At 72.1% G+C, this 91,893-nt stretch carries 86 protein-coding genes and 1 pseudogene (1 of these 87 only partly in view); 33 read left to right on the top strand and 54 right to left on the bottom strand.

Annotated elements, in window-relative coordinates; all coding sequences use genetic code 11:
• From ABZ321_RS34815 to ABZ321_RS34805, 3 genes are all read right to left on the bottom strand, one after another.
• Positions 1-1,442 (bottom strand): ATP-dependent helicase (locus ABZ321_RS34815; protein WP_354899253.1); only part of this gene is annotated, 1,442 nt, incomplete at its 3' end.
• 51 nt (positions 1,443-1,493) lie between these two features.
• The gene (locus tag ABZ321_RS34810) at positions 1,494-2,060 is read right to left on the bottom strand and encodes a TIGR00730 family Rossman fold protein (protein ID WP_354899250.1); all 567 of its coding nucleotides are present in this window, start codon (positions 2,058-2,060) and stop codon (positions 1,494-1,496) included.
• Entirely contained in the window at positions 2,060-2,854 is a 795-nt protein-coding gene (locus ABZ321_RS34805) for a TIGR00730 family Rossman fold protein (protein ID WP_344503735.1), read from the bottom strand. Before ABZ321_RS34805 ends, ABZ321_RS34810 begins: the two co-directional genes overlap by 1 nt.
• Before the next feature lie 39 nt (positions 2,855-2,893).
• Here ABZ321_RS34805 and ABZ321_RS34800 point away from each other — a divergent pair, with 39 nt between their 5' ends.
• Both ABZ321_RS34800 and ABZ321_RS34795 read left to right on the top strand, forming a co-directional pair.
• Positions 2,894-3,676, top strand: coding sequence for a DUF3152 domain-containing protein (locus ABZ321_RS34800; RefSeq protein WP_354899247.1), 783 nt, complete (start codon positions 2,894-2,896; stop codon positions 3,674-3,676).
• A 111-nt stretch (positions 3,677-3,787) separates the two neighbouring features.
• Complete coding sequence (locus tag ABZ321_RS34795; protein ID WP_344503737.1) at positions 3,788-3,922, top strand: hypothetical protein; 135 nt, start codon at positions 3,788-3,790, stop codon at positions 3,920-3,922.
• Between the two features lie 26 nt (positions 3,923-3,948).
• Here ABZ321_RS34795 and dapE read toward each other — a convergent pair whose 3' ends face one another.
• The gene (dapE, locus tag ABZ321_RS34790; protein WP_354899244.1) at positions 3,949-5,016 is read right to left on the bottom strand and encodes a succinyl-diaminopimelate desuccinylase; all 1,068 of its coding nucleotides are present in this window, start codon (positions 5,014-5,016) and stop codon (positions 3,949-3,951) included.
• 33 nt (positions 5,017-5,049) lie between these two features.
• Between dapE and dapD the strand changes: the two genes are divergently transcribed.
• Positions 5,050-5,988 carry a 2,3,4,5-tetrahydropyridine-2,6-dicarboxylate N-succinyltransferase gene (gene dapD / locus ABZ321_RS34785; protein ID WP_354899241.1) on the top strand — a complete coding sequence of 313 codons (939 nt, stop codon included), beginning with the start codon at positions 5,050-5,052 and terminating at the stop codon, positions 5,986-5,988.
• A gap of 70 nt (positions 5,989-6,058) precedes the next feature.
• Here dapD and dapC read toward each other — a convergent pair whose 3' ends face one another.
• Positions 6,059-7,174 carry a succinyldiaminopimelate transaminase gene (gene dapC, locus ABZ321_RS34780; protein ID WP_354899262.1) on the bottom strand — a complete coding sequence of 372 codons (1,116 nt, stop codon included), beginning with the start codon at positions 7,172-7,174 and terminating at the stop codon, positions 6,059-6,061.
• A 5-nt stretch (positions 7,175-7,179) separates the two neighbouring features.
• Positions 7,180-7,506: a ferredoxin gene (gene fdxA / locus ABZ321_RS34775; RefSeq protein ID WP_344503740.1), complete on the bottom strand. Its 327-nt coding sequence runs from the start codon at positions 7,504-7,506 to the stop codon at positions 7,180-7,182.
• 106 nt (positions 7,507-7,612) lie between these two features.
• Here fdxA and ABZ321_RS34770 point away from each other — a divergent pair, with 106 nt between their 5' ends.
• The gene (locus tag ABZ321_RS34770; RefSeq protein ID WP_344503741.1) at positions 7,613-8,560 is read left to right on the top strand and encodes a GNAT family N-acetyltransferase; all 948 of its coding nucleotides are present in this window, start codon (positions 7,613-7,615) and stop codon (positions 8,558-8,560) included.
• A 208-nt stretch (positions 8,561-8,768) separates the two neighbouring features.
• Here ABZ321_RS34770 and ABZ321_RS34765 read toward each other — a convergent pair whose 3' ends face one another.
• From ABZ321_RS34765 to mshB, 3 genes are read right to left on the bottom strand one after another with little or no spacing between them, the layout of a single operon-like run.
• Positions 8,769-9,233, bottom strand: a complete 465-nt coding sequence (locus ABZ321_RS34765) for a hypothetical protein (RefSeq protein ID WP_344503742.1) — start codon at positions 9,231-9,233, stop codon at positions 8,769-8,771.
• 43 nt (positions 9,234-9,276) lie between these two features.
• On the bottom strand, positions 9,277-10,260 hold the full coding sequence (locus tag ABZ321_RS34760) for a hypothetical protein (protein WP_354899236.1): 984 nt from the start codon (positions 10,258-10,260) through the stop codon (positions 9,277-9,279).
• Positions 10,257-11,156: an N-acetyl-1-D-myo-inositol-2-amino-2-deoxy-alpha-D-glucopyranoside deacetylase gene (gene mshB, locus ABZ321_RS34755; protein WP_344503744.1), complete on the bottom strand. Its 900-nt coding sequence runs from the start codon at positions 11,154-11,156 to the stop codon at positions 10,257-10,259. The genes ABZ321_RS34760 and mshB overlap by 4 nt, the downstream gene beginning before the upstream one ends.
• Positions 11,157-11,249: 93 nt before the next feature.
• Between mshB and ABZ321_RS34750 the strand changes: the two genes are divergently transcribed.
• Positions 11,250-13,346, top strand: coding sequence for a prolyl oligopeptidase family serine peptidase (locus ABZ321_RS34750; protein WP_354899233.1), 2,097 nt, complete (start codon positions 11,250-11,252; stop codon positions 13,344-13,346).
• Here ABZ321_RS34750 and ABZ321_RS34745 read toward each other — a convergent pair.
• Positions 13,324-14,163 (bottom strand): hypothetical protein, encoded by an 840-nt coding sequence (locus ABZ321_RS34745; RefSeq protein ID WP_344503746.1) that lies wholly within the window; start codon positions 14,161-14,163, stop codon positions 13,324-13,326. The two genes, ABZ321_RS34750 and ABZ321_RS34745, sit on opposite strands and share 23 nt — an antisense overlap.
• 34 nt (positions 14,164-14,197) lie before the next feature.
• On the opposite strand from ABZ321_RS34745, the gene ABZ321_RS34740 reads away from it, so the two are divergent.
• The 6 genes from ABZ321_RS34740 to ABZ321_RS34715 all read left to right on the top strand — a co-directional run bounded on the left by ABZ321_RS34740 (position 14,198) and on the right by ABZ321_RS34715 (position 22,726).
• Entirely contained in the window at positions 14,198-14,482 is a 285-nt protein-coding gene (locus tag ABZ321_RS34740; protein ID WP_344503747.1) for a 4a-hydroxytetrahydrobiopterin dehydratase, read from the top strand.
• A 53-nt stretch (positions 14,483-14,535) separates the two neighbouring features.
• Positions 14,536-15,972 (top strand): TldD/PmbA family protein, encoded by a 1,437-nt coding sequence (locus ABZ321_RS34735; protein ID WP_354899229.1) that lies wholly within the window; start codon positions 14,536-14,538, stop codon positions 15,970-15,972.
• An 82-nt stretch (positions 15,973-16,054) separates the two neighbouring features.
• Positions 16,055-17,425 carry a metallopeptidase TldD-related protein gene (locus tag ABZ321_RS34730; protein WP_344503749.1) on the top strand — a complete coding sequence of 457 codons (1,371 nt, stop codon included), beginning with the start codon at positions 16,055-16,057 and terminating at the stop codon, positions 17,423-17,425.
• Positions 17,426-19,008: 1,583 nt separating this feature from the next.
• Positions 19,009-19,833, top strand: coding sequence for a hypothetical protein (locus ABZ321_RS34725; protein WP_344503750.1), 825 nt, complete (start codon positions 19,009-19,011; stop codon positions 19,831-19,833).
• Positions 19,834-19,844: 11 nt separating this feature from the next.
• Positions 19,845-21,710 (top strand): fumarate reductase/succinate dehydrogenase flavoprotein subunit, encoded by a 1,866-nt coding sequence (locus ABZ321_RS34720; RefSeq protein ID WP_344503751.1) that lies wholly within the window; start codon positions 19,845-19,847, stop codon positions 21,708-21,710.
• On the top strand, positions 21,710-22,726 hold the full coding sequence (locus ABZ321_RS34715; protein ID WP_344503752.1) for a succinate dehydrogenase/fumarate reductase iron-sulfur subunit: 1,017 nt from the start codon (positions 21,710-21,712) through the stop codon (positions 22,724-22,726). The genes ABZ321_RS34720 and ABZ321_RS34715 overlap by 1 nt, the downstream gene beginning before the upstream one ends.
• A gap of 27 nt (positions 22,727-22,753) precedes the next feature.
• Here the strand turns inward: ABZ321_RS34715 and ABZ321_RS34710 are convergent, their stop codons facing one another.
• Both ABZ321_RS34710 and ABZ321_RS34705 read right to left on the bottom strand, forming a co-directional pair.
• A complete protein-coding gene (locus tag ABZ321_RS34710; RefSeq protein ID WP_344503754.1) occupies positions 22,754-23,254 on the bottom strand; it encodes a DUF1990 domain-containing protein in 501 nt (166 codons plus the stop codon).
• Entirely contained in the window at positions 23,251-23,649 is a 399-nt protein-coding gene (locus tag ABZ321_RS34705; protein WP_344503755.1) for a (deoxy)nucleoside triphosphate pyrophosphohydrolase, read from the bottom strand. Before ABZ321_RS34705 ends, ABZ321_RS34710 begins: the two co-directional genes overlap by 4 nt.
• 206 nt (positions 23,650-23,855) lie before the next feature.
• On the opposite strand from ABZ321_RS34705, the gene ABZ321_RS34700 reads away from it, so the two are divergent.
• Positions 23,856-24,167, top strand: coding sequence for a 4a-hydroxytetrahydrobiopterin dehydratase (locus ABZ321_RS34700; RefSeq protein WP_344503756.1), 312 nt, complete (start codon positions 23,856-23,858; stop codon positions 24,165-24,167).
• 27 nt (positions 24,168-24,194) lie between these two features.
• On the opposite strand, the gene ABZ321_RS34695 is transcribed toward ABZ321_RS34700, so the two are convergent.
• The 4 genes from ABZ321_RS34695 to ABZ321_RS34680 form a co-directional block, all read right to left on the bottom strand.
• Positions 24,195-24,659: a phage tail protein gene (locus ABZ321_RS34695; RefSeq protein ID WP_354899223.1), complete on the bottom strand. Its 465-nt coding sequence runs from the start codon at positions 24,657-24,659 to the stop codon at positions 24,195-24,197.
• A gap of 9 nt (positions 24,660-24,668) precedes the next feature.
• Positions 24,669-25,754, bottom strand: coding sequence for a redox-regulated ATPase YchF (ychF, locus tag ABZ321_RS34690; protein WP_344503758.1), 1,086 nt, complete (start codon positions 25,752-25,754; stop codon positions 24,669-24,671).
• A 9-nt stretch (positions 25,755-25,763) separates the two neighbouring features.
• Entirely contained in the window at positions 25,764-26,936 is a 1,173-nt protein-coding gene (locus ABZ321_RS34685; protein ID WP_354899219.1) for an endonuclease/exonuclease/phosphatase family protein, read from the bottom strand.
• Between the two features lie 71 nt (positions 26,937-27,007).
• Positions 27,008-27,838: a TIM barrel protein gene (locus tag ABZ321_RS34680; RefSeq protein WP_344503760.1), complete on the bottom strand. Its 831-nt coding sequence runs from the start codon at positions 27,836-27,838 to the stop codon at positions 27,008-27,010.
• Positions 27,839-27,872: 34 nt separating this feature from the next.
• Here ABZ321_RS34680 and ABZ321_RS34675 point away from each other — a divergent pair, with 34 nt between their 5' ends.
• Positions 27,873-28,688, top strand: coding sequence for an AAC(3) family N-acetyltransferase (locus ABZ321_RS34675; protein ID WP_344503761.1), 816 nt, complete (start codon positions 27,873-27,875; stop codon positions 28,686-28,688).
• A 35-nt stretch (positions 28,689-28,723) separates the two neighbouring features.
• On the opposite strand, the gene ABZ321_RS34670 is transcribed toward ABZ321_RS34675, so the two are convergent.
• The gene (locus tag ABZ321_RS34670) at positions 28,724-29,275 is read right to left on the bottom strand and encodes a hypothetical protein (RefSeq protein WP_354899216.1); all 552 of its coding nucleotides are present in this window, start codon (positions 29,273-29,275) and stop codon (positions 28,724-28,726) included.
• A gap of 195 nt (positions 29,276-29,470) precedes the next feature.
• Between ABZ321_RS34670 and ABZ321_RS34665 the strand changes: the two genes are divergently transcribed.
• The 3 genes from ABZ321_RS34665 to ABZ321_RS34655 all read left to right on the top strand — a co-directional run bounded on the left by ABZ321_RS34665 (position 29,471) and on the right by ABZ321_RS34655 (position 33,401).
• Positions 29,471-30,853 carry an AlkA N-terminal domain-containing protein gene (locus tag ABZ321_RS34665; RefSeq protein ID WP_354899214.1) on the top strand — a complete coding sequence of 461 codons (1,383 nt, stop codon included), beginning with the start codon at positions 29,471-29,473 and terminating at the stop codon, positions 30,851-30,853.
• On the top strand, positions 30,853-31,341 hold the full coding sequence (locus ABZ321_RS34660; protein WP_354899212.1) for a methylated-DNA--[protein]-cysteine S-methyltransferase: 489 nt from the start codon (positions 30,853-30,855) through the stop codon (positions 31,339-31,341). The genes ABZ321_RS34665 and ABZ321_RS34660 overlap by 1 nt, the downstream gene beginning before the upstream one ends.
• A gap of 143 nt (positions 31,342-31,484) precedes the next feature.
• On the top strand, positions 31,485-33,401 hold the full coding sequence (locus ABZ321_RS34655) for a tetratricopeptide repeat protein (protein ID WP_354899209.1): 1,917 nt from the start codon (positions 31,485-31,487) through the stop codon (positions 33,399-33,401).
• Between the two features lie 5 nt (positions 33,402-33,406).
• Here ABZ321_RS34655 and ABZ321_RS34650 read toward each other — a convergent pair whose 3' ends face one another.
• Positions 33,407-34,210, bottom strand: coding sequence for a hypothetical protein (locus ABZ321_RS34650; protein WP_354899206.1), 804 nt, complete (start codon positions 34,208-34,210; stop codon positions 33,407-33,409).
• A gap of 39 nt (positions 34,211-34,249) precedes the next feature.
• Here ABZ321_RS34650 and ABZ321_RS34645 point away from each other — a divergent pair.
• Positions 34,250-35,359 (top strand): annotated as a pseudogene (locus tag ABZ321_RS34645) (DNA recombination protein RmuC); the annotation flags it as partial.
• Positions 35,360-37,327: 1,968 nt separating this feature from the next.
• Here ABZ321_RS34645 and ABZ321_RS34640 read toward each other — a convergent pair.
• The 5 genes from ABZ321_RS34640 to ABZ321_RS34620 are packed head-to-tail and all read right to left on the bottom strand — an operon-like array spanning position 37,328 to position 41,328.
• Positions 37,328-37,510: an exodeoxyribonuclease VII small subunit gene (locus ABZ321_RS34640; protein WP_344503767.1), complete on the bottom strand. Its 183-nt coding sequence runs from the start codon at positions 37,508-37,510 to the stop codon at positions 37,328-37,330.
• The gene (locus ABZ321_RS34635; RefSeq protein ID WP_354899203.1) at positions 37,507-38,253 is read right to left on the bottom strand and encodes a GNAT family N-acetyltransferase; all 747 of its coding nucleotides are present in this window, start codon (positions 38,251-38,253) and stop codon (positions 37,507-37,509) included. The genes ABZ321_RS34640 and ABZ321_RS34635 overlap by 4 nt, the downstream gene beginning before the upstream one ends.
• Position 38,254: 1 nt before the next feature.
• Entirely contained in the window at positions 38,255-39,496 is a 1,242-nt protein-coding gene (gene xseA, locus ABZ321_RS34630; protein WP_344503769.1) for an exodeoxyribonuclease VII large subunit, read from the bottom strand.
• 9 nt (positions 39,497-39,505) lie between these two features.
• Positions 39,506-40,147 carry a response regulator transcription factor gene (locus tag ABZ321_RS34625; protein ID WP_344503770.1) on the bottom strand — a complete coding sequence of 214 codons (642 nt, stop codon included), beginning with the start codon at positions 40,145-40,147 and terminating at the stop codon, positions 39,506-39,508.
• Positions 40,135-41,328 (bottom strand): sensor domain-containing protein, encoded by a 1,194-nt coding sequence (locus ABZ321_RS34620; RefSeq protein WP_344503771.1) that lies wholly within the window; start codon positions 41,326-41,328, stop codon positions 40,135-40,137. The genes ABZ321_RS34625 and ABZ321_RS34620 overlap by 13 nt, the downstream gene beginning before the upstream one ends.
• Positions 41,329-41,480: 152 nt before the next feature.
• On the opposite strand from ABZ321_RS34620, the gene ABZ321_RS34615 reads away from it, so the two are divergent.
• The 3 genes from ABZ321_RS34615 to ABZ321_RS34605 are packed head-to-tail and all read left to right on the top strand — an operon-like array spanning position 41,481 to position 45,510.
• Entirely contained in the window at positions 41,481-42,224 is a 744-nt protein-coding gene (locus ABZ321_RS34615) for an ABC transporter ATP-binding protein (protein ID WP_344503772.1), read from the top strand.
• A gap of 11 nt (positions 42,225-42,235) precedes the next feature.
• Entirely contained in the window at positions 42,236-44,521 is a 2,286-nt protein-coding gene (locus ABZ321_RS34610; RefSeq protein WP_354899198.1) for an FtsX-like permease family protein, read from the top strand.
• The gene (locus tag ABZ321_RS34605) at positions 44,518-45,510 is read left to right on the top strand and encodes a 4-hydroxy-3-methylbut-2-enyl diphosphate reductase (protein WP_344503774.1); all 993 of its coding nucleotides are present in this window, start codon (positions 44,518-44,520) and stop codon (positions 45,508-45,510) included. The genes ABZ321_RS34610 and ABZ321_RS34605 overlap by 4 nt, the downstream gene beginning before the upstream one ends.
• 878 nt (positions 45,511-46,388) lie before the next feature.
• Here ABZ321_RS34605 and ABZ321_RS34600 read toward each other — a convergent pair.
• Entirely contained in the window at positions 46,389-46,778 is a 390-nt protein-coding gene (locus ABZ321_RS34600; protein WP_344503775.1) for a hypothetical protein, read from the bottom strand.
• 91 nt (positions 46,779-46,869) lie between these two features.
• Positions 46,870-47,439, bottom strand: a complete 570-nt coding sequence (locus ABZ321_RS34595) for a DUF4245 family protein (protein ID WP_354899194.1) — start codon at positions 47,437-47,439, stop codon at positions 46,870-46,872.
• A 130-nt stretch (positions 47,440-47,569) separates the two neighbouring features.
• Here ABZ321_RS34595 and glpX point away from each other — a divergent pair, with 130 nt between their 5' ends.
• Positions 47,570-48,610: a class II fructose-bisphosphatase gene (glpX, locus tag ABZ321_RS34590; protein WP_344503778.1), complete on the top strand. Its 1,041-nt coding sequence runs from the start codon at positions 47,570-47,572 to the stop codon at positions 48,608-48,610.
• On the opposite strand, the gene ABZ321_RS34585 is transcribed toward glpX, so the two are convergent.
• Complete coding sequence (locus ABZ321_RS34585) at positions 48,593-49,498, bottom strand: NAD-dependent epimerase (protein WP_344503779.1); 906 nt, start codon at positions 49,496-49,498, stop codon at positions 48,593-48,595. The two genes, glpX and ABZ321_RS34585, sit on opposite strands and share 18 nt — an antisense overlap.
• Before the next feature lie 111 nt (positions 49,499-49,609).
• Here ABZ321_RS34585 and ABZ321_RS34580 point away from each other — a divergent pair, with 111 nt between their 5' ends.
• The gene (locus ABZ321_RS34580) at positions 49,610-50,296 is read left to right on the top strand and encodes a TetR/AcrR family transcriptional regulator (RefSeq protein WP_354899190.1); all 687 of its coding nucleotides are present in this window, start codon (positions 49,610-49,612) and stop codon (positions 50,294-50,296) included.
• 23 nt (positions 50,297-50,319) lie between these two features.
• On the opposite strand, the gene ABZ321_RS34575 is transcribed toward ABZ321_RS34580, so the two are convergent.
• The 8 genes from ABZ321_RS34575 to ABZ321_RS34540 form a co-directional block, all read right to left on the bottom strand.
• The gene (locus ABZ321_RS34575; RefSeq protein ID WP_354899187.1) at positions 50,320-51,831 is read right to left on the bottom strand and encodes an ATP-binding protein; all 1,512 of its coding nucleotides are present in this window, start codon (positions 51,829-51,831) and stop codon (positions 50,320-50,322) included.
• The gene (locus ABZ321_RS34570; RefSeq protein ID WP_344503782.1) at positions 51,828-52,256 is read right to left on the bottom strand and encodes a response regulator; all 429 of its coding nucleotides are present in this window, start codon (positions 52,254-52,256) and stop codon (positions 51,828-51,830) included. Before ABZ321_RS34570 ends, ABZ321_RS34575 begins: the two co-directional genes overlap by 4 nt.
• On the bottom strand, positions 52,253-54,793 hold the full coding sequence (locus ABZ321_RS34565) for a PAS domain S-box protein (protein WP_354899184.1): 2,541 nt from the start codon (positions 54,791-54,793) through the stop codon (positions 52,253-52,255). The genes ABZ321_RS34570 and ABZ321_RS34565 overlap by 4 nt, the downstream gene beginning before the upstream one ends.
• A 45-nt stretch (positions 54,794-54,838) precedes the next feature.
• Complete coding sequence (locus tag ABZ321_RS34560; protein WP_354899182.1) at positions 54,839-55,807, bottom strand: NAD(P)/FAD-dependent oxidoreductase; 969 nt, start codon at positions 55,805-55,807, stop codon at positions 54,839-54,841.
• Positions 55,808-55,904: 97 nt separating this feature from the next.
• Positions 55,905-56,555 (bottom strand): rhomboid family intramembrane serine protease, encoded by a 651-nt coding sequence (locus ABZ321_RS34555; RefSeq protein ID WP_344503785.1) that lies wholly within the window; start codon positions 56,553-56,555, stop codon positions 55,905-55,907.
• A 26-nt stretch (positions 56,556-56,581) separates the two neighbouring features.
• On the bottom strand, positions 56,582-57,265 hold the full coding sequence (locus ABZ321_RS34550) for a lytic transglycosylase domain-containing protein (RefSeq protein ID WP_344503786.1): 684 nt from the start codon (positions 57,263-57,265) through the stop codon (positions 56,582-56,584).
• Between the two features lie 3 nt (positions 57,266-57,268).
• Positions 57,269-57,931, bottom strand: a complete 663-nt coding sequence (locus ABZ321_RS34545; protein WP_354899178.1) for a lytic transglycosylase domain-containing protein — start codon at positions 57,929-57,931, stop codon at positions 57,269-57,271.
• A gap of 229 nt (positions 57,932-58,160) precedes the next feature.
• Positions 58,161-59,441 (bottom strand): PhoH family protein, encoded by a 1,281-nt coding sequence (locus ABZ321_RS34540; RefSeq protein ID WP_344504020.1) that lies wholly within the window; start codon positions 59,439-59,441, stop codon positions 58,161-58,163.
• A 419-nt stretch (positions 59,442-59,860) separates the two neighbouring features.
• On the opposite strand from ABZ321_RS34540, the gene otsB reads away from it, so the two are divergent.
• The gene (gene otsB, locus ABZ321_RS34535; protein ID WP_354899176.1) at positions 59,861-60,661 is read left to right on the top strand and encodes a trehalose-phosphatase; all 801 of its coding nucleotides are present in this window, start codon (positions 59,861-59,863) and stop codon (positions 60,659-60,661) included.
• 902 nt (positions 60,662-61,563) lie between these two features.
• Here otsB and ABZ321_RS34530 read toward each other — a convergent pair.
• Both ABZ321_RS34530 and ABZ321_RS34525 read right to left on the bottom strand, forming a co-directional pair.
• Positions 61,564-62,334 (bottom strand): isoprenyl transferase, encoded by a 771-nt coding sequence (locus ABZ321_RS34530; protein ID WP_344503790.1) that lies wholly within the window; start codon positions 62,332-62,334, stop codon positions 61,564-61,566.
• Positions 62,335-62,452: 118 nt separating this feature from the next.
• Positions 62,453-64,279 (bottom strand): phosphoenolpyruvate carboxykinase (GTP), encoded by a 1,827-nt coding sequence (locus tag ABZ321_RS34525; RefSeq protein WP_354899172.1) that lies wholly within the window; start codon positions 64,277-64,279, stop codon positions 62,453-62,455.
• 296 nt (positions 64,280-64,575) lie between these two features.
• On the opposite strand from ABZ321_RS34525, the gene ABZ321_RS34520 reads away from it, so the two are divergent.
• Entirely contained in the window at positions 64,576-65,052 is a 477-nt protein-coding gene (locus ABZ321_RS34520) for a GtrA family protein (protein WP_344504021.1), read from the top strand.
• Positions 65,053-65,185: 133 nt separating this feature from the next.
• Positions 65,186-65,800 carry a GtrA family protein gene (locus ABZ321_RS34515; protein ID WP_354899169.1) on the top strand — a complete coding sequence of 205 codons (615 nt, stop codon included), beginning with the start codon at positions 65,186-65,188 and terminating at the stop codon, positions 65,798-65,800.
• A gap of 19 nt (positions 65,801-65,819) precedes the next feature.
• On the opposite strand, the gene ABZ321_RS34510 is transcribed toward ABZ321_RS34515, so the two are convergent.
• Positions 65,820-66,368, bottom strand: a complete 549-nt coding sequence (locus tag ABZ321_RS34510; protein WP_344503794.1) for a PH domain-containing protein — start codon at positions 66,366-66,368, stop codon at positions 65,820-65,822.
• Positions 66,369-66,434: 66 nt separating this feature from the next.
• Positions 66,435-67,298 (bottom strand): biotin--[acetyl-CoA-carboxylase] ligase, encoded by an 864-nt coding sequence (locus ABZ321_RS34505; protein WP_344503795.1) that lies wholly within the window; start codon positions 67,296-67,298, stop codon positions 66,435-66,437.
• Between ABZ321_RS34505 and ABZ321_RS34500 the strand changes: the two genes are divergently transcribed.
• Positions 67,297-68,877 (top strand): acyl-CoA carboxylase subunit beta, encoded by a 1,581-nt coding sequence (locus tag ABZ321_RS34500; protein WP_344504022.1) that lies wholly within the window; start codon positions 67,297-67,299, stop codon positions 68,875-68,877. The two genes, ABZ321_RS34505 and ABZ321_RS34500, sit on opposite strands and share 2 nt — an antisense overlap.
• A gap of 1 nt (position 68,878) precedes the next feature.
• Here ABZ321_RS34500 and ABZ321_RS34495 read toward each other — a convergent pair whose 3' ends face one another.
• A complete protein-coding gene (locus tag ABZ321_RS34495; protein WP_354899166.1) occupies positions 68,879-70,753 on the bottom strand; it encodes a protein kinase in 1,875 nt (624 codons plus the stop codon).
• Between the two features lie 65 nt (positions 70,754-70,818).
• Positions 70,819-72,978: a hypothetical protein gene (locus ABZ321_RS34490; protein WP_354899163.1), complete on the bottom strand. Its 2,160-nt coding sequence runs from the start codon at positions 72,976-72,978 to the stop codon at positions 70,819-70,821.
• A gap of 93 nt (positions 72,979-73,071) precedes the next feature.
• On the opposite strand from ABZ321_RS34490, the gene ABZ321_RS34485 reads away from it, so the two are divergent.
• Positions 73,072-73,287, top strand: coding sequence for an acyl-CoA carboxylase subunit epsilon (locus ABZ321_RS34485; RefSeq protein WP_354899257.1), 216 nt, complete (start codon positions 73,072-73,074; stop codon positions 73,285-73,287).
• On the opposite strand, the gene mscL is transcribed toward ABZ321_RS34485, so the two are convergent.
• The gene (mscL, locus tag ABZ321_RS34480) at positions 73,196-74,002 is read right to left on the bottom strand and encodes a large conductance mechanosensitive channel protein MscL (RefSeq protein WP_354899160.1); all 807 of its coding nucleotides are present in this window, start codon (positions 74,000-74,002) and stop codon (positions 73,196-73,198) included. The genes ABZ321_RS34485 and mscL overlap by 92 nt on opposite strands.
• 27 nt (positions 74,003-74,029) lie before the next feature.
• Here mscL and ABZ321_RS34475 point away from each other — a divergent pair, with 27 nt between their 5' ends.
• Both ABZ321_RS34475 and ABZ321_RS34470 read left to right on the top strand, forming a co-directional pair.
• Positions 74,030-74,644, top strand: coding sequence for a Maf family protein (locus ABZ321_RS34475; protein ID WP_344503800.1), 615 nt, complete (start codon positions 74,030-74,032; stop codon positions 74,642-74,644).
• Positions 74,641-75,300: an O-methyltransferase gene (locus ABZ321_RS34470; RefSeq protein ID WP_344503801.1), complete on the top strand. Its 660-nt coding sequence runs from the start codon at positions 74,641-74,643 to the stop codon at positions 75,298-75,300. The genes ABZ321_RS34475 and ABZ321_RS34470 overlap by 4 nt, the downstream gene beginning before the upstream one ends.
• Here the strand turns inward: ABZ321_RS34470 and ABZ321_RS34465 are convergent.
• From ABZ321_RS34465 to ABZ321_RS34450, 4 genes are all read right to left on the bottom strand, one after another.
• On the bottom strand, positions 75,278-76,480 hold the full coding sequence (locus tag ABZ321_RS34465; RefSeq protein WP_344503802.1) for an MFS transporter: 1,203 nt from the start codon (positions 76,478-76,480) through the stop codon (positions 75,278-75,280). The two genes, ABZ321_RS34470 and ABZ321_RS34465, sit on opposite strands and share 23 nt — an antisense overlap.
• Before the next feature lie 78 nt (positions 76,481-76,558).
• Positions 76,559-77,314, bottom strand: a complete 756-nt coding sequence (locus tag ABZ321_RS34460; RefSeq protein ID WP_344503803.1) for an ABC transporter permease — start codon at positions 77,312-77,314, stop codon at positions 76,559-76,561.
• A gap of 6 nt (positions 77,315-77,320) precedes the next feature.
• Entirely contained in the window at positions 77,321-78,280 is a 960-nt protein-coding gene (locus ABZ321_RS34455) for an ATP-binding cassette domain-containing protein (RefSeq protein ID WP_344503804.1), read from the bottom strand.
• Positions 78,281-78,362: 82 nt separating this feature from the next.
• On the bottom strand, positions 78,363-78,977 hold the full coding sequence (locus ABZ321_RS34450) for a PadR family transcriptional regulator (protein ID WP_354899154.1): 615 nt from the start codon (positions 78,975-78,977) through the stop codon (positions 78,363-78,365).
• A gap of 124 nt (positions 78,978-79,101) precedes the next feature.
• Here ABZ321_RS34450 and ABZ321_RS34445 point away from each other — a divergent pair, with 124 nt between their 5' ends.
• Entirely contained in the window at positions 79,102-80,853 is a 1,752-nt protein-coding gene (locus ABZ321_RS34445; RefSeq protein WP_354899151.1) for a biotin carboxylase N-terminal domain-containing protein, read from the top strand.
• A 1,253-nt stretch (positions 80,854-82,106) separates the two neighbouring features.
• Here the strand turns inward: ABZ321_RS34445 and ABZ321_RS34440 are convergent.
• From ABZ321_RS34440 to thrS, 5 genes are read right to left on the bottom strand one after another with little or no spacing between them, the layout of a single operon-like run.
• Positions 82,107-82,448, bottom strand: a complete 342-nt coding sequence (locus ABZ321_RS34440; RefSeq protein WP_344503807.1) for a heavy metal-binding domain-containing protein — start codon at positions 82,446-82,448, stop codon at positions 82,107-82,109.
• Between the two features lie 57 nt (positions 82,449-82,505).
• Positions 82,506-83,468: a hypothetical protein gene (locus ABZ321_RS34435; protein WP_354899148.1), complete on the bottom strand. Its 963-nt coding sequence runs from the start codon at positions 83,466-83,468 to the stop codon at positions 82,506-82,508.
• Positions 83,465-83,974 carry a SigE family RNA polymerase sigma factor gene (locus tag ABZ321_RS34430; RefSeq protein WP_344503809.1) on the bottom strand — a complete coding sequence of 170 codons (510 nt, stop codon included), beginning with the start codon at positions 83,972-83,974 and terminating at the stop codon, positions 83,465-83,467. The genes ABZ321_RS34435 and ABZ321_RS34430 overlap by 4 nt, the downstream gene beginning before the upstream one ends.
• Positions 83,975-84,007: 33 nt before the next feature.
• A complete protein-coding gene (locus ABZ321_RS34425; RefSeq protein ID WP_354899145.1) occupies positions 84,008-84,802 on the bottom strand; it encodes a DUF3152 domain-containing protein in 795 nt (264 codons plus the stop codon).
• A gap of 46 nt (positions 84,803-84,848) precedes the next feature.
• Positions 84,849-86,045, bottom strand: a complete 1,197-nt coding sequence (gene thrS / locus ABZ321_RS34420; RefSeq protein ID WP_354899142.1) for a threonine--tRNA ligase — start codon at positions 86,043-86,045, stop codon at positions 84,849-84,851.
• Positions 86,046-86,243: 198 nt separating this feature from the next.
• Between thrS and ABZ321_RS34415 the strand changes: the two genes are divergently transcribed.
• Together ABZ321_RS34415 and ABZ321_RS34410 are read left to right on the top strand one after the other, a co-directional pair.
• The gene (locus ABZ321_RS34415; RefSeq protein WP_354899139.1) at positions 86,244-87,059 is read left to right on the top strand and encodes a DNA-formamidopyrimidine glycosylase family protein; all 816 of its coding nucleotides are present in this window, start codon (positions 86,244-86,246) and stop codon (positions 87,057-87,059) included.
• Positions 87,032-87,574: a 2'-5' RNA ligase family protein gene (locus ABZ321_RS34410; RefSeq protein WP_354899136.1), complete on the top strand. Its 543-nt coding sequence runs from the start codon at positions 87,032-87,034 to the stop codon at positions 87,572-87,574. Before ABZ321_RS34415 ends, ABZ321_RS34410 begins: the two co-directional genes overlap by 28 nt.
• 3 nt (positions 87,575-87,577) lie before the next feature.
• Here ABZ321_RS34410 and ABZ321_RS34405 read toward each other — a convergent pair whose 3' ends face one another.
• Positions 87,578-89,038: an NAD(P)H-quinone dehydrogenase gene (locus ABZ321_RS34405; protein ID WP_354899133.1), complete on the bottom strand. Its 1,461-nt coding sequence runs from the start codon at positions 89,036-89,038 to the stop codon at positions 87,578-87,580.
• A 107-nt stretch (positions 89,039-89,145) separates the two neighbouring features.
• Between ABZ321_RS34405 and ABZ321_RS34400 the strand changes: the two genes are divergently transcribed.
• Entirely contained in the window at positions 89,146-89,601 is a 456-nt protein-coding gene (locus tag ABZ321_RS34400; protein WP_344503816.1) for a gamma-glutamylcyclotransferase family protein, read from the top strand.
• A gap of 6 nt (positions 89,602-89,607) precedes the next feature.
• Here the strand turns inward: ABZ321_RS34400 and ABZ321_RS34395 are convergent, their stop codons facing one another.
• The 3 genes from ABZ321_RS34395 to ABZ321_RS34385 form a co-directional block, all read right to left on the bottom strand.
• On the bottom strand, positions 89,608-90,555 hold the full coding sequence (locus tag ABZ321_RS34395) for a GNAT family N-acetyltransferase (RefSeq protein ID WP_354899130.1): 948 nt from the start codon (positions 90,553-90,555) through the stop codon (positions 89,608-89,610).
• Complete coding sequence (locus tag ABZ321_RS34390; protein ID WP_344503818.1) at positions 90,552-91,301, bottom strand: hypothetical protein; 750 nt, start codon at positions 91,299-91,301, stop codon at positions 90,552-90,554. The genes ABZ321_RS34395 and ABZ321_RS34390 overlap by 4 nt, the downstream gene beginning before the upstream one ends.
• 70 nt (positions 91,302-91,371) lie before the next feature.
• Positions 91,372-91,893, bottom strand: partial view of a TolC family protein gene (locus ABZ321_RS34385; RefSeq protein ID WP_354899127.1) — the 3' portion only. 273 nt of this gene lie beyond the right edge of the window; the window shows 522 of its 795 coding nt (coding positions 274-795); the start codon falls outside the window, past its right edge — the gene reads right to left on this strand; it ends in the stop codon at positions 91,372-91,374.

Below are 91,893 nucleotides of genomic sequence, written 5' to 3'. Positions count from 1 at the left end.
GCGAAGTCGGGGGACGGGTCCTGGTTGAGCACGCTCACGACGCTGTCGCTGCGGAACGGCACGCGCAGGCCGACCACCTCGGCGCCGCCGAGCGGCGAGTGCAGCAGCGCGATCGCGGCGTCCTCGTCGAGCCGGTCGGCGTCCAGGGCGCAGCGCAGGAGCAGCAGCAGCGGCGCGATCGCCGGCTGCAGGTGCAGCGGCAGGTCCTCGGCCTCGGTGACGGTCGGCACGCCCGCCGAGTGCAGGGCCCGCTGCAGCGGCGCGAGCTGCCGGGCGGTGGAGCGCACCACGACCGCCATCCGCGACCACGGCACGCCGCGCAGCAGGTGCGCCTCGCGGAGCCGGTGCGCCAGGAACGCCGCCTCCGTCGTCTCCGAGCCGAACGTCGCGGTCTCCACCGTCCCGCCGGGGCGGGACGCCTCCAGCAGCCGGTGCCGGGACGGGCCGCGCAGCCGCGACGCGACCCGCCGGGTCGGCGCGAGCAGCCCGTCGCCGAGCCGGCGCGAGCCGGGCAGGATCACCTGCGGCGCGGGCCGCCCGCCGGCGGTGCGGAACCGGTCGGGGAAGTCGGCGACGATCCCCGGGTCTGCGCCGCGGAACGCGAACGTCGAGGAGTCGGGGTCGGCGAACGCGACGAGGTGCGCGCCCGAGCCGGCGATCAGGTCGAGCAGCTCGATCTGGGCGGGGTCGGTGTCGGGCAGCTCGTCGAGGTAGACGCACTCGATCCTGCGCCGCTCGGCGGCGAGGAGGTCGGGCTGGTCGGCCAGCAGCCCCGCCGCGGCCCGCACCAGCTCCGCGTAGTCATAGGCGACGGCGCCCCGGCCGGCCGCGTCACGCAGGGCGAGGACCTGCAGATACTCCTCGAAGAACGCGGCCGCGGCGGCCCAGTCGGGGCGCTGGTGCACGACCGCGAGCCGGGCCAGCCCCTGCGGGCCGACGCCACGCTCGACGGCGCGCAGCAGCAGGTCGCGCAGCTCGGTCGCGAACGCGCGGGTGCCGAGCGCGCCGCGCAGCGCCTCGGGCCACGGCGCCCGCGAGTCCTGCAGCAGCTCGCGGATGACGAGGTCCTGCTCGGGGCCGGTGAGCAGCCGCGGCGACGGCTCGCCGCGCTCGACGGCGGCGCGGCGCAGCAGCCCGAACGCATAGCCGTGGAACGTGCGGACCATCGGCTCGGCGGTGGTCCGCAGGCCCGCCGCGCGGCCCAGCCGCGCCTCGATCGTGTCCCGCAGCCGCACCGCGCCGCGCCGGCCGAACGTCAGCACCAGGATCCTGTCGGGCTCGACCCCTTCGGCGACCCTCGCGGCGACGGCCTCGACGAGCGTGGTCGTCTTGCCGGTGCCGGGGCCGCCGACGACGAGCAGCGGCCCGGCCGTGTGCTCCACGACGAGCCGCTGCCACGGGTCGGCCTCGATCGCGACCGCCGCCGGAGCGGGGCGCCGCACCAAACGGAAGGCACGGCGGGGGGCAGCGGTCGCGGTCACGCCGCTATGCAATCACGACCGTCCGACAATTCCTCCGAGGAGGCTCGCCTCCAGCAGGTCGAGTGACTCCGGCACGTCCCGGGAGATCAGCAGCATCGTCATCGCCGACGGGCGGACGAACTCCTGGGCGGTGAGGCCGCGCAGCCACTCGAGCAGGCCGGCGTAGAAGCCGTCGGCGTCGAACAGCAGCACCGGCTTGCGGTGCAGGTCGAGCATGGCGGTCGTCCACACCTCGAACAGCTCGTCGAGGGTGCCGAGCCCGCCGGGCAGGACCACGAACGCGTCCGCCTTCTCGATCATCAGCGTCTTGCGCGACGCCATGCCGTCGGTGACGACGAGCTCGTCGGACTTCGTGTCGGCGACCTCCAGGTCCACGAGGGACTGGGGGATGACACCGTAGGTGCGGCCGCCGCCGTCGCGGGTGCCGTCGGCGACGGCACCCATCATGCCGACGCAGCCACCGCCGGAGACCAGCTCGTGACCGCGCCGGCCGATCTCGACGCCGAGCTGGTGGGCGAGGTCGAGCCAGCGCTGGTCGAGCCGCTGCGACGAGGCGCAGAACACACCGATCGCCGCCATCAGCCGCTCGCCTCCCGCGCGGTCCGGCGGGCGGACGCCACCTCGATCTCCTCGGATCCGGCGTCCACGATGTACTGGACGGCCTCGTCGACGTCGTCGGTCAGGTACAGCAGGCCCAGGTCCTCGGGGCCGATCTTGCCGTCGGCCTGCATGGTGTCGCGGAGCCAGTCGACCAGGCCCTGCCAGTAGCTGGTGCCCATCAGCACCACCGGGAAGCGGGTGACCTTCTTCGTCTGCACGAGCGTCACCGCCTCGAACAGCTCGTCGAGGGTGCCGAAGCCGCCGGGCAGCACGACGAACGCCTGCGCGTACTTGACGAACATGGTCTTGCGGGCGAAGAAGTAGCGGAAGTCGATGCCGAGGTCGACCCACTCGTTGAGGCCCTGCTCGAACGGCAGCTCGATGCCCAGGCCCACCGACAGCCCGCCGGCGTCCGCGGCGCCCTTGTTGGCCGCCTCCATGACGCCGGGGCCGCCGCCGGTGATGACCGCGTAGTTCGCCCGGGCGAGCGCCGCGCCGAGCTCCTCGCCGAGCCGGTATTCGGGGCTGTCGGGCTTGCTGCGGGCCGAACCGAAGACGCTCACGGACGGTGGCAGGTCGGCGAGGGTGTCGAAGCCCTCGACGAACTCGCTGAGGATCCGCAGCGCCCGCCACGCGTCCTTCGTCTTCCACTCGCCGCGCAGGTGCGAGTCGAGCAGCCGCTGGTCGGCGGTGCTCGGCGGAATCGAGTCGCGGCGCAGCGTCACCGGTCCGCGGTGCCGCTCGCGCGGCTGACTGGTCCTACCCTCGGTCATGGTCCCCACCGTACGTGGATGTCATGATGCAATGCAGCCATGGGGCGTCGGCGGGGACTGGTCGTCGCACTGGCGGTCGCGGTCACCGCCGGTGTCGGCGCGGTCTGGTACGGGTTGGGCACGGCGGCTGTGCCGGACGGCACGATCGCGGCCCAGCCGTCTCCCCCGGACTCACCGTCCCCTTCGCCGTCCCGTTCGCCATCGCCATCGCCGGAGCCTTCGCCGACGCCCTCGCCGGTGGTCACCGCGGTCCCGGCGAGCGGCACCGGGAAGTTCGACTACAGCGCCGTCGCGGGCGAGCCGACCGGCGGGGCCGGACGGCTGGTGCGGTACACGGTCGCCACCGAACAGGGTTCAGGGGTCGATCCGGAAGAGTTCGCGGTGGCGGTGCACGCGACGCTGGGAGATCCGAGAAGCTGGATCGCCGGTGGCCGGGTCTCCTTCCAGCGGGTGCCCGACGGGCAGCCGAGCGAGCTGACCGTGCACCTGGCGACCCCCGCCACGACCGACTCGATGTGCGCGAGGCGGGGCGTGCGCACCCGCGGCGAGGTCTCCTGCCGCGGCGGGCGCGACGTGATCATCAACCTGAAGCGGTGGCAGCTCGGCGTCCCCTGGTATCCGGTGCTCGGCGACTACCGGGACATGGTCGTCAACCACGAGGTCGGTCACTTCCTCGGCAACGGCCACGCGGTCTGCCCGCGCAAGGGCGCGCCGGCGCCGGTGATGGCGCGGCAGACGTTCGGTCTCGAGGGATGCGAGCGGAACCCGTGGCCGTACCCGGACGGCAGGACGTTTGTGACGGGACCGCCCGCACCGCGGTGATCAGGTCGTTCGTCGGCCATCGGTGAGAAATCAGGTGCAGAGGGCAACGTTCGCCGGTTTCATCGCGTCATTCCCGATATACCGGACGGCAAGGTGTAGGGGGTGACCGGCATGACTCGTGCGGAGCACGACCGTCGCAGGCGGCAGATGAACCGGCGGATCCGCGAGGTGCTCGCGGTGCGCCGCCTGCTGGCCGCCCTGGGCCCGCAGGTCGAACCCCCGGATCCCTCAACGCACGAGCGCTGAGGCCGGTTACGGCGTCCCGCGCGGCCTTATGCGCCTGCCGTCAGCCAGCGCCGCACCACGTCGGCGCCCTCGATGATCTTGTCGAGCTCGACGTGCTCGTCCTGCTTGTGGGCGAGGTTCGGGTCGCCGGGGCCGTAGTTGAGCGCCGGGACGCCGAGGGTCGCGAACCTGGCCACGTCGGTCCAGCCGAGCTTCGCCCGCGGCGGCTGCCCGATCGCGGCGAGGAACTCCCGGGCCGCCGGCGCGTCCAGGCCCGGCAGCGCACCCGGCGCCGAGTCGACGATCTCCAGCTCGAAGCCGGCGAGCACCTCCCGTACATGAGCGGCGGCCTGCTCCTCGGAGCGGTCGGGCGCGAACCGGAAGTTGACCTCGACCACGCACTCGTCGGGGATCACGTTGCCCGCGACGCCGCCGCCGATCCGGACCGCGTTCAGCCCCTCGCGGAACTCGCAGCCGTCGATGACGACCGTGCGCGGCTCGTACACCTGAAGGCTCCGCAGAATCGGCGCGGCCTTGTGGATCGCGTTGTCGCCGAGCCAGGAACGGGCCGAGTGCGCGCGCCGGCCGGTGGTGCGGGCGAGGACCCGCAGCGTGCCCTGGCAGCCCGCCTCGACGAGGCCGTGCGTCGGCTCCAGCAGCAGCGCGAACGACGCGTCGGTCAGCAACTCCGGCCGCTTGTCGGCGAGGATCTTCAGCCCGTTGCGCGCCGAGTCGACCTCCTCGCACTCGTAGAAGACGTAGGTGACGTCGTGGCGGGGCGCCTGCTCGGTGACCGCGAGGTGCAGCGCGATCGCCGTGCCCGACTTCATGTCCGACGTGCCGCAGCCGTGCATGAGGCCGCCCTCGGTGCGCGACGGCCAGTTGTCGTTGAGCGGGACCGTGTCGAGGTGCCCGGCGAGCACGACGCGCTCCGGCCGGCCCAGCTCGGTGCGCGCGACGATCGTGTGCCCGAAGCGCTCCACCTTCAGCCCCGTGCCGACGAGTGCGTGCTGGACCTGGTCGGCGATCTCCGCCTCGTCGCCGGACACCGACTCGATGTCGACGAGGGCTCGGGTCAGGGCCACCGGGTCTTCGAGCACGTCACGCGTCAGCATGCCCATACCCTAGATGCGGTAGCGTTCGGTCACGTGACGACCGCCTACATCGACTCCCCCGCCTGGGGACTTGGCCTGGCCACCGTGGCCTCCTCGGGTCAGGTCCTGGACGCCTGGTTCCCCACCGGTCACCTCGGCCTCGGCGCGCTTCCGGCCGAGGCGCCGGCGCTCGCCCCGACCGGCGCGGCGCCGCTGCCGTCGCTGTCCGTCGAGGTGGTCCGGGTCGAGATCGGCTCCCTGGGCGACGCACCGGCCTCCACCGCCGACGCCTACCTGCGGCTGCACCTGCTCTCGCACCGGCTCATCCAGCCGCACCAGGCCAACCTCGACGGGCAGTTCGGGCTGCTCGCCAACGTCGCGTGGACCTCCGCCGGCCCGTGCCTGCCCGACCAGGTCGACGAGCTGCGGCTGGCCGAGCGTCTCGCGGGGCGCCGGCTCAACGTCTTCGGCATCGACAAGTTCCCGCGCATGGTCGACTACGTCACGCCGTCCGGTGTCCGCATCGCCGACGCGGACCGGGTGCGCCTGGGCGCCCACCTGGCCCCCGGCACGACCGTCATGCACGAGGGCTTCGTCAACTTCAACGCCGGCACCCTGGGCACCTCGATGGTGGAGGGCCGCATCTCCGCGGGCGTCGTGGTCGGCGACGGCACCGACGTCGGCGGCGGCTCCTCGATCATGGGCACGCTCTCCGGTGGCGGCAAAGAGGTGATCCGGCTGGGCGAGCGCTGCCTGCTGGGCGCCAACGCGGGCATCGGCATCTCGCTCGGCGACGACTGCGTCGTCGAGGCGGGCTGCTACATCACCGCCGGCTCGAAGCTCACCCTGCCCGACGACCGGGTCGTGAAGGCGCGCGAGCTGTCCGGCATGTCCAACCTGCTGTTCATCCGCAACTCGGTCTCGGGCCGTCTCGAGGTCCGCGAGCGGGCGGGCCGCGGCATCGAGCTGAACGCCGCACTGCACGCCAACTGACTTCCCCATGATCCGGTAGAGAAATCGCCGCTCTGGCGACAACATCTCTACCGGATCATGGGATTCGGCCTTACTGCAGGCGCTTCACCGCTTCGGCGACGCGCTCGTCGGTCGCGGACAGGGCGGCCCGGACGTGCCGGCTGCCCTCCGGGCCGTAGAACGCGCCGGGCGCGGTCAGGATGCCGCGCTCCGCCAGCCAGGCCACCGTGTCCCAGGAGTCCTCGTCGCGGGTCAGCCACAGGTACAGGCCGGCCTCGGAGTGCTCGACGGTGAACCCCGCCGCGGTGAACGCCTCGCGCAGGGCCGCACGGCGGCCGGCATAGCGGTCGCGCTGCTCCTGGACGTGCGCCTCATCGCCGAGGGCCGCCACCATCGCCGCCTGGACCGGGGCGGGGACGATCATGCCGGCGTGCTTGCGGACGGCGAGCAGCTCGTCGACCAGGGCGGGGTCGCCGGCGACGAAGCCCGCGCGATACCCGGCCAGGTTGGAGCGCTTCGACAGCGAGTGCACCGCGAGGACGTTGTCGAAGCGACCGTCGCAGACCGACAGGATCGAGACCGGCTCGGCCTCCCACGGCAGCGGCAGGTAGCACTCGTCGCTGGCCACGACGGCGCCGCGCTCGCGGGCCCAGTCGACGACCTTGCGCAGGTGGGCGGCTGGCAGCACGCGACCGGTCGGGTTGGACGGCGAGTTGACCCACACGAGGCGGACCCGCGCCGGGCCGAGCGCCGTCAGCGAGTCGGACCGCACCACGGTCGCGCCGGTGAGCTGCACGCCGGCCTCATACGTCGGGTAGCAGACCGGCGGGATGACCACGGTGTCGCCGGGCCCGAGCCCGAGCAGCGTCGGCAGCCACGCGACCAGCTCCTTCGAGCCGATCGTCGGCAGCACGCCGAAGCCGTCGCCGGCCGGCGCACACCACTGGGTCACCCAGGCGCGGATCGCGGCCCGCAGCTGCGGGGTGCCGGCGGTCAGCGGATAGCCGGGCGAGTCCGACGCCGCCGCCAGGGCAGCACGGATCGCCGCGGGCACCGGATCGACGGGCGTGCCGATCGACAGGTCGATCAGCCCGTCGGGGTGCTCTGCGGCTCTGGCCTTCGCCGGCTCCAAGCGGTCCCACGGGAAGTCCGGAAGCCCGGCGGCGAGCGAGCGCCGGGCGGCGGGACTTCCCGTGTGCGAGACGATGCCGGTCAGTGGTCGTGCTCCTGCGGCGGCAGGCCGGCGACGAACGTCGCGTCCTTCTCGACCTTCCCGACCTTCGACGCGCCACCGGGCGAGCCCAGCTCGTCGAAGAACGAGTAGTTCGCGCCGACGAAGTCCTTCCACTTCTCCGGGACGTCGTCCTCGTAGAAGATCGCCTCGACCGGGCACACCGGCTCGCAGGCACCACAGTCGACGCACTCATCCGGGTGGATGTAGAGCATGCGGTTGCCCTCGTAGATGCAGTCGACAGGGCACTCCTCGATGCACGCCTTGTCGAGCAGGTCCACGCAAGGTTCGGCGATGATGTATGTCACGGGTCGCCCTCTTTCGCACCTGAGGCTGCCAACGTGGTTGGCGAACCCCGCCGCATCCCTACCGCGGCGGTACGAGCCTAGTATCCCGCCGTTCTGGAGGTGCAGCGTGCTCGGTCCACAGCATGTGGGAAGTCGGGTCGTCGTGCGCCGCATCGTGGGACAGCGCGGCGATCGACCCCTCTACTCGGACATTCTGGGCCGACTCGTCGAGATCACCGAGACGCATCTCACAGTGCGTGGGCGGACCGGCGCCGTCCGCGTTCCAATCGCTGAGATCCACAGGGCCAAGCCCGTGCCCGACCGGCGCCGCCTCACGCCCACCGAGTCCCTGGAGGTCGCCGCCGCGGCCGGCTGGCCCGCGGGCGAGCGCGACCAGCTCGGCGACTGGCTCCTGCGCGCCACCGACGGCTGGACCATGCGCGGCAACTCGGCCCTCCCGGTCGGCGACCCCGACCTGCCGCTGCCCGATGCCGTCGACGCGGTTTCGCGCTGGTACGAGCAGCGCGCCCTCCCGCCGGCGATGAGCGTCCCGCTGCCGCTCTTCCAGCGCATCGACGACGAGCTCGACCGCCGGGGCTGGACCCCGATGCCGCTGACGCTGCTCATGACCGCCCGCCTCGCCGACCTGCCGGCCGCCGCCGATCCGCAGGTGACGCTCGACGCCTCGCCGTCGGACGAGTGGCTGACCGCCGTCGCCGGCCGGAAGGGCCCGCTGCCCCCCTCCGCCCGCGGCGTCCTCACCGGCGTGGCGGCCGTCCGGTTCGCCTCGCTGCGCGACCCGGCCGGCGCCCTGCTGGCCACCGGCCGGGGCTGCGTCGCCGACCCCGACGGCCGCTGGCTGGGCCTGTCCCTGATCGGCACCGACGAACACGCCCGGCGCCAGGGCCTCGCCCGGCGCGTCCTCGGCACCCTGACCGCGTGGGCCATGGAAGCCGGCGCCACCGACGCCTACCTGCAGGTGGAGCAGCGCAACACGGGGGCGGTCGCCCTGTACGAGAAGCTCGGCTTCACCACGCACCACGTCTACCAGACACGGGTCCTGCCCACCGGCTGACTGGTCACGGCGTCCCAGATCGAGCCGTCGTCCTTCGATCTTGATCCAGGCAGCGAAGCCGGACGGCGGGCGGGCGAAGCTGCGCGAGTTACCGGGCACGCCGCCGCGCCGTCCCCACGACTGCCTCACAGCCGGCTGGCGACGGGCACCAGAGCCGTCGGCTTGCGGGCCGCCGGCCACATCGCCGGGCAGGGCGAGGGCGGGTCGGCTAGCGACGGACGATGCGGCGAGGCTTGGTGCCGGCGCGGTCGATGTACCGCTTCCACGACTGCGACCGGTAGTCCCAGCCGAGCGTCATCAGCGCGAGCACGCCCAGAACCGCGCCGATGGCGGAGAGGCCGACGAAGTAGAAGAACTGACGGAAGACGAGCCCGACGCCGTCGCCGAACGGGGTGGCACCCGACACGAACGGCCCGACCAGCACCGCGAGCACGCACGCGGACACCACGGCGATGCCCAGGTCGGCCACGAGGCGGAGCATGGGGTGTCGGCGCCCGTACCAGAACGCGACGGGGATCATCACGGCACCGACCGCGAAAAGCGCCCACAGGCCGATCGTGACCTGCTTGTCGTCGTCGTTGCCGGCGGCGAACCGCACGACCAGCCGCGCGACGACGTTGACGAGGAAGAGCCCCCCGGCGATGAGGCCGACCGGCAGCCAACGCTCCTTCATCACAAGCCTCCGCTGATGTTCGCTCCCCGTGCGCCGCCGAGGGTCACGGACGGTGCGGGAACGTGTCTACCTTTCCCACGCTCTGTGGCGCAAGAGGCGTTGCCTTCGAGTTCGCTGAGCCCGCGACCCGCTGCCGTAGCGCCGTGACGTAGATGCCGATCGCGAACGCCAGCGGCCCCGCGAACAGCGTCAGCAGCCCTACCCAGTTGTCGTTGGTGATGAGCAGGTCACCCTCGGTGGTGCGACCCGCCGCCAAGATCCAAACGACGCACCAGGCACCCGCCGGCAGCAGCGCCGCGAACCGCCGGCCCGTCGTCGTGAACGCGAACCACCCGAGCATCGGATTCGTCACCAGCGCCAGCACCAGCGCGAGCGGGATCCGCATGTTGCTCGTCCCGGTGCCGGACAGCCCGAGGTCGGACACCCGCAACGGCGCCAGGAACGCCTCGAACACCGCCAGCGCCACCGCCAGCAGCACCGCGACGACCAGCCCGCCGATCGTGATCACGATGTCGAGCGGCCCGCCGGCCACCTCGGGCTTCGGCGCCTCTTCGCCACCGGGCACGGCGAACCCACTGCCGGGCGCATAGGGCTCCACCCCGCCGCCCGGACCGTCCCCACCGACCTCGGGAGCACTGACATCGCCCGCCGCCGGACCCTTGTGGAGCACGGGTCGACCACCAACCGCCGTTTCGCCCGCGGTGGCGCCGGCCGGGCCGCCCTCGGCGGCACTGGCATCACCCGCTGCCGGACTCCTGCCGAGCACGGGTCCGCCACCGACCGCCGGACCGTCCCCGACCACCGGACCGTCCCCTGCCGGGCCGCTCCCGGCCGCCGCCGCAGCAGCGCTGTCGCTCGCCGGGCCGCTCCCCTTCGCCGGAGCGCTGTCGCCCGCCGGGCCGCTCCCGGCCGCGGCAGCGCTGGCGCCCGCCGCGGTGGCGTCGGCGCCCGCCGGCTTGGACAGGTCTGCCCGCGCGGCGCCGGACTGGCCGGCGCGCGGTGCGGTCACCGCCTTCCGCTTCGTCACGACGCCGCGGTCTCCAGCTGCGGGGCGGGCGCCTCGATGTCCAGGCCCGCGAACAGGTCCTCTTCCCAGCCGTGCGGCCCCACGCCGGGACCCTTCACGCCACGGGCGAGCTGGTAATACTCCACACCCATGAACTCGGCGCCGAAATTGCCAGCGATCGCGAACAGCCACGACGTCGGCGGGATCTGCGTCGCGTGTGCGCGCAGCGCGGCGGTCTTCTCCTCGGCGAACTCGTGCCCGTCGAGGCGGGCCGCGATCTCGTGGTCGGCGGTGCCGAAGGGCAGGTCCTCGGGCTTCTCCACGTCGGCGAACGGGTTGTCCGAAGAGTCGCGGAACTCCCGCATGCCGGCCTCCAGGACGCTGCGCGGGACCGCGGTCCAGTAGACCTTCGTGGGCGCGATGCCCTCGGCGTCGGCCAGCTCGACGGCCCGCATCAGCACCCGGTGCGCCTGGATGTGGTCAGGGTGGCCATAGAAGCCATTGGGGTCATAGGTGACGGCGACCTGCGGGCGGATCTCGCGGATCACCTCCAGCAGCTCGGTCGCGGCCGCGTCGAGGTCGGCGCCCCAGAACGCGCGGGGGTGATCGTTCTGCGGGGTTCCCATCATCCCGGAGTCGCGATAGCGCCCGGCGCCGCCGAGGAACCGGTGGTCGGTGACCCCGAGCCGGCGGCACGCCTCCTCCAGCTCCGCGATGCGATAGCCGCCGAGCTGGTCGGCCGCACCCGCGGCGAGCCCGGCGAGCTCGGGCCGGTGGATCTCGCCCTCCTCACCGAGCGTGCAGGTGATCAGGGTGACGTGCGCGCCGGCGGCCGCATAGTGGGCCATCGTCGCGCCGGTCCCCATCGACTCGTCGTCGGGGTGCGCATGGACGAAAAGGATGCTCCGAGCACTCACAGCGCCAACTCTACGACGTGCGTATGACACTTCCCCCGCGGCGCGGCGCCGGTGGAGCATGACAATCGGGCCGCTTCGGGTAAACATTCCGGGGTGGACTATCCGGAGTTGGCCGCGCGCACCCGACGCTTCTCCTATGGCGCTCCGCGCGCCGTGACGGTGACCTCGGACGGGGCGCGGGTGGTGTTCCTGCGCTCGTCAGGCCCCGAGGACAGCCGCGACGCCCTGTGGGTGTTCGATGTGGCTGACAGGGCGGAGCGGCTCCTCGCCGACCCCGCCGTCCTCCTGAGCGTCGAAGCCGACCTTCCGCCCGCGGAGCGGGCCCTGCGCGAGCGGCTGCGGCTGTCGGCGGGCGGCATCGGCTCGTACGCCATGGACAGCGCCGGCGTGATGGCCGTCTTCCCGCTCGGGGGGCGCCTCTTCCGGGTGGACCTGCTGACCGGGGACCTCACGGAGCTGCGCACGGCCGGGCCCGCCGTCGATCCGCGACCGGATCCGGCAGGGCAGCGGGTGGCGTACGTGACGGGCGGCGCACTCCGTGTGATCGAGCCCGACGGGACCGACGCGGTGCTGGCCGGCGAGGAGGGCGTGACCTGGGGCCTCGCGGAGTTCATCGGCGCGGAGGAGTTCCACCGCTTCCGGGGCTACTGGTGGTCGCCGGACGGCCGCAGCATCCTGACCGCCCGGGTCGACGAGTCGCGGGTGCCGCGCTGGCACCTGCATGACCCGTCGCAGCCGGACCAGCCGCCGACGACGGTGGCGTACCCGCACGCCGGCGCGACCAACGCGAAGGTCACCCTGCACGTGCTGGACCTGGACGGCGGCTGGGTGGACGTGCACTGGGACCGGGAGACGTACCCGTACCTGGTGGAGGCCTCGTGGACCGAGCAGGGCGGCCCGCTGCTCACGGTGCTGCGCCGCCTGCAGCAGCACGGCCTGGTGATCGCGGTCGACCCGCGGACCGGTGAGACGCAGGTGCACGCCGAGCTCGCCGACCCGCGCTGGGTCGAGCCGGTCCCCGGCACCCCGCAGCACCTGGCCGACGGCCGGGTCCTCGTCGGCGGCGAGCTCGCGCACGACGGCTACGACGCGCGCTGCCTGTTCGCCGACGGCAGCCTGCTGACGCCGGCCGACCTGTACGTGCGGCGCGTCGCCGGCCGTCTCGCCGGCGACCTCATCGTCGAGGCCAGCGAGGGCGAGCCGAGCGAGCAGCACGTGTTCTGCGTCCCCGTCTCGCACGCCGGAGCGCAGGCGCAGCGGCTCACCTCCGAGCCGGGCTGGCACGTCGCGCACGCGGCCGCCCGCACGGTGGTGATCGGGTCGCAGACGCTGGAGCACGCCGGCTGGCAGTACACCATCCGCCACGACGACGCAGAGATCGGCACCATCGCGTCGCTCGCCGCGACACCGCCCTTCGCCCCGAGGCCGGTGCTGGAGCGGGTCACCGACCGGAGGCTGCCCACCGCCGTGCTCTACCCGCGCGGGCACGTCGCCGGGCGGAAGCTGCCGGTCCTCGTGGCGATCTACGGCGGGCCGGGCCACCAGGAGGTCGTCGCGGCGCGGGCCCGCTGGCTGGAGAAGCAGTGGTGGGCCGACGCCGGGTTCGCCGTCGTCACGATCGACAACCGGGGCACCCCCGGGGTGTCGCCGACGTTCGAGAAGTCGATCCACCGGCGCTTCTCCGACGTCATCCTCACCGACCAGGCCGACGCCCTGCAGGCGCTCTCGGAGAAGCACCCCGACCTGGACCTGGACCGGGTCGCGATCCGCGGCTGGTCGTTCGGCGGCTGGCTGTCGGCGCTGGCGGTGCTGCGCCGCCCGGACGTCTACCACTGCGCGGTCGTCGGCGCACCGGTCACCGACTGGGCGCTGTACGACACCGCATACACGGAGCGTTACCTGGGGCTGCCCGCGGACGCGCCGGAGGTGTACAGCCACAACTCGCTGATCGAGCTGGCCGCCGAGCCGCCCGTGCGCCCGGAGGACGCCCGGCCGATGCTGCTCGTGCACGGCCTCGTCGACGACAACGTGGTCGCCGCGCACACGCTGCGCCTGTCGGCGGCGCTGCTCGCCGCGGGCCGGCCGCACTCGATGATCCCGCTGACCGGCGCGACGCACATGGCCGCGGGCGGGCTGGCGGAGAAGCTGCTGCGCATCGAGCTGGACTTCATCCGGCGATCCGTATCCTGACGTCGCCGCCGAGGCGGCCCTCCTTCGGTTCCCTGGTCACCGCGCCGCTCTGCAGCAGCGCGGTGACCACCTTGACGGCGTCGGCGGCGCGGTACACCGTCTCCGTGAGGGCGAACCGCTTCAGCTCGGTGACGGACCTGTCGCCCCCGCGCAGGTAGGTCAGGAGCTCGCGCCGCAGCGCGCCCGGGTTCGGGTCGAGGGTGATGTCCATGAGGTGACCCTCGGGGTCATTGGGGTCGCGGTACCGGACGCCGGCGTACTCGTCGAGGGCCCACATCTCGTTCTTGAACGCCTCGAGGCTCTTCGCCGACCGCGTGCCGAAGCCGATCGTCCGCTCCGCCTGCGGTCCGACCAGCGTCACCGCGGTGGTGAGCTCGAAGTCCCGCAACCGGTCCCGCGGCACATCTACGGTGATCACCTCGGCGGGCCTGGCGTCGGCGACGACCGCCGGGTCGATCCCCTCGATCATGGACAGCAGCGGGCCGGACCTCGCGCCGAGCGCCTTCAGCAGCACCGCCACGTCGCCGGACATGACGTGCACCGACAGCTCAGCCGGTGTCCGCAGCTCACGTTGTACGGCGCTGAGCCGCTGCTCCAGTCCCTTCGCCGCCGTGACGTACAGCAGTGTCAGCCGCTTTCTGGACAACCGGTCTCCGAACTCGGCGCACGCCCTCAGGGCCGCCTCCGCGATGTCACCGTCCAGCTCCGTCGCGGAGCCGTGCAGGAACGTCGCCCCGTGCGGCGAGTGCACTGCCCCCGGCACCCAGAGGTCGAGGTAGCGCACGAGCAATTCGCGGGTGACACCGGCGATCGACATGCTCTCTTTCTACGGCAGGCGTAGCGTTTCCGGCATGACCGCGCTTCTCGACAGCGACGAGGTGACCACCGCCCTCGCCCACCTCAACGGCTGGGCCGGCGACACATCCGGCATCGAACGCTCGGTGAAGGCCGGGACGTTCCTCGACGGCATCCGGCTGGTGGCCGAGGTGGCCCACGTGGCCGAGCAGGCCGACCACCACCCCGACATCGACATCCGTTGGCGGACGGTGACCTTCCGCCTGGTCACCCACAGCGAAGGCGGCGTGACCAGTAGGGACATCGCCCTCGCCGGCCAGATCAACGACCTGATCGGATAGGCGCTTTCGTTCCGGGCCCGAAAAATGTCGTAGCGGGTCGGTAGTGTCCAACCATGACCCACTTCGACGTGGCAAGTGCGGCGGTTGAGGCGGCCCTCGCGGCCGGGGCTCGGTATGCCGACGCGCGGGTGATGCACCGGCGGTCCGAGTCGATGAGCGCGCGCAACGGCGCGATCGAGGACCTGAGCCAGTCCGAGGACGCCGGCGTCGGCGTGCGGGCGCTGGTCGGGTCGAGCTGGGGGTTCTTCGCCCTGCCCGACCTGGGGCGCGACGCCGCGCGGCGGGCGGGTGAGCGGGCCACGGCGATCGCGCGGGCGTCGGCGTCGGTGCCCGGGCCGCCCGTGGACCTGGTGGAGATCGAGGCCCGCACCGACTCGTGGGCGAGCGCGTGCGAGGTCGACCCGCTGAGCGTGGCGCTGTCGACGAAGGGCGACCTGCTGACGGGCGCGACGGCGGAGGCGCACAAGGGCGGCGCCGACATCGCCGAGGGGCTGTATCAGATCTGGGACACGCGCAAGTGGTTCGTGTCGTCGCAGGGGCACCGCATCGACCAGCACATCCGCGAAGCGGGGGCGGGCATCTCCGCGACGGTGATCGGCGACGGGGAGACGCAGCGCAGGTCCTATCCGTCGTATCGCGGGCAGTATGGGACGAGGGGCTGGGAGCTGGTCGACGAGCTCGACCTGACGGCGCACGCCGCCCGGATCGCCGACGAGGCGCGGGCGCTGCTGTCCGCGCCGCAGTGCCCGGCCGGCGAGACGACCCTGATCCTGGGCAGCGAGCAGATGGCGTTGCAGATCCACGAGTCGGTGGGGCACGCGATCGAGCTGGACCGGATCCTGGGGTGGGAGGCGGCGTTCGCGGGGACGAGCTGGCTCGACCTGGCGCAGCTCGGCCGGCTGCGCTATGGCTCCGAGCTCATGAACATCACGATCGACCCGACGATCCCGGGTGCGCTCGGCTCGTTCGGCTATGACGACGAGGGGACGCCGGCGCAGCCGCGGCACGCGGTCCGCGACGGGATCTGGGTGGGCACCCTGGCCGGCCGGGAGTCGGCGGCGGTCGCGGGCCTGGACTATGCGGGCAGCGTGCGGGCCGACGGCTGGGCGCGGCTGCCGATGGTGCGCATGACGAATGTCGGGCTGACCCCCGGACCGCACACCCTCGAGGAGATGATCGCCGAGACCGCCGACGGCGTGCTGATGGACCTCAACCGGTCCTGGTCGATCGACGACAAGCGGCTCAACTTCCAGTTCGGCTGCGAGGTCGGCTGGGAGATCAAGGACGGCAAGCTCGGGCGGATGCTGCGCAACCCGACCTACACCGGCATCGGGCCGAAGTTCTGGGGCTCGATGGACATGCTGGGCTCGGAGACGACGGCGTGGGGCACGCCCAACTGTGGCAAGGGCCAGCCGGGCCAGATCGGGCACACGGGCCATCCGGCCTCGGCGGCCCGGTTCCAAAACGTGCGGGTGGGGGTCAGGGGATGAGCGGCCAGCGGAGCGGCCCGGGCCGCGAATCAGCATGGCAGGTTGGCTCAGGCCGACGCCGGAGCGCAGCGGAGGTGGCGGCATGAGCGAGACCGATCTCGCCGAGCGGATCCTGAAGCTGGTCGGCGACGGCATCGACGCCGAGGTGCTGGTGGGCCGGTCGGCGGTGGCGCTGACCAGGTTCGCCAATTCGTACATCCACCAGAACGTCGCCGACGAGACCACGGAGGTGCGGCTCAGGCTGCACGCCGACGGGCGGACCGCGACGGCGACCAGCACGGTCGTCAAGGGCATCGAGGGCATCGAGGACTTCGTCCAGCGCACGGTGGCCGGGATGCGGCTCGCGCCGGCCGACCCGACCTGGCCGGGCCTGGCCCCGCCGGCACCCGTCGCCTTCGGTGGCAACGTCGACGAGGCGACCGCGGCGGCGTCGCCGGACGACCGGGCGGCGAGGGTGCGGGCGTTCGTCGACGAGGCGGCCGGGCTGGAGGCGGCGGGGTATTGCCGCACGTCGTCGACCCGGGTCGTCTACGCCAACTCCGCCGGCCAGCACGTCACGGGCGGCAGGACGGGCGCGGCGATGGACGGCATCGCGCGGACCGCGACGTCGGACGGCCTGGCCCGGCTCGCGTCGGTGCGCCTCGCCGACCTCGACGGCGCGGTCCTGGGGGCCAGGGCGGCGGCGAAGGCCAGGGCCGGCGTCGACCCCGTGGAGCTGCCGCCGGGGCGGTATGAGGTGGTGCTGGAGCCGACGGCCGTCGCCGACGTGCTGCAGTTCCTCGCGATGTATGGCTTCAACGCCAAGATGGTGCAGGACCGCCAGTCGTTCCTGGAGCTGGGCGCGGCCCAGTTCGACCCCGCGGTGACGCTGGTCGAGGACGCGACGGCGGCCGACTCGACGGTGCTGCCGTTCGACGTGGAGGGCACCCCGCGGCAGCGGGTCGTCCTGGTCGACGCGGGCGTGTCGACCGCCCTCGTGCACGACCGGCGCACGGCCGCGAAGGCGGGCGCGACCTCGACGGGCCACGCGATCCCGGGCGGCGCCAGCTTCGGCGCGGTGCCTTCGAGCCTGCGGCTGCTCGCGCACGACGGACCCGCACCGGTCGAGGTCGACGGCCCGGCCGCCGACTCGGGCGTGGCGGGCCTGGTCGCCGGCGTGGAGCGCGGCCTCCTGGTGACCGACAACCACTACACCCGCGTCCTGGACCCGCGCACCCTGGTCGTCACCGGCCTGACGCGCAACGGCGTCTGGCTCATCGAGGACGGCGTGGTGACCACCCCGGTGCGCAACTTCCGCTTCACCCAGTCCTACCCGCAGGCCCTGGCCCCCGGCGCCGTGCTGGGCGTCGGCCCACGCGCCGTCGAGCTGCCGGGCGCCTGGTCGGAGTCGGGCGCGTCCGCCCCGGCGCTGCGCCTCGCTTCGTGGAACTACACCGGCGGCGCCTCTGGCTGACGCCCTCAGACCTCGCGCCCCTCGCACCCCCGACTCCGCAACGCCGCCCGGACGCACCGCCGCCGAACGCACCGCCGCTGGGCGTATGGCTGGGGACGGCATGCCCTCGAAGCGGCGGAGGCCGGAGGGGCGCTGCGTGCCCTCGACGCGCCGCAGCGCCAGGCAGACCGGCGTCGATCGGTCCCGTGCGGAGCCGGGAAGTTCCCCACGCCACCGAGCCGCCACCGAGCCTCAGCGCGGAACCGCCGGCAACCACGTCCGCAGGGCGCATCCGGGGAACGGCGTGTCTCGAAGCGGCGCCGGGCGGGCGCCGCACGCCCTCGACGCGCCGCAGCGCCAGGCAGACCGGCGTCGATCAGACTCGTACGGAATCGGAAAGATCCTCACGCCACCAAGCCTCAGCGCGGAACCGCCGGCAACCACGTCCGCAGAGCTCATCTCGGGAACGGCATGTCTCGAAGCGGCGGGCCAGGCGGGCGGGCGCCGCACGCCCCCGACCCATCGCGACGCCTCTGCAGGCCAGTCTCGATCGAACCCATGCGGAGTCGGGAAGTTCCTCGCGCCGCCGAGCCTCAGCGCGGAACCGCCAGCAATCACGTCCTCAGAGCTCATCCCGGGAGCGGCATGTCTCGAAGCGGCGGGCCAGGCGGGCGGGCGCCGCACGCCCCCGACCCACCGCGACGCCTCTGCAGGCCAGTCTCGATCGAACCCATGCGGAGTCGGGAAGTTCCTCGCGCCACCAAGCCTCAGCGCGGAACTGCCCGCAACCACGTCCGGGATGAACGCCCCGTGTGGCTCCGACGTGGACGCGGCCTGTCCGACTTGCCGGTGGCCAGCGGGCGGGCCGCAGAGTCAGGATGGGCCGCGCGCCGCCGAGCCCAGCGACGAACCGCTGGCAGGCACGTCCACAGTGAACGCCAGTGCAAATCCGGCATGAACCGCCCGACCCTCCCGGCAGCCTGCAGACGAGCCGCGGAGTCAGAACCGACGACCACGTCCGCAGGTGAACGGCCCGTGCGGCTCCGATGTGGACGCGGCCTGTCTGACGTGCCAGTGAGAACGGAGAGGACGGGTCCGGTCAGTGCCGTGACTCGGGGCGGCGCGTTGCTGGTGGGTGGCGCGGCGGGGTGATCTTGGTGGGCGGGTGGGCCCGGTGTGGAAAATGCCACTGCTGGCGGCGGGGTGCGGGTGGGCGGTGCCGGCGGCTCGGGAGGGGTGGAAGACAGGGGGCGGTTCGGTGGGTGTCTGGATGAGGGCGGTCAGGAACACGGCGGCGGTGGGCGGGGCGGCGGCGCAGCGGCCGGTTCAGTGAGGGCGGCCACTTGATTGGGCCTTGAGCTGGGACGATGCGACTGCGGAGGGGTGGGGCCGGGCGGGCGGGGCGTTGCTGCGGCGGGTTGGGGTGCGCAGGGGTGAAGGGCGGGTGAAAGGTGGCGGGCGGGGACACGTAAGTGGCGGGGTGCGGGCTGGAAAATCGGTGGTTAGGCCTGTGGGTGAGGGCGATCACTAGGCCGGATGCGTTCCGGCGTAACGTGTGCACCGACCACAGATCGGTACATCGGCCCGTCCAGGGAGCAACCACCATGACGACCACGCCGGCCAGGCTTCGGTCAGCCTCGGGCGCGGGGCCCCGCGCAGCGATCAGCGAGAAAACGTTGCGGACGGACAGGTGGTGGCTGCAGCCGCTGCTGGTGTTCCTCGGTCTCGGGGCCTTCGTGGTCTACGGCCTGGTCCGCGCCATCATGAACGACTACTACTGGGCGGGTGCCGAGCACTACCTCGCGCCGTTCTATTCGCCCTGCCTGACGCAGAGCTGCGTGGAAGGGTCGAGCCACTTCCTCGGCCAGCCGATCCCGCAGCTGCCGTCGTGGATGTCGCCGGCGATGATCATTCTGGTGCTGCCCGGCGGGTTCCGGCTGACCTGCTACTACTACCGCAAGGCGTACTACCGCTCGTTCTGGCTGTCGCCGCCGGCGTGCGCGGTCCCGGACGGTCACAAGACCTACTCCGGTGAGACCCGCTTCCCGCTGATCTTCCAGAACATCCACCGGTACTTCTTCTACGCCGCGATCCTGGTCGGCTCGGTCCTGACGTACGACGCGGTCATCGCCTGGCACGGCAAGGACGGCGGCGTCGGCATGGGGCTCGGCACGCTGATCCTGGCGGTCAACGCGGTGCTGATCTGGGCGTACACGCTGGGCTGCCACTCGTGCCGGAACATCATCGGCGGGCGGCTCAAGCACTTCTCGAAGCACCCGGTGCGGTACCGCGCCTGGGGGCTCGTCTCGAAGCTGAACGCCAAGCACCAGCAGTACGCGTGGGCATCGCTGTTCTCGGTGATCATCGCCGACGCCTACGTGATGGCGGTCTCGGCCGAATGGATCACCGACTTCCGGTTCTTCAACTGAGGACACAACCCATGACGAACATCGAGCGACACACGTACGACGTCGTGGTCATCGGCGCCGGCGGCGCCGGGCTGCGGGCGGCGATCGAGGCTCGGCTCGCCGGCAAGAAGACCGCCATCATCTCCAAGTCGCTGTTCGGCAAGGCGCACACCGTCATGGCCGAGGGCGGCGCGGCCGCGGCGATGGGCAACGTCAACTCGCGGGACAACTGGCAGGTCCACTTCCGCGACACGATGCGCGGCGGGAAGTTCCTCAACAACTTCCGGATGGCGGAACTGCACGCCAAGGAGGCCCCGGACCGGATCTGGGAGCTGGAGACCTACGGCGCGCTGTTCGACCGCACCAAGGACGGCAAGATCAGCCAGCGGAACTTCGGCGGCCACGAGTACCCGCGGCTGGCGCACGTCGGTGACCGGACGGGCCTGGAGCTGATCCGCACGCTGCAGCAGAAGATCGTGTCGCTGCAGCAGGAGGACTTCGCCGAGCACGGCGACTACGAGGCCCGGATCCGGGTCTTCCAGGAGTGCACGATCACGGAGCTGTTCGTCGAGGACGGCGCGGTGTCCGGCGCGTTCGGCTACTACCGCGAGTCGGGCGAGTTCGTGCTGTTCGAGAGCTCGGCGATCGTGCTCGCGACGGGCGGCGTCGGCAAGTCGTACAAGGTGACCTCCAACTCCTGGGAGTACACCGGCGACGGGCACGCGCTGGCGCTGCGTACCGGCGCGACGCTGATCAACATGGAGTTCCTGCAGTTCCATCCGACCGGCATGGTCTGGCCGCCGTCGGTCAAGGGCATCCTGGTGACCGAGTCGGTGCGTGGCGACGGTGGCGTGCTGCGCAACACCGAGGGCAAGCGGTTCATGTTCGAGTACGTGCCGGACGTGTTCCGCAAGCAGTACGCGGACACCGAGGAGGAGGCCGACCGCTGGTACTCCGACCCGGACAACAACCGGCGCCCCCCGGAGCTGCTGCCCCGTGACGAGGTCGCCCGGGCGATCAACAGCGAGGTCAAGGCGGGCCGCGGCACGAAGGCGGGCGGCGTGCTGCTCGACATCGCCAGCCGGCTGCCGGCCGAGCAGGTCCGCAAGCGGCTGCCGTCGATGTACCACCAGTTCAAGGAGCTGGCGGACGTCGACATCACGAAGCAGCCGATGGAGGTCGGCCCGACCTGCCACTACGTGATGGGTGGCATCGAGGTCGACGCGGACACGACCGCCGCCGCGGTGGCCGGGCTGTTCGCCGCCGGCGAGGTGTCCGGCGGCATGCACGGCTCCAACCGGCTCGGCGGCAACTCGCTGTCGGACCTGCTGGTGTTCGGCAAGCGGGCCGGTGAGCACGCGGCCGCGCACGCCGAGCGGATCGGCCGGCGCAAGCCGTCCGCCGCCGCGGTCGACGCGGCCGTCGAGACGGCCCTGGCGCCGCTCGCGCGGGCAGACGCCGGGGAGAACCCGTACACGCTGCACCACGACCTGCAGGAGATCATGGGCGTCCTCGTCGGCATCATCCGGCGCGACGGCGAGCTGCGGGAGTCGATCACCCGGTTGGCGGAGCTCAAGGAGCGCGTCAAGAAGGTCGGGGTGAGCGGCGGCCGCCGGTACAACCCGGGCTGGCACCTGGCGCTGGACCTCCGCAACATGCTCATCGTGTCGGAGTGCACCGCGAAGGCGGCGCTGGAGCGCACCGAGTCGCGCGGCGGGCACACCCGCGAGGACTTCCCGAAGATGGACCCGAAGTGGCGCCAGGTGAACCTGGTCTGCTCGCTCGACGGCGAGGACGTCCGGCTGGAGCACAAGCCGCTGCCGGTCATGCGCCCTGAGCTGCAGGGCCTGTTCGACCGGAGCGAGCTCGCCAAGTACATGACCGACGAGGAGCTGTGATGGGCACCAAACGCCACTTCCGCGTCTGGCGCGGCGACGACACCGGCGGCTCGCTGGAGGACTTCCAGGTCGAGGTCAACGAGGGTGAGGTCGTGCTCGACGTCATCCACCGGCTGCAGGCCACCCAGACGCCCGACCTGGCCGTGCGGTGGAACTGCAAGGCCGGCAAGTGCGGCTCCTGCTCGATGGAGATCAACGGCAAGCCGCGGCTGGGCTGCATGACGCGGATGTCGACGTTCGACGACACCGAGACGGTCACGGTGACGCCGCTGCGGACGTTCCCGGTGATCCGCGACCTCGTCACCAACGTCAACTTCAACTACCAGAAGGCCCGCGAGCTGCCCGCGTTCGCCCCGCCGGCCGGCGTCGAGCCCGGCGAGTACCGGATGCAGCAGGTCGACGTGGAGCGCTCGCAGGAGTTCCGCAAGTGCATCGAGTGCTTCCTGTGCCAGAACGTGTGTCACGTCATCCGTGACCACGAGGAGAACAAGCCCGCGTTCTCCGGGCCGCGCTTCTTCATCCGGGCCGCCGAGCTGGACATGCACCCGCTCGACGCCCGCGACGACCGCAAGGAGATGGCGCAGGCCGAGCAGGGTCTGGGCTACTGCAACATCACCAAGTGCTGCACCGAAGTCTGCCCCGAGCACATCAAAATCACTGACAATGCGATCATCCCGATGAAGGAACGTGTTGTCGATCGGAGGTACGACCCGGTGACCTGGCTCGGACGCAAGATCTTCCGTCGTGACCAGCTGGACGAGCCCGTGCCGGCGCGCGCCACGACGACCACCGCGAAGGGGGACCTGCCGGTGTCCGACACCAGCAGCAACTGGCACCAGGAGGGTCCCGTGGCGCAGGAGGCGCCGGTCGGCGCCGACGGCAAGCTCGTGGTCGCGGAGCTCACCCTGGACCGGGCGGCGGCCGGCTCGCCGTTCGGCGACGACCAGGTGTTCCCGCTGCCGCCGGAGCAGCTGCGCTACCAGCACCCGTCGCCGCCCTCCGGCGACGGCCACTAGATCCGCTTGTCAGAAGGCGCCCCTCGCTCAGAGGGGCGCCTTTTGCATGGCCTTCGCGTAGCGGTCCGTGACCCGAGACTGGACCAGCTTCGCCACGGGGTTGCCGAGGCGGACCCACCACTTCGCCGGGCGGCTGAACGCCTTGATCTCGAACCACACCTCGCCGCCGGGCCCGACGCTCAGCAGGAACGACTCCTCGCCGGTCTCGACGTGCCCGGGCAGCGTGCCGAAGCCGAACCCGTACCGCTCCGGCTCGTCGACGATCCACACGATCAGGCACGGCACCCAGAGCCGCAGCGCCCCGACCCCGATCCCGGTGGAGAACCGGCCGCCGAGCGTGACCCGGTCCTCGTCGCTGCGCAGCCGGAGACCGGCGCCGCGCTGGGGCTGCCAGCGGGCCAGGGCGGCCGCTGCGGCGGCGAAGGCCTCATGGCCTTGTCCCACCCTCACCCGGCGGTGCACGTGGTGGTAGCCGGGCGGCAGGGGGCCTTCGCGGGTCGCGCCGACCTCGGGGTAGGTGACGTTCACGCCGTCGAAGGTAGCAACGGCGCCAGCGCCACCACGATCGGCGCGTCGGCGGGCAGCCACGGGACCGTGTCGAGCTCGTCGCCGGAGAGCCAGCGCAGGTCGCTGTGTTCCAGTGGAACGGGTGTCGCCCCGTTCACCAGCCGGGCGAGGTAGACCTTGAGGATCGCGGCGCCGCCGAGCATCGTGATGTCGGCGCCGACCCGCGCGCCGACCTCGACGTCGACCCCGAGCTCCTCCTGGCACTCCCGGACGAGCGCCTGCTCCTCGGTCTCCCCCGGATCCACCTTCCCTCCGGGGAACTCCCACTTTCCGGCCATTTCGGGCGGCAGGGCGCGCTCACAGGCCAGGACGCGACCATCGGAGATGATCGCGGCGCCGACGATGATCCTTGGCATCAACCGTTCGGTCTGCACGGGTGACCAGGGTGCCAGATCGAAATGAAGTTCCGGTTGCGGGCTCTGCCCTGTTGTTCACCAGACGAGGGAAATGTGGCCGTGGACAGATCCACCAGTCGCCCAGCAGACTTGCAGACACCGTTGATGACGGGCAGGCTTCGAAACGGCCACAAGCCGGCAACGATGCCGCGGGAGGGTAGGTCGTTATGCGGGCAAGGCGAAGCGAACAGCACCGTGACTATCTCAGCGACGCGCTGGGTTTATTGCAAGGCTGGACGCACGACGGCGAAGAGATTCGCCGGACACTGCACTTGGACGATTCCCAGCATGCGGCACTGACCGAGCGCATGAAGATCGTCGCCGACGCGCTCCAGGTGCGCCCCGACGTGCGCCGCCTCGACGGCCGCACCCAGATCCGCCTACGCGTCCCCGGCATGACGGACCTGTCCCCCGGCGAAGTGACCCTCGCGGCCCGCATCGAGGACCTCTACCGCACCATCATCGCCGGCGCCGCCTGATCCGCCGGGTACAGCTGGACGGCAGCGTCAGTACTCGCCCTTGATGACGAAGAACGAGCCGCGGATGGTGCCGGCGAGCTTGGACCGCTGGCGGGCGAACTTGAAGCGGTCGGCGAGCTCGTCCGGGACCTCCATCCCGTCGGAGAGCTTGAAGCCGACGGCCCGCTTGCCGCCCGCCTCGAGGGTGTAGAGCACGTTGACCGACAGGCCCGACTCGTAGAAGACGTAGGTCCAGCGGACGCCCTCGACCTCGAAGGCCGACACCTCCAGCGGGCGGGAGCCGATGACGAGGTCCCGCTCCTCCTGCAGGATGCGGTGCACGTAGGCCACCGCGTCCTGCGCCGCCGGCGCCGGCTCGACCGTGAACACGTGGTCGTACTTGTTCCGGAAGTAGCGGGCCTCGTTGGCGCGCAGGCCGGCGAGGGTCTCGGCGACCGGTGAGGACTCCAGGCCGGTGGTGGAGACGGTCTCGAAATCGACGACGTACGACACCTGCGGCCCCTAGACGTTGAAGCGGAACTCGACGACGTCGCCGTCCTGCATGACGTAGTCCTTGCCTTCGATGCGGACCTTGCCGGCGGCCTTGGCGGCGTTCTGGGAGCCGGCGGTCATCAGGTCGTCGAAGCTGACCACCTCGGCCTTGATGAAGCCGCGCTGGAAGTCGGAGTGGATGACGCCGGCGGCCTCGGGGGCGGTGGCGCCGATCGGGACCGTCCAGGCGCGGGTCTCCTTGGGGCCGGCGGTGAGGTAGGTCTGCAGGCCGAGGGTGCGGAAGCCGACCCGGATGAGCTGGTGCAGGCCGGGCTCGGGCTGGCCGATCGACGCCAGGAGCTCCAGGGCCTCCTCCTCGTCCAGGTCGGTGAGCTCCGACTCGATCTTCGCGTCGAGGAAGATCGCCTCGGCCGGGGCGACCAGGGCGCGCAGCTCGTCCAGGAAGGCGGGGTCGGCGAGGCCGGTCTCGTCGACGTTGAAGACGTACAGGAACGGCTTGGCGGTGAGCAGGTGCAGCTCCTGCAGCTCCGCGACGTCGATGCCGGCCTTCGCGGCGCCCGCGTAGAGGGTGGTGCCGCCGTTGAGCAGCTCGGCGGCGGCCTTCGCGGCGGCGGCGACGCCGGCGCGCTGCTTCTGGACCTTCGCCTCCTTCTCCAGGCGCGGCAGGGCCTTCTCGATCGTCTGGAGGTCGGCGAGGATCAGCTCGGTGTTGATCGTCTCGATGTCGTCGGACGGGGAGACCTTGCCGTCGACGTGGACCACGTTGGGGTCGGCGAAGGCGCGCACCACCTGGCAGATCGCGGAGGCGTCGCGGATGTTGGCGAGGAACGCGTTGCCGCGGCCCTGGCCCTTCGAGGCGCCGCGCACGAGGCCGGCGATGTCGACGAACGAGACCGGCGCCGGGATGATCTTCTGCGAGTCGTGCAACTCGGCGAGCTTGCCGAGCCGGGCGTCGGGGAGGCCGACGACGCCGACGTTGGGCTCGATGGTCGCGAACGGATAGTTCGCGGCGAGCGCGTCGCCCTTCGTGAGCGCGTTGAACAGGGTGCTCTTGCCGACGTTGGGCAGGCCGACGATCCCGATGCTGAGTGCCACGCGTAAAAGCTACAGGTCAACCTCGACCCAGACCGCACCGTGGTCGGACGCGGCGTGCCGGGCGCTGGTGATCTCGGGGTACGCGTCCCACAGCCGCGGCCGTTTCACGTTGGACGGCGTGCCCCACAGGCCACGCCGGAAGACCCCGCCGCCGGTGACCCGCGCCGCGAGCTCGGGCGACAGCAGGATGTAGTCCAGGCGGTTGCCGATCGTGCACGACTGGAAGCTGCCGGGCCGCTCGTGGTCGCGGTCCAGCGGGTCGTACAGCTGCGAGAAGGCCGGCAGCGAGTAGGCGTCGACGAGCGGGGACTCCGGGCCGAGCAGCGGGCGCAGCGAGGGGTGGTCGGGGCGCTTGTTGAAGTCGCCGACGACCGCGACGAACGAAGCACCCCCGGCCCGGAGGCGGTCGTAGATGGCCCGGACCTCGGTCGCCTGGCGCGTGCGGAGCGGGTCCGGGTCGCCGCTGGTGAAGGACTGGCTCTTCAGGTGGTTGAGCAGCAGGTACAACACCTCGCCGCTCGGCAGCAGCAACCGGTACACCGGACAATCACGGCTGAACAAGCGCCGGTCGGAACCCGGATCGGGGACATCGACGTGGCTGCGGACCCAGTCGATCTCGATGCCGTCGACGCAGAACAGGCCGACGTCGATGCCGCGGGGGTCGTTGCCGTCGACGAGCATGGCGTGGCCGTACCGGCCGCCGAGCAGCTCGTCGTTGAACTTCACCAGCGAGGGGCGGCTCTCAGCCTCCACGACGCAGAGCACGTCGGCGGCCACGTCGGCGACGACCCGGGCGGTCATCCGGGTGGCGACCTCGTCGACCGGGTCGACGATGAGGCCGACCCAGCCGTTCCAGGACGACCGGCCGGTGGCGACGACGTGCGGCTCGGCGTCGGCGGGCGCGGCGAGGAAGTCCCCGCGGTTCTCCCGCAGCACCGCGAACGCGTCGCCGAACAGGTCGGGGTTGGCCCGCCGGCCGGCCCGGGTGCGCACGAAGACCCGCAGCGTCTCCAGGGCGTCGAGCATCGCGGCCTTGTCCTCGTCGGAGTAGACGGGGTGGGCGGCGATCCGGTTGAACGTCTCGTACGCCGACAGCGCCGGCTGGCCCTTCGCCGGGTCGGCCGGGTCGAGCGCCCGGGCCCGGGCGAAGAGGTTCTCCACGTTGTACGTCGCCAAGCGCATGACCACGGACCGTAGCAACGCGCTCGCGGACCCACAGTCGGCAACCCGTCGTATCCCCCGGTGACCGGGAGTTACCGCAGCGTGATCCCCGCGCCCGCGGTGAGGGCGGCGAAGGCGCGCGCCGCCCGGCCGAACCCCGCGGGGCCGGTCTTCGCCGCGTCGGGGCCGTCGGCGAGGTGCGGCTCGAGCGACGCGAAGCCGGTCCAGCCGTCGTCGCGCAGCGCCGTCACCGTCTGGAGCAGCTCGCCGTCGCCCTCGCCGGCGGGCACCACCGCGCCGTCGGCGGACCGGGCGTCCTTGACCTGCAGGTACTCCAGATGCGGCCGCAACATCGCGTAGCCGTCGCTGAACGGGCGGACGCCGACCTGCACGAAGTTGGCGTTGTCCCAGGCCACCCGCAGTGCGGGCGAGCCGACCGACTCGATCAGGTCCAGCACGCGGGCCGGCACGTCGCCGTAGACGTCCTTCTCGTTCTCGTGCAGGAGCACGACCTGCTCGCGCTCGGCGAGGTCGGCGAAGGCCCGCAGGCGGCGCAGCACGGTGTCGCGGGTCGCCTCCACCGCGACCCCCGGCGGCCGGTAGAAGGAGAAGAGCCGCACGTACCGGCTCCGCAGGCGCCGGGTGAGCGTGATGACGGCCCGCAGCCGCGCCAGCTCGGCGTCCGGGTCACCGAAGACGTCGGTCTTGCCGATGGGCGACGCGACCGCCGACACCGCCACCCCGGCGGCCGCCAGCGCGGCGGCGAGGCGCGTGGTCAGCTCGTCGTCGAAGTCGGCCACGTTGACGCCCCAGGCGCTGCGGACCTCGATGTGCGACGCGCCGACCGCCCGCAGCACCGCCAGCTGCACGCGTGGATCGTCGTCGATCTCGTCACCGAACCCGGACAGTACCCACTCGACCATGCCGAACAGTATTCACTCACTAGGATTGTTCGACGTGGAGAAGGACGCCATCGCCAGGGCGGCCGTGCCGGGGACCGTGCGGGGCATGGTCGGGCAGCTGGCCACCCTCGGGCTGCCGGCGGGCGCGACCGTCATCGTCCACACGTCGCTGTCGCGGCTCGGCTGGGTCGCGGGCGGCGCACAGGCGGTCGTGACGGCGCTGCTGGCGGCGATCGGGCCGGACGGCACGCTGGTCATGCCGACGCACTCGCGGCAGCTGACCGAGCCGGCCGACTGGGGCAACCCACCGGTGCCGCAGTCCTGGTGGGCGGTGATCCGGGCGGAGACGCCGGCCTTCGACCCGCGCGTCACCCCGACCAACTTCATGGGGGCCGTGCCCGAGTGTTTCCGGCATTTTCCAGGTGTACGGCGCAGCGACCACCCGACGGTGTCGTTCGCCGCGCTCGGCCCGGACGCCGGACGGATCACCGAGGGGCACACGCTCGACGACGGCCTCGGCGAGGGCTCGCCGCTCGCGCGGCTCTACGAGGCGGACGCATGGGTGCTGCTGCTGGGCGTCGGGCACGACAACAACACGTCGCTGCATCTTTCGGAGTACCGCGCGGCGTCCGCCTCGTCGCGGTGGCTCCGGCAGGGGTCGCCGATCCTGGTGGACGGCGAGCGGCGCTGGGTCGAGTACCGGGAGCTGGCCGACGACACGTCGCTGTTCGAGCCGCTCGGCAAGGACTTCGCCGCGATCACCGGCGGGGAGCGGGTGGGGCCGGTCGGGTCGGGGACGGCGCGGCTGATGCGGCAGCGGGCGCTGGTCGACTTCGGCGCGATGTGGCTGTCACGCAGGGGGTCCGGCTGAGGTCACCGCGGGCCGGACCCCCTGCGTGACATGCGTCAGGCCTGGGCCAGGGGGTTGGTGCTGGGGTCGTCGTAGCGGACGGTCTCGAACGTGCCGTCGCCGTCGGTGTCGGTGACCGTCACGTCGCTGTCGCCGTCGCCGTCGGCGTCCTGCGAGACGGAGTCGGCGACGCCGTCGAAGTTCTCGTCCTTGACGTCGGTGTCGATGACGCCGTCGCCGTCGGTGTCCGCGACCACGCGGTCGACGAGGCCGTCGCCGTTGGCGTCCAGCGCCGCGACGTCGATGCGGCCGTCGCCGTCGGTGTCGGTGAGCACCGCGTCGAACGAGCCGTCGCCGTCGAGGTCGACCATCCTGGTCTCGAGCGTGCCGTCGCCGTCGGTGTCGAGCGCGATCTGCTCGAGCTGGCCGTCGTTGTCCTTGTCGTACCCGGCGGCCTCGGCGTCGCCGTCGTGGTCCACGTCGACGGCGTAGATCGTGGCGCCGTCCTGGCCCTCGAGCGTGATGATCTCCGGCTCGCCGTAGGCGGTGCCCGCGTCGCCGGCCTCGCCGAGCTCGCCGGTGGCCGGGTCGGTCTCGTAGTCGCTCATGGTGCTATCTCCATCTCGGCTGGGGGGCCGTCGGTTTTCTCGGTGGTGGGATCAACTTAGACAACCCGCGGGGCAGGTGAATCCCGCAAACGTGCCAGTGGCCGGTCCGGAACCTGACACGCCTTCGACCGGGCCGGACACCGAGGTCCGATTTCCGCCAGCCGCTCGGCGGACCTGCGGGGGAGGATAGGTGGCATGGAACTGGACTTCGACACCTGTCGCAGGGCGGCGATCAGCCGCGACGCGCGGTTCGACGGGGTCTTCGTGACCGCGGTCAAGTCGACGAAGATCTATTGCCGGCCGTCCTGCCCGGCGATCACGCCGAAGGCGGAGAACGTGCGCTTCCTGCCGACGGCCGCGGCGGCGCAGCGGGAGGGCTTCCGGGCGTGCCTGCGCTGCCGGCCGGACGCGGCGCCCGGCTCGCCGGAGTGGGACGTGCGCGGCGACGTGGTCGGCCGGGCGATGCGCCTGATCGCCGACGGCGTCGTCGACCGGGACGGGGTTCCCGGCCTGGCGGGGCGCCTCGGGTACACCGAACGGCACCTGCACAGGATGCTGACCGCGGAGGTCGGGGCCGGCCCCCTCGCCCTCGCCAGGGCGCAGCGGGCACAGACGGCCCGGGTGCTGATCGAGACGACCCGGCTCGGGCTGGCGGAGATCGCGTTCGCGGCCGGGTTCGGCAGCGTGCGGCAGTTCAACGACACCGTCCGCGAGATCTACGGCCGCACGCCGTCGGACCTGCGCGTGCGGCGCACGCAGCCGTCGCTCGATCCGGGTGTGGTGTCCGTACGGCTGCCGTTCCGGGCGCCGCTGCACGCCGAGGCGCTGCTGTCGTTCCTCGGCGACCGGGCCATCGAGGGCATCGACGAGCGGGTCGGCGACTCGTACCGGCGAAACCTCCGCCTGCCGCACGGCACCGGCACCGCGGAGCTGCGCCCCGAGGAAGGGCACGTCGCGGCCACGCTGCGCCTCACGGACCTGCGCGACCTGGCCCCGGCGGTGGCCCGCTGCCGCCGCCTCTTCGACCTCGACGCCGACCCCGCGGCCGTGGACGCCGTGCTGGGCGACGACCCGCTCCTGGCGCCTCTGGTGTTGAAGGAGGCGGGTGTACGGGTGCCCCGCGCCGTCGACGGGTTCGAGATCGCCGTCCGCGCGATCGTCGGGCAGCAGATCTCGGTCGCAGCGGCCCGGACCGTGCTGCGCCGGCTGGCGTTCTCCACCCCTTCGTCCCTGCTGGAGCTGCCGGACACCGCCTTCCCGATGCCGGCCGCCAGACGGCGCACGCTGCGCGCGCTGGCGTCCGCGGTGCTGGACGGGCTGAGCCTCGACGGCGGCGGCGACCGCCTGGAGACCGTGGCCCGCCTGAAAGAGATCCCCGGCATCGGCGACTGGACGGCCTCCTACGTGGCGATGCGCGCCCTCGGCGACCCCGACGCGTTCCTGCCCACCGACCTTGGGGTGCTGCGCGGCGCGCGGGCCCTCGGCCTGCCCGACGACCCCCGATCCCTGGCCGCGCACGCCGAGCGCTGGCGGCCGTGGCGTTCCTACGCCGCCATCCGACTCTGGAGGATTCTCTGATGTTGTACTCCGTTTCAGCCACTCCCGCCGGTCCGCTCACGATCGTGGTGGACGGCGACGGCGCGGTGCTGGCCAGCGGCTTCACCGCTTCGCTCGAGGAGCTGTCGCTGTTCGTCGAGGTGGGTGCGTCGCGGCAGGTCGGCGACGTCGGCGACGCGCAGAAGGCCGCACGGTCCTACCTGGACGGTGACGTGCACGCGATCGACGACGTCGTGGTGCGCCAGCGTCCCGGCGGCGAGTTCCTCACCCACGCCTGGGACGTCCTGCGGACGGTGCCGGCCGGCGCGCCCGTGACCTACAGCGAGTTCGCGGTGCTCTCCGGCCGGCCGCCGGCGATCCGGGCCGCCGCGCAGGCCTGCGCCCGCAACGCGGCCGCCCTCTTCGTGCCGTGCCACCGGGTGCTGCGCACCGACGGGACCCTCGGCGGGTTCCGCTGGGGCCTGCCGGTCAAGCGGTGGCTGCTCGATCATGAGGCTTCTGTCGCTTAATTGACAGTTTTGTCTTCTCAACTGCGTGAATGGCGGGGTTCACGTAGGCGATCTACCGTGGACTGGTTCGTTCGTGGGAAGATTCTCGTCACGCTGCGGATCTTTTCCATTGCTGCGGGCGTAGATCGCTTAGAAGAGGGCCGATGACTGGCGGACGATGGAGTAGCCAGACCCGATTCACCGTCGTGCTCGTCGGGCTCGCCCTGGTCGCACTGGGCGTGCTCACCACGATGCAGTTCCGCAGCACCGCCGGCGCCGCCGCCCTCGTGGCGGCCGGCGTCCTGGTCGGGCTCGCGGGACTGTCCGGCGGCACGATCGTGGTCCGCTCCGCGGACCGTGAGGAGCGGGTCGCCTCCGCCGGCAAGGCCCAGCTCGAAGGCGACGCCGAGGGGGCGTACGACCGCTTCGTCCAGCTCATCCGCGGTCACGCCCCACAGGCGATCGCCTACCACGAGGGCGCCAACGCGGCGCTGTACGAGGCGGCCGGGCGCGAGGGGCAGAAGCTGCAGCCCGTCTTCGGCTACTTCCTCGGGCCGATCGCCATGTCCGAGTCGCACATCATCGTCGACATCCGGGCCGGCACCGGGTTCTCCATCGCCCGCATGCAGAGCACGTATCAGGCGCTGCTGGTCGGCCAGACGGCCGCGTTCCGGGCGGCGCTCGTCATCGTCAACGCCTCGCCCGACGACTCGATCCTGAGCTCGGTCCGGCAGCTGAGCATCGCGCTGGACCGGCCCGTCATGGCGGTCGCGTGGCGCCTCGGCGACCACAGCGACGGCATCTCCGACGCGATCGTCTCGCTCAAGCGGGAGCTGCGCCGGCGCGGCCTCGAGTCGCCGATCGAGGTGCCCGAGGTGGTGCAGCAGCAGGCCGCGCCGGCCTCGCACCCCGCGGACAGGTTCGTGCCCGAGCGGTTCTCGCCCGACTCGTTCGAGCCCGAGCCCGATCCGTACGTGGACGACGAGATCTTCGAGCCGCAGCAGGCGGTGCGGATCCCCACGCGGGCGCCGGCTCCCCCGCCCGCTCCCCCGCGGCCGCCGGTCATGCAGCCGCCGGCGCCCACGTTCGGCACGGCGGCGCCGGTGTTCGGGCCGTCGATCCCGGCGCAGCACTCCCCGACCTCGTCCCATGCGGCCACGCCGTCGCATGCGGCGGCCTCGCCTGAGCCGGACCCCGCTGAATGGCCCAGCCCGGAGCCGCGGCGCCGGCCCTCCCCCGCGCCGCGCGTCTACGACGACTCCGCGACCTGGCAGCGGGCGACCGACCTGCACTGGCGGGGCCAGCTGCAGGAGGCGAAGGAGGCGTACGGGGAGATCGTCGACGCCCGCGCGCACGCCCTCGGCTGGGACCACCCCGACACGCTCACCGCCCGGGACCAGCACGCGACCGTGCTGCGCGACCTGGACCGCCTGGCCGAGGCGCTCGTCGAGTGCGACGAGGTGCTCACCGCGCGGATGCGCATCCTCGGCGAGGACCACCCCGACACGCTGACCAGCCGCAGCCACCTCGCGACGATCTACCACCAGCTCGGCGACCTGACCCGATCCGAGGGCGAGCACCAGCGGGTCCTGGAGGCGCGCACCCGCGTCCTGGGCAGCAACCACCAGGAGACGCTGATCTCCCGGAGCAACCTCGCCAAGGTGTACCAGGACATGGGCGAGCTCGACCGGGCGATCGACGAGCACAGCACCGTCATGCGGGCGCGGGCGCGGCTGCTCGGGCCGGAGCACCGCGACACGCTCATGTCGCGCAGCCTGCTCGCCTCCGCGCTGCACCACGCGGGGCGGCTGCAGGAGGCGGAGCAGGAGCACCGGGCCGTGCTCGGCAGCCGGCTGCACCTGCTCGGGCCGGTCCACCTCGACACCGCCGTCTCGCGGCACCGGCTCGCCAGCGTGCTGCACGACCTGGGGCGGCTGGACGAGGCCGTGACCGAGTACCGGGCGGCGCAGTCGGTGTATGCGCAGCTGCTGGGGGCGAGCAGCCCGTTCGCGCGGGCGGCGGCGTCGGATCTGGCGCTCGCGGAGCGGGCGGCCAGGGGCACTCAGGGAAGCCGGTACTGAGCCTTTCAGAAGTCCCCGCCGAGGTCGTCTCCGCCTCCGAAGTCGTCCCCGCCTCCGAAGTCGCTCGCGTCCCCGCCGGCGTAGCCTTGGTCCCCGCCGTCGTAGCCTTGGTCCCCGCCGTCGTAGCCCTGGTCTGCGCCGCTGTCATAGCCCTGGTCTGCGCCGGCGTCGTAGCCCTGGTCGAAGCCGGCGTCGAAGCCCGCGCCATAGCCTGAGTCGCCCCACGCCGGGCTGAACAGCGCGTCGAACACCAGCAGCGACCCGACGCCCCACGCGCCCGCGACCAGGGCCGTCTTCCACCACGGCTCGGAATACCAGCCGGCCGGCACGCCGCGGCCCGCCACCTGCCCGCCCGGGTAGTAGTAAGGGGTGGCGTCGCCCGGGTGCGGACCGGCCCGGAACCGGTGCCCCTGCACGTCGACCTCGCGGTCCTTGGTGAGCTGCCCCGCGCGGGCGCCCGCGAGCGGCGGCAGGTCCGGTCCGGGGTCGATGCCGAGCGCGACCCGGGCCGCCCGCACGTACGCGAGGCCTTCGAGGGCGGTTTCGCGGGCCAGCTCGTACTGGCGGACCGACGTCGAACGCTCCAGCTGCGCGCCGGCGGCGGTGTAGCGCTCGCCCGCGTCGACGAGCGCCTGCCGCACCGCGGGGGTGTCGCCGGAGAGGTTCATGACCTGGCCGCCGAGCCGCTCATACCAGCGGAGGGCGTCCTCACGGGCGTCCGCCTTCTTCCGGTTGCCCGCGGCGACGAACGCGGCGACCGCGGCGACCGCGGCCACCAGCAGGACGGCGAGGACGATCCACGTTCCCATGACTTCGACGGTACCCATTTTCTGTCGTACCCCTCGTGCATGCTGGTAGCCGTGGAACTCGTGCTGATCGTCATCGGGCTCGCCGCCGGCGCCGCGCTCGGCTGGTTCGCCGCGCGGTCACGCGCCGCGGTCGATGTGGCGAAGCTGGAGGCCACCCTGCAGGCGACCCGCGACGGCGAGGCCCGGCTCGAGTCGTCGCTGCGCTCCCTCACCTATGAGGCCCGCGCCCAGACGCAGGACGCGGTCGCCGACGCCGTCGCACCGCTGCACGACGCCCTGCTGCGCTATGAGCGCCGCGTCGCCGACCTGGAGCGCGACCGCGTCGGCGCCTATGAGTCGCTGCGCGAGCAGGTCCGCGCCATGCACGACGTCTCCGGCGAGCTGCGCACCGAGACCCGCCAGCTCGTCTCCGCCCTGCGCGCGCCGCAGATCCGCGGCCGCTGGGGCGAGCACCAGCTGCGCCGCATCGTCGAGGCCGCTGGCATGCTGGAGCACTGCGACTTCGACGAGCAGGTCACCGCCCCCACCGACGGCGGCGTCGTCCGCCCCGACCTCGTGGTCCGCCTGCACGGCGGCCGCCAGGTGGTCGTCGACGCCAAGGCCCCGTTCGAGGGTTATCTCAGCGCCATGGAGGCCCGCGACGAGGCCGGCCGCACCGCCCACCTGCGGCAGCACGCGAAGCACCTCCGCGGCCACGTCGACGCCCTCGCCGCCAAGTCCTACTGGGCCGCCTTCGAGCCCGCCCCCGAGTTCGTCGTCCTCTTCATGCCCGCCGACACGTTCCTCGACGCCGCCCTCCAGCACGACCCGACCCTGCTGGAGCACGCGTTCACCCGTAACGTCGTCCTCGCCACTCCGGCCACCCTCGTCGCCCTGCTGCGCACCATCGCCTATGCGTGGCGCCAGGAGTCCCTCGCCCACAACGCCCTGGCCGTCCACCGCACCGGCCGCGAGCTCTACGCCCGCCTCACCACCATGGGCGACCACTTCGCCAAGGTCGGCACCGCCCTCGGCACCGCCGTCTCCTCCTACAACAAGGCCGTCGGCTCCCTGGAGGCCCGCGTCCTGGTCAGCGCCCGCCGCCTGGCCGAGCTCGGCATCAGCGCCGACCCCCTCCCCACCCCGTCCCAGGTCGAGCTCACCCCCCGCCACCTCCAACCCCAGGACTCCTCCGACTCCTCGGGTTTCTCGGGCTCCTCCGACCAGCCCACCCCTTCGCACCCGTCGGACACCTCGCCGCCCTCACAGCTGCCAGACCCCTCGCACCTGCCTTCCCCCTCACAACTGCCGGGCTCTTCGCAGCTGCCGCACACCTCGCCGCTGCGGGACTCCTCACACTTGCGGGACTCCTCGCAGGTGCCGCACCCCTCGCAGGCCTCTGCCGGTCCCCGCCCCACCGACCCGAGCTCGTTCCACGGCTCCCGGGAGCCCTTCGTCCCGCAGCACAGCAACCACGCAACGCCCACCAGACCTGAACGACCGCACGCCCCCCAGCAACTCCCCGAGTCGGAGTACGAAATCCTGCTCGCCGCCCTCCGCGAAGACCCACCTCAGTAGCAGGCCAGGACACCCGCGGCCACCACCGATCGCCTCCCGAACCGCCGCCACCGCATCCGGCCGGCTGTCCCGGCCCACCGCGTTTTCGCTTGGACCATCGTGTTTCGACCCCGGACCCGCCGGCCGACGTGCCCTCTGGCCAACAGCACGACATCAACCCACCACGTCACCCCATGAGCCCGGCCGTCGTCGTCGCTGGCCCGCCCGCACAGCACCGCTGCGACAGAGCGTTGCTCCAACTCGAACCGCCAACCGCCACCGCCTCCGGCCAGCCGTCCCGGCCCACCACGCTCCCGCCCCGGACCCGCCAGCCGACGTGCCCGCCAGCCAACAGCACGACACCAACCCACCACGCCAGCCCATCGGCCCCAGCCGTCGCCGCTGGCCCGGCCCCACCACACCCCTCCGCCCGGACTCACCCACCGGCCAGCCAGCACAGACAACACCCGCAATCCATCCATTCACGGGCGCGATTCCCCGCTGAGCCCACTCCCCAACACCAACGCGACCGAACAGTTCCTCCGAGTCATCGGCATGAGCGGCCGCGAGCAACGAGCACACCCAACGCCCCACAGCTGCTGTTCACCGCCAACCCGCGCCGCCACACCCTCCGTCCGGATCCGCCTGGATCTGCCGGACAGCACACACAACACGCGCAACCCAACAACCACCCATGAGCCCAGCCGTCCTTGCCACCCGCCTGCGCAGAACCGGTGCGACAGAGCGTCCTCCAAGCCGCCGTCAGCAGGAGTGGTCGAAAGCAACGATCACGCCCAACACACCTGCAGCAGCTGTCCACCGACGATCCGCCCCCACCACACCTTCCACCTGGACCGACCGGGCGACCTGTCAGCCAACACGACTTCCGCAGGCCACACGGCACTCCGGCCACCGACCGTCCCGGACCCACGCACCTGCCGCCCGGACCGCCAGCCAGAGGGCACCGACACCCACATGGGACGCGGCAGTCCCCGCCGGGCCATCTGGGGAGCACCAGCGCGACGGAGTGCTGTCTCGCACGACGCCCTACGCCCGCCGCCGGCCCGTCGTGCCACGATGCTGAACTCGCCGACGAGAGCGACCCCTGGTGGCTGCGCATTGTCGGCGCGCTGGACCTGGTGTTCACTGCCAGCGTCCGGCCCCTCAAAGCGGCTGGAGCGCCACACCGGCGGCGCTCAGGTCAGCCTCGCCGTCGGCTACGGCTGCCGCCGGAGTCATCGCGGACCCGAGGTGCTATCCAACCGACACCAGGGCCTCATGATCCCCGTGCAGTTCTCGTGGACTCGATTGGTCGGACGCTGATCTCGGTCTTCCGCGTTGATCGAATGGCAGTTCTGGTCGCCATCACGGCCAGAACTGCCATTCGATCAACGGGCGGGTGGCGGCTCACCCGGACCACCGCGGTGGGCGGCCACCGGATGCGGCGCGCAAGCGCCGCTTGCTCTGCCTCGCGTCTCGGCGCGGGCAGTGCGTCGCGGAGCGGCGCATTGGGGTGCGGGTGAGAATCCCCGCCGGGCCCCGCCGCGGCAGCGGTGGGGGAATTACAGCGGGAATTACAGCTCAGCTGCGGTCCGTGGTGAGGCGGGCGCGGGCGTTGTCGAGCCAGCGTTGGCAGATGGTGGCGAGTTGTTCGCCGCGTTCCCAGAGGGCCAGGGATTCCTCGAGGGTGGTGCCGCCGGACTCGAGCTTTTCGACGACGGTGGCGAGTTCGGCTCTGGCCTGCTCGTACGACAGGTCGGTCACTTGGACTCCTTGGTCAGGAAGAGCACCGAGTCGGTGCGGCGGTAGCCGACGCGGCTGTAGACACGTTCCTGGGCGTCGCCGCCGGGGGTGAGGAAGACGAGGGTGGCGCCTGCCGCGTGGGCGGCGCGGGTGAGGTGGGCGGTGACGGCGGCGCCGATGCCACGGCGTTCGAACGCGGGGCGGACGGCGATGCCGGCCACCTCGCTGATGCCGTCCTTCACCGCGACCGCCGCGCCGCCACCGACGGGCTCGCCCGACAGGGTGCGGGCCAGCACGCGGACGCCGCCGGAGGTGCGGGCCTTCTCAAGATGGGCGGCGCCCGGCGGGGGTTCGCCGAAGGCCTCGTGCTGGGCGGTGAGCAGGTCGCGCAGCTCGCCGTCCGTGACGGGGGTGACGAGCTCGATGTCCGGAGGGAGGGGCAGGTCGGCGACGGCGCCGGGCGGGCACTCCATCAGGGGGAGGCGGTCGGTGACGGTGAAGCCGGCGGCGACCAGGGCGGGCTCGACCAGCGGGGCCAGGCCCGGCAGGTACTCCAGGCGGGGCGTCCGCGACCGGGAGACGAAGGCCTCCTCCAGCGCGGCGATGTCCGCGGGGGTCGGGTCGGCGCCGGCGGACGGGATCGCGTAGTTGATGTACACGAGGGGGTCGTGGGGGCTGATGGTCACCGTGAACGGGCCGGCGGGCACGACCTCGCGGCCCGCGGAAGCGCTGGCGAGCAGGTAGTCCTGGATCCGTTGCGACATGTCAGCCCTCAGAGTTGCCGGAGACGGTTCCGGAGACGGTGGCGGTGAAGGAGGACGACGCGACGCGGACGCGGACCTCGTCGCCTGGGGTGACGTCGGCGGCGGCGCGGACCACGGCGCCGTCCGGGCGCTGGACGATGGCGTAGCCGCGCTCCAGGGTCGCCAGCGGGGAGAGGGTCCGCAGGCGGGCGAGGGTGTGTTCGAGCTCGGTCGACGCCCGGTCGAGGCGGTGGTTCAGGTTGCGGGTGGCCCGGTCGCGCAGCTGGGTCACGTCCGACGCGCGGTGCTCCACCATCGTGAGCGGGCGGGCGAAGACGGGGCGGGAGCGGATCGCGTCGAGGCGGTGCTGCTCGCGGTCGAGCAGGCCGGACATCGCGCGGTCCAGGCGCTGCTTGGCCTGGCCGATCAGGCGGAACTCGTCGGCGAGGTCGGGCACGACGCGCTTGGCCGCATCGGTGGGGGTGGAGGCGCGCACGTCGGCGACGAAGTCGACCAGCGGCACGTCGGTCTCGTGGCCGACGGCGGAGACGACCGGGGTCCGGCACGCGAACACGGCCCGGCACAGCGCCTCGTCGGAGAACGGCAGCAGGTCCTCGGTGGAGCCGCCGCCGCGGGCGAGGACGATGACCTCGACGGTCTCGTCTCGGTCGAGGACGGCGAGGGCGTCGATGATCTGCGGTACCGCGGAAGTCCCCTGCACGGCGACGTTGATGACCCGGAAGTCGACGGTCGGCCAGCGGCGGCGGGCGTTGGTGAGGACGTCGCGTTCGGCGGCGCTGGCCCGGCCGGTGATCAGGCCGACCTTCGACGGCAGGAAGGGCAGCCGGCGCTTGCGCGCCCGGTCGAACAGGCCTTCGGCGGCGAGGAGCTTCTTGAGCTGCTCGAGCCGGGCGAGCAGCTCGCCGAGGCCGACCTGGCGGATCTCGTCGGCGCGGAGGCTGAGCGAGCCGCGGGCCGCGTAGAACTCGGGCCTGGCGTGCACGACGATCCGGGCGCCGTCGCTGAGGCCGGGCGCGCCGAGGTCGACGACGTCACGGTTGGTGGTGACGGTGAGGCTCAGGTCCGCCGACGGGTCGCGCAGCGTGAGGAAGACGGTGTTGGTGCCCGGGCGCCGGGTGATCTGCGCGACCTGGCCGTCGACCCAGATCCAGCCGAGCTTGCCGATCCACGCGCCGATCTTCTGCGAGACGACCCGGACCGGCCAGGGCGAGTCGGAGGTCGACGACGGAGCGTCAGTAGTCACTGAGACACCCTAGCCGCGCAGGTACGCGAGAACCGCCCGCACCCGGCGGTGGTCGTCCTCGTCGGGGGGCAGGTCCAGCTTGGCAAGCAGGCTGTTGATGTGCTTCGAGACGGCCGCCTCCGACACCACGAGCGTGCGGGCGACCGCCGCGTTGGACCGCCCCTCGGCCATCAGCGCCAGGACGTCGCGCTCGCGCGGGGTGAGCCGCTGCAGCGGGTCGCGGCGGCGGCCCAGCAGTTGCATCACCACCTCCGGGTCGACCACGGTGTGCCCGGCCGCGACCCGGTCCACCGCGTCGACGAACTCGGCCACGTCCCCGATGCGGTCCTTCAGCAGGTACCCGACGTACCCGTTCCGCCCGGAGTCCAGCAGCTCGGCCGCGTACGTCTGCTCCACGTACTGGCTGAGCACCAGCACCGGCAGGTTCGCGAAGGTGGCCCGCAGCGCGATCGCCGCCTGCAGCCCCTCGTCGGTGAACCCCGGCGGCATCCGCACGTCGGTGACCACCAGGTCGGGTGGTGCGGCATGGACCGCGGCGACCAGCTCGTCGGCGGTGCCGACGGCGGCGACGACCTCATGGCCGAACCGCCGCAACAGGCCGGCGATCCCCTCCCGGATGAGAATCCCGTCCTCGGCGATCACGACCCGCACGGAAGCTCCACGTGCACCACCGTAGGCCCTCCGTGCGGGCTGGCGAGCGCGACGGTCCCGCCGACGGCCGCGACCCGGTCGACGAGCCCGGCGAGTCCGGTGCCGCGCGCCGGGTCGGCGCCGCCCCGGCCGTCGTCGCGGATCTGCACGGTGAGGCGGTCGAACACGACCGACGCGACGACCCTGGCCCGCCGCGCGCCGCTGTGCTTGGCGACGTTGGCGAGGGCCTCGACGACGACGAAGTATGCGGTCACCTCGACCGGCTCCGGCAGCCGGGCGGGCAGGGCGATGTCGACGTCGACGGACAGCGGGGCGCGGTCGGCGACCTCGCGGACCGCCGCGGCGAGTCCACGGTCGGTCAGGATCTTCGGGTGTACGCCGCGGATCAGCTCCCGCAGCTCGGCGAGCGCCTCTTTCGCGAGGTCGTGCGCGCGGCGTACCGGATCCGCGGCGGGCGAACCGTCGGGCAGCTCCAGGCGGGCCAGGCCGAGCTGCATGCTCAGCGCCACGAGCCGCTGCTGCGCGCCGTCGTGCAGGTCACGCTCGATGCGGCGGCGCTCGACCTCGAACGCGTCGACCAGCCGCGCCCGGGACCTGGTCAGCTCCACCAGCCGGGGGTCGTCCTCGGCGCGGGGCCCCAGGATCGACCGGGTGATCGCGGCGCGCGCGCCCGCCCAGGCCGTCACCGGGTACAACATGATCACCGTGAGCGCGAGGCCGGCGACGCTGCCCAGGAGCGTCCACCCCAGCGGGGTGTCGTCGATGTAGAGCGGGCCGCAGAGCAGCGCCGTGACCGCCCACACCACGAACGCGACGACGAGCGAGTCGAGCCAGCCCAGGATCGCGCAGATCACGATCGTGTACCCCAGCTCGCGCCAGGTGACCCCCTCCCGCAGCCGGGTCGTCACCCACGCGCGCAGCCCCGGCTCCTCGACGGGCCGGTGCAGGTCGGGCAGGTCGACGGCGTCGACGAGCCGCAGCCGCCACCGCTCGACCTTGGCGACGAAGACGCCGGACAGCGCGAACGCGAGGAACCCGGCGATGCCGACCACGAACAGCGTGAGGATCACCCCGAACGCGAGCAGGCCGAACAGCGCCGCCCCCAGGACCACCCCGAAGAGACCGCCGCTGCCGAGGTACAGCAGCGACCGCCACGGCCACGAGGACGTCAGGAACTTCATGGGTGGCAGCGTCAGCGACTCCAACGCGGATCGGACCGGCACCCAGGTGACGCTACCGACCGCGCCGCCCGGGCACGGTATGGCTGGCGTTACCTTCGACTGTCGCCGCAGCGCGACTGTGCCGGGGCCGGCGAAACGGTTGGCTCGACAGCGTGACGACGACATTGCAACTGCGCCAGGCCGTCGAGCTGCACGCGGTCACCCGCCGGTACGGCGCCGGCGAGCAGGCCGTGACCGCCCTCGACCGGGTCTCCGTCGGGTTCGCCCCGGCCAGCTTCACCGCCGTGATGGGCCCCTCGGGCTCCGGCAAGTCCACGCTGCTGCACTGCGCGGCCGGCCTCGACCAGGTCACCGACGGCCGCGTCCTCGTCGACGGGGTGGAGCTCGGGCCGCTGCGGGAGAAGGCCCGCACGCGGCTGCGGCGCGACCGGATCGGCTTCGTGTTCCAGGCGTTCAACCTGGTCGCGTCGCTGACCGCGGCGCAGAACGTGGAGCTGCCGCTGCGCCTCGCCGGCCGCCGGGCCGAGCCGGGGCAGGTCGACGCGATGCTCGCCGAGGTCGGGCTCGCCGACCGGGCCACCCACCGGCCGGGTGAGCTGTCCGGCGGGCAGCAGCAGCGGGTCGCGATCGCCCGGGCCCTCGTCACCAGGCCGGTCGTGGTGTTCGCCGACGAGCCGACCGGGGCCCTCGACGCGACCGCGTCCCGCGAGGTGCTGCGGCTGCTGCGGGCCGCCGTCGACCGGCACGCCCAGACGGTGGTCATGGTGACCCACGACCCACTCGCCGCCGCGTACGCCGACCGGGTCCTCTTCCTCGCCGACGGCGTGATCGTCGAGGACCTGCACGAGCCGCGCGGCGCCGAGCACATCGCGACCCGGATGGCGGCGCTGTCATGACGCTGGCCTCCGTGCGGCACAGGTGGGCCGGGTTCCTCGGCACGTTCGCGGCGCTGCTGCTCGGCGTCGCCGTCATCTCCGGCAGCCTCGCCCTGTGGGCGGCCGCCCAGCCGCGGGTCCCCGACGCGCTCGCGGCCACGGACGCGGTGGTCGCCTCGCCGTCGTTCGATCCCGTCGAGGGCGGTTTTCCGGTGTACCGCCCATGGTCGCCGGACGAGGTGTCCTCGCTGGTCGCCGACCTCGGCGCGACACCCGGGGTGCTGGCGGCGGTGCCGTTCCGGACGTTCTACGTGCAGCGTCTCGTCGGCGGGCAGCCGGCCGGGAACCCCCGCGACTCGGTCCACAGTGGACGCGCCTGGTCGTCGGCGGGGCTCGGCGGGTACACCATCCGCGACGGCAAACCGCCGGCCGATCGCGGCGAGGTGGCGGTGCCGGCCTCGGCGGGTGTCCCCGTCGGCTCGACGCTGCCGGTCCTGACCGCCGCCGGACCCGCGAGCTGGACGGTGACGGGGGTCTTCGACGGCGAGGGCTTCTACGCCGACGAGGCCACCGCGTCGGAGCTTGCGGGTGGTGTACGGGTGATCGGCGTCCGCTTCGAGCCGGGCGCCTCGGTGCGGCTCGACGCGGGGGCGGCCGGGACGGTGCTCACCGGCGACGCGCGGTCCGCGGTCGAACCGGAGCAGGACACGCGGACGCGGTGGATCGGCGCGCAGCTGATCATCGCCACCGTGTTCGTCGGCGGGTTCGTCGCGGTGTTCGTGGTGTCGTCGACCTGCGCGTTCGCCGTGACGTCGCGGCGGCGGGAGCTCGGGCTGCTGCGCGCCGTCGGCGCCACCCCCGGGCAGGTGCGGCGGCTGCTGCTCACCGAGACCGTCCTCGTCGCGCTCGCTGCCGGGGTGCCCGGCGCGCTGCTCGGCGCTCTTGCCGCGCCGCTGCTGGCCGGGCCGTTCGTGGCCGTCGGCCTGGAGCCGACCGGGTTCACCGTCGGCGTGTCGTGGTGGGCGCTGGGCGTGTCCGTCCTGGCCGGGCTCGTCGTGGCCACGGCCGGGGTGTGGCTCTCCGCGCGCCGGGCCGGGCGGGTGTCGCCGCTGGACGCGCTGCGCGAGGCGGCGGCGGAGCGGCGGCCGATGACGAAGACCCGCTGGGCCCTGGGGAGCCTCTGCGTCCTGGCCGGCGGTGGCCTGGCGCTGCTCCTGCCGGGGTCGACCGCGCAGGACAAGCCGACCATCGTCCTGGCGTCGGCGATGTTCCTGCTGGTCGCGGCGGCGCTGCTGGCCCCTGTCGTCGTTGTTCCGCTGGTACGGCTGACGCCGGCCGGCCGAGGCGCGACGGGCGTGCTGGTCCGGGGCGCGGCGGCTGTGTCGGCGCGGCGGCTGGCCTCGGTGGCGGCGCCGGTGCTCGCGGCGGTGGGGTTCGCGGTGCTGCTGGTCGGCACGTTCCAGACCGCCTCGGAGGCGGTGGACATCGAGGACGCCCAGGCCATCCCGGCCGCATCGGTGGCGGCAGGCGTCGCCGGCGCTCCGGGCCTGTCGGAGGCCGCGGTCTCCGCGCAGACTGGGCGCTCCGAGCTGCCGTCCGTCGCCTACCTGCCGTCGGGTGAGTCCATCCCCGTTTCTGGTGTACCCGATTTTTCGGGTTTTTCGGTTCCTTCGGTTTTGGGGTTTCCGGTGGGTTCGGAGGTGGCGCTGCGGTTCGCCGATGGGGTCGTGGTGCCGCTGCGCGTGTCCGGCCTGTCCGACTCGGTGCTGCTGCCGCGGGAGCTGGTACGCCGGCATGACCCGACCGCGATGGCGCAGGTGGTGCACCTGCCGGGCGCGTTCGCGCCGTCGCCGGGCGCCGTCGCCATGACGGCCCGGGCCTACGTCGAGCGGGAGGCCGCGAGCGAGAACGACCTGGTGAACCTGTTCCTGGCGGTGCTGCTCGGCATCTCCGTCGGCTACACGGGGCTCGCGGTGGCCAACACCGTGCTCATGGCGACGTACGGGCGGCGGCAGGAGCTGGCGACGCTGCGCCGTACCGGAGCGACGACGGGCCAGACGGCGCGCTTCGTGGTCGTCGAGTCACTGCTCGCGGTCACGCTCGGCGTCCTGCTGGGACTGGCGGTCGCCGTGCCGGCCCTCTTCGAGGCGCGGGCCGGGCTGCAGGAGGAGGTCGGCGCGCCTGTGACCCTGGTCATGCCGTGGGCCACGCTGGCCGCCGTGGCGGGTGCGTGCGCGCTGCTTGCGACGTTTGCCTCGCTTGTACCGTTTCTCCGACGGAGGATGTTGTCGGTGGGGGCACGTACCATGGCGGGGTGACTGGTTCGAAGCGCGTTCTGCTCGCCAAGCCCCGCGGCTACTGTGCCGGCGTCGACCGTGCGGTCCAGACGGTCGAGGAGGCGCTGAAGCTCTACGGCGCGCCGATCTATGTCCGCAAGGAGATCGTGCACAACAAGCACGTCGTCGGCACGCTGCAGGCGAAGGGCGCGATCTTCGTGGAGGAGAACGAGGAGGTGCCCGAGGGCGCCACCGTCGTCTTCTCCGCCCACGGCGTCGCGCCCGAGGTCCACGAGCAGGCCGCCGCCCGCTCGCTGAAGGCCATCGACGCGACCTGCCCGCTGGTCACCAAGGTCCACCAGGAGGCCCGCCGGTTCGCCGCCGAGGACTATGACATCCTGCTCATCGGTCACGAGGGGCACGAAGAGGTCATCGGCACGGCCGGCGAGGCCCCCGCCCACATCCAGCTCGTCGACGGCCCCGACGGCGTCGACAAGGTCACCGTCCGCGACCCGTCGAAGGTGGTGTGGCTCTCGCAGACCACGCTCTCGGTCGACGAGACCCTGGAGACGGTCGCCCGCCTCAAGACCAAGCTCCCCCTGCTGATGTCCCCGCCCAGCGACGACATCTGCTATGCCACGTCCAACCGGCAGGACGCCGTGAAGGCCATGGCGCCCAACTGCGACGTGGTGCTGGTCGTCGGCTCCCAGAACTCGTCCAACTCGCAGCGCCTCCGCGAGGTCGCCGTCGACGCGGGCGCCAGCGCGGGCTACCTCATCGACTACGCCCACGAGATCCAGGACGACTGGCTCACCGGCGCCACCACCGTCGGCGTCACCTCCGGCGCCTCGGTCCCCGACGAGCTGGTCATGGAGGTCCTCGACTTCCTGGCCGCCCGCGACTTCACCGACGTCGCCGAGATCACCACGGCCCAGGAGAAGCTCGTGTTCTCCCTGCCCCAGGAGCTCAAGCGCGACATGAAGGCCAACGCCACCGCCCGCGCCGCCGAGGTCGCCAAGACCCTGTCGTAACGACCGCCCCCGACCCGGCGCCGTCCGCGGCGCTTGCCGCCGTCGCTGCTGATGCCCCGCCGCCCCGCCACCACCACCCAGCTCCATGTGGGCGTGGTCGAGGTAGGTGAGGCCGCTGCACAGCGGCGAGGCCGGACGGTCGACCGCGACCCCAGGCAGCCCGCACGACCGAGACGCATCCCAACCCGGACCAGTACAACACGTCGTCCGACCCGTAGACACTGCGCTCCGCACGGTGGCCGCTCCACCCGTGCAGCAAGTCCTGGCGGTCCGCATTTCCCATGATCCGGAAGACTTTTGTGCGGTCCTGGGTACACAAACCCTTCCGGATCACCAGGATGCTGACCACCGCACAGCGTCCCCCCAGACGGCACAACGCCGAGTGGGGAGATCGCGCTGGCCAGGGGTCGGTGATCGTCTGAGCCATGCCTGCCCCACCGCGCGAGGACACCCGGCCCTCGGCTTTCGTGATCCGGAAGACCTTGCGCACCCCTGGGTACACAAACTCTTCCGGATCACGGGGACGCCGGCGCAGAACCGAGCGGGTGCCGATCACGCTGACCGCAGGGGTCGGCGATCGCCTGAGTCATAGCTACCCCACCGCGCGGGGACGCTTGCCGTTCCGTTCTCATGATCCGGAAGACTTTGTGCGGTCCTGGGTACACAAGGTCTTCCGGATCACCAAGATGCTGACCACCGCACAACGTCCACCCAACTGGCGCAACGCCGACCAAGGCAGATCGTGCTGACCAGGGGGCCGGTGATCGCCTGAGCGCCGACCGCCCACCGCGCGAGGACGCCTGGCACTCGGTTCTCATGATCCGGAAGACTTTGTGCACCCCTGGGTACACAAAGTCTTCCGGATCACGAGGGGTGGGTCAGCGGGCGGTGGCGATGACGCTGACGGGTGGGTCGCCGTGGGTGTAGAGGGTGTCGACGACGAGTTGGAGGGCGGGGTTGGCTCGGACGCGGTCGTAGGCGCGGAGCTTGATCTGGTCGCGGTCGAAGTCGATGCGCTCTTTGTCGTTCGGCTGGTAGCGGACCCAGGTCTCCTCGCCGATCATCGGGCCCGCGGTGCCGCGGAGCTTGACCTTGATCGAGGCCAGGAACGGGGCCGCGCCGTCGGGGAAGACCTGGACGCGGACGGTGTAGCTCGCCGACCGGGTATGGCCCTGCTGGTCGACGCTCTGCAGGCCGAAGTCCACGTGAGCGATCTCGCCACGTGCGCTGACTGCCTTGGCGCCGGGTTTCCGGCCGAATCCGAACATGCCGGGGACGGTATCCCCCGGGCCCGCGCCGCCGCGATCATGTGCCCGACACTGCGGTATCGGACGGCCGACCGTCAGCGGAGGACGGCGGTCAGCGGAGGGAGGAGGCCAGGCGCTGGAGCTGGGAGTCGGTGGCGCGGCCGAAGATGATGACGGTGCGGGTGGGGGTGGACTGGATGAGGGCGCGTTCGCCCGGGCGGGCGTCGTCGTGGCGCTGCCAGTCGGTGCCGTTGATCGAGACCGGGGCGCCGGCGGAACCGGCCGTGCCGATGATCGACGGGATGAGGGTGGCGGCTGGCTGGGCGCTCTGGGCGAGCTGCATGGCGCCGTCGGAGGGGGCGGTCACGCCCAGGCGCAGGATGCCGGCGGTGTAGGTGGCCGAGGCGATCCGCCAGCCCGGTGGCAGATCGGTGGGGCGCAGCGGGGTGAACTGGCCGGCGCGCTCGACCGAGCCGTACACCTCGGTGGTGTCGACGGCCGGCGGGTCCTCGTGGCCGAGGTAGCGGTAGAAGCCGACCAGCAGGAAGACCGGCACCAGCAGGACCAGCATCGACAGCGCCATGTCGCGCGGACGGCGACCGGCGCGCTCCGAAGAAGCAGAGGCCGACGAGGCAGAAGCCGACGACGAGGAGCCAGCGGGTGCGGGAGCAGCGGTTTCCACACCCCCATCGTGAACCATCGGATGGAAGTTGCCACAACCGCCCGGCCACTAGCGACGCGGAACACGTCGGCCTGACACGATTGAGGATGGCCCGCCCGCCCACGCAACGCCGCGCGAGGAGAGCACACACATGAGTCGTGAGATGGATCGGAATCTGGCCCTCGACCTGGTACGAGTCACGGAGGCCGCGGCCATGGCCGCCGGACGGTGGGTCGGACGGGGGGACAAGAACGGCGGCGACGGTGCGGCCGTCGACGCGATGCGCCTGCTGATCAACTCGGTGCCGATGCAGGGCGTCGTGGTGATCGGCGAGGGCGAGAAGGACAACGCGCCGATGCTGTACAACGGCGAGCGGGTCGGGGACGGGACAGGCCCCGAGGTGGACGTGGCGGTCGACCCGGTCGACGGGACGACGCTGATGAGCAAGGGGATGCCCAACGCGGTGGCGGTGCTGGCCGTCGCGGAGCGCGGGGCGATGTTCGACCCGAGCGCCGTGTTCTACATGGAGAAGCTGGCGGTCGGGCCGGACTACGCGGACGTGATCAACATCGACGCCGGCGTCGAGGAGAACCTGCGGCGCATCGCGCGGGTGAAGCGGGCCGGGGTGGACGAGGTCACGGTCTGCATCCTGGACCGGCCCCGGCACAAGCAGCTGATCCAGGATGTGCGGCGGACCGGGGCCCGGATCCGGTTCATCTCCGACGGGGACATCGCGGGGGCGATCAGCGCCGCCCGCGAGGGTTCGGAGACCGACGTGCTGATGGGCATCGGCGGCACGCCCGAGGGCATCGTCGCCGCGGTGGCCCTGAAGTGCATGGGTGGCGCGATCCAGGCCAAGCTGTGGCCCCAGGACGACGCCGAGCGGGAGAAGGCCGTCGCCGCCGGCCACGATCTCGGTCGCGTGCTGCACACCGACGACCTGGTCAGCGGCGACAACATGTTCTTCTGCGCGACCGGGGTGACCAGCGGCGACCTGCTCAAGGGCGTCCGCTACCGGAGGGGTGGGGCGGAGACGCAGTCGATCGTGATGCGGTCCCGGTCGGGCACGATCCGGGTGGTCGACTCGTTCCACCGCCTGGAGAAGCTGCGGGCCTACTCGCTGGTCGACTTCGACGGGATCCTGCCGCCGCTGGCGATCGAGCCCGAGGGTGCGCTACCCAGCACTGGCTGACGAGAGGCTGAGCACCGACCGGACGGCCTCGTCGACCGGCGTGTGCGTCAGGCCGAACGTCGCGGTGACCCGGGACGAGTCCATGACGAACGGCCTGACGTGCTGGTGGCGCACCTCGCGGAACTCCTTGGCGAACTTGTCGGTCAGCCCGGCGGCCCATACCGCGGCCGCCGGGTAGGAGCGCAGGCGCGGGGCGGGCAGGCCGGCGACGCGGGCCACGGTGTCCAGCAGTGACCGGCCCGTCATCGGCGGCGGCGAGGGCACGTGCCACGCCCTGCCCCATGCCCGCTCGTCGGTCGCGAGCGAGATGAGCGTGTCGGCGACGTCGCCGATGTACGTGTAGCTGTGCGGCACGTCCAGGGCGCCGGGCAGCCACGCGGTCGTCCCGGCCCGCATCGCCGGCAGCGCCATCTCGATGATCGACGAGGTGGGGCTGATGTAGTCCGACGCGCGGGCCTCGAACGTACGGATGCCGGCGCCCAGCGCGTCGCGCCACATCGCCACCCGGACGCGACCCTTGCGACCCGTCGCCGCGAGCGGCGTGTCCTCGGTCATCGGGCCGGTGACGGGCCCGTAGCCGTACAGGTTGCCGGTGATCGCGAGGACGGCGTCGTTGGCGGCCGCGGCCCGGATCAGCGCGTCGTTGATCGGCGGCCAGTCGGTCGTCCAGGCGTGGTACAGCGGGTTGACGCAGTTGTAGATGACGGTGGCGCCGGCGGCGATCCGGCGCAGGGCGGCCGCGTCGGCGGCGTCCGCGGCGACCCGCTCGATCAGCGGGTGGGCGGGCCCGCCGCCGGAGCGGCTGACGATCTTGACGGGCTCACCGAACTCCGCAAGCCGCGCCGCGATGATCGAGCCGACGGCGCCGGCACCGACGATGACCTGCATGACTGCCTCCCCTGACGACGATTGCAAGAGCACTGCTCTCTCAGCAGAGCACGTGTCGTCGGACAAAACAAGAGCAGTGCTCTCTCAAAAGAGCATGAGACTATGTACGGCATGAAGGCGACAGGTATCAGGGCGCGGGTCCGTGCGGAGATGACCGAGGAGATCAAGGCGATCGCCCGGCGGCACCTGGCCACCGACGGGGCCAATCTGTCGCTGCGCGCCGTGGCCCGCGACCTCGGCGTCGTCTCCTCGGCGATCTACCGGTACTTCGCCAGCCGGGACGACCTGCTGACGGCGCTGATCCTCGACGCGTACAACTCCCTCGGGCAGACCGTCGAGGACCGGGAGCGCGCGGTCGGCCGCGACGACCTCACCGGCCGCTGGATGGCGGTCTGCGACGCGGTGCGCGGGTGGGCGCTGGAGCGCCCGCACGAGTACGCGCTGATCTACGGCAGCCCCGTGCCCGGATACCAGGCGCCCACGGACACCGTCGCCGCGGCGACCAGGGCGGTCACCGTGCTGGGCACGATCATCCAGGACGCCGCGGTGGCGCGCCGCCTGCCGCCCGGGCCGCCGGAGCCCGTCCCTGACGCGGTCGCGGAGGATGTACGGCGGGCCGGCGCCGTGATCGCCCCGGACGTGCCCGACGCCGTGACGGCCCGCGCCCTGTCCGCCTGGGTCACGCTCTTCGGCCTGGTCAGCTTCGAGGTGTTCGGCCAGCTCAACAACGTCGTCGGGCACCGCGACGAGTTCTTCGAGCACCAGATGCGGGCGCAGGCCGGGTTCGTGGGGATCTGATCCAGGTCAGGGGTCCAGGGGGTCTAGGGGGTCGGGATGCCGAAGCCGACGGTGGTCCCGCTGCCCTCGATGGACTCCAGCGCGATCCATCCGCCGTGCGCCTCGACGATCGCCTTGCTGATCGCCAGGCCCAGGCCGCTGCCCTTGATCGCCCGTTTCTGCGCGTCGGCGGTACGGAAGAAGCGGGTGAACAACATGCTCTGCTCGTGCTCGGGGATGCCGACCCCGGTGTCACGGATCCAGACGACGACCTCGCCGTCGCGCTCGCGGCCGGTCACCGTGATCGCTCCGCCCGCGTCGGAGAACTTGACCGCGTTGGTCAGCAGGTTGAGCGCGACGCGTTCGATCTGCTCGCCGTCGCCCTGCACCACCGGGATGTGCTCGTCGACGTCGAGGGTGATGCTGAGGCCGGCCGCCTCGACGGAGGGCCGGATCGCCTCGTACGCGGCGTCGATGATCTGCCGCATCTGCACCGGCCCGACGCTGAGCGTGAGCGTGCCGGACTCGATGCGGGAGAAGGTCAGCAGGTCCTCGATGAGGTCGAGCAGGCGGCGCCCGTTGCGGTCGATGATGCCGACGATCTTGCGTTCGGTCGCGCCGAGGGAGCTGGCGTGCGCGTCGGCGAGGATCTCGGTGTAGCCGCGGATGCTGGTCAGCGGCGTGCGCAGCTCGTGGGAGACGGTCGCGACGAACTCGCTCTTGAGCCGGTCGAGCTCCTGCAGGTCGCTGTTGGTGCGGGCGAGCTTCGCCGCCTGCCGCTGCAGGGCCTCCTCGGCGCGCCGGCGGTCGGTGACGTCGGCGATCTGGTGCACCACGTGGTGCGCCCCGTGATGGCCCCGGCCGCGGGCGCTGCCGCCCGCGCCGATGAGCGACGCCGAGTACTGCCCCCACAGCGGCGCGCCGTCGGAGCGGCACAGCCGCAGCTCCTTGCTGACCTTCTCGGCCTCGCCGGCGACGAGGCGCTTCATCTTCTCCGCGACGATCGGCCGGTCCTCCTCGGCGACCATGTCCAGCAGCAGCTGCGAGGGCTGCAGCCCGGTCATGCGGGCCAGCTCCTGGTTGACCTCCAGCACGTGCCCGTCGAGGTCGGTGACGGCCATGCCGACCGGGGCGTGGTCGAACGCGGCGCGGAACGTCTCCTCCGCGCGGCGCTGGTCGGCGGCGAGCCGCTGCTGCGACAGGGCGTGCTGCACGGCCGAGCCGAGCCGGCTGAGCCGGTCCTTGAGCAGGTAGTCGACGGCGCCGTGGCGCAGCGCGTCCACGCACGACTCCTCGCTCATCGCGCCGCTGACCACGATCGCGGGGATGTCGTAGCCGCCGGCGCGCAGCATGTGCAGCGCCTCCAGGGCGTTGAACTGCGGCAGCGAGTAGTCGGCGAGGATCACCTGCGGCAGGCCTTCGGGGTCGTCGAGCGCGGCCTGGAACTCCGCCCGGGACTCGACCCGCCGCCACGTGGGCGCGAAGCCGGCCCGCCGCAGCTCGAACACGAGCATCTCGGCGTCGTCGGGGTTGTCCTCGAGGAGCAGGATCCTCATGAGTGCTGGTCGGTCAGGTTGAGCCCCAGCCAGTACAGGCCGATGCTGTTGACGGCGGACAGGAACTGCTCCATGTCGACGGGCTTGACGATGTAGCTGTTGGCGCCCAGCTCGTAGCAGGCGTGCAGGTCGCGGTCCTGCGCCGACGAGGTGAGCATGACGACCGGGATGTGGCGGGTGCGCGCGTCGGCCTTGACCCGGCGCAGCACGTCGATGCCGTCGACCAGCGGGAGCTTGATGTCCAGCAGCACGACCTGCGGCGGGTCGGCGGCGGCCCGCCCGAACAGGTAGTCGAGGGCCTCGGCGCCGTCGCGGGCGACGTCGACGTTGCGGGCGAACCTGCCCCGCTCGAAGGCCAGGCGGGCGAGCTCCAGGTCGTCGGGATTGTCCTCGACGAGCAGGACCCTGTTCGACAGCGGTTTCATCCGCCCACCTCCAACAGCGTGTCTGCGTATGCCGGAAGGGTGAAGTAGAAGGTGGCCCCCTCGCCGGGCGCCGCGTCGGCCCAGATCTGGCCGCCGTGCCGCACCACGATGCGGTGGGTGAGCGCGAGCCCGATGCCGGTGCCCTCGTAGTCCTCGGCGCGGTGCAGTCGCTGGAAGACCTTGAACAGCTTGTCGGCGTACCGCATGTCGAAGCCGGCGCCGTTGTCCCTCACGTAATACACGGCGTCGCCCCCGACGCCCGGCATTGCAGCGTCCGCCTCCGTGGTGACCTTGTGGCCGACCTCGATCCGGGCCGGGGAGACGGCGCGGGTGTACTTGACCGCGTTGCCGACCAGGTTGGCCACCACGTGCCGGATCAGCCGCGGGTCGCCCTGGGCGTCCGGCAGGTCCCCCACGGTCAGGACGATGTCGCGGTCGCCGCGCTCGACGCTCAGCTCGTCCCAGACGTCGGCGACGAGCTGGTCGAGGTGGACGCGCAGGCTCGCCATCTCCTGCCGTTGCAGCCGGGAGAACGCGAGCAGCCCGTCGATCAGCTCGCCCATCTGCTGCGCGCCGGCGCGGATGCGGGACAGGTACCGGCGGCCCTGCTCGTCGAGCGCGTCGCCGTGATCAAGGGCGAGCATCTTGGCGAAGCCGTCCACGGCCCGCAGCGGCGCCCGGAGGTCGTGGGAGACGCTGTACGAGAAGGACTCCAGCTCCGCGTTGGCCTCGCGCAGGTCGGCGGTGCGCTCCGCGACGCGCAGCTCCAGCTCGGCGTTGAGCCGCTCGACCGCCCGCTCGGCAGTCTTGCGCTCGGTGACGTCCTGGCCGACCTTGACGAAGCCGCGGATCGAGCCGTCGGGGCCGCGCACCGCCGTGAGCGTACCGTGCACCCAGAAGCGGCTGCCGTTGTGCCGCACCCGCGGGCCGTCGATCTCGACCCGGCCGTACTCCGCCGCCTGCGCGAGGATGTGCTGCGGCACCCCCTCGGCGGCCTCCTCCGGCGTGAAGAACATCGCGTAGGAGCGGCCGATGACCTCGTCCTCGCGGTACCCCTTGAGCCGTTCGGCGTTGGCGGACCAGCTCATCACGGCCCCGTCGGGGTCCAGCATGTAGATCGCGTAGTCGCGGGCGCCGTCCAGCAGCAGCTGCAACAGCTCCTCGGAGGCGCGCACCTTCTCGTCGGCGTCGTGCAGGTCGGTGACGTCGCGCAGCACGGCGACCGCGCCGCCGTCGCCGTCCTGGTGGACCAGCCGCCGGAGCCGCACGTCCAGCCGGCGGCCCCGCACGATGATCTCGGCCTGCGCCTCGAGGGGGCGCTGCACCAGGTCCTCGAACCGGAACGGGGTGACGCCGTCGCTCTCGTACGCGTCGAGCAGCCGCGCCCACTCGGCCGGCGGTTGCCGCTCGACGTCGTCGCCGAGCAGCTCGCGGGCGCTCGGGTTGAGCCACATCGCGGCACCGTCGGGGCCGATGAGCACCACGCCGTCGCCGATCGTGTTCATCACCGCGGACAGCAGCGTCGCCTGGTGCCGCAGGTCCGCGGTGGCCTGGGCGACCCGGTCCTCGGCCCGGCGGCGCGAGGTCGCGAGGGTGTAGACGAGCACGGCGGTGACGACGGTGAGCGCGAGCCCGCTGAACACCATGCCCGCGTCGAGGTGGCTCTCGGCGCCCATCAGGGCCTCGCTGTCGGTGACGACCATCAGCCGCCACTGCTGGTCGGCGACCTGCACGATGACGCTGCGGCGCAGGTCGGGCCCGCCGACGTGCTGCCGCGAGATGCGGGCCATCGGCACCCACGCGTTGTCCTCGATCGCGGACAGCGTCACGTCCACCAGCTCGCGGGACGGCTGGAGCATCGTGTCGGTGAAGAAGGCCTGCATCCGCACGGTCAGCTCGACGAACCCGCGCAGCTCGCCGGTGACCTGGTCCACGACCCGCTGCAGCAGCACCACGGAGTGCTGCCGCTCCTGCTCCGGCAGGTCGGCGTCGCGCGGCAGCAGGTACGGGCCGGAGATCGCCGGCAGCCCGATCCGCAGCGCCCGCTCCAGGGCCCGGGCCGCCTCCGGCGCCGTGGTGAGGTCCTGGCCGACGCCGTCGCTCGTGTCCTGCGCCAGGTTGCGCTGCAGGACCGTGAAGTAGTGCCGGCCGGCGTCGGTGGCCGGGCGCAGCGTCAGCCCGACCGCGCCGCGGGCCCGCCAGTCGTCCTGGGCGGCCTGGACGTCGGAGTGCTGCACGGCGACGACGAAGTCGGCGGACGCGGCGCCGGGCAGCCAGAGCCGGCCGAGCGGGGCGGTGGCGGAGGTGAACGAGGTGGCGTCGATCTTCGGCAGCGCCTCCAGGCCGCCGGCGACGAGCTGCACCGCGTCGACGTACCGCTGGGCGGTGGACGCCACCGCCTCCTGCGCGGCGGCGACCCGCCGGTCGAGGGTCTGGCCGGCGTTGTCCAGCTCGACGCGGTGCATCAGCAGGCCCGCCCCGCCGGAGACCAGCAGGCCGAGCAGCACCACCCCGAGGACCTGGAGACGGACGCCCACCACGCTCTGCAGATCGGCGGTGCGCTGCGGTTACTGAGAAGTTGCTCACCCGTTGTCGGACGAGTGCCCCGGGAAGAGGTGGGCGGCCGGGTCGATGATCACGGCGGCGTTGTTGACGGCGGTGGCGGCCTCCCCGAAGCCGACCGCGATGAGCCGGACCTTGCCCGGGTATTCGCTGATGTCGCCGGCGGCGAACACCCGCGGCAGGTTGGTGGCGGTGGTCGAGTCGACCTTGATGTGGCGCTTGTCCAGCTCGAGGCCCCAGTCGGCGAGGGGGCCGAGGTCGGCGGTGAAGCCCAGCGCGGCGACGACGGAGTCGGCGGGGAGGGTGCGCGGTGCCGCGCCGCGGACGGCGACGTCGACGCCCGTGCACCTGGCATCTCCGAGAATCCGGGTGACCTCGGCGTTGACGATGATCTCGATCGGCAGGGCCTGCACGCGGGCGACGGTCGAGGCGTGCGCCCGGAACTTCTCGCGGCGGTGCACGAGCGTCACCGACCTGGCGACCGGCTCCAGCGCGAGGGCCCAGTCGAAGGCGGAGTCGCCACCGCCGACGATGACGACGTCGTGCCCGGCCAGGTCGGCCAGGTGCGGCACGAAGAAGAGCAGGCCGTCGCCGGTGAACCCGTCGGCGGCGGGCAGCGGGCGGGCCGTGAAGCTGCCGAGCCCGCCGGTGATGAGCACGGCGCCGCAGCGCAGGACGGTGCCGTCGGACATCGTCAGCACGGGGCGGCCGTCGTCGTACGTGAGGCCCTCGGCCCGCACGCCGAGCAGGTAATGGGGGTGGAACTGCCCGGCCTGCTCGACGAGGTTGGCGACCAGGTCGCGGCCGCGGATGCCGGGGAACCCCGCGACGTCGAAGATCATCTTTTCGGGGTACATCGCCGTGACCTGGCCGCCGGGCTCCGGCAGCGCGTCGATCAGGGCGGTGCTGAGGCCCCGGAAGCCGGCGTAATAGGCACCGAAGAGTCCGGCCGGTCCCGCGCCGACGATGGCCAGGTCGACATCCCGCATACGGGGAACGCTATGCGGCGCCGGTGCCGATGACCAGAGGACACCGCAGCCTGCCGCGGCGCCGGCTTCGACGGCCAGGCGGCGCCGCGGCTTGCTATCAGGCGTCGGTGCCGATGGCCAGGGGGTCGTCGGAGCGGCGTGGCTTGCGGCGCCGGAAGATCACCGCGGCGACGAGGCCGCCGATGAACCCGCACAGGTGCCCCTGCCAGGACACCCCCTCCTCGCCGGGGAGGACGCCGAAGAGCTGCCAGCCGTACAGGAGCCCGATGAGGACACCGACGGCGATGTGCCACCAGCTGCGCTCAACCGCGCCCCGCATCAGGATCACGCCGAGATAGCCGAAGATGACGCCGCTGGCCCCGACCACGACGGTGTCCGGATCGCCGATGAACCACACCCCGACCCCGGCCACGATCGCGATGAAGGCGGTCGTGAGCAGGAAGCGGGTGGTGCCGGCGGCGAGGACGAACGTGCCGAGCAGGATCAGCGGGATGCTGTTGGCCAGGACGTGGGCGAAGCCGGCGTGCAGGAACGGCGAGAAGATGATGCCGTCCAGGCCGTCGAGATGGTGCGGCTTGATGCCGCCGTCCTGGTCGAGCCGCTCACCGGTGAGCCGGTCGAGGAACTCGATCGCGAACAGCACCGGCACGAACGCGCACATGGCGACGAAGGCTCGGCCGACGGAGGCGTAGAACGCCTCCGTGCCGAATCGCGTGGGGTCGGACGGACTCGTGGCATCGACGGTCACGCCACGTTGGTAACAGGTTTCGCTCGCTAATACCAGCCGCTGGACTGACTGTGGGACCAGGCGGCGCACGGCGTCTTGTAGCGGCCCTTGATGTAGCCCAGGCCCCACTTGATCTGGGTCTCAGGATTCCAGGACCAGTCGCTCGCGATCGAGCCCATCTTCGACGGCGGGAGCGCCTGGGCGATGCCGTAGGCGCCGGAGCTCTTGTTCCGCGCCGTCGTCGTCCAGTGGCTTTCCTTGTCCCAGAGCTTCTCCAGGCACGGCGACATCTGGTCGAACCCGAAGCCGGCCTGGAACACGAGCCCGCAGCCGCGCCACTTGTTGTCACTCTTGCCCTTGTACACGTCGCAAGCGGCCGGGATCGAGTAGGTCGGCGGGCCCAGGGTCCGCGTGGTGGACCGGCTCGTCTCCTCCTCTTCCTTCTTCTTGCGCGCGGCGTCCTCGGCGGCCTTGGCCTGCGCGGCGGCCGCGGAGGCGGCGTCCTGCGCCTTGCTCTGGGCCTCCTGGGACGTCGGCGCGGCGCTGGCGCTCGCACTCGTGTCGGAAGGCTTCGGAAGGGTGGCGTCGGCGGCGGCACTGACCGGCTCGGCCTTCTTACCGCTGTCCCAGTTGGCGATCACGACACCCGCCGCGAGGGCCGCGACCAGTGCGAGGGTGGCCAGGACACGGATCTTGCCGACCCGCTGCCACAGCAGCGTCAGGACGTCCATGGCCTAGTACCACCCCGTGCTCTGGCTGTGACCCCATGCGCCGCACGGCGTCTTGTACCGGCCCTTGATGTAGTTCAGCCCCCACTTGATCTGGATGCCGGCGTCGGTCTTCCAGTTCGTGCCGTAGGCGGCCATCTTGTCGCCGGGGACGGCCTGCGGGATGCCGTGGGCGTTGCTGCTGTTGTTGTGCGCGCTGGGGTTCCAGCCGCTCTCCTTGGTCCACAGCTTGTCCAGGCACGGCATCTGGTCGAGGCCGTAGCCGGCGGCGACCATCAGCGTGCAGCCGGTGTTCCTGTGACCGGAGTAGACGCCGCACGAGGCGGGGGCCGGGTAGGACGGCGGGCCGGCGGAGCGGGTGTTGGACCGGCTCGCCTCTTCTTCCTTCTTCTTGCGCGCGGCGTCCTCGGCGGCCTTGGCCTGCGCGGCGGCCGCGGAGGCGGCGTCCTGCGCCTTGCTCTGCGGGTCCTGCGACTGCGCGGCGCTGGCGCTCGTCTCCGACGGCTTCGGAAGGGCGGCGTTGGCGGCGGTGTTGGCGGCGGTGTTGACCGGCTCAGCCTTCTCGCCGCTGTCCCAGTTGGCGATCACGACGCCGCCCGCGAGGGCCGCGACGAGCGCGAGGGCCGCCAGGGCACGGATCTTTCCGATCCGCTGCCACAGCTGGATCACGAACGTATCCATTCGTCGGGGACAGGACGCGGCGCACGGCCCGGACGGCGGTCCACGCGTTGCAGCGGACCTGCCCTCCGGGCCGATGACGCACCGTGAGCGCCTGATGCCGGTTCGCCTGGCGTCATGCGCTCGTTCCCCACCATCGCCTAGTGCATTCGCAGGTGAGAACCCAAACAGTATGTTATGTGATCCTAATCACGTGACAATTAGGACTCTTTTACTCAACTCACCTTTCGAACGGGAGGTCCTCCAGCAGGTCCGTGACGACCTCGGCGATCGGCGACCGCTCCGAACGGGTCAGGGTCACGTGCGCGAAGATCGGGTGGCCCTTCAGCGCCTCGATCACCGCGGCGATGCCGTCGTGCCTGCCGACCCGCAGGTTGTCACGCTGAGCGACGTCGTGCGTCAGCACGACCCGCGAGTTGCTGCCGATGCGGGACAGCACGGTGAGCAGGACGCCGCGTTCGAGCGACTGGGCCTCGTCGACGATCACGAACGCGTCGTGCAGGCTGCGACCGCGGATGTGGGTCAACGGCAGGACCTCGAGCATCCCCCGGGCCGCCACCTCCTCCATCACGTTGTCGTGCACCAGCGAGCCGAGCGTGTCGAAGACCGCCTGCGCCCAGGGCGACATCTTCTCGGCGGCGTCGCCGGGGAGATAGCCCAGCTCCTGCCCGCCGACCGCGTACAGCGGCCGGAAGACGATCACCTTCTTGTGCTTGCGCCGCTCCATGACCTGCTCCAGGCCCGCGCAGAGCGCGAGCGCGGACTTGCCGGTGCCGGCCCGCCCACCCATGGACACGATGCCGATCGACTCGTCCAGCAGCAGGTCCAGCGCGATGCGCTGCTCCGCCGAGCGCCCCCGCACGCCGAACACCTCCCGGTCGCCCCGCACGAGCCGCACCGACTTGTCGGCACAGACCCGCCCGAGCGCCGAGCCGTTCTGCGAGGTGAGCACCAGACCCGTGTGCACCGGCAGGTCGCCGGCGCCGTCGAGGTCGATCGCCTCACCCGCGTAGAGCCGCTTCACCTCGTCCTCGGCGATGCCGAGCTCGACCATGCCCGTCCAGCTCTGGTTGGTCGCCGGACCCGGCTGGTACTCGTCCGCGGCCAGGCCCACCGAGCCGGCCTTGACCCGCAGCGGCATGTCCTTGGTGACCAGCAGGACGTCCTTGCCCTCGGCGGCGAGCGCGAGCGCGACCGCGAGAATCCGGGCGTCGTCCGTGTCGGCCCGGAAGCCGGCCGGCAGCACGTTCTGGTTGGCGTGGTTCAGCTCGACCCGCAGGGTGCCGCCGGAGTCCGTCAGCGGCAGCGGGACGTCCAGCCGGCCGTGCTTGGCCCGCAGGTCGTCCAGGAACCGCAGCGAACGCCGCGCGAAGTACCCGAGCTCGGGATGGTGCCGCTTGCCCTCCAATTCGGAGATGACGACCAGGGGCAGGACCACGTCGTGCTCTCCGAAGCGCAGGAACGCGCCCGGGTCGGCCAGCAGCACGGACGTGTCCAGCACGAAGGTGCGCTTGTCCGGTGTCTGCTCCCGGGCTTTCTCCTGGGCTTTCTCCTGGGCCGTCTTCCTGGTGCGACGGACCGGCTTGACGACCTCCTGCGGCGCTTCCGCGGGCTGCGCCTTGGTGGCGCGGCCGCGTGGAGCGGGAGGGGTGGACTCCGAGGGACTACGGCGAACGGTCACGGGATCTCCGGGGACGGGCACCTCGCCGCCCGCACTCGCGTCCTCCGACGCCCGCACGGGGTCGGGTGCTTGGCCCCGTGGCTTCACAGTGATCGCTCGGTCCGGGCCTCGGATGGCCGGGAAAACCCCAAGCCACAGCACAGACGCTAACCGCTGCAAGCAAAATCCACTAGATCGAGTCCTTGATTGCCCGCCTTGTGAGGTACGCCGCTGCGTGAATTCTTCAGTACGCTTGGCACATGGCGGCCCCTGACACTGCACGCTCGCGCGAGGCCATCCTCCAGCTGACCGCGGAGCGCGCAGGCCACTGCGCCTTCTTCTTCGACTTCGACGGGACTCTCGCGCCCATCCAGGAAGATCCCGAGACGGTCCACCCGGCCGACGGCATCGTCGAGGCCCTCGGCGAGCTCAGCCGTCGCCTGGGCAAGGTCGTCATCGTCTCGGCCCGCCCGGCCGGCTTCCTCCGCGAGCGCTTCGCCGACCTGCCCGATGTCGCGGTCTTCGGCCTGTACGGGCTGGAGGTCCAACGCCCCGGCGGACTGGTCGAGACCGACCCGTCGGCGGCCCCCTTCGTCCAGGTCATGAGCGACCTGGCCGACCGCGCCCGGGCGGAACTGCCGGTGGGCACCCGGGTCGAGTACAAGCGCCTCTCCGTGGCCGTGCACTACCGCAACGCGCCCCACCTGGCCCCGGAGGTCGAGCAGTGGGCCAAGGAGCGCGCCGGCGAGCTCGGCCTGCGCCTCCAGGCCGGCCGCATGGTCGTCGAGCTGAAGCCCCCCGGCCAGCGCGACAAGGGCAGCGTCCTGCGCGAGGAGACCGAGGGCCACAGCTGCGCCTGGTACTTCGGCGACGACGTGGCCGACCTGCGCGCCTTCGACGCCCTCACCGCCCGCGAAGCAGCGGACCCCGACTTCGTCGGCGTGCGGGTCGCGGTCGCCAACGCCGAGAGCGGCCACGCCCTGATCGAAGCCGCCGACATCCACGTCGACGCCCCCGAGGACGTCCCCGCCCTCCTCCGCACCCTGCTCTCCCAGCTGTAAATGCTGTAATTCCCCGCTGTGCTTCCGCCCCACCGTTGTCGCGGCGGGTCCCGGCGGGGATTCTCACCCGCACCCCAGTGCGCCGCTCCGCGGCGCACTGCCCGCGCCGAGACGCGAGGCAGAGCAAGCGGCGCATACGCGCCGCATCCGGTGGCCAGCCGTGGCCAGATTCGCCCATGATTTCCGTGCTGATCATGGTCGGCCCCGACCGCCGCACACTTCGCCACACGACACCGACGAGCAGCCTCGACACTTGACGAGACACCTCGGCACCGACGTTGATCAATGCCCGGGTCTGCGGCCTTTGTCCCATCGACATTGCGCGATGAGCCTCGATTTCAGAGATCAAATTGTGGGTGGATCGCGCAACGTCTATCCCGAAAAGGGGCGTTTCGGGGCATTGACCAACGTCTGTCCGGGCGAGGCGGGCCCGAGCGGGGATAGGTCCAGAGGTGGACCCGGGCGTCGAAGTGGCAGAGGCGTCACTGAGAAGAAGAGACGCAGGCCGGAAGCGCAGGGCCGAGAAGCGCAGGCCAGAGCACGTGGGGCGAGAAGCGCAGGTCAGGGAGTGCGGGCCAGGGAGCGCGGGCCGAGAAAGTGCAGGTCAGCGAGCATGGGGCGAGAAGTTCAGGCCGAAGGGTGCGGAGCGGGGGCCGTGATCGCACGGGGTCATGGCGGGCGGGTGGTTGGCGGGGTCTGGACGAAGTTGCGTTGCTCTGGGTGCACGAGTTTTACCGGATCATGGATCGGCTGGGGCCGGCCGCCGGATGCGGCGCGCATGCGCCGCTTGGCCTGCCTCGCGTCTCGGCGCGGGCAGTGCGTCGCGGAGCGGCGCATTGGGGTGCGGGTGAGAATCCCCGCCGGGCCCCGCCGCGGCAGCGGTGGGGGGAATTACAGCCGGCTCAGACGCCGTAGCGGCGTTGGCGGTTGGCGTAGGAGCGCAGGGCGCGCAGGAAGTCGACGCGGCGGAAGCTGGGCCAGTGGACGTCGCAGAAGTAGAACTCGGAGTGGGCGCTCTGCCAGAGCAGGAAGCCTGACAGGCGCTGCTCGCCGCTGGTCCTGATCACCAGGTCGGGGTCGGGCAGGCCGCGGGTGTAGAGGTGGTCGGAGATGTGGTCGACATCGAGGATCTCGGCGAGCTCCTCGATCGACGTGCCCGCCTTGGCGTGCTCGTGGAGGAGGGAGCGCACGGCGTCGGCGATCTCGCGGCGGCCGCCGTACCCGACGGCGAGGCTGACCTGGGCGCCGCCGGTGCGGCTGACGGTGCGCTCCTCGGCCGCCTTGAGGGACTGGGCGCTGGCGGTGGGCAGCAGGTCCAGCGCGCCGACCATGCGCAGCTGCCAGGGGTTGCCCTCGTCGGCGAGCTCGGCGGCCAGGTTCTCGATGATCTGCAGCAGCGGGTCGAGCTCGGCGGCTGGGCGGGACAGGTTGTCGGTGGACAACAGCCACAGGGTGACGTGCGCGACGGTCGCGCCGTCGCACCAGCGCAGGAGCTCCTTGATCCGCTCGGCGCCGACGCGATGGCCGTCGTTGGGATCGACGTAGCCCATCTCGCGCGCCCAGCGCCGGTTGCCGTCGACGATCACCCCGACGTGTCGCGGCTGAGGTTTGCCGTGCAGCCGTCGGGCGAGACGCTTCTCGTACAACGAATACACCACGTCACGCAGGCCCACGGTCGAGAAGAGTAGCGACCTACCGGGCAAAGCGACACCGTCAGCCGTGCACCGGACAGTGCTGAACGGCGGGTGGGTGGGCGGCCGATCTGCTGACTGACCGGCCGCCGACCAGCCACTATGCGGCGTCGAGCCGGGCCTTCAGCGCGTCGAGCTCGGCCCAGAGCACCCCGGGGAGTTTGTCGCCGAAGCGCTCGAACCACTCGGTCACCTGAGGGATCTCCGCCCGCCATTCGTCGGCGTCGACCCGCAGGGCCGCAGCGAGGTCCTCGGCCGTGAGGTCGAGGCCGTCCACGTCGAGCGCGCCGGGCGCCGGCACCCGGCCGATGGGGGTCTCGACGGCGTCAGCGGTGCCCTCGATGCGCTCGACGACCCACTTCAGGACGCGGGCGTTCTCGCCGAAACCGGGCCACAGGAAGCGGCCGTCGTCGCCGCGGCGGAACCAGTTGACGTAGAAGATCCTGGGCAACTGCGCGGTGCCGGAGGAGGCGCCCTTGCCCATCTCGATCCAGTGGGCGAAGTAGTCGCCGGCGTTGTAGCCGATGAAGGGCAGCATGGCCATCGGGTCGCGGCGGACCACGCCGACCTTGCCGGTGGCCGCCGCGGTGGTCTCGCTGGACAGGGTCGCGCCGAGGTAGACGCCGTGCACCCAGTCGCGGGCCTCGGTGACCAGCGGGATCGTGGTCTTGCGCCGGCCGCCGAAGAGGATCGCGTCGATCGGCACGCCGCGCGGGTCGGCGTACTCGTCGGCGAGGATCGGGCACTGCTCGATCGGCGTGCAGAAGCGCGAGTTCGGGTGCGACGACGGCTCGTCCGAGTCGGGCGTCCAGTCGCGGCCCTTCCAGTCGGTGAGGTGCGCGGGCGGCTCGCCCATGCCTTCCCACCAGATGTCGCCGTCGTCGGTCAGCGCGACGTTGGTGAAGACCGAGTTGCCCTTCGCGAGGGTCCGCATCGCGTTGGGGTTGGTCTTCCAGTCGGTGCCGGGAGCGACACCGAACAGGCCGAACTCGGGATTGACGGCGTACAGCCGCCCATCTGCACCGAAGCGCATCCACGCGATGTCGTCGCCGAGCGTCTCGACCTTCCATCCGGGGATGGTCGGCTCCAGCATCGCCAGGTTGGTCTTGCCACAGGCGCTGGGGAACGCGGCGGCCACGTACTTCACCTGGCCGGACGGTCCGGTCAGCTTGAGGATGAGCATGTGCTCGGCGAGCCAGCCCTCGTCGCGGCCCATGACGCTGGCGATGCGCAGCGAGAAGCACTTCTTGCCCAGCAGCGAGTTGCCGCCGTACCCCGACCCGTAGCTCCAGATCTCCCGGCTCTCCGGGAAGTGGGAGATGTACTTGGTGTCGCTGCACGGCCACGCGACGTCCTGCTCGCCGGGTGCGAGGGGCGCGCCGACGGAGTGCAGGCAGGGCACGAACGGCGCGTCGGCGCCCATCCGGTCGAGCACGTCGGCGCCCATCCGGGTCATGATCCGCATGGAGGCGACGACGTACGGGGAATCGGTCAGCTCGACGCCGAACATCGGCCGCTCGGCGGTCAGCGGGCCCATGCAGAACGGCACCACGTACATCGTGCGGCCGCGCATCGAGCCGTCGTACAGCTCCGTCATCACCCGCTTCATCTCCGCGGGCGCCATCCAGTTGTTCGTGGGGCCGGCGTCGGCCTCGTCCGCGGAGCAGATGAACGTGCGCTCCTCGACCCGGGCGACGTCCGACGGGTCGGTGCGGGCCCAGAACGAGTTGGGCTTCTGCCGCAGCCGCACCAGGACCTGCTTGTCCACGAGCTCGTCGGTGATGCGGCGCCACTCACCCTCGGAGCCGTCACACCAGACCACCCGGTCAGGGGTGGTGAGCTCGGCGACTTCGCGGACCCAGGCGAGGAGCTTGGAATGGGCGGTGGGTGCCTGGTCGAGACCCGGGACCGTGACCGGTGCTGACATCGAGAATCTCCCTGTGGTCGGCGTTGACCTGTAGGCGCAAATGCCAAAGCACGGCGCGCGATGCTGCGAGCGGCCGTGAATGCGTTCTACTGATTTCCCTCAGCCTAAACCGGTCAACCGGGCCGGGCAGCGTGAGAGCTTGTGAAACCTTGCACAAGGACCGGAGAATCTCGCGACCGTTCGCAGAATCGCGCGTGAACTTTTCGTCAACCGCGCATCAATGCGCAAACTGTGCGGTCTGTGGCAGGTGCGCCCGCTGAGGTCGGCGGTGCCGTACCCTCTGCCACGTGACGGAACTGCAGTCGGTGGCGTCCGAGCCACGGCCGGGCGGCCTGCGCGGCCTGTTCGCACGCTTCGAGCACCTCGTCCACGAGCTGGGCAAGTTCGGGACGGTCGGGATCGTGGCGTTCATGGTGGACGTCGCCATCTTCAACGTGCTGCTCTTCGGCGGCACGCCGACCCTTGTGGCGAAGACGATCTCCACGGTGGTGGCGGCGACCGTCGCCTTCATCGGCAACCGGTTCTGGACCTGGCGGGACCGCGAGCGCACCAACCTGCGCCGCGAATACACGCTGTACTTCCTGTTCAACCTGGTCGGCCTGCTGATCGGCCTGCTCTGCCTGTGGGCGAGCCACTACGGGCTCGGCTCGGTGTGGCCCTGGTTCGAGGGCAAGCTCGCCGACAACATCGCGGCCAACGTGGTCGGCATGGCGTTCGGGACGCTGTTCCGTTTCTGGAGCTATCGGCAGATCGTGTTCCGAAAGACGGCCTGACCGGCATAAACTGAGGTTCAAACGCGGCGGCAGGTAACAGCCTGGTTGCGCAGGGGTCAAGATGCGGGTGAGCTGCCCCGCAGTCTGCGCCGTACCCAGGGCGATGCTTGGCGACCTACCGTAAGGTTGCACGGTGCGCCTTGCCAGCAACCTTCGCGACCGGTATGTCCCCGAGCGGCATCGCTCGCTCGTGACCGAGCTGTTCAAGTTCCTGGCGGTCGGCGGGATCAACACGATCATCGACTTCGCGGTGCTCAACCTGCTGCTGTCGATCGGCCCGCTGAAGGCGAAGATCGTCGCGGCCGTCGTCGCCACGACGGCGTCCTACTTCCTCAACCGGCAGTGGACCTACCGTCACAGCGACCGCACGAGCATGCGGCGGGAGTACACGCTGTTCTTCGCGCTCAACGGCGTCGGCCTGCTGATCCAGAGCGCGGTCCTCGCGGTGGCGAAGTACGGGCTGGGCTTCAGCGAGACCAACAGCGCCGACCGGCTGGCCTTCAACATCGCCAGCGCGCTCGGCATCGGCATCGCGATGGTGTTCCGCTTCTGGGCGTACCGGACGTTCGTCTTCCAGACGCCGGTGGCCTCCGACGACCCGCAGGTGATCGCGGACGCCGAACTGGAGGCCGAGGTCGAGGCCCTGGAGGTGGCACTGACCGACGTGGCCGTCGCGCCGGTGCCGCGCCACCCCGAGGAGGACGGCGCCGGCGAGCTGACCCTCAATGAGCCCGCCGGCCACCGTTGACCAGAAATCAGGACAGCAATCAGGACGCGGCGTCGTTCTTGATCTCGTCGACGAGGGCCTGCCGGTCGTCGTCGCCGAAGGTGTGCTTCTGCCGGTCCGCGTCGACCAGCTCGTAGAGCATGCTCTGGGTCTTCTCCACCTGCGGGATGTCGGTGAGCTGCACCTGACCCCGCTCACCGGCCGACTCGATGGTCAGCGTGCCGCAGCCGAGCATCCGCTCGAAGAGCGAGTGCGAGAACGACACGTCGTTGACCCGGCCCAGCGGGATGTCCCGGCCGCTGCGCGAGAACACGCCGCTGCGCATGATCACCCGCTCGTTGGTGAAGACGTAGTGCGTGGTCTTCCACTTGATCCACGGCCACACGGTGACGACGAGCACGATCACCAGGCCGACCCCGGCCGCGATCAGCGTGCCGATCATGCCCACCCCCGTGAACAGGGAAATGGCCACGACCGCGGCGGCGGTGAGGACGAACCAGAGCACCGGCAGGAACAGTGCCTTCCAGTGGGGGTGCAGGTGCAGCACCACCTGCTCGTCCTTGGTCAGGACGCTTTCCGGGAACCCCACGCCAACCTCCTCGTTCATGAATGTCGAGGTGGAGGCTAGACCGTCCCGACCCGGTGCGACATTGGCCTACCCGGTCGTCTCTGCGCGGACGTGCACCACGTCGCCGGCGGCGACCGCGTGCTCCTTCCCGAACACGTCCGTGACCTGCAGCCGGCCGTCGACGTCGACGCCGGTGGCCGTGCCGTCGAGCGTGGCGCCGCCGGGAAGGTCGACCCGGACCCGCCGGCCGATGGTGCCGCAGTGGAAGAGGTACGCCTCGCGAATGCCGGAGTCGTCGCCGGCCTGCCACTGCCGGTACACCTCCTCGAACCCGCGCAACAGGGCGCGCAGCAGCGGGTCGCGGTCGGCGCTGGCGGCACCGCCGAGGGCAAGGGACGTCGCGTCGGGGCGGGGCAGCTCGTGCTCGCGCAGCGTGGTGTTGAGCCCGATGCCGACCACCACCGCGCCGTCGCCGACCCCCTCGGCGAGGATGCCGGCGGTCTTGCGGTCGCCCTGCAGCAGCAGGTCGTTGGGCCACTTCAGGTAGGCGTCGAGGCGGGCGACCCGGCGCACCGACTCGGCCAGCGCGACCCCGGCCAGGAGCGGCAGCCAGCCCCAGCGCGACACCGGCACCACCGGGCGCAGCAGGATGCTCAGCGCCAGACCGGCCCGCGGCGGCGACTGCCACTGCCGGCCCAGCCGGCCCCGGCCCGCGGTCTGCCGCTCGGCGACGATCACCAGGCCCTCGGCGGCGCCGGCCCGCGCGGCGTCGCCGGCGTCGGCGTTGGTCGAGCCGGTCTCCTCGACCACGCGCAGGTCGGTCCAGAGCCCGCCGGGGACGACCAACGCGCGGCGGAGCGCGGCCGCATGCAGCGGGGGGCGCTCCAGGTCGGTGTAAATGTTCACAGGTCGACCGTATCGCCGCCCGATTACGATGCCGAACGTGACCATTGAGCAGGCTGGTGTCGGCGCTGACATCCACACGACCGCGGGGAAGCTCGCCGATCTGGGCCGGCGGACCGACGAGGCCGTGCACGCGGGGTCGGCCCGGGCCGTGGAGAAGCAGCACGCCAGGGGCAAGAAGACCGCACGCGAGCGGATCGAGCTGCTGCTGGACCCCGGCTCGTTCGTCGAGCTCGACGAGCTGGCCAGGCACCGGTCGACCAACTTCGGGATGGAGCAGTCGCGCCCGTACGGCGACGGCGTCGTCACCGGGTACGGCACCGTCGACGGGCGGCAGATCTGCGTCTTCGCGCAGGACTTCACGATCTTCGGCGGCAGCCTCGGCGAGGTCTTCGGCGAGAAGATCGTGAAGGTCATGGACCTGGCGATGAAGATCGGCTGCCCGGTGGTCGGGATCAACGACTCCGGCGGCGCCCGCATCCAGGAGGGTGTCGTCTCGCTCGGGCTCTACGGCGAGATCTTCTTCCGCAACGTCCGGGCGTCGGGTGTCATCCCGCAGATCTCACTGATCATGGGGCCGTGCGCGGGCGGCGCGGTGTACTCCCCCGCCGTCACCGACTTCACCGTGATGGTCGACCAGACCTCGCACATGTTCATCACCGGCCCCGACGTGATCAAGACGGTGACCGGCGAGGACGTCGAGTTCGAGGAGCTGGGCGGGGCCCGGACGCACAACACCAAGTCCGGCAACGCGCACTACCTCGCCACCGACGAGGACGACGCGATCGAGTACGTGAAGGCCCTGCTGTCCTACCTGCCGTCCAACAACATGGACGACGTGCCGGTCGTGCCGCTGCCGGCGTCGCTGGAGGTGTCCGAGGACGACCTGGCGCTGGACACCGTCATCCCCGACTCGGCGAACCAGCCGTACGACATGCACACGGTCATCGAGTCGGTCGTCGAGGACTTCCTCGAGGTGCAGCCGCTGTTCGCGCAGAACATCCTGATCGGCTTCGGCCGGGTCGAGGGCCACCCGGTCGGCGTCGTGGCCAACCAGCCGATGCACTTCGCCGGCTGCCTGGACATCGACGCGTCGGAGAAGGCGGCCCGCTTCGTGCGGACCTGCGACGCGTTCAACATCCCGATCCTCACGTTCGTCGACGTGCCGGGCTTCCTGCCGGGCGCCAGCCAGGAGTGGGACGGCATCATCCGGCGCGGCGCGAAGCTCATCTACGCCTACGCCGAGGCCACCGTCCCGAAGGTCACGGTCATCACCCGGAAGGCGTACGGCGGCGCCTACGACGTCATGGGCTCCAAGCACCTCGGCGCCGACCTCAACTTCGCCTGGCCGACCGCGCAGATCGCGGTCATGGGCGCGCAGGGCGCGGTCAACATCCTGTACCGCCAGGAGCTGCGCGACGCGAAGGACCCAGCCGGCCTGCGCGCCGAGCTGATCCAGGAGTACGAGGACACCCTCGCCAACCCGTACGTGGCGGCGGAGCGCGGCTACGTCGACGGGGTCATCGCGCCGTCGGCGACGCGGGTGGAGATCGTGCGGGCGCTGCGGCTGCTGCGCACCAAGCGGGAGACCCTGCCGCCGAAGAAGCACGGCAACATCCCGCTGTAGGTCAAGCCGTCACCCTGAACGACACCTTGATGATGTTGAACTTGTTGACGGTGGCGGAGTCTTCCCACAGCGCGTCCGGGGTCTGCCAGTAGATGGCGTGGCCCCGGCCCGGGTTGACCCGGCAGCCCATGTTGGAGATGTGCAGGCGGCCGCTGGGGGCCGTGTACCGCCACTGCCAGTCCGCGCAGGCCCAGCCGTCCCGGAAGTTGACCGTGTCGATCCCGACCTGCTCGTAGCCCGGGTACAGCCCGTCCTTGAGCCGCGCCGCCTCCTGCTCGCGCCAGTCGGCGACCGGGTCGCCCTTCGGCGGGTTGAAGGACGTGTCGATCGCCACCTCCCACCGGCCGTCGAGCGGGTCGACGAAGGAGATCATCGACGGGTAGCTGGGCTTCTTCACCGTGCGCACCCAGCCGTCCGGCACCGCGACCGCCCAGCCGTACTTGGCGTCGGTCTCCCAGTGGAAGCCGGCCGGCAGGTCCATCACGGTGCCGCCGAAGGTGCCGCGGACGTCTGGCGACGCGCTCGCGGTGGGACTGCCCGACGCCGGGCCCGCGGCGCCGGACGTGGCGGGACCCGCCCCCAGCCCGGTGGCCTGCGCGCCGGTCGGCAGCGTCTGCGGCGGGTCGTCGCCGGAGTCGGCGATCAGAATCACGGCCCCGACGAGCAGGGCCAGCGCGACGAGGACCGCGGCGATCCAGCGGCCGCGGTGCTGGCCGGGCGGCACCGTCTCGACGTCGTCGCTGACCGGCACCACCTCGGGGGCGGGAACCCCGCCGCGGGAGTAGAGGCCGGCGCCGACGGGCGCGCTGCCGCGGGCCTTGCCAGGGAAGTCGGTCCGGGCCGGGGCGGCGTCCGCGACCTGCGCCGGGCTGTCCTGATCCAGGCCCGCGGGCGGCGAGCTGACCGGCGCCTCCGGCCGCGCCGACCCCCCGCCGAGCGGGTGCGACGAGCCTCTCGACGAGCCGCTGGAGGAGCTGCGCAGGCCCGAAGGTTGGCCTTCCCGCGAGCGGCGCGGCCGGGGCAGCGCGGGCAAGGTCCAGGACCAGGCGCGGCCCTCCCCCGACGCGGCCCGCTGCAGCAGCCGCTCGGTCTCGGCGACGCCCGCGCGCGCCTTCGGGTCCTTGCGCAGCAGCGCGTTGAGGACCGGCTTCAGCACGCCCGCGCGGGTCGGCGGGTCGGGGTCCTCGGTGGCGAGGGCCGTCAGCGTCGCGTACGTCGTGGAGCGCGCGTACGGCGAGCGGCCCTCGACGGCGGCGTAGAGCGTGGCGCCGAGCGACCACAGGTCGGACTCCGGTCCGGAGGTGCCCTCTCTCGCGCGCTCCGGGGAGATGTACTGCGGGGACCCGAGGATCAGGCCGGGGCGGGTGACGGCGCCGTCGCCGCCCTCGAAGACCGCGAGGCCGAAGTCGGTGAGCACCACCCGGCCCGTGTCGGCGAGCAGCACGTTGCCGGGCTTCACGTCACGGTGCAGCACCCCGGCGGCGTGCGCGGCCTTCAGCGCGTTGAGCACGGCGAGCCCGATCTGCGCCACCCGCTCCGGCGGCAGCGGCCCGTCGTCGGTGATCACCTGATGGAGTGACCGCGACGGCACGTACTCCATCACGATCCACGGTGCCTGCTCGGTCTGCACGACGTCGTAGATCCGCACGACGTTCGCGTCGTTGAGGCGGGCCGCGGCGCGGGCCTCCCGGAGGGTGCGCAGCCGCAGCTCCTCGCGCTCCTCGGCGGTCAGCCCCTCGGGCGGGATGACCTCCTTGATCGCGACGTCGCGGCGCAGCATCTCGTCGCGGGCGAGCCACACCCGGCCCATGCCACCGGCGCCGAGCGACTCGATCAATCGATAGCGCTCAGCGATCAGGGACGTGGACTGCGTCATCACCACAGACGCTACCGAACGAGCGCACGTTCCAGACAGCCCGGACCTGGGCGAGATCACCCGTCTCAGTCGGTGCGGGACCGCAAGACCATGATCAATAGGATGACGAGGCCGATACCGACCAGACCGGCGCCGATCAGGGCCACCGGCAGGACCCGGAACGTGTCGAGGACCTTCTGCTGGGTCGGTGCCCTGTCGTCGGCGGTGAAGGTCACCGTGACCGTCACCGTGTACAGGTCGACGTCGGCGCCGGTCTCCTCGCCGATGACGACGGTGCCGGGGATCGGCAGCGGCGCGTTGCCCGGCGCGGGATCGACCGTCGCGCCGACGGCCACCGCGGCGCCGGCCGCGGTGGGTGTCGCCGGGCGCTGCACCGTGCACTTCGCCGGGTCCAGGAAGCCCAGCGGCGTGGGCAGCGACGCCTCGCTGTTGTCGTCCCCGGGCAGCACGACCCGGCCGGTCGAGCCGTCGGTGCAGTCCACATCCAGCACGATCGGGCCGTCGCGGCCGCTGGTGCTGCCCGCGAAGCGGACGGTGACCTGCAGCTGGTGCGCCTCGACGAACAGGTAGGACGCGGTGCACTTCGCGGCGGGCACGGCGGCGGTGAGCGGCACGACGTCGGCACCGACGTTGGGCACGTCCTGCGACTCGCCCGGGTCGCAGGCGAACGAGCTCAGCCGCCAGCTGCCCTCGACCGTCGCCAGGGGCGGCAGCGGGGTCACCACGTAGTCGCCGAGCGGCAGCGCCGCCGGGAGGCCCTGGGCGATCGCGGCCTCGCCGAACGCGGTCGTGGTCGCCACCCCGGACCAGCCGGGCGAGCCCTCGCCGCGCGGCGCGATCACGAACGACGCCGCGCCGATCCCGCCGACCGTCACCGACCGCAGCTGGATGCTGCCGCCCTTGCGGGTCACCCGCAGCGTGCAGTCGGTCGGGGCGCCGGCGGCGACCATGACGGTGACGGACATGCCCTCCGGCTTGAGCTCGGTCGCCCCGCAGCCGACCCCGGTCAGCGACCATGCGTCGGTCTCGCCGGCCGGGGCGGTGAGCGTCACCGGATACGCCCCCGGCAGCAGCGTGCTCAGGTCGGCGCCGGTCGCGACGGTGGCGGAGCCGTCACCGGCCGGCGCGGCCTGCAGCAGGCGCGGCGGGTCGGCCCCGCCGCCCGAGGCGACGGACAGGTTGAACGCGCCGCCGGGCGCGTCGCCGAACAGCCGCAGCGTCAGCCCCGGCGGCGCGGCCGGCGGGGTGTAGGTGAACGTGCAGGTGACGACCTCACCGGGGGCGAGCGTGACGGTGGCGGTGCCCGTCGGCAGGTCGGTGGCGGTGAGGCTGCGCCCGGCGCCGCTCTTGCCGCAGCTCAGGTCGGTGAGCGTCCAGCCCGCCGGGGTCCGCGACACGACCGTGCCGGGCTGGCCGCCGGAGCTGCGCACCAGGGTCGCGTCGGTCTTCGCGTCGGCGTAGATCCGCTTGTCGGCGGCGTAGCTGGCGGAGGCGTCGAACGCGAACCGCTGCTGGTAGCCGGCCGGGGCCGTCGTGCGGGCCTTCACCACGAGCGTGGCCGGGGCCTGCGCGGACTTCACGTAGTACGCGAAGCAGAGCACGTGCCGCGCCCCGGCGGGGAAGCCGAGCCACTGGACGTTGCCGCCGGCGTGGCCGTCGGCGCCGCAGCGCAGGACGCCGAACCCGTACCCGGGCAGCGCCGCGGCGAGCAGCGGGTCGCCCGGCGTGCCGCCCTGCACCCACAGCTGCCGGTGCGAGGACGCGCTCGCCTGCTCCGGGGTCAGCTGCAGGGTGACCGCGCCGTCGATGAGCTTGTCGGTCTTGTGGCCGGCCGCGTCCAGCAGCGGCACCTGGCCGGCGGTCGCGCCGGAGTCGACCGCCGGCATGGTCACCGTCGACAGCGCGCCCTTCTTCTCCTGCCCGGGCCCCAGCGAGAAGTGCCAGCCGGGCAGGGCGGTGCAGCCGGCCCCGTTGGCCGCCTCGACGGCCGGGTCGACCGCCTGGCCGTCCTTGTACGCGCTGGCGCGGCCGGGGGCGGACGCCGCCTCGATGCGGTCGTCGCGGACCCGGTTGGCCATGACGTCGTCGTACGAGCCGCAGGAGCGCGCCGCGAACGTGATCTGATACCGCAGCGACGCGGACACCGACGCCGGCTGCTCGCCCTCACGCGCCTGGGCGGGCGCCCCGGGCAGCAGTGCCGCGAGAAGCGCGCCGACGATGAGCATCGATGCGACCCGGAATGGGACGTTTGTCAATGCGCCCCCCAAACTCGCCATCGACTCCCGTTCCGCTTGAGTATGCGCCGCCGATGCATGCGTATGCTCGCAGGACGGCAACGTTTCGCGTACTTTCCGGGAGGTCCTGTGGCCGAGGAACCGCTGTTCAAGGTCGTCCGCGGTACGCCGACGGCCGAGGAGGTCGCGGCGATCGTCGGGGTGCTCTTCAGCCGTCCCGCCGCCGCGACGGTGGCTGCTGCGCCGGTGTCGCGCTGGCGCCAGAGCGCCCGGCCGGCGTCTCGTCCCCGCTGGCGCTAGCGCCACCACCCGCCGGAGGCTCGCCGGCAGTGGGATCGTTCACCGGAGGCTCGTCCACCGGAGGCTCGTCCACCGGAGGCTCGTCCACCGGAGGCTCATCCACCGGAGGCTCGTCCACCGGGGGCTCGTCCACCGGGGGCTCGTCCACCGGAGGCTCGTCTACCGGGGGCTCGTCCACCGGAGGCTCGCTCGCCGGTGGCCGGCCGGTCGGCGGGCGACGGCGCGGGATGACGATCGGCGGCAGGGCCGGCAGCGTCGGCCAGCGGCGGGCCTCGCGCTCGTCCTGCAGGAACTCCGCCTGGGCGAGCGTCGGCAGGTCCTCGACCAGCTGCTGGCCGCACGAGCGGCAGATCAGCGCCGCGGCCGGCACCCGGTCGTAGCAGAACGGGCACTGCCGCTGGTCCAGCGACCTGCCCCGCTCCACGCCGATCCAGGTCATGAACTTGATGATCACGAACAGGGCGACCGCCAGCAGCAGGAACTGCAGCAGGTCGTTGAGGAACACGCCGTACTTGATCGGCGTGCGGTGCAGCGTGATCTTCAGTTGCTGGAAGTCGGGCTCGCCGACCACAGCGGCGACCGCCTGCAGGAACAGGTTGGTGACGAAGGACTGGACGAGCGTGGCGAAGGCCGATCCGATGATGAAGCCGAGCGCCAGGTCCAGGACCGAGCCGCCGATCGCGATCGCCTTGAACTCAGCCCAGAGCTTCCGCATGGCCGCGATGGTACTAACGTCCGTCCCGTGAAGACGTTCATCCTCGCCTCTGCCAGCCCCGCCCGCCGCCGGCTGCTGCAGGCCGCCGGAATCGAGCCGCGGGTCATCGTGAGCGGTGTCGACGAGTCCGCGATCCAGGCGGCCGGCGGCGCCGCCCTCGCCGGCACGCTCGCCGAGCTCAAGGCCCTCGCCGTCGCCGAGTCAGCCGGGGTGGCGGGCACCGACGCCCTGGTGATTGGCTGCGACTCGGTGCTCGAGCTCGACGGCGACGTGCTCGGCAAGCCGGCCGACGCCGACGAGGCGGTCGCCCGCTGGAAGGCGATGCGCGGCCGCTCCGGCGTGCTGTACACCGGCCACTGCCTGGTCGACGCCGAGTCCGGCAGCAACACGTCGAAGACCGTCGGCACCGTCGTGCACTTCGCGGAGCCCGACGACGAGGAGATCGCCGCGTACGTGGCGACGGGCGAGCCACTGCACGTGGCCGGCGCGTTCACCATCGACGGGCTCGGCGGCGTGTTCGTCGACCGGATCGAGGGCGACCACGGCAACGTCGTGGGCCTGTCGCTGCCGACGCTGCGGGTGCTGCTGTCGATCCTCGGGGTCCGCATCACCGACTTCTGGCGGGGCAGGATCGAATCATGACGAGACAGACACTTGCCCTCACCGACGCGCTGCACGCGTATGTCGTCGCCAACGGCAGCGAGCCCGACGACCTGGTCCGCGACCTGATCGAGGAGACCGCGGCGGCGCTGCCGCGCGACGCGGGCATGCAGGTCGCGCCGGAGCAGGCGGCGCTGCTGACGATGCTGACCCGGATCAGCGGCGCCCGGCAGGCCCTGGAGATCGGCACGTTCACCGGGCTGTCGTCGATCGCGATCGCCCGCGGCCTCGCCGAGGGCGGCCGGCTGACCTGCCTGGACGTGTCGGAGGAGTTCACGTCGATCGCCCGGCGGTACTGGCGGCGCGGCGGCCTCGACGACCGCATCGAGCTGCGGATCGGGCCCGCCGCGGAGACGCTCGGCGCGCTGCCGGCCGAGCCGCACCTCGACCTGACCTTCATCGACGCGGACAAGACCGGCTACCTGGGTTACTGGGAGGCGGTCGTGCCCCGGACGCGGCCCGGCGGCCTGATCCTGGTGGACAATGTGCTGCGCCACGGGCACGTGCTCGACCCGGACCCGGGCGACCACGGCACCCTCGCGATCGTCGAGTTCAACCGGCGGGTCCTCGCCGACGAGCGGGTCGAGTCGGTGCTCATCCCGATCGCTGACGGGCTCACACTGGCTCGGCGGCTCTGACCGGCGCCGCGGTCTGCGTGGTATTGAGGGTGGCGCGCCCGGTGAGCCTCTCCAGGCGCGTCACCACCGCGGCGCTCAGCAGCAGGAACGCCGGCACGAGCAGGAACGCGGTGTGCGGCCCGACCCGGTCGGCGAGCGAGCCCAGCGCGAACGGCGCCACCGCGAAGGAGATCCCGACGGCGAACGAGGCCCGGGCCGCGGCCAGGTCCGGCTGCCCGTCGGAGTGGGCGAGGGCGAGGCCGATCCCGAGCGGGTAGTGCAGGCCGCAGCCGAGCCCGCAGCCGAACAGGCCCGCCATCGCCAGCCAGGGCACGGTCGCCGACCAGAACAGCGCGAACCCGGCGGCGGACACGGCGAGCGCTGCCAGGAGCATGCGGGTCGGGCGGTACCGCAGCAGCAGCCGCCCGCCGACGATCCTCCCGGTCACCATCCCGGCGATCATGGTCGACACGGCCGCCGTCGCCACCCCGGCGGACACGTGGGCGTGGTCGCGGAGCACGTCGCTGCCCCACAGCGTCAGGCAGACCTCCACCGAACCGGTCGCGAACAGGCTGGTCGCGGCCAGCCAGTAGGTGGCGGGGAGCCTGCGGGCGCGCCGGCCGTCGGCGGTGCCGTGCTGGAGCGGCTCGGGTGCCCGTACACCGGCGAACACCGCCAACAGGACGGTGGGGACCACCACGAGGACAAGCCCGGCCCGCCACCCGAGACCGGTGCCGTAGGCGAACCCGACGACCAGCGGTGCAACCAGGCCGACGGCGGCCGCGGCGGCGTTGGCCTCGCTGATCGCGGCCGGCCCGGCGGTCCCGTGGTGCTCGGTGAGCGCCGCGACGATGCCGTTGACCAGCAACGACCCGCCGAAGCTCGCGAGGGTGGCGAACGTCAGGGTCAGCGCCAGGTGGTGCGCGGCGAACATGCCCGCGGCGGCGCCGCTGATCAGCGTCAGGCCGGCCCAGATGAGGCGGTGTCGCCCGTACCGGCGGGTCAACGCCGGAATGACGGCGCCGCCGACGATGCCGCCGACGGCGAACCCGGTCCCGTGCAGGCTCGCGAGGGTCCTGCTGATGTGCAGCTCGTCGCGCAGCAGCGGGGCGACCGGCCCGAACCCGTAGAGGAAGTAGCACCACAGGGACAGCTGGACGTAGATCACCCAGGTGAGGCGGTCGCGGACGAGATTGGGCACCGCCTGACGGTGTCACGGCCCCTCCCGTGGTGGAAGGGGCCGTGACGGTGATTGTCGTTACCGGTAAAGTCGACTGGCCTAACGGACGCCCCTGGCGAAGGCGCGGGAGGCCCAGACCACGGTGATCAGGGTCAGGCCGCCGATGACGACGCCCGCCTGCCAGACCGAGTCGGCGCCGGGGTTGCCGGCGAAGAGGGCCCGGACGCCGTCGGTGGCCCACGAGAACGGGTTCCAGTCGGCGACGCGCTTGAGCCACGCCGGGGCGAACGTGAGCGGCAGCAGGATGCCGGCGGTCAGCAGCAGCGGCTGCGAGATCGTGTTCAGCAGCGGCGCGAGGGCGTCCTCGCTGCGCAGCTTCAGCGAGATCGCGTAGGAGAACGCCGACAGCATCAGCGAGATGACCGCCATCAGCGCGAACGCGGCGAGCACGTCCAGGACGCCGACGCTCAGGCCGAACCCGACCGCGACGATGACGATGAGCGCCGCCTGGAACAGCAGCGACACGACGTCGCGCAGCGAGCGGCCGACCAGCAGCGCCAGGCGGCTGACCGGGGTGACCCGGCTCCGCTCGATGACGCCGGCGCGCAGCTCGGCGATCAGCCCGAAGCCGGTGAACAGCGAGCCGAACATGGCCAGCAGCACCAGCAGGCCCGGCACGAACAGCTCGTACGCCTCGGCGTTGGTCTTCACGCCGAGCGCCGGCTTCAGCAGCGGCGCGAAGAGCAGGAGGTAGAAGAGCGGCTGGATGACCCCGACGATCAGCCACACCGGCTGGCGGAGCATGAGCTGCATCTGGCGGGCGAAGACGAGCCAGGTGTCGCGGAGGAATTTCATCGCTACTCAGCTTTCCCGAAGTGAACGGCCGGTCTTGGTGAGGAAGACGTCGTCGAGGCTGGGTCGGTGCAGCTCCATCTGGGTGAGCTGCACGCCGGCGTGGTCGAGCACGCGGAGGATGTGCGGGATCGCGACGGCGCCCTCGTCCACGTACAGCCGGAGCTCGTTCTTGGCGTGTTCTTCGAGCTTGCGGACGTAGTCCTGGTTCCTGAGCAGCGCGATCGCCGTTTCAGCGGATGCTCCGGCGGTGCCGACGGTCACGACGTCGCCGGCGACCTCGCGCTTGAGCGCGTCGACCGTGCCCTCGGTGACGATCTCGCCGTGGTCCATGATCGCGATCCGGTCGCAGAGCGCGTCGGCCTCGTCGAGGTAGTGGGTGGTGATGAAGACCGTCATGCCCTCGGCGCGCAGGCGGCGCACCTCGTCCCACATGTGGGCGCGGCTCTGCGGGTCGAGGCCGGTGGTCGGCTCGTCGAGGAAGACGACCTTCGGCCCGTGGATGATGCCGAGCGCGATGTCGACCCGCCGGCGCTGGCCGCCGGAGTAGGTCTTGGTCTTGCGGTCGGCGTACTCGGTGAGCTGGAACGCCGCGAGGGCCTTGTCGGCCCGCTCGAGCGCCTCGGCCTTGTGGATGCCGTAGAAGCGGGCCTGCAGGACCAGCTCCTCGCGCGCGGTGCTCTCGTCCCAGGTGCTGCCGCCCTGGGCGACGTAACCGATCCGGCGGCGCACCTCGCCCGGGTGCTTGAGCAGGTCGGCGCCGGCGATGACCGCCTCGCCGCCGTCGGGCGTGATGAGCGTGGCCAGCATCCGCAGCGTCGTGGTCTTGCCCGCGCCGTTGGGGCCGAGGAACCCGTAGATCTCCCCCTCCCGGACGGAGAGGTCGACCCCCCGGACCGCCTCGACGACCTTGGTCTCCCGACCGGCCCGTGAGCGGTACGACTTCCGCAGACCCTTCGTCTCGATCATGACGGTCTCCCCTGTCGTCTGTGTGCTACGCGGGTCAACCTAACGCGATATAAACTACTAGTCAAGCGCGTTATATCGCGTTTTAAACCTCGTCCTCGTCGTCCTGCGGGTCTCCGAACTGCTCACGGATCGCCGCGCGCCAGGCGTCGGGGCTCTGCCCACCCTCGTTGAAGTGCCCACCCTCGCCGGCCTCGACCCGCGCGGCCACGTCCTGGCACCAGCGGGCCTCCGCCTCGGCGCGCACCGCCGTGAGCTCCAGCTGCCAGCCCACGTGCGGCGGCTTGTCGGCGATCCACTCGTCGATGCTGTCGCGATAGGTTGCAACCCAGTCGTTGAGGAGCCGTGCCCGGGCCCGCAGCGCGCCGACCGCCTCGGGGCGCGGCAGCGACGGCAGGAAGGCGAAGGCGGCCTGGAAGGGGTCGACCGGCTCCGAGTACTCCCACCAGTACCTGCGCAGCATGGCCTGATACTCGACCTCGCCGGCCTTGGTCAGCTGGTACCTCGTGCGGGCCGGACGCCCGTCCACCTGCTCGGTGTCGACCGGCTCGAGCAGGCCTTCCTCGGTCAGCTTGCGCAACGCGTGATAGATCGATCCCGGCTGGACATTGGCCCAACTCTCCACGTTCCAGCTGGTCAGCTCCTTGCGGATGTCGTAACCGTGGACGGGCTGCAGGTAGGAGATCAGTCCCATGATCATCAAACGCGTAGTAGACACGACATAATCTTAATAGGGTCGGTTTGACTATGACATTGTTGGCAGCGGGACTTGTCGTACAGGTCGCTTAGACTGCGGCTGAGGGTTACCCAAGGGAGCGTTCAGCGTGCGCAAGGTTCTCATCGCCAACCGGGGCGAGATCGCGGTCCGCGTCATCCGGGCCTGCCAGGACGCGGGTCTGGCCAGTGTCGCGATCTACGCCGACTCCGACCGCGACGCGCTGCACACCCGCCTCGCCGACGAGGCCTATGCCCTCGGCGGCGACACCCCCGGCGCGTCCTACCTGCGCATCGAGAAGGTCGTCGAGGTCGCCCTCACCGCGGGCGCCGACGCCGTCCACCCCGGCTACGGGTTCCTGTCCGAGAACGCGGACTTCGCCCAGGCCGTCATCGACGCCGGGCTGACCTGGATCGGCCCGACCCCGCAGGCGATCCGCGACCTCGGCGACAAGGTCACCGCCCGGCACATCGCCCAGCGCGCCGGCGCGCCCCTCGTCCCCGGCACCGCCGAGCCCGCCCGCGACGCCGACGAGATCGTCGCGTTCGCCCGCGAGCACGGGCTGCCCGTCGCCATCAAGGCCGCCTTCGGCGGCGGCGGCCGCGGCCTGAAGGTCGCCCGCACGCTGGAGGAGATCCCGGCGCTCTTCGAGTCCGCGACCCGCGAGGCGGTCGCCGCCTTCGGGCGGGGCGAGTGCTTCGTCGAGCGCTATCTGGACCAGCCCCGCCACGTCGAGGCCCAGGTCCTCGCCGACCAGCACGGCAACGTGATCGTCGTCGGCACCCGCGACTGCTCCCTGCAGCGCCGCCACCAGAAGCTCGTCGAGGAGGCGCCCGCGCCGTTCCTCACCGACGCCCAGCGCGCCCAGATCCACGAGTCGGCGAAGGCGATCTGCCGCGAGGCGGGCTACCACGGCGCCGGCACCGTCGAGTATCTCGTCGGCAACGACGGCACCATCTCCTTCCTCGAGGTCAACACCCGCCTCCAGGTCGAGCACCCGGTCAGCGAGGAGACCGCCGGCATCGACCTGGTCCGCGAGCAGTTCCGGGTCGCCGACGGCGAGAAGCTCCGCTTCGACGAGGACCCCGCCCCGCGCGGCCACTCCATCGAGTTCCGCATCAACGGCGAGGACCCGGGCCGCGGCTTCCTGCCCGCCCCCGGCACCGTCTCCACCCTGCGCCTGCCCACCGGCCCCGGCGTCCGCGTCGACACCGGCATCGAGTCCGGCAGCGTCATCGGCGGCAACTTCGACTCCCTCCTCGCCAAGGTCATCATCACCGGCGAGACCCGCGAGCAGGCCCTGGAGCGCGCCCGCCGCGCCCTGGACGAGATGGTCGTCGAAGGCATGGCCACCGCCCTGCCCTTCCACCGCGCCGTCCTGCGTGACGAGGCCTTCACCGAGTCTCCCTTCCGGGTGCACACCCGCTGGATCGAGACCGAGTGGGTCAACACGGTGCCGCCGTTCACCGCCCCCTCCGGCGACCTGCCCGCCGCCGAGGAGCGCTCGACGGTGGTCGTGGAGGTCGGCGGGAAGCGGCTGGAGGTGTCGCTGCCCGCGGGCTTCGGCACCGGCCCCGCCGTCGCCGCCCCCGGCTCGCCGGCCCCGCGCCGCCGCTCGGGCACGAAGAAGCAGTCGGGCGCCGCGAGCGGCGACGCCCTCACCAGCCCCATGCAGGGCACGATCGTGAAGATCGCCGTGGCCGAGGGCGACACGGTCGCCGAGGGTGACCTGATCGTCGTCCTTGAGGCGATGAAGATGGAGCAACCCCTCAACGCCCACAAGTCGGGCGTCGTCACCGACCTCGCAGCCACCGTCGGCGAGGTCGTCTCCGCCGGCGCCGTCATCGCCACCCTGAAGTAGCCGCCTCCACCACCACGCGGCCGCTCCACTCCACCCCCGGCACCGCCGGCCCCGCGGTTCCGGTGGCGCGCTCACGTCCTCACCGAGGCGACGTTGCCGCAACGCCTCCGGCCCGAGGGGCCCCGTTCGGTGGCCCCCATGACCGATCTCCCCGGGCGGAGCTCTAAGGCGGATCTGGCCTGGTGAGCCCCTGTTCGCTGGGGCCACCACCAGCATGATCGACGGACGGATCCGGTCACCCGCACGACCGGAACCGTCCTTGGATCAGGGGAAGGCGCCGGCAACCCCGGCAGCCCCAGGGCGAACCTCCGTCACCGCCGACCGGATGAAGCGGATCAATCACCGGAATTCCCGCACTATCGGGCACACCGCAACTCCCTCAGGGCCATGACCGCGAACACCGCACCGCTGGACGCGGCGGCACACCGCGGTCGTCCACTCAAGCAGCCCCGACCACCACATCCCGCACGGCGCACCTCCCCGACCGATGATCCAAGGACGAATTCGGCCACCCGCACCGACTCACCCCGCTCCAACCCAATCGCAATCTCTTCCCGCTCCGCCAACGACAACCGTGACGCCATCAGCCGCACACACCCATCCATCGATCATGACTCGGGTGTTGCAACCACCTCTTGAATCGGCCCGCACGGCCAGAACCGTCCTTGGATCACGACGGCGGCGAACCCGGCAGCCCTCAGGGCGAGCCTCCATCACCGCTGACCGGACGAAGCGGATCAATCCCGCACCACCGGGCAGGCCACATCCCCTCAGTGCCATGACCGCGAACCCCGCGCCGCTGGGCGCGGCGGAACACCGCGGTCGTCCACTCAAGCAGCCCTGACCACCACACCCCGCACGGCGCACCTCCCCGACCGATGATCGAAGGACAGATCCGGCTACCCGCACGACCAGAACCGTCCTTGGATCACGACGGGCAGCGCCGACGAACCCGGCAAACCCCGGGACCAAACCTCCATCACTACCGACCCGACACGGCGGATCAAGTACCGGCATGATCGACGGACGGATGTGGCCACCCGCACGACCGGGACCGTCCTTGGATCACGGGACGGGCGCCGCGCTGCTGGACGTAGGCCTGGGGGTGGCCACCGGATGCGGCGCGGATGCGTCGCTTGGCCTGGCTCGCGTCTCGGCGCGGGCAGTGCGGCGCGGAGCGGCGCATTGGGGTGCGGGTGAGAATCCCCGCCGGGACCCGCCGCGCAGCGGTGGGGCGGAAGCACAGCGGGGAATTACGGTGCGGCGTGGGCGCCTGTGCTGGCGTGGAGGGGGACGGCGACGACGGCGGTGCCGTAGGCGCAGAGTTCGGCCCAGGTGTTGGTGAAGTCGCGGTGGTCGAAGCGCATGCCGACGACGGCGTTGGCGCCGCGCTGCTCGGCGACGTGGACCATCTGGCCGACGGCGCGCGCACGGGTCTGCACGAGGAACTGGGACATGTCGAGGCCCGGGCCGCCCTCGGTCGAGCGTAGCCCCGCGGCGAACGGGTTCCGTGACGTCGCGCACACCCCGAGCACCTCGCCGAGCACGGTCGTGATCTCGTACCCCGGTAAACCCTCAGTCGTTACAACCAGCACATATGAATCGTATGCACATATGTACGGTTTAGGGTGGATCTACTGGGAACCACCCCCTCAGCCCTGCCCGGGAGTGGCGTTGGGGTTGACGGTGATACCCGCCGCGAAGCGGATCAGGTCGGGCTCCGGCAGCGGTACGGGCGTCGCGGACTGGATCACGAGCAGCCGGCCGTCGCCGAGGTCGACCTGCAGCGAGAAGAAGCCGTCGACCGGGTCGGTCAGGATGCCGGGGCGGCCCGCGACGTCGACCGCGCGGCCCGTGGACAGCTCGCCGGTCACGCCCAGCATCACGGTGAGCTTGCCGACGAAGGTCTCGTCGGCGGTGACGTCCGGCGGGCAGAAGGTGACGGCGGCCGGGCCGATGTTGTCGACCGTGTACCCGTCGGGGACCAGCGCGAACGTGAACGGCGCCGGCACGCTCACCGGCTGCGGCAGGAGGCCCTTGGCGAACCCGGCGAGCCGGTCGACCGGCACGGCGGGGGACGCGCGCAGCTCGAACCACTGCCCGGGCGCCTCCTGCCAGATCAGGGAGGTCCCCGTGTCGTCGGACTCCGCGGTGTACCCGACGACACCGCGGACCATGATCGGCTCGGTCCCGGTCGCGAGTGGGCGGGTCGGGCTGACCGTCAGCGTGGCGGTGGCGGCGTCGTCCGGCAGGGGCTGGCTGAGCGTCGGGAGTCCGGCGGCGAGGCGTACCTCGGGATCGGTGCCCGACGGTGGCGGGCTGAGCGGGAACGTGACCGTCAGCGGGCCGGACGGCGAGGCCAGCACCGACGGCGCGGCCACCGCCACCGGGGCGGCCGCGAGCCGCAGCGGCACGGTGACCCCGACGGTGGCCAGCACGGCGACGACCGCGCCGACCACGACGCGGGTCCGCCGCGCGCGCCGGCGGCTCTCCGCGCGGACGACCGTGAGCAGCGCCGCCCCGGCCGGGGCCTCGGCGGCGTGCCGGTGCATCAGGTCACGGACGCGCTGCTCGACGTCGCTCACCGCACCGCGCTGCGGGGAAAGGTCGTTCATGGCTCGCCTCTGCGGAGTGGGACGGGGGTCAGTGCCGACCGGAGCTTGTGCAGCGCGTGGAACGCGTGGACGCGGACGGTCGCCTGGGCGCAGCCCAGCAGCCTGGCGATCTCGGCGTCGGGGAGGTCCTCGTAGTACCGCAGGACGACGACGGCGCGCTGGGAGCGGGGCAGCGCGTTCAACGCCGTCCACATCTCGTCCGCGTCGACGACCCGGTCGGCGAGCGCATCGGGCGAGGAGCCGGGCGGCGCGCCGTCGGGCGGGTCGGCGACCGGCCGTTCGGTGCTCGCGCGGCGGCGCCGCCACGACAGGTACTGCCGCAGGACCGCCCGGCGGACGTAGGGCTCGGGACCCTCATCGCCGGTGATCGCGTGCCAGCGGCGGTGCGCCCGGACGAGCGCCTCCTGGGTCAGGTCCTCGGCCAGGTGCCGGTCGCCGGTCAGCAGGTACGCGAACCGGAGCAGCGCCGCGCTGCGCACCGTCACGAATTCGTCGAAGTCCTGCACGTCTTCCTTGACGTTGCCGGTGGGGTCGGGCGTTTATGGCTGTTCCGACGGAGTTGGGTCGTCGTACTGGCCGGAGCGCCCCGCGTAGGGCCGGCCGTCGACGATCGGCCACGGGTTGGCTACGCAGCCGTGCAGGCCGAGGGTCTGCTGCTGCATGACGGGGGCGGGCCGGCCCGGGCCGGGGCACAGCTCGTGGCCGCGGCCGAGGCGGTGGCCGGTCTCGTGGTTGACGACGTAGGCCCGGTAGGCGGTGAGGTCGGCGCCGTAGCCGGGGATGCCGCGGGCCCAGCGGGCCACGTTGACGACGACGGTGTTGCCGTTCCTGCAGGAGGTGTACCGGTCGTAGCCACCACCGCACAGCACGTCGCGGGTCGCGGGGGTGGCGAGGTAGATGGTGAAGTCGAACGCCTCGCCCTGCCCGGCCCGGCGCAGCCGCCAGGTGCCGGTGCCGGGCCAGCTGCGCGGGTCGGTGAAGATCAGCTCGACGGCGTCGCCGAACGTGGCCGCGTCGACGCCGGTGATGCCGTGCTCCACCCCGATCCGGTAGGTCAGCAGCCTGCCCTTCGTCCCGATGGCGGGCCCGCCGGCGGTGGCGAAGCCGAACGTGCCGCCGCCGTCGACAGGGAACCGGATCACCGGCACGTCGGTCGTGGCCGGTCCCCGCGACGACGGTGCCGCCGTCGGCGACGACGGTGGCGGGGACGGTGGCGAGGACGGTGGCGAGGACGCGATCGACGGGGCGGGCGAGGCGGCCGACGCCGAGAAGGACGGCGTGGACGAGCAGCCGGCCACGAGGGCGAGCGTCACGATGGTCGGGAAGATCCGCACACCGGGACTGACGCACCGCCCCCGTCCGACTGTTTATGAACCCCGCCTATGGCGCGGCACACACCTCCGACAGGCCCGCGACGGCCACGGCGATCGGCAGCACCCCCGACAGCGCCCCGGGGTCCCGCGGGCGCAGCGAGACCGAGCCGCCGGCCGCCTCCCGCTCCCCCACGACCGCGACGAACGGCACCTTCCGCGCCGCCGCCTGCCGGATCCGTGCGCCCAGGCTGCCCGCGTGCCACTCCTCGACCCGCAGGTCGGCGGCCCGGCAGGCGCGCACGAAGTCGCCGCCGGCCTGCGCGTCGGCGACGGGGAGGACGGCGACCTGCAGCGGTGCGAACCAGGCGGGGAACGCCCCGTCGTGCACCTCGATCAGGTGTGCGAAGAGCCGCTCCATGCTGCCCGCCGCGCTGCGGTGCACCATCACGGGGCGCCGCCGCGCACCGCCGGCGTCCACGTAGGACAGGTCGAAGCGGGCCGGCTGGAAGTAGTCGACCTGCACGGTCGCGAGGGTGCTCTCCCGCCCGGCGTGGTCCACCAGCTGGACGTCGATCTTCGGCCCGTAGAAGGCAGCCTCGCCGGGCGCCTCCACGTAGGAGACGCCTGCGATGTCCAGCGCTTCCCGCAGTACCGACGACGCCGCCGCCCACATCTCGGGGTCATCGACATACTTCCCGCCCTCGCCGCGCAGCGACAGCCGGAACGACGACGGCTCGAAGCCGAGCGCGGCGTGCGCCACCCGCATGAGCCGCAGCGCCTCGACGACCTCGTCGCGCACCTGCTCCTCGGCGCAGAAGACGTGCCCGTCGTTGAGGGAGATCGCCCGCACGCGGGACAGCCCGCCGAGGACGCCGGAGCGTTCCGCGCGGTACTGCCCGCCGATCTCACCGATGCGCAGCGGCAGCTCCCGGTAGGAGCGGCCGCGCGCCCCGAACACCGCCGCGTGGTGCGGGCAGAGGCTCGGCCGCAGCACGAACGCGTCGTGCTCGCTGAGCGCCATCGGCGGGAACATGTCGTCGGCGAAGTGCGGCAGGTGCCCCGATCTGAGGTACATCTCCTGCTTGGCCAGGGGCGGCGAGTAGACGTGCTGGTAGCCGTTGCGGCGTTCCAGGGCGTGGAGGTAGTCCTCGACGGCGCGGCGGGCGGCGGCGCCGGCGGGCAGCCACAGCGGCAGCCCCGCGCCGACGAGCGGGTCGGAGTGGAAGAGCTCGAGGTCGCGGCCGAGCTTGCGATGGTCCTGCATGGTCTTGACTCCCTTGATGCGACAAGGGGGCGCCGCGCACGAAAAAGCTCCGGAGCGCGGGCGCCCCGGAGCTTTGCTGAGAACAGGTGAGTGTCAGCGCCGCCGGGGAAGGCCCGGCGTCGTCGTGAACAGTGCGCTGTGACTCATGCCCGAAAGAATAGCGCGCCGTTCGGAGGGCGCGACGGGTATAAACGTGCGGTGCCTGAAGGTCACACCATCCACCGTCTCGCCGAGCGGCACCGCAAGCTGTTCGCGGGCCGGCCCGTCGCCGTCAGCAGCCCGCAGGGCCGGTTCGCCGCCGGTGCCGCCCAGGTCGACGGGCGGGTGCTGCTCGACACGGCGGCGCACGGCAAGCACCTGCTCCACCAGTACGAAGGCGACGTCACGCTGCACGTCCACCTGGGCCTGTACGGCAAGTTCACCGACGGTGACGGCGACCCCCCGTCCGCGGTCGGGGAGGTGCGGCTGCGGATGGCGAACGGCGAGCACTGGCTCGACCTGCGCGGCCCGACGGCCTGCGAGCTGCTCGACCCCCTCCAGGTCGACGCCCTGCACGCCCGTCTCGGCCCCGACCCGCTCGCCGAGGAGGACGACGGCGGCGTCAAGGCGTTCAAGGCCATCAAGAAGTCGGACCGGCCGCTCATGGCGCTGCTCATGGACCAGTCGATCGTGGCCGGCGCCGGGCTGATCTACGTGACCGAGGCCCTCTTCCGGGCCGGCCTGCGCCCGACGGTCGCCGGCCGGCGGCTGACCCGCCCGCGGTGGGACGCGATCTGGCAGGACCTGCGGACCCTGATGCGCACCGGCGTCGAGGACGGCCGCATCGACACCGTCCACAGCATCCACCTGCCCGAGGCGATGGGCCGCGCCCCGCGCGTCGACCGGCACGGCGGCGAGGTCTACGTGTACCGCCGGACGAACCAGCCCTGCCTCGTCTGCGGCACGCCCGTGCAGACGGCGGAGGTCAACGCCCGCAACGCGTACTGGTGCCGGGTCTGCCAGAGGACCCGCTGATGGTCGCCGCCCTGGAGCTGCACCTCGACGAGCGCGCGACCCGCCGCATCCGCGTCCTGTGGGACCTGCTGGAGGATCTCGGCGTACAGACGCTGCGGACGCCGCACGACGGCAAGCACCGGCCGCACGTCTCGCTGATCAGCGCCCGGGCGCTCGACCCCGACGCGGTCGTCGAGGCGCTCAAGCCGGTGCGCGTCGCGGCGCCGCTGCGCCTGAACTTCCAGTTCGCCGGGGTGTTCGTCGGGCGGGTCGTGTTCCTGGGCCTGGCGCCGACCCCGGACCTGATGCGGCACCAGGCCGAGGTCTGGCGCCACCTCACCGGCGCCGGGATCGAGGGGCTGCCCCTGTACGACCCCGGCGAGTGGGTCCCGCACTGCACCGTCTCCATGCGGGTGCCCCGCCCGATCCTCACCGACGCGCTGCGCCGCTGCCTGGAGGTCCTCCCGATCGAGGCCACCGTCAAGAAGGCCGCGGTGGTCGACTACGCCCGCGACATCTATCGGGAACTACCGTGACTCTCAGTCCGCCGCGTGGAGCATGAGCTGGCGGGCGGCCTCGGCGACGGAGCCGGAGATCGACGGGTAGATCGTGATGGTGTGGGCGAGCTGGTCGACGCTCAGATGGTTCTCCACCGCCATGGCGATCGGCATGATCAGCTCGCTGGCCTTGGGGGCGACGACGACGCCGCCGACGACGAGGCCCGACGCGGGGCGGCAGAAGATCTTCACGAACCCGTCGTCGAGGCCGTCCATCTTGGCCCGGGCGTTGCCGGCCAGGGGCAGCATGACCGAGCGGGCCGGGACCCGGCCGCTGTCGATGTCGGACTGGGTGATGCCGACGGAGGCGAGCTCCGGGTCGGTGAACACGTTGGCGGCGACGGTGCGCAGCTTCAGCGGGGCGACCGCCTCGCCGAGGGCGTGCCACATCGCGATCCGGCCCTGCATGGCGGCGACGCTGGCCAGGGGCAGCAGCCCGGTGCAGTCGCCGGCCGCGTAGATGCCCGGCACGTTGGTGCGGGAGACCCGGTCGACGGTGACGTAGCCGCCGGGAGCGACCTCGACGCCGTACTCCGTCAGACCGAGCGCGGCCGTCTGCGGCACCGAGCCGACCGCCATCAGGACGTGCGAACCCTCGACCGAACGGCCGTCGGCGAGCTCGACCACGACGCCGCCGTCGACCCGGCGGGCGGCCGCGGCGCGGGAGTTGTTGAGGATCGTCATGCCCCGGGCGCGGAACACCCGCTCGATCGCCATCGCGGCGTCGGGGTCCTCGTGCGGCATGACCCGGTCGCGGCTGGAGACGAGGGTCACGTCGATGCCCATCGCCAGATACGCCGACGCGAACTCCGCGCCGGTCACGCCCGAGCCGACGACGATCAGGTGCTCGGGCAGCTGGGGCAGGTCGTAGACCTGGCGCCAGTCGAGGATGCGCTCGCCATCCGGCGTCGCGGTCGGCAGCACCCGCGGGGTCGCGCCGGACGCCAGCAGTACCGTTGAGGCCGCGATCACATACGGAGCGTCACCGCCCGTGGGTGTGATCTGCACCGCATGGGTGTGACCCAGCGTGTCCTCACCGAGGCGGGCAGTGCCCGTGACGAACTCGACACCGGCCTTGACGAGCTTCGAGTGGATGTCGCTGGACTGCGCCGCGGCCAGCCGCTTGACCCGCCGGTGCACCGCCGGGCCGTCCACGCGCACGTCGTCGCCGGGCGGCCCCATGACCCCGAACTCCTCGGTGTCCAGGTGCGCGGTGACCACGCTGGAGCTGGCGATGAACGTCTTGGACGGCACGCAGTCGTGCAGCACGCACGCGCCACCAGCACCTTCGGCTTCGATCACGGTGACCTCGGCGCCGAGCTGCGCGGCGACCAGGGCCGCCTCGTAGCCCGCCGGGCCCCCTCCGATGATCACGATCCGGCCCACGAACGCCACCCCTTCCCCGACTCCTGCCGCACATTGTCGCCCGGCGGCATACGCCACTGAGCAGCGACCCAGCCGAACGGCCGCAACGCGCCGACGAGTGGATCCGAATCCGACACGCTCTGCAGTATTCTCTCCCGCACCCCAGCGGGTTTATCGTCATCGCCGTGCGTCATTACGCCGCGTATGGCTCGAACCTGGACCCAGCCCGCATGCGGGCCTACTGTCCGTATTCGCCGATGATCGGCACCGGCTGGCTGGAAGGCTGGCGGCTGACGTTCGCCGGTGAGGATGTCCTCGGCTGGGAGGGCTCGGTCACCACGATCGTCGAGTCGCCCGGCGACCGGGTCTTCGTCGCGCTCTACGACGTCCACCCCAACGACGAGAAGCAGCTCGACGAGGTCGAGGGGCAGCTCGCCGGCACGTACCAGAAGCTGCACCTGCGGGTCGCCACGCTCGACGGCGACGCGACCGCGTGGGTGTACGTCTTCAACGGGTACGAGGGCGGCCTGCCGACCGCGTGGTATCTCGCGGAGATCGCCAACGCGGCCGCGAAGGCCGGCGCGCCCGCGGACTACCTCGAAGCGCTGCGGGCCCGCCCCACCAAGACCGCGATGCCCTAGACCGGCTTACAGGAGGAGCGCCCGCTCGTAGACGTCCGCGGCGAAGACCACCCTCATGCCGACCCCGGTGTAGAGGTGGTAGGCGCCCGTCGGGTTGGTCAGGTCGACGCCGAGCCCGGCGGTGGCCCGCCCCTTCGCCGCGTAGGCCGCGAAGGCGGTGCGCAGCAGCGCGCCGCCGATGCCGGTCTTGCGGTGCCCGCGCAGCACGGCCAGGTTCTTGACCCAGCCCTCGCCGCGCTCGAGGGCCTGGTCGGCGGACTGGAGCACGCCCACGATCTCGCCGCCGGCGAGGGCCACGAACCACTCGTCCCAGCTGATCGACGGCAGGCTGTCGAGCGCCGTCCGCCAGTCCGCGTAGGCCGTCGGCTGGAAGTCGGGCGTGTCGGCGAACGCGGACTCGAGCACCTCGTGGAAGCGCGGCAGCTCGTCGGGGCGCACCGGCCGGATGTCGAACCCTTCGGGAGCCCGCTCGTCGCCGCTGAGCGGGCGGGTCATGCGCGCGTGGCGTTTGACGAACGAGAAGCCGTGCGCCTCCAGTACCGCCACCAGCGCCGTCTCCGAGGCGAGCGTCCCGGCGCGCAGCACACCCCGCTCGAAGCCGTTGCGGCGGGCGCGTTCGGCGGCCCGGACCAAGGCGAGCTCCAGCAGCGGGCCGTAGGCGGGCTCACCGCGGCCGGGCCAGCCGTAGAGCTCCACGTTGTCGCGCGGGCCGCGCTGCGGGTTGTCGACATAGGCCCAGGCGACCGGCTCGCCGTCGGGCCCGGCGGCGAGCCACGTGTCGACCGCGGGGTCCTCCGCGGGGGCCGTGAGCGTCTCCACGATCTCGTCCTCGGACCAGTCCGGCTCGCCGAGCGCGGCGATGTCGCCGGCGCGGGTGATCGCGAGGATCGCCGGCACGTCGCGCAGCGTGCAGCCGCGCACCGTCCAGCCGTCGAGTCCCGGCAATGTGGTCATACGGGTGTCGCCTCCCGGACGGTGGTCACCGCCGCGTCGAGCAGGTTGACCAGTTCGATGCGCTCCGTGGGTGCGAGCGCGCGGAACGCCTCGCCGGCGATCCGGTCGGTGAGGGCCTCGGCCCAGCTGCGGCGGCGCACCAGCGGCTCGAACGGCGGGAACGGCGGCTGCCAGCCGAACGCCGTCGCGCCCGGCTCGCCCTCCGGCCCGGCGATGATCGCCTCCAGGGGGCTCAGCCCGCTGGCGCGGATCGCGAGGAGGTGCGCCGCGCCGCGGTGCTCGCGCAGCAGGTGCGCCAGGACGGCGGCGCGGGCGCCGGGCGAGTCGTCGGGCAGCGGCATCGCCCGCCACGCCGCGAACAGCGGCATGCCCGCCGTCTCGGCGCTGACGACGACCCGCTCGGCGAGCTCGACCAGCTTCGGCAGCGCGTAGAAGCTCTCCAGGTGCTCGCGGCCCCACCGGCAGCACTCGTCGAGGTTGTCCGCGGCGATCTGCTCGGGCGGGGCGACCTTGCGGGCCGCGTCCCAGCCGTCCTGCACCGCGTCGGGCGCGATGAAGCCGAGCGCCGCGGCGACCGTGTCGGCCCGCACGTCGCCGAGGGCGCCGCCGCGTCCGGCGACGTAGAACGCCCAGCCGGTGAGCCCGATCTGCCGAGCCCGGCGCATGGTCTTGGGGTCGTCGCTGAAGGCGCCGCCCAGCATCAGGACGGCCTGCTTCGCCGCCGCTGCCGCCTGCTCGGGAGTCACCCGGCTCATTCTGCCCGCTCGGGTGGATCACAGAGTAGCCACTCGATCGTGGCGATGCGTCGGGTCGCGTTCAGGACAGGTCCGCGAGGGCGTCCTGTGCGAGTTTCACCCGCTTCTCGGCTGATTTGATGGCTTTCTCCGCGGCGGCGACCGCGCGCTCCGCCTCCGACTTCGCGGTCTCCGCGTCGGTCAGCTGCTGCAGCGCCGTCATCAGCTCGCGGCGGGCCTGCTTGACGACCCGGGCGTGCTCTTCCTCGGCGCGGCGCCGCTCCTCCTCCCGCCGCCGCGCCTCGGCGCGCTGCTCCCGGTCGTCCTGCGTCGGCGTGGACCGTTTCGCGGTGACGGTGCTCAGGCCGGGCTGCTCGTCGCCGCCCTGGACCAGTCGCAGCTGCGGTCGCGGGGTCTCCCCGAATCCCGTGTATTCGAGCGACTTCGTCAGCCTTCCCTCCTGTACCGACGCAGCGGCGGCCGCATCGGCGAGCGCTGCCGCGAGGGTGCCCTCCACCTCGGCCAGGGCCGTTTCGCCGCGGCCGGCGAGCTGCGCGGCCTGCTTGGCGAGGGCGCTGACGGTCGCCCGGCGGCGGGTGGACAG

It is taken from the genome of Dactylosporangium sp. NPDC006015 (assembly GCF_040614215.1).
GTDB lineage: Bacteria > Actinomycetota > Actinomycetes > Mycobacteriales > Micromonosporaceae > Dactylosporangium > Dactylosporangium maewongense.
The sequence above is the reverse complement of the archived record's forward strand: the minus strand, read 5'-3'. Positions and strand labels throughout refer to the sequence as shown.

Bases quoted from the DNA above. Each gene is read 5' to 3' on its own strand.
- ABZ321_RS34435 (WP_354899148.1), bottom strand. From the start codon at position 83,468: ATGAACGACCTTTCCCCGCAGCGCGGTGCGGTGAGCGACGTCGAGCAG.
- ABZ321_RS34715 (WP_344503752.1), top strand. From the start codon at position 21,710: ATGGGCACCAAACGCCACTTCCGCGTCTGGCGCGGCGACGACACCGGC.
- ABZ321_RS34395 (WP_354899130.1), bottom strand. From the start codon at position 90,555: ATGACCACATTGCCGGGACTCGACGGCTGGACGGTGCGCGGCTGCACG.
- ABZ321_RS34490 (WP_354899163.1), bottom strand. From the start codon at position 72,978: ATGCTCATCGTCGGCGCGCTTCTCGCGGCACTGCTGCCCGGGGCGCCC.
- dapE (WP_354899244.1), bottom strand. From the start codon at position 5,016: ATGCTGACGCGTGACGTGCTCGAAGACCCGGTGGCCCTGACCCGAGCC.
- ABZ321_RS34670 (WP_354899216.1), bottom strand. From the start codon at position 29,275: ATGAGCGACTACGAGACCGACCCGGCCACCGGCGAGCTCGGCGAGGCC.
- ABZ321_RS34505 (WP_344503795.1), bottom strand. From the start codon at position 67,298: ATGGTCACGTTCGGCATCGTAATCGGGCGGCGATACGGTCGACCTGTG.
- ABZ321_RS34575 (WP_354899187.1), bottom strand. From the start codon at position 51,831: ATGAGGATCCTGCTCCTCGAGGACAACCCCGACGACGCCGAGATGCTC.
- ABZ321_RS34655 (WP_354899209.1), top strand. From the start codon at position 31,485: ATGACTGGCGGACGATGGAGTAGCCAGACCCGATTCACCGTCGTGCTC.
- ABZ321_RS34805 (WP_344503735.1), bottom strand. From the start codon at position 2,854: ATGACCGAGGGTAGGACCAGTCAGCCGCGCGAGCGGCACCGCGGACCG.
- ABZ321_RS34460 (WP_344503803.1), bottom strand. From the start codon at position 77,314: ATGAAATTCCTCCGCGACACCTGGCTCGTCTTCGCCCGCCAGATGCAG.
- ABZ321_RS34560 (WP_354899182.1), bottom strand. From the start codon at position 55,807: ATGCGGGATGTCGACCTGGCCATCGTCGGCGCGGGACCGGCCGGACTC.
- ABZ321_RS34735 (WP_354899229.1), top strand. From the start codon at position 14,536: ATGACCCACTTCGACGTGGCAAGTGCGGCGGTTGAGGCGGCCCTCGCG.
- ABZ321_RS34725 (WP_344503750.1), top strand. From the start codon at position 19,009: ATGACGACCACGCCGGCCAGGCTTCGGTCAGCCTCGGGCGCGGGGCCC.
- ABZ321_RS34550 (WP_344503786.1), bottom strand. From the start codon at position 57,265: ATGGACGTCCTGACGCTGCTGTGGCAGCGGGTCGGCAAGATCCGTGTC.
- ABZ321_RS34685 (WP_354899219.1), bottom strand. From the start codon at position 26,936: ATGCGCTTGGCGACGTACAACGTGGAGAACCTCTTCGCCCGGGCCCGG.
- ABZ321_RS34745 (WP_344503746.1), bottom strand. From the start codon at position 14,163: ATGTCGATCGCCGGTGTCACCCGCGAATTGCTCGTGCGCTACCTCGAC.
- ABZ321_RS34660 (WP_354899212.1), top strand. From the start codon at position 30,853: ATGTTGTACTCCGTTTCAGCCACTCCCGCCGGTCCGCTCACGATCGTG.
- otsB (WP_354899176.1), top strand. From the start codon at position 59,861: ATGGCGGCCCCTGACACTGCACGCTCGCGCGAGGCCATCCTCCAGCTG.
- ABZ321_RS34680 (WP_344503760.1), bottom strand. From the start codon at position 27,838: ATGGTCGAGTGGGTACTGTCCGGGTTCGGTGACGAGATCGACGACGAT.
- ABZ321_RS34570 (WP_344503782.1), bottom strand. From the start codon at position 52,256: ATGAAACCGCTGTCGAACAGGGTCCTGCTCGTCGAGGACAATCCCGAC.
- ABZ321_RS34650 (WP_354899206.1), bottom strand. From the start codon at position 34,210: ATGGGAACGTGGATCGTCCTCGCCGTCCTGCTGGTGGCCGCGGTCGCC.
- ABZ321_RS34800 (WP_354899247.1), top strand. From the start codon at position 2,894: ATGGGGCGTCGGCGGGGACTGGTCGTCGCACTGGCGGTCGCGGTCACC.
- ABZ321_RS34470 (WP_344503801.1), top strand. From the start codon at position 74,641: ATGACGAGACAGACACTTGCCCTCACCGACGCGCTGCACGCGTATGTC.
- ABZ321_RS34765 (WP_344503742.1), bottom strand. From the start codon at position 9,233: ATGAAGGAGCGTTGGCTGCCGGTCGGCCTCATCGCCGGGGGGCTCTTC.
- ABZ321_RS34585 (WP_344503779.1), bottom strand. From the start codon at position 49,498: ATGCAGGTCATCGTCGGTGCCGGCGCCGTCGGCTCGATCATCGCGGCG.
- ABZ321_RS34720 (WP_344503751.1), top strand. From the start codon at position 19,845: ATGACGAACATCGAGCGACACACGTACGACGTCGTGGTCATCGGCGCC.
- glpX (WP_344503778.1), top strand. From the start codon at position 47,570: ATGAGTCGTGAGATGGATCGGAATCTGGCCCTCGACCTGGTACGAGTC.
- ABZ321_RS34740 (WP_344503747.1), top strand. From the start codon at position 14,198: ATGACCGCGCTTCTCGACAGCGACGAGGTGACCACCGCCCTCGCCCAC.
- ABZ321_RS34525 (WP_354899172.1), bottom strand. From the start codon at position 64,279: ATGTCAGCACCGGTCACGGTCCCGGGTCTCGACCAGGCACCCACCGCC.
- ABZ321_RS34795 (WP_344503737.1), top strand. From the start codon at position 3,788: ATGACTCGTGCGGAGCACGACCGTCGCAGGCGGCAGATGAACCGGCGG.
- ABZ321_RS34705 (WP_344503755.1), bottom strand. From the start codon at position 23,649: ATGCCAAGGATCATCGTCGGCGCCGCGATCATCTCCGATGGTCGCGTC.
- ABZ321_RS34485 (WP_354899257.1), top strand. From the start codon at position 73,072: ATGCTCGCAGGACGGCAACGTTTCGCGTACTTTCCGGGAGGTCCTGTG.
- thrS (WP_354899142.1), bottom strand. From the start codon at position 86,045: ATGCAGGACCATCGCAAGCTCGGCCGCGACCTCGAGCTCTTCCACTCC.
- ABZ321_RS34635 (WP_354899203.1), bottom strand. From the start codon at position 38,253: ATGTCGCAACGGATCCAGGACTACCTGCTCGCCAGCGCTTCCGCGGGC.
- ABZ321_RS34450 (WP_354899154.1), bottom strand. From the start codon at position 78,977: ATGATCATGGGACTGATCTCCTACCTGCAGCCCGTCCACGGTTACGAC.
- ABZ321_RS34580 (WP_354899190.1), top strand. From the start codon at position 49,610: ATGAAGGCGACAGGTATCAGGGCGCGGGTCCGTGCGGAGATGACCGAG.
- ABZ321_RS34600 (WP_344503775.1), bottom strand. From the start codon at position 46,778: ATGTTCGGATTCGGCCGGAAACCCGGCGCCAAGGCAGTCAGCGCACGT.
- ABZ321_RS34730 (WP_344503749.1), top strand. From the start codon at position 16,055: ATGAGCGAGACCGATCTCGCCGAGCGGATCCTGAAGCTGGTCGGCGAC.
- ABZ321_RS34455 (WP_344503804.1), bottom strand. From the start codon at position 78,280: ATGATCGAGACGAAGGGTCTGCGGAAGTCGTACCGCTCACGGGCCGGT.
- mscL (WP_354899160.1), bottom strand. From the start codon at position 74,002: ATGCGGAAGCTCTGGGCTGAGTTCAAGGCGATCGCGATCGGCGGCTCG.
- ABZ321_RS34665 (WP_354899214.1), top strand. From the start codon at position 29,471: ATGGAACTGGACTTCGACACCTGTCGCAGGGCGGCGATCAGCCGCGAC.
- ABZ321_RS34620 (WP_344503771.1), bottom strand. From the start codon at position 41,328: ATGAAGTTCCTGACGTCCTCGTGGCCGTGGCGGTCGCTGCTGTACCTC.
- ABZ321_RS34810 (WP_354899250.1), bottom strand. From the start codon at position 2,060: ATGGCGGCGATCGGTGTGTTCTGCGCCTCGTCGCAGCGGCTCGACCAG.
- ABZ321_RS34700 (WP_344503756.1), top strand. From the start codon at position 23,856: ATGCGGGCAAGGCGAAGCGAACAGCACCGTGACTATCTCAGCGACGCG.
- ABZ321_RS34495 (WP_354899166.1), bottom strand. From the start codon at position 70,753: ATGACGCAGTCCACGTCCCTGATCGCTGAGCGCTATCGATTGATCGAG.